Annotated in this window: 113 protein-coding genes, 15 tRNA genes, 3 rRNA genes, 5 pseudogenes and 2 riboswitches (2 of these 138 cut by a window edge); of the genes and pseudogenes, 41 read left to right on the forward strand and 95 right to left on the reverse strand. The window is 40.2% G+C overall.

The window, feature by feature from the left end:
* Positions 1-1,161, reverse strand: partial view of a spore germination protein gene (locus QUF94_RS22765; RefSeq protein WP_483313671.1) — the 5' portion only. It extends 432 nt beyond the left edge of the window; the window shows 1,161 of its 1,593 coding nt (coding positions 1-1,161); its start codon is at positions 1,159-1,161; its stop codon lies beyond the left edge, outside the window.
* 392 nt (positions 1,162-1,553) lie between these two features.
* Here QUF94_RS22765 and QUF94_RS22770 point away from each other — a divergent pair, with 392 nt between their 5' ends.
* A complete protein-coding gene (locus tag QUF94_RS22770) occupies positions 1,554-3,620 on the forward strand; it encodes a Na+/H+ antiporter (RefSeq protein ID WP_289317847.1) in 2,067 nt (688 codons plus the stop codon).
* A gap of 99 nt (positions 3,621-3,719) precedes the next feature.
* Here QUF94_RS22770 and QUF94_RS22775 read toward each other — a convergent pair whose 3' ends face one another.
* From QUF94_RS22775 to QUF94_RS22800, 6 genes are all read right to left on the reverse strand, one after another.
* Positions 3,720-4,136, reverse strand: coding sequence for a DUF3021 domain-containing protein (locus tag QUF94_RS22775; protein WP_289317848.1), 417 nt, complete (start codon positions 4,134-4,136; stop codon positions 3,720-3,722).
* Positions 4,136-4,591 (reverse strand): LytTR family DNA-binding domain-containing protein, encoded by a 456-nt coding sequence (locus QUF94_RS22780; RefSeq protein WP_289317849.1) that lies wholly within the window; start codon positions 4,589-4,591, stop codon positions 4,136-4,138. The genes QUF94_RS22775 and QUF94_RS22780 overlap by 1 nt, the downstream gene beginning before the upstream one ends.
* Before the next feature lie 197 nt (positions 4,592-4,788).
* Positions 4,789-5,274 carry a PaaI family thioesterase gene (locus QUF94_RS22785; RefSeq protein ID WP_289317850.1) on the reverse strand — a complete coding sequence of 162 codons (486 nt, stop codon included), beginning with the start codon at positions 5,272-5,274 and terminating at the stop codon, positions 4,789-4,791.
* Between the two features lie 289 nt (positions 5,275-5,563).
* On the reverse strand, positions 5,564-7,354 hold the full coding sequence (locus QUF94_RS22790; protein WP_289317851.1) for a glycosyltransferase family protein: 1,791 nt from the start codon (positions 7,352-7,354) through the stop codon (positions 5,564-5,566).
* Between the two features lie 37 nt (positions 7,355-7,391).
* On the reverse strand, positions 7,392-7,715 hold the full coding sequence (locus QUF94_RS22795) for a hypothetical protein (RefSeq protein WP_289317852.1): 324 nt from the start codon (positions 7,713-7,715) through the stop codon (positions 7,392-7,394).
* Between the two features lie 20 nt (positions 7,716-7,735).
* The gene (locus tag QUF94_RS22800) at positions 7,736-8,920 is read right to left on the reverse strand and encodes a glycosyltransferase family 4 protein (RefSeq protein ID WP_289317853.1); all 1,185 of its coding nucleotides are present in this window, start codon (positions 8,918-8,920) and stop codon (positions 7,736-7,738) included.
* A gap of 475 nt (positions 8,921-9,395) precedes the next feature.
* Here QUF94_RS22800 and QUF94_RS22805 point away from each other — a divergent pair, with 475 nt between their 5' ends.
* Positions 9,396-10,232, forward strand: coding sequence for an RMD1 family protein (locus tag QUF94_RS22805; protein WP_289317854.1), 837 nt, complete (start codon positions 9,396-9,398; stop codon positions 10,230-10,232).
* A gap of 240 nt (positions 10,233-10,472) precedes the next feature.
* On the opposite strand, the gene QUF94_RS22810 is transcribed toward QUF94_RS22805, so the two are convergent.
* From QUF94_RS22810 to QUF94_RS22840, 7 genes and pseudogenes are all read right to left on the reverse strand, one after another.
* Complete coding sequence (locus tag QUF94_RS22810) at positions 10,473-10,952, reverse strand: GNAT family N-acetyltransferase (RefSeq protein WP_289317855.1); 480 nt, start codon at positions 10,950-10,952, stop codon at positions 10,473-10,475.
* Between the two features lie 140 nt (positions 10,953-11,092).
* On the reverse strand, positions 11,093-11,665 hold the full coding sequence (locus QUF94_RS22815) for a YdhK family protein (RefSeq protein ID WP_289317856.1): 573 nt from the start codon (positions 11,663-11,665) through the stop codon (positions 11,093-11,095).
* 415 nt (positions 11,666-12,080) lie between these two features.
* A complete protein-coding gene (locus tag QUF94_RS22820) occupies positions 12,081-12,698 on the reverse strand; it encodes a hypothetical protein (protein ID WP_289317857.1) in 618 nt (205 codons plus the stop codon).
* A 66-nt stretch (positions 12,699-12,764) separates the two neighbouring features.
* On the reverse strand, positions 12,765-13,001 hold the full coding sequence (locus tag QUF94_RS22825) for a hypothetical protein (RefSeq protein ID WP_289317858.1): 237 nt from the start codon (positions 12,999-13,001) through the stop codon (positions 12,765-12,767).
* Between the two features lie 161 nt (positions 13,002-13,162).
* A complete protein-coding gene (locus QUF94_RS22830; RefSeq protein WP_289317859.1) occupies positions 13,163-13,930 on the reverse strand; it encodes an arylamine N-acetyltransferase family protein in 768 nt (255 codons plus the stop codon).
* Positions 13,931-14,135: 205 nt separating this feature from the next.
* The gene (locus QUF94_RS22835) at positions 14,136-15,116 is read right to left on the reverse strand and encodes an NAD(P)H-quinone oxidoreductase (protein WP_289317860.1); all 981 of its coding nucleotides are present in this window, start codon (positions 15,114-15,116) and stop codon (positions 14,136-14,138) included.
* 212 nt (positions 15,117-15,328) lie between these two features.
* Positions 15,329-15,655, reverse strand: a pseudogene (locus QUF94_RS22840) (manganese catalase family protein); the annotation flags it as partial.
* A 67-nt stretch (positions 15,656-15,722) separates the two neighbouring features.
* Here QUF94_RS22840 and QUF94_RS22845 point away from each other — a divergent pair.
* Complete coding sequence (locus QUF94_RS22845; RefSeq protein ID WP_289317861.1) at positions 15,723-16,424, forward strand: cytochrome c oxidase assembly protein; 702 nt, start codon at positions 15,723-15,725, stop codon at positions 16,422-16,424.
* A gap of 112 nt (positions 16,425-16,536) precedes the next feature.
* Positions 16,537-16,902: a carboxymuconolactone decarboxylase family protein gene (locus tag QUF94_RS22850; protein WP_289317862.1), complete on the forward strand. Its 366-nt coding sequence runs from the start codon at positions 16,537-16,539 to the stop codon at positions 16,900-16,902.
* A gap of 114 nt (positions 16,903-17,016) precedes the next feature.
* On the opposite strand, the gene QUF94_RS22855 is transcribed toward QUF94_RS22850, so the two are convergent.
* Positions 17,017-17,652 (reverse strand): spore coat protein, encoded by a 636-nt coding sequence (locus QUF94_RS22855; RefSeq protein ID WP_289317863.1) that lies wholly within the window; start codon positions 17,650-17,652, stop codon positions 17,017-17,019.
* A gap of 182 nt (positions 17,653-17,834) precedes the next feature.
* Here QUF94_RS22855 and QUF94_RS22860 point away from each other — a divergent pair, with 182 nt between their 5' ends.
* Complete coding sequence (locus QUF94_RS22860) at positions 17,835-17,978, forward strand: hypothetical protein (protein ID WP_167555965.1); 144 nt, start codon at positions 17,835-17,837, stop codon at positions 17,976-17,978.
* Positions 17,979-18,062: 84 nt separating this feature from the next.
* Positions 18,063-18,557: pseudogene (locus QUF94_RS22865) on the forward strand (DUF3231 family protein).
* Positions 18,558-18,854: 297 nt separating this feature from the next.
* Here QUF94_RS22865 and thiC read toward each other — a convergent pair.
* The 7 genes and pseudogenes from thiC to QUF94_RS22900 form a co-directional block, all read right to left on the reverse strand.
* Positions 18,855-20,636 carry a phosphomethylpyrimidine synthase ThiC gene (thiC, locus tag QUF94_RS22870; protein ID WP_289318479.1) on the reverse strand — a complete coding sequence of 594 codons (1,782 nt, stop codon included), beginning with the start codon at positions 20,634-20,636 and terminating at the stop codon, positions 18,855-18,857.
* A gap of 133 nt (positions 20,637-20,769) precedes the next feature.
* Positions 20,770-20,884: riboswitch (TPP riboswitch) on the reverse strand.
* A 110-nt stretch (positions 20,885-20,994) separates the two neighbouring features.
* The gene (locus QUF94_RS22875) at positions 20,995-21,777 is read right to left on the reverse strand and encodes an HAD family hydrolase (RefSeq protein WP_289317864.1); all 783 of its coding nucleotides are present in this window, start codon (positions 21,775-21,777) and stop codon (positions 20,995-20,997) included.
* Between the two features lie 183 nt (positions 21,778-21,960).
* The gene (locus QUF94_RS22880) at positions 21,961-22,494 is read right to left on the reverse strand and encodes a histidine phosphatase family protein (protein WP_289317865.1); all 534 of its coding nucleotides are present in this window, start codon (positions 22,492-22,494) and stop codon (positions 21,961-21,963) included.
* Positions 22,495-22,876: 382 nt separating this feature from the next.
* Complete coding sequence (locus tag QUF94_RS22885) at positions 22,877-23,329, reverse strand: hypothetical protein (protein WP_289317866.1); 453 nt, start codon at positions 23,327-23,329, stop codon at positions 22,877-22,879.
* A gap of 180 nt (positions 23,330-23,509) precedes the next feature.
* Positions 23,510-24,638, reverse strand: a pseudogene (locus QUF94_RS22890) (zinc-dependent alcohol dehydrogenase).
* Positions 24,639-24,813: 175 nt separating this feature from the next.
* Positions 24,814-25,734: a glycerophosphodiester phosphodiesterase gene (locus tag QUF94_RS22895; protein ID WP_289317867.1), complete on the reverse strand. Its 921-nt coding sequence runs from the start codon at positions 25,732-25,734 to the stop codon at positions 24,814-24,816.
* A 627-nt stretch (positions 25,735-26,361) separates the two neighbouring features.
* The gene (locus QUF94_RS22900) at positions 26,362-26,595 is read right to left on the reverse strand and encodes a hypothetical protein (RefSeq protein WP_289317868.1); all 234 of its coding nucleotides are present in this window, start codon (positions 26,593-26,595) and stop codon (positions 26,362-26,364) included.
* Between the two features lie 479 nt (positions 26,596-27,074).
* On the opposite strand from QUF94_RS22900, the gene QUF94_RS22905 reads away from it, so the two are divergent.
* Positions 27,075-28,244 (forward strand): ATP-binding protein, encoded by a 1,170-nt coding sequence (locus QUF94_RS22905; protein WP_289317869.1) that lies wholly within the window; start codon positions 27,075-27,077, stop codon positions 28,242-28,244.
* Between the two features lie 60 nt (positions 28,245-28,304).
* Here the strand turns inward: QUF94_RS22905 and QUF94_RS22910 are convergent, their stop codons facing one another.
* Entirely contained in the window at positions 28,305-29,054 is a 750-nt protein-coding gene (locus tag QUF94_RS22910) for an ABC transporter permease (protein ID WP_289317870.1), read from the reverse strand.
* Between the two features lie 99 nt (positions 29,055-29,153).
* Positions 29,154-29,924, reverse strand: a complete 771-nt coding sequence (locus QUF94_RS22915; protein ID WP_483313696.1) for an ABC transporter ATP-binding protein — start codon at positions 29,922-29,924, stop codon at positions 29,154-29,156.
* Between the two features lie 376 nt (positions 29,925-30,300).
* Here QUF94_RS22915 and QUF94_RS22920 point away from each other — a divergent pair, with 376 nt between their 5' ends.
* Positions 30,301-31,290, forward strand: a complete 990-nt coding sequence (locus QUF94_RS22920; RefSeq protein ID WP_289317872.1) for an ABC transporter substrate-binding protein — start codon at positions 30,301-30,303, stop codon at positions 31,288-31,290.
* 30 nt (positions 31,291-31,320) lie between these two features.
* On the forward strand, positions 31,321-32,214 hold the full coding sequence (locus QUF94_RS22925) for a TauD/TfdA dioxygenase family protein (protein WP_289317873.1): 894 nt from the start codon (positions 31,321-31,323) through the stop codon (positions 32,212-32,214).
* 188 nt (positions 32,215-32,402) lie between these two features.
* On the opposite strand, the gene QUF94_RS22930 is transcribed toward QUF94_RS22925, so the two are convergent.
* On the reverse strand, positions 32,403-32,990 hold the full coding sequence (locus QUF94_RS22930; protein WP_289317874.1) for a DUF6241 domain-containing protein: 588 nt from the start codon (positions 32,988-32,990) through the stop codon (positions 32,403-32,405).
* A 203-nt stretch (positions 32,991-33,193) separates the two neighbouring features.
* Here QUF94_RS22930 and QUF94_RS22935 point away from each other — a divergent pair, with 203 nt between their 5' ends.
* Positions 33,194-34,150 (forward strand): alpha/beta hydrolase, encoded by a 957-nt coding sequence (locus QUF94_RS22935; RefSeq protein ID WP_289317875.1) that lies wholly within the window; start codon positions 33,194-33,196, stop codon positions 34,148-34,150.
* Between the two features lie 116 nt (positions 34,151-34,266).
* Here the strand turns inward: QUF94_RS22935 and clpP are convergent, their stop codons facing one another.
* The 3 genes from clpP to QUF94_RS22950 all read right to left on the reverse strand — a co-directional run bounded on the left by clpP (position 34,267) and on the right by QUF94_RS22950 (position 36,290).
* Positions 34,267-34,851 carry an ATP-dependent Clp endopeptidase proteolytic subunit ClpP gene (clpP, locus tag QUF94_RS22940; protein ID WP_289317876.1) on the reverse strand — a complete coding sequence of 195 codons (585 nt, stop codon included), beginning with the start codon at positions 34,849-34,851 and terminating at the stop codon, positions 34,267-34,269.
* Between the two features lie 30 nt (positions 34,852-34,881).
* Positions 34,882-35,589: a sigma-70 family RNA polymerase sigma factor gene (locus QUF94_RS22945; protein ID WP_289317877.1), complete on the reverse strand. Its 708-nt coding sequence runs from the start codon at positions 35,587-35,589 to the stop codon at positions 34,882-34,884.
* Between the two features lie 368 nt (positions 35,590-35,957).
* Complete coding sequence (locus QUF94_RS22950) at positions 35,958-36,290, reverse strand: hypothetical protein (RefSeq protein ID WP_289317878.1); 333 nt, start codon at positions 36,288-36,290, stop codon at positions 35,958-35,960.
* Positions 36,291-36,853: 563 nt separating this feature from the next.
* On the opposite strand from QUF94_RS22950, the gene QUF94_RS22955 reads away from it, so the two are divergent.
* Both QUF94_RS22955 and QUF94_RS22960 read left to right on the forward strand, forming a co-directional pair.
* Positions 36,854-37,375 carry a tyrosine-type recombinase/integrase gene (locus QUF94_RS22955; RefSeq protein ID WP_289318480.1) on the forward strand — a complete coding sequence of 174 codons (522 nt, stop codon included), beginning with the start codon at positions 36,854-36,856 and terminating at the stop codon, positions 37,373-37,375.
* Positions 37,362-37,556 (forward strand): hypothetical protein, encoded by a 195-nt coding sequence (locus tag QUF94_RS22960; protein ID WP_063235353.1) that lies wholly within the window; start codon positions 37,362-37,364, stop codon positions 37,554-37,556. The genes QUF94_RS22955 and QUF94_RS22960 overlap by 14 nt, the downstream gene beginning before the upstream one ends.
* A 312-nt stretch (positions 37,557-37,868) precedes the next feature.
* On the opposite strand, the gene glsA is transcribed toward QUF94_RS22960, so the two are convergent.
* The 5 genes from glsA to QUF94_RS22985 form a co-directional block, all read right to left on the reverse strand.
* A complete protein-coding gene (gene glsA / locus QUF94_RS22965) occupies positions 37,869-38,819 on the reverse strand; it encodes a glutaminase A (protein ID WP_289317879.1) in 951 nt (316 codons plus the stop codon).
* A 412-nt stretch (positions 38,820-39,231) separates the two neighbouring features.
* The gene (locus QUF94_RS22970) at positions 39,232-39,687 is read right to left on the reverse strand and encodes a stage III sporulation protein AH (protein ID WP_289317880.1); all 456 of its coding nucleotides are present in this window, start codon (positions 39,685-39,687) and stop codon (positions 39,232-39,234) included.
* 43 nt (positions 39,688-39,730) lie between these two features.
* Positions 39,731-40,591 (reverse strand): hypothetical protein, encoded by an 861-nt coding sequence (locus QUF94_RS22975; protein ID WP_289317881.1) that lies wholly within the window; start codon positions 40,589-40,591, stop codon positions 39,731-39,733.
* A gap of 12 nt (positions 40,592-40,603) precedes the next feature.
* Positions 40,604-41,455, reverse strand: a complete 852-nt coding sequence (locus QUF94_RS22980) for a S8 family serine peptidase (protein WP_289317882.1) — start codon at positions 41,453-41,455, stop codon at positions 40,604-40,606.
* Positions 41,456-42,415: 960 nt separating this feature from the next.
* The gene (locus QUF94_RS22985) at positions 42,416-42,709 is read right to left on the reverse strand and encodes a hypothetical protein (protein ID WP_289317883.1); all 294 of its coding nucleotides are present in this window, start codon (positions 42,707-42,709) and stop codon (positions 42,416-42,418) included.
* A 622-nt stretch (positions 42,710-43,331) separates the two neighbouring features.
* Between QUF94_RS22985 and QUF94_RS22990 the strand changes: the two genes are divergently transcribed.
* Entirely contained in the window at positions 43,332-43,622 is a 291-nt protein-coding gene (locus QUF94_RS22990) for a hypothetical protein (protein ID WP_289317884.1), read from the forward strand.
* A gap of 904 nt (positions 43,623-44,526) precedes the next feature.
* Here QUF94_RS22990 and QUF94_RS22995 read toward each other — a convergent pair.
* A complete protein-coding gene (locus QUF94_RS22995; RefSeq protein WP_289317885.1) occupies positions 44,527-44,739 on the reverse strand; it encodes a hypothetical protein in 213 nt (70 codons plus the stop codon).
* Between the two features lie 849 nt (positions 44,740-45,588).
* Here QUF94_RS22995 and QUF94_RS23000 point away from each other — a divergent pair.
* Together QUF94_RS23000 and QUF94_RS23005 are read left to right on the forward strand one after the other, a co-directional pair.
* The gene (locus tag QUF94_RS23000) at positions 45,589-46,104 is read left to right on the forward strand and encodes a DUF6241 domain-containing protein (RefSeq protein WP_289317886.1); all 516 of its coding nucleotides are present in this window, start codon (positions 45,589-45,591) and stop codon (positions 46,102-46,104) included.
* Positions 46,105-46,538: 434 nt separating this feature from the next.
* On the forward strand, positions 46,539-46,805 hold the full coding sequence (locus QUF94_RS23005; RefSeq protein WP_289317887.1) for a hypothetical protein: 267 nt from the start codon (positions 46,539-46,541) through the stop codon (positions 46,803-46,805).
* Positions 46,806-47,044: 239 nt separating this feature from the next.
* On the opposite strand, the gene QUF94_RS23010 is transcribed toward QUF94_RS23005, so the two are convergent.
* From QUF94_RS23010 to QUF94_RS23035, 6 genes are all read right to left on the reverse strand, one after another.
* Complete coding sequence (locus tag QUF94_RS23010) at positions 47,045-47,686, reverse strand: hypothetical protein (protein WP_289317888.1); 642 nt, start codon at positions 47,684-47,686, stop codon at positions 47,045-47,047.
* The gene (locus QUF94_RS23015) at positions 47,673-47,846 is read right to left on the reverse strand and encodes a hypothetical protein (protein WP_289317889.1); all 174 of its coding nucleotides are present in this window, start codon (positions 47,844-47,846) and stop codon (positions 47,673-47,675) included. The genes QUF94_RS23010 and QUF94_RS23015 overlap by 14 nt, the downstream gene beginning before the upstream one ends.
* 96 nt (positions 47,847-47,942) lie before the next feature.
* The gene (locus QUF94_RS23020; RefSeq protein ID WP_289317890.1) at positions 47,943-48,239 is read right to left on the reverse strand and encodes a hypothetical protein; all 297 of its coding nucleotides are present in this window, start codon (positions 48,237-48,239) and stop codon (positions 47,943-47,945) included.
* Positions 48,240-48,281: 42 nt separating this feature from the next.
* A complete protein-coding gene (locus tag QUF94_RS23025; protein ID WP_289317891.1) occupies positions 48,282-48,626 on the reverse strand; it encodes an FtsK/SpoIIIE domain-containing protein in 345 nt (114 codons plus the stop codon).
* A 24-nt stretch (positions 48,627-48,650) separates the two neighbouring features.
* Positions 48,651-48,815 (reverse strand): hypothetical protein, encoded by a 165-nt coding sequence (locus QUF94_RS23030; protein WP_289317892.1) that lies wholly within the window; start codon positions 48,813-48,815, stop codon positions 48,651-48,653.
* 12 nt (positions 48,816-48,827) lie between these two features.
* Positions 48,828-49,208 (reverse strand): hypothetical protein, encoded by a 381-nt coding sequence (locus tag QUF94_RS23035; protein ID WP_289317893.1) that lies wholly within the window; start codon positions 49,206-49,208, stop codon positions 48,828-48,830.
* 294 nt (positions 49,209-49,502) lie between these two features.
* Here QUF94_RS23035 and QUF94_RS23040 point away from each other — a divergent pair, with 294 nt between their 5' ends.
* Positions 49,503-49,730 (forward strand): helix-turn-helix transcriptional regulator, encoded by a 228-nt coding sequence (locus QUF94_RS23040; protein ID WP_289317894.1) that lies wholly within the window; start codon positions 49,503-49,505, stop codon positions 49,728-49,730.
* 37 nt (positions 49,731-49,767) lie between these two features.
* Here the strand turns inward: QUF94_RS23040 and QUF94_RS23045 are convergent.
* The 26 genes and pseudogenes from QUF94_RS23045 to QUF94_RS23170 form a co-directional block, all read right to left on the reverse strand.
* Positions 49,768-50,037, reverse strand: a pseudogene (locus QUF94_RS23045) (tyrosine-type recombinase/integrase); the annotation flags it as partial.
* 922 nt (positions 50,038-50,959) lie between these two features.
* A complete protein-coding gene (locus tag QUF94_RS23050; RefSeq protein ID WP_289317895.1) occupies positions 50,960-51,496 on the reverse strand; it encodes a hypothetical protein in 537 nt (178 codons plus the stop codon).
* 699 nt (positions 51,497-52,195) lie between these two features.
* Complete coding sequence (locus QUF94_RS23055; protein ID WP_289317896.1) at positions 52,196-52,723, reverse strand: hypothetical protein; 528 nt, start codon at positions 52,721-52,723, stop codon at positions 52,196-52,198.
* 262 nt (positions 52,724-52,985) lie between these two features.
* Positions 52,986-53,534, reverse strand: coding sequence for a DUF6241 domain-containing protein (locus tag QUF94_RS23060; protein ID WP_289317897.1), 549 nt, complete (start codon positions 53,532-53,534; stop codon positions 52,986-52,988).
* Between the two features lie 328 nt (positions 53,535-53,862).
* Positions 53,863-54,450, reverse strand: coding sequence for a hypothetical protein (locus QUF94_RS23065; RefSeq protein ID WP_289317898.1), 588 nt, complete (start codon positions 54,448-54,450; stop codon positions 53,863-53,865).
* Positions 54,451-54,480: 30 nt separating this feature from the next.
* Positions 54,481-54,672 (reverse strand): hypothetical protein, encoded by a 192-nt coding sequence (locus QUF94_RS23070; protein WP_289317899.1) that lies wholly within the window; start codon positions 54,670-54,672, stop codon positions 54,481-54,483.
* Between the two features lie 175 nt (positions 54,673-54,847).
* Entirely contained in the window at positions 54,848-55,774 is a 927-nt protein-coding gene (locus QUF94_RS23075; protein ID WP_289317900.1) for a tyrosine-type recombinase/integrase, read from the reverse strand.
* 106 nt (positions 55,775-55,880) lie between these two features.
* Positions 55,881-55,961 (reverse strand) — tRNA-Leu (locus tag QUF94_RS23080).
* 8 nt (positions 55,962-55,969) lie between these two features.
* Positions 55,970-56,043: transfer RNA gene (locus QUF94_RS23085), tRNA-Cys, on the reverse strand.
* A gap of 8 nt (positions 56,044-56,051) precedes the next feature.
* Positions 56,052-56,126, reverse strand: a tRNA-Gly gene (locus QUF94_RS23090).
* A gap of 3 nt (positions 56,127-56,129) precedes the next feature.
* A tRNA-Gln gene (locus QUF94_RS23095) sits at positions 56,130-56,204 on the reverse strand.
* Between the two features lie 38 nt (positions 56,205-56,242).
* A tRNA-His gene (locus QUF94_RS23100) sits at positions 56,243-56,318 on the reverse strand.
* Positions 56,319-56,335: 17 nt separating this feature from the next.
* Positions 56,336-56,409 (reverse strand) — tRNA-Trp (locus QUF94_RS23105).
* 10 nt (positions 56,410-56,419) lie between these two features.
* A tRNA-Tyr gene (locus QUF94_RS23110) sits at positions 56,420-56,503 on the reverse strand.
* A gap of 16 nt (positions 56,504-56,519) precedes the next feature.
* Positions 56,520-56,595, reverse strand: a tRNA-Thr gene (locus QUF94_RS23115).
* Between the two features lie 7 nt (positions 56,596-56,602).
* Positions 56,603-56,678 (reverse strand) — tRNA-Phe (locus tag QUF94_RS23120).
* Between the two features lie 12 nt (positions 56,679-56,690).
* A tRNA-Asp gene (locus QUF94_RS23125) sits at positions 56,691-56,766 on the reverse strand.
* Between the two features lie 5 nt (positions 56,767-56,771).
* A tRNA-Met gene (locus tag QUF94_RS23130) sits at positions 56,772-56,845 on the reverse strand.
* A gap of 80 nt (positions 56,846-56,925) precedes the next feature.
* Positions 56,926-57,001 (reverse strand) — tRNA-Val (locus tag QUF94_RS23135).
* 15 nt (positions 57,002-57,016) lie between these two features.
* Positions 57,017-57,091 (reverse strand) — tRNA-Glu (locus tag QUF94_RS23140).
* A gap of 10 nt (positions 57,092-57,101) precedes the next feature.
* Positions 57,102-57,193, reverse strand: a tRNA-Ser gene (locus QUF94_RS23145).
* A 5-nt stretch (positions 57,194-57,198) separates the two neighbouring features.
* Positions 57,199-57,273, reverse strand: a tRNA-Asn gene (locus QUF94_RS23150).
* A gap of 9 nt (positions 57,274-57,282) precedes the next feature.
* A 5S ribosomal RNA gene (rrf, locus tag QUF94_RS23155) occupies positions 57,283-57,398 on the reverse strand.
* A gap of 119 nt (positions 57,399-57,517) precedes the next feature.
* A 23S ribosomal RNA gene (locus QUF94_RS23160) occupies positions 57,518-60,450 on the reverse strand.
* 175 nt (positions 60,451-60,625) lie between these two features.
* A 16S ribosomal RNA gene (locus tag QUF94_RS23165) occupies positions 60,626-62,176 on the reverse strand.
* The 16S, 23S and 5S rRNA genes sit together here with 15 tRNA genes alongside, the layout of an rRNA operon.
* Positions 62,177-62,446: 270 nt before the next feature.
* A complete protein-coding gene (locus QUF94_RS23170; protein WP_289318481.1) occupies positions 62,447-63,322 on the reverse strand; it encodes a nucleotidyltransferase-like protein in 876 nt (291 codons plus the stop codon).
* A gap of 175 nt (positions 63,323-63,497) precedes the next feature.
* On the opposite strand from QUF94_RS23170, the gene QUF94_RS23175 reads away from it, so the two are divergent.
* Positions 63,498-63,851, forward strand: a complete 354-nt coding sequence (locus QUF94_RS23175; protein ID WP_289317901.1) for a YgzB family protein — start codon at positions 63,498-63,500, stop codon at positions 63,849-63,851.
* 100 nt (positions 63,852-63,951) lie between these two features.
* Here the strand turns inward: QUF94_RS23175 and perR are convergent, their stop codons facing one another.
* From perR to QUF94_RS23200, 5 genes are all read right to left on the reverse strand, one after another.
* Positions 63,952-64,395, reverse strand: a complete 444-nt coding sequence (gene perR / locus QUF94_RS23180) for a peroxide-responsive transcriptional repressor PerR (RefSeq protein ID WP_370013904.1) — start codon at positions 64,393-64,395, stop codon at positions 63,952-63,954.
* A 156-nt stretch (positions 64,396-64,551) separates the two neighbouring features.
* Positions 64,552-65,496 (reverse strand): D-2-hydroxyacid dehydrogenase, encoded by a 945-nt coding sequence (locus QUF94_RS23185; RefSeq protein ID WP_289317903.1) that lies wholly within the window; start codon positions 65,494-65,496, stop codon positions 64,552-64,554.
* Between the two features lie 134 nt (positions 65,497-65,630).
* A complete protein-coding gene (locus QUF94_RS23190; RefSeq protein WP_289317904.1) occupies positions 65,631-66,755 on the reverse strand; it encodes an aminopeptidase in 1,125 nt (374 codons plus the stop codon).
* Between the two features lie 11 nt (positions 66,756-66,766).
* The gene (gene bcp / locus QUF94_RS23195) at positions 66,767-67,237 is read right to left on the reverse strand and encodes a thioredoxin-dependent thiol peroxidase (RefSeq protein ID WP_289318482.1); all 471 of its coding nucleotides are present in this window, start codon (positions 67,235-67,237) and stop codon (positions 66,767-66,769) included.
* Between the two features lie 62 nt (positions 67,238-67,299).
* On the reverse strand, positions 67,300-67,719 hold the full coding sequence (locus QUF94_RS23200; protein ID WP_289317905.1) for a potassium channel family protein: 420 nt from the start codon (positions 67,717-67,719) through the stop codon (positions 67,300-67,302).
* A 257-nt stretch (positions 67,720-67,976) separates the two neighbouring features.
* Positions 67,977-68,168: riboswitch (cobalamin riboswitch) on the forward strand.
* A 154-nt stretch (positions 68,169-68,322) separates the two neighbouring features.
* Between QUF94_RS23200 and metE the strand changes: the two genes are divergently transcribed.
* Positions 68,323-70,629: a 5-methyltetrahydropteroyltriglutamate--homocysteine S-methyltransferase gene (gene metE, locus QUF94_RS23205; protein ID WP_289317906.1), complete on the forward strand. Its 2,307-nt coding sequence runs from the start codon at positions 68,323-68,325 to the stop codon at positions 70,627-70,629.
* A pseudogene (locus tag QUF94_RS23210) lies at positions 70,626-71,115 on the forward strand (acyl-CoA thioesterase). The gene metE and the pseudogene QUF94_RS23210 overlap by 4 nt, the downstream one beginning before the upstream one ends.
* Before the next feature lie 41 nt (positions 71,116-71,156).
* On the opposite strand, the gene QUF94_RS23215 reads toward QUF94_RS23210, so the two are convergent.
* Genes QUF94_RS23215 through QUF94_RS23225 form a run of 3 tightly spaced genes read right to left on the reverse strand, consistent with a single transcriptional unit; the run spans position 71,157 to position 73,794 of the window.
* Complete coding sequence (locus QUF94_RS23215) at positions 71,157-71,942, reverse strand: ABC transporter permease (RefSeq protein ID WP_289317907.1); 786 nt, start codon at positions 71,940-71,942, stop codon at positions 71,157-71,159.
* A gap of 4 nt (positions 71,943-71,946) precedes the next feature.
* Positions 71,947-72,738: an ABC transporter permease gene (locus QUF94_RS23220; protein WP_289317908.1), complete on the reverse strand. Its 792-nt coding sequence runs from the start codon at positions 72,736-72,738 to the stop codon at positions 71,947-71,949.
* Positions 72,739-72,786: 48 nt separating this feature from the next.
* Positions 72,787-73,794 (reverse strand): ABC transporter ATP-binding protein, encoded by a 1,008-nt coding sequence (locus QUF94_RS23225; RefSeq protein WP_289317909.1) that lies wholly within the window; start codon positions 73,792-73,794, stop codon positions 72,787-72,789.
* Between the two features lie 151 nt (positions 73,795-73,945).
* On the opposite strand from QUF94_RS23225, the gene QUF94_RS23230 reads away from it, so the two are divergent.
* The 4 genes from QUF94_RS23230 to QUF94_RS23245 all read left to right on the forward strand — a co-directional run bounded on the left by QUF94_RS23230 (position 73,946) and on the right by QUF94_RS23245 (position 81,950).
* Positions 73,946-74,266: a hypothetical protein gene (locus QUF94_RS23230; protein ID WP_289317910.1), complete on the forward strand. Its 321-nt coding sequence runs from the start codon at positions 73,946-73,948 to the stop codon at positions 74,264-74,266.
* Between the two features lie 143 nt (positions 74,267-74,409).
* Positions 74,410-75,699, forward strand: a complete 1,290-nt coding sequence (locus QUF94_RS23235) for a glutamate-1-semialdehyde 2,1-aminomutase (RefSeq protein WP_289317911.1) — start codon at positions 74,410-74,412, stop codon at positions 75,697-75,699.
* A 341-nt stretch (positions 75,700-76,040) separates the two neighbouring features.
* On the forward strand, positions 76,041-80,513 hold the full coding sequence (locus QUF94_RS23240) for a glutamate synthase-related protein (protein WP_289317912.1): 4,473 nt from the start codon (positions 76,041-76,043) through the stop codon (positions 80,511-80,513).
* 345 nt (positions 80,514-80,858) lie between these two features.
* Positions 80,859-81,950: an FUSC family protein gene (locus tag QUF94_RS23245; protein ID WP_289317913.1), complete on the forward strand. Its 1,092-nt coding sequence runs from the start codon at positions 80,859-80,861 to the stop codon at positions 81,948-81,950.
* 57 nt (positions 81,951-82,007) lie between these two features.
* Here QUF94_RS23245 and QUF94_RS23250 read toward each other — a convergent pair whose 3' ends face one another.
* Positions 82,008-82,421 carry a MarR family winged helix-turn-helix transcriptional regulator gene (locus tag QUF94_RS23250; protein WP_289317914.1) on the reverse strand — a complete coding sequence of 138 codons (414 nt, stop codon included), beginning with the start codon at positions 82,419-82,421 and terminating at the stop codon, positions 82,008-82,010.
* A gap of 377 nt (positions 82,422-82,798) precedes the next feature.
* Here QUF94_RS23250 and QUF94_RS23255 point away from each other — a divergent pair, with 377 nt between their 5' ends.
* The 5 genes from QUF94_RS23255 (at position 82,799) to QUF94_RS23275 (ending at position 87,217) form a co-directional block, all read left to right on the forward strand.
* Entirely contained in the window at positions 82,799-83,437 is a 639-nt protein-coding gene (locus tag QUF94_RS23255; protein ID WP_289318483.1) for a biotin/lipoyl-containing protein, read from the forward strand.
* A 54-nt stretch (positions 83,438-83,491) separates the two neighbouring features.
* Positions 83,492-85,096: a DHA2 family efflux MFS transporter permease subunit gene (locus tag QUF94_RS23260; protein WP_483313697.1), complete on the forward strand. Its 1,605-nt coding sequence runs from the start codon at positions 83,492-83,494 to the stop codon at positions 85,094-85,096.
* An 18-nt stretch (positions 85,097-85,114) separates the two neighbouring features.
* On the forward strand, positions 85,115-85,645 hold the full coding sequence (locus QUF94_RS23265) for an NAD(P)H-dependent oxidoreductase (RefSeq protein WP_289317916.1): 531 nt from the start codon (positions 85,115-85,117) through the stop codon (positions 85,643-85,645).
* Between the two features lie 13 nt (positions 85,646-85,658).
* The gene (locus QUF94_RS23270) at positions 85,659-86,003 is read left to right on the forward strand and encodes a hypothetical protein (protein ID WP_289317917.1); all 345 of its coding nucleotides are present in this window, start codon (positions 85,659-85,661) and stop codon (positions 86,001-86,003) included.
* Positions 86,004-86,296: 293 nt separating this feature from the next.
* On the forward strand, positions 86,297-87,217 hold the full coding sequence (locus QUF94_RS23275; RefSeq protein ID WP_289317918.1) for an EamA family transporter: 921 nt from the start codon (positions 86,297-86,299) through the stop codon (positions 87,215-87,217).
* A gap of 98 nt (positions 87,218-87,315) precedes the next feature.
* Here the strand turns inward: QUF94_RS23275 and QUF94_RS23280 are convergent, their stop codons facing one another.
* The 5 genes from QUF94_RS23280 to fabL all read right to left on the reverse strand — a co-directional run bounded on the left by QUF94_RS23280 (position 87,316) and on the right by fabL (position 91,631).
* The gene (locus QUF94_RS23280) at positions 87,316-89,064 is read right to left on the reverse strand and encodes an ABC transporter ATP-binding protein (protein WP_289317919.1); all 1,749 of its coding nucleotides are present in this window, start codon (positions 89,062-89,064) and stop codon (positions 87,316-87,318) included.
* Between the two features lie 270 nt (positions 89,065-89,334).
* Complete coding sequence (gene ntdP, locus QUF94_RS23285) at positions 89,335-89,865, reverse strand: nucleoside tri-diphosphate phosphatase (RefSeq protein ID WP_048685440.1); 531 nt, start codon at positions 89,863-89,865, stop codon at positions 89,335-89,337.
* A 234-nt stretch (positions 89,866-90,099) separates the two neighbouring features.
* On the reverse strand, positions 90,100-90,354 hold the full coding sequence (locus QUF94_RS23290) for a YgaB family protein (protein WP_289317920.1): 255 nt from the start codon (positions 90,352-90,354) through the stop codon (positions 90,100-90,102).
* Between the two features lie 170 nt (positions 90,355-90,524).
* Complete coding sequence (locus QUF94_RS23295; protein ID WP_289317921.1) at positions 90,525-90,800, reverse strand: gamma-type small acid-soluble spore protein; 276 nt, start codon at positions 90,798-90,800, stop codon at positions 90,525-90,527.
* Positions 90,801-90,881: 81 nt separating this feature from the next.
* On the reverse strand, positions 90,882-91,631 hold the full coding sequence (gene fabL, locus QUF94_RS23300) for an enoyl-[acyl-carrier-protein] reductase FabL (protein ID WP_214747519.1): 750 nt from the start codon (positions 91,629-91,631) through the stop codon (positions 90,882-90,884).
* Between the two features lie 68 nt (positions 91,632-91,699).
* On the opposite strand from fabL, the gene QUF94_RS23305 reads away from it, so the two are divergent.
* Together QUF94_RS23305 and QUF94_RS23310 are read left to right on the forward strand one after the other, a co-directional pair.
* Positions 91,700-91,924, forward strand: a complete 225-nt coding sequence (locus QUF94_RS23305; protein ID WP_061461732.1) for a hypothetical protein — start codon at positions 91,700-91,702, stop codon at positions 91,922-91,924.
* On the forward strand, positions 91,921-92,073 hold the full coding sequence (locus QUF94_RS23310; protein ID WP_289317922.1) for a hypothetical protein: 153 nt from the start codon (positions 91,921-91,923) through the stop codon (positions 92,071-92,073). Before QUF94_RS23305 ends, QUF94_RS23310 begins: the two co-directional genes overlap by 4 nt.
* A gap of 154 nt (positions 92,074-92,227) precedes the next feature.
* Here the strand turns inward: QUF94_RS23310 and mutY are convergent, their stop codons facing one another.
* A complete protein-coding gene (gene mutY / locus QUF94_RS23315; protein WP_289317923.1) occupies positions 92,228-93,346 on the reverse strand; it encodes an A/G-specific adenine glycosylase in 1,119 nt (372 codons plus the stop codon).
* A 206-nt stretch (positions 93,347-93,552) separates the two neighbouring features.
* Here mutY and QUF94_RS23320 point away from each other — a divergent pair, with 206 nt between their 5' ends.
* A complete protein-coding gene (locus QUF94_RS23320) occupies positions 93,553-94,530 on the forward strand; it encodes a metal-dependent hydrolase (protein WP_289317924.1) in 978 nt (325 codons plus the stop codon).
* Between the two features lie 54 nt (positions 94,531-94,584).
* Here QUF94_RS23320 and QUF94_RS23325 read toward each other — a convergent pair whose 3' ends face one another.
* The gene (locus tag QUF94_RS23325; RefSeq protein WP_289317925.1) at positions 94,585-94,851 is read right to left on the reverse strand and encodes a YfhJ family protein; all 267 of its coding nucleotides are present in this window, start codon (positions 94,849-94,851) and stop codon (positions 94,585-94,587) included.
* Between the two features lie 114 nt (positions 94,852-94,965).
* Here QUF94_RS23325 and QUF94_RS23330 point away from each other — a divergent pair, with 114 nt between their 5' ends.
* Positions 94,966-95,121 carry a small, acid-soluble spore protein K gene (locus tag QUF94_RS23330; protein WP_289317926.1) on the forward strand — a complete coding sequence of 52 codons (156 nt, stop codon included), beginning with the start codon at positions 94,966-94,968 and terminating at the stop codon, positions 95,119-95,121.
* Between the two features lie 40 nt (positions 95,122-95,161).
* On the opposite strand, the gene QUF94_RS23335 is transcribed toward QUF94_RS23330, so the two are convergent.
* On the reverse strand, positions 95,162-95,473 hold the full coding sequence (locus tag QUF94_RS23335) for a YfhH family protein (protein WP_063234815.1): 312 nt from the start codon (positions 95,471-95,473) through the stop codon (positions 95,162-95,164).
* Between the two features lie 73 nt (positions 95,474-95,546).
* The gene (gene recX, locus QUF94_RS23340) at positions 95,547-96,344 is read right to left on the reverse strand and encodes a recombination regulator RecX (RefSeq protein ID WP_289317927.1); all 798 of its coding nucleotides are present in this window, start codon (positions 96,342-96,344) and stop codon (positions 95,547-95,549) included.
* A gap of 126 nt (positions 96,345-96,470) precedes the next feature.
* On the opposite strand from recX, the gene QUF94_RS23345 reads away from it, so the two are divergent.
* The 3 genes from QUF94_RS23345 to QUF94_RS23355 all read left to right on the forward strand — a co-directional run bounded on the left by QUF94_RS23345 (position 96,471) and on the right by QUF94_RS23355 (position 97,870).
* A complete protein-coding gene (locus QUF94_RS23345; RefSeq protein ID WP_289318484.1) occupies positions 96,471-97,391 on the forward strand; it encodes a TIGR01777 family oxidoreductase in 921 nt (306 codons plus the stop codon).
* Between the two features lie 53 nt (positions 97,392-97,444).
* The gene (locus QUF94_RS23350; protein ID WP_289317928.1) at positions 97,445-97,567 is read left to right on the forward strand and encodes a YfhE family protein; all 123 of its coding nucleotides are present in this window, start codon (positions 97,445-97,447) and stop codon (positions 97,565-97,567) included.
* Positions 97,568-97,687: 120 nt separating this feature from the next.
* On the forward strand, positions 97,688-97,870 hold the full coding sequence (locus QUF94_RS23355; RefSeq protein ID WP_289317929.1) for a YfhD family protein: 183 nt from the start codon (positions 97,688-97,690) through the stop codon (positions 97,868-97,870).
* 406 nt (positions 97,871-98,276) lie between these two features.
* On the opposite strand, the gene QUF94_RS23360 is transcribed toward QUF94_RS23355, so the two are convergent.
* The 5 genes from QUF94_RS23360 to QUF94_RS23380 all read right to left on the reverse strand — a co-directional run bounded on the left by QUF94_RS23360 (position 98,277) and on the right by QUF94_RS23380 (position 103,648).
* On the reverse strand, positions 98,277-99,857 hold the full coding sequence (locus QUF94_RS23360; protein WP_289317930.1) for a fatty acid--CoA ligase: 1,581 nt from the start codon (positions 99,855-99,857) through the stop codon (positions 98,277-98,279).
* 133 nt (positions 99,858-99,990) lie between these two features.
* The gene (locus QUF94_RS23365; protein ID WP_289317931.1) at positions 99,991-101,142 is read right to left on the reverse strand and encodes a thiolase family protein; all 1,152 of its coding nucleotides are present in this window, start codon (positions 101,140-101,142) and stop codon (positions 99,991-99,993) included.
* A gap of 30 nt (positions 101,143-101,172) precedes the next feature.
* The gene (locus tag QUF94_RS23370) at positions 101,173-102,318 is read right to left on the reverse strand and encodes an acyl-CoA dehydrogenase family protein (protein WP_289317932.1); all 1,146 of its coding nucleotides are present in this window, start codon (positions 102,316-102,318) and stop codon (positions 101,173-101,175) included.
* Between the two features lie 93 nt (positions 102,319-102,411).
* Entirely contained in the window at positions 102,412-103,179 is a 768-nt protein-coding gene (locus tag QUF94_RS23375; RefSeq protein WP_289317933.1) for a 3-hydroxyacyl-CoA dehydrogenase, read from the reverse strand.
* Positions 103,180-103,252: 73 nt separating this feature from the next.
* Positions 103,253-103,648 (reverse strand): MerR family transcriptional regulator, encoded by a 396-nt coding sequence (locus tag QUF94_RS23380; RefSeq protein WP_289317934.1) that lies wholly within the window; start codon positions 103,646-103,648, stop codon positions 103,253-103,255.
* 164 nt (positions 103,649-103,812) lie between these two features.
* Between QUF94_RS23380 and QUF94_RS23385 the strand changes: the two genes are divergently transcribed.
* The 3 genes from QUF94_RS23385 (at position 103,813) to QUF94_RS23395 (ending at position 105,822) form a co-directional block, all read left to right on the forward strand.
* Positions 103,813-104,238 (forward strand): universal stress protein, encoded by a 426-nt coding sequence (locus tag QUF94_RS23385; RefSeq protein ID WP_289317935.1) that lies wholly within the window; start codon positions 103,813-103,815, stop codon positions 104,236-104,238.
* Between the two features lie 165 nt (positions 104,239-104,403).
* A complete protein-coding gene (gene cidR, locus QUF94_RS23390; protein ID WP_289317936.1) occupies positions 104,404-105,288 on the forward strand; it encodes a cidABC operon transcriptional activator CidR in 885 nt (294 codons plus the stop codon).
* Between the two features lie 162 nt (positions 105,289-105,450).
* The gene (locus tag QUF94_RS23395; protein ID WP_289317937.1) at positions 105,451-105,822 is read left to right on the forward strand and encodes a hypothetical protein; all 372 of its coding nucleotides are present in this window, start codon (positions 105,451-105,453) and stop codon (positions 105,820-105,822) included.
* A 66-nt stretch (positions 105,823-105,888) separates the two neighbouring features.
* Here QUF94_RS23395 and QUF94_RS23400 read toward each other — a convergent pair whose 3' ends face one another.
* The 5 genes from QUF94_RS23400 to QUF94_RS23420 form a co-directional block, all read right to left on the reverse strand.
* A complete protein-coding gene (locus QUF94_RS23400; RefSeq protein ID WP_289317938.1) occupies positions 105,889-106,611 on the reverse strand; it encodes an amino acid ABC transporter ATP-binding protein in 723 nt (240 codons plus the stop codon).
* Entirely contained in the window at positions 106,608-107,264 is a 657-nt protein-coding gene (locus QUF94_RS23405; protein ID WP_289317939.1) for an amino acid ABC transporter permease, read from the reverse strand. The genes QUF94_RS23400 and QUF94_RS23405 overlap by 4 nt, the downstream gene beginning before the upstream one ends.
* A 79-nt stretch (positions 107,265-107,343) precedes the next feature.
* The gene (locus tag QUF94_RS23410; protein ID WP_289317940.1) at positions 107,344-108,165 is read right to left on the reverse strand and encodes a basic amino acid ABC transporter substrate-binding protein; all 822 of its coding nucleotides are present in this window, start codon (positions 108,163-108,165) and stop codon (positions 107,344-107,346) included.
* Positions 108,166-108,507: 342 nt separating this feature from the next.
* The gene (locus QUF94_RS23415; RefSeq protein ID WP_289317941.1) at positions 108,508-109,527 is read right to left on the reverse strand and encodes an AI-2E family transporter; all 1,020 of its coding nucleotides are present in this window, start codon (positions 109,525-109,527) and stop codon (positions 108,508-108,510) included.
* Between the two features lie 223 nt (positions 109,528-109,750).
* The gene (locus tag QUF94_RS23420) at positions 109,751-109,981 is read right to left on the reverse strand and encodes an excisionase family DNA-binding protein (RefSeq protein ID WP_289317942.1); all 231 of its coding nucleotides are present in this window, start codon (positions 109,979-109,981) and stop codon (positions 109,751-109,753) included.
* A gap of 262 nt (positions 109,982-110,243) precedes the next feature.
* Between QUF94_RS23420 and QUF94_RS23425 the strand changes: the two genes are divergently transcribed.
* The 3 genes from QUF94_RS23425 (at position 110,244) to QUF94_RS23435 (ending at position 112,346) form a co-directional block, all read left to right on the forward strand.
* The gene (locus QUF94_RS23425) at positions 110,244-111,164 is read left to right on the forward strand and encodes a glycine-rich domain-containing protein (protein WP_289317943.1); all 921 of its coding nucleotides are present in this window, start codon (positions 110,244-110,246) and stop codon (positions 111,162-111,164) included.
* Between the two features lie 315 nt (positions 111,165-111,479).
* On the forward strand, positions 111,480-111,902 hold the full coding sequence (locus tag QUF94_RS23430; RefSeq protein WP_289317944.1) for a hypothetical protein: 423 nt from the start codon (positions 111,480-111,482) through the stop codon (positions 111,900-111,902).
* Between the two features lie 39 nt (positions 111,903-111,941).
* Positions 111,942-112,346, forward strand: coding sequence for a hypothetical protein (locus QUF94_RS23435; protein WP_289317945.1), 405 nt, complete (start codon positions 111,942-111,944; stop codon positions 112,344-112,346).
* 47 nt (positions 112,347-112,393) lie between these two features.
* On the opposite strand, the gene QUF94_RS23440 is transcribed toward QUF94_RS23435, so the two are convergent.
* Positions 112,394-115,343, reverse strand: partial view of a hypothetical protein gene (locus QUF94_RS23440; protein WP_289317946.1) — the 3' portion only. Its footprint extends 1,721 nt past the window's final position; 2,950 of the gene's 4,671 nt are visible here — the last part of the coding sequence; its start codon lies off the right edge, out of view — the gene reads right to left on this strand; the stop codon is at positions 112,394-112,396.

Raw genomic sequence — 115,343 nt, forward strand, 5'->3', positions numbered from 1 at the left:
TACCTGCTTCGGCAATCGAACCCCTGCCTCTCTTAATGCTTCAAAGGTAATTTCCATAGCCAATGCCTCTACTATTGCAGGAAAAGGGACCGATTCCCGGGATGCCGCGCTGCTTAGCAGGAGTGCGGTTGGGACTGCCTCATGATGGAACGTCAAAATAGCAACATATAGGGACGGAAGCAAAAGAGATAATCCCATAAAAATATAACGTAACCAACGGATAAAAGTGCCTGCCATAAAACGTTGAGCATAATCCTCTTGTGATTGAATCAAAGAAAAGAAGGATATTGGTGCAATTAAAGTAAAAGGGGTTCCTTCTACAAGAATGACAGCCCGTCCCTCCAGCAAGCTAGAACAGGCTACATCCGGCCGTTCTGTCGACATGATCTGAGGAAAAGGTGAATACGGATTGTCCTCAATCATTTCCTCGATGTACTCGCTTTCTAAAATACCGTCTATTTTAATTCGTTCCAACCGAGTTGTAATTTCTTCAATCAGTGTTTTATCCGCAAGTCCATCAATATAAGCAATTGAAACATTCGTCCTGGTATAAGTTCCAATCTTCATCGATTGTATTTTAAGGGCAGGACTTTTAATAATACGTCGCAATTGGGACGTATTTACCTCTAGAGATTCAATAAATCCCTCTCGTGACCCCCTAACTCCCCCCTCTGCCACAGGTTCTTCAATCGCCCGCTTTTCCCATTTGGACAATCCTAAAGAAAATCCATCGCTTTCCCCTTCATATAGAAGGATCGGGTTTCCAGAGGAAATCGATTCAATGCAATCCGCCAACATATTCACTTTTACCACTTTAGGAACGGGCATCTTATGTTCAATAAACTCATTTAATGGTTGTGGTTCTTTTGATGACTCTTGCATGAGTGGAGATAGCACATATTGCTCTATCGCCTCGATGTCTGAGAGTCCCGCAATGTAAATAAGCATCGCCCGCGTCTTTCCGAAAAGTAAGAACGAACGGAACATGACATCCGAGCAATTATCATAAACAGAACGAAGTGTTTCTACATTTTGACTGAAATTCGCATCAAGTGAATCTGCAGGCTTAGAATCTAGGTAATCATTTTGTATCAGTGGTTTTTTTTCTTTCTTTTTTCTTAACAATTTGCCTATATTACGAATCAAGCTGGTTACCCCCATTTTTTTGCAGGTCGCTCTAACTCCATTTTTCTATGTTTCTTCATTAAGGGTATTTTATACAGAAAATCCTGAGCTTAACATGAACTTATTTTTCATTTAAGCAGTATTAAAGGGGAATACAAAAGAGGCTATGTTAAAGGTTGATATTGAATAAACCATATTCATATGTGATATCCTGTTTGTAATTAATGACAAAGGGGTATATCAAAGACCGAGGCTGCACATTGGCGGATAGTACATGTATTTGTACAGATACACGCACGACGTGCAATAAGAGGGTTTCTAAAAAATTTAAAAGAATGGGTAATCGATTTAAATACCTCTGCTTTTTTATCTTTTTATATAGGTTTCATGGGCAATCAGACTAAAACATTAGAAGATAAGGAGATTCTATGTCATTCTTAATCACATTGCTCGGATTATTGGTGTCCACAATAATCGCTACAATATTAAATTCCATATGGCCTCGTATTCCACTTCCGATTTATCAGATATCCATGGGAGCAGTGCTTTCATTATTACCATTTCACTTATCGTTCGATTTTCATTCAGAATTATTTATGATCTGTGTTATTGCTCCGTTACTCTTTACAGAAGGAAAAAATAAGTCCCGTAAAGAAATGCTTGAATTGCGTAAGCCTATTCTGTTATTGGCCTTTGGGTTAGTATTTGTGACCGTTTTTGCAGGAGGTTTTTTCATCCACTGGTTAATACCTGATATGCCGATGGCTGTTGCTTTTGCTTTAGCAGCCACAATTACCCCTACGGATGCTGTAGCGGTACAATCGATTACAAAAGGATTGAAATTACCCGGAAATATGATGCCTATCCTTGAGGGTGAATCACTTTTCAATGATGCTGCTGGAATCGTTGCTTTTAAAGTTGCCCTGGCAGCTGCCTTAACAGGAGTATTTTCTATAAAAGATGCTTCGCTTAATTTTATTTTTGTAGCTTTAGGCGGTATCTTCATAGGTATCCTATTGGGCTACTTGATCGTTAAATTACGATTAATTTTACGGGTTCGTGGACTTGAAGAAATCTCCATGTCTATTGTTATTGAGCTGATCACGCCTTTTGTCATTTATATGGTGGCTGAAGAATTCCATGTTTCCGGAATCTTGGCAGTGGTTACCGCAGGTGTGATTCATGGCATCGAGCGGGATCGCCTTCAGAGTTCCACAACTAAATTGCAAATTGTATCAACTAATACTTGGTCTGTATTAGGTTATGTTTTGAATGGACTTGTATTTGCTTTGTTAGGATTTATGTTGCCGAGTGTTTATCAGGAAATTGAGTCCAACTTAAATAGGGGTAATCTTTTTGGGATAAGTGTTTTGATTGTTCTTTTATTATTGGTGATCCGTTTTATTTGGGTATACATTCTGCATGATACTTTTACGAAAAACAGAGTGAATCCATTAGAGCAATTCATTATGTCCAGAGTTCACCCAGAAGATAGCAAAGACATCGATGATGAGAATGTTTCAAGATCACGATTTGCATTTTTGACATCCATTTGCGGCATTCATGGAACCATTACATTAGCTACCGCTTTATCCATACCATATTTTATGCCTGATGACACTTTATTCCCGATGCGTAATACAGTCTTGTTTATCGCAGCTTGCGTTATATTGTTAAGCGTCACATTGGCTACGGTTCTCTTGCCATTACTGGTAAAGACACCGATTGAATTCAAAGATGAACGCCTCACCTCTGAGGAGGCTTATAAAATTGTTTTAAATAAAACGATCAATCAGCTGAGCAAAGAAGCAACCATGGATAATCAGAAAGCTGTCCATCAAGTAATGGAAGATTTGAATGAACAACTGATAGATTTGGAACGGGGAATAACGAATAGACCGGATAATCAGACAATACGCGATTTAGTGGAGCTAGGGGCCAATAAGGAATTGGAGGTCGTTTCCGGATTAGTCGAAAAAGGGAATATATCTGAAACAGCCTTTGAACTTTATAAAGTATATATTTCAAGAACCTTAAACTATATGCAAAAATCTTCGCTGAAAAGGGCTTGGATCAATTTGCAGGCCATTCTTTTCAAGAAAAAGATCAATGTCAAATGGGATAAGAAATGGGAAGCAAAATTAGAGGACTCCATCGTTAAAAATGCGGACCTGATCCGGGAGTTCCGTAAAGCACAAAAAGAAGCTTCAAAGGAAGCCATTTCATTGATCAAACAACAAACTACACCTAAAAACCGTCATGAAGTCATGCTTGTCATTCAGAGATATAATCGTTATTTGAATCCATTCGGAACATTAAGTGAAAAAGAAGCAAATCGCTTTGAAGAGATGGTGAGTCATTTTCAGTTGAATGCGATGCAAATCGAACGTGATATCATTCAGCAGATGGTTGAAGAGGAGCAAATATCCATGCAAACGGCAACTGAGCTTAGACAAAACTTAATCTATGATGAAATGCTCATGATACAAAATTGATTAAATATAATATAAAGAGACACCGTTCAAATAGGGAGCGGTGTCGTTTAAGTAAATGAACATTTAAATCTAACTGATCAATCCCTTGTACATCCCCCATCAATTTCCTCGCTTATCTAATCCATCATTCAATATCTTCACTTGATAGCGGAAATAAAGATAGAAAATAACCCAGATAATCACATAGAATGGAATGAATATCCCAATGCCTATCGCTAACCCTTTTAAGCTGAAGGGAATCCAGCCAACAAAAAAAGATAATAGGAAGTAAAGTATGCTGACAGTCAGGAAGTGCATAATGGTTTGAGATAATAAACTCCATTTTTCCATTTCAAATAAGATGGTCGCCGTGCTGAAGAACCAGCCACATAATAAGCAGCCAATCGCGTTTTTCACAAATATTTCACTGTCTAATGCAGTGGCCTCCCCAAATCCGATTACTCCAAAACACGTCAGCACCATCACTAGTGCTCCAAAGCAAATCCCAACAAAGCTACGGAATAATAGTGTTTTCATCATAATCCCTTCCTTTTCCATTGAAATGCTTTCTTGATTCCTTGAACATAGTGCCGAGAAACATATTCTTTTTCCCCTGATCGGAAATACACACATAAGGTCCCGTTGAAAGATGCTTCGAATCTGCTTAACTCATTTAAATTGGCAATCACTGACTTTGACAATCGCACAAACTGATTACCTGGAAGATCCATTTCCAGTTCATATAATCTTTCTTTCATTTCGAAAGTCCCCTGTTTCGTCCGCCCCATTATGGAATCTTGCTCTGTGAACAAACAGATAATTTCTTCTGCGCGGAAGACATGCTGCATTTCTCCTTTCCTGCCAACAAAATACGGTCTTTTCCTCTCTTTCAAGCGCTCCATCAGTTCCTGCACTTCCTCATTCCATTCATGATTGCGGATAAGCACCTCTATCGCCTTTACCTCCTCATCTATCTCTACGTTTATTTTCATCTCTGTGGCCTCCCTTTGCTTATAGTGTAAGTATATTGATATTTTTGACAATTCGCTTGTGATTTCCGGCTACATGTAACTTTACAGTGATAACATGCTTGAAATGGATACTCAGATACACTAAATAACCGTCCAAATAATTGGACGGCCCTTTGATACACAAAATCTACTTTTGAATGCGTTTACAGTAATTAAGATCACTCTTTGCTTGTAAAAGTACTTGGCATCACCACAGCGATTACCTCTCCACGGGCGCAAAGTTTATCGATAGCAAATACTTCTGTTTCGATTCTCCATTTCTTAGGATGAACCTCATGAATCGTCCCAACGGCTATTAATGGCACATCATTAGGGGTTGGCTTGACGAACTCAACTTTCAGTGAAGCTGTCACAAACCTTGGAGGCTCCACTCCATCCCCAACTTCATGCCCATTTTTACGATGTAAGGCCAATGAAGCCGAACCTGTTCCATGACAATCAATTAATGATGCAATCAAGCCGCCATAAACAAAGCCTGGAATCGCGATATGTTCTGGGCTTGGTGTATAAATTGTCCTTGTGTGCGCTCCTTGCCAACCTGTTCGAAAATGATGACCATCTTTATTTAAACGACCACATCCATAACACCATGCAAATGCATCTGGATAATCATCTTGAATCGCTTTTAGCACTTTCTCCTCCATCGTATCTCCTCCATCTTTTTCAGAATATTATAACACTATCAAAGGATAATGGGTCTATTTGGATAATAGCCGAAATGTTAGTTTTTTTTTTATTTCCCTGATTCTTTATTGAGTTCACGTCCATGTTTTAATTATGATAGACTGTGAAAATGCTGCTCCTTTTCTACGATTTAAATGACAAATGCCCCCGTACGCTAGATAGCGTTCAGGGGCTTTCATTTGACTAAGTATCGATCGGATGTATTTTTTTGTCTACTAATTCAATTGCAGGAAAGCCTTTCCCTTCTTATTAAAAGTTAAGCCTTTTTCTTAAATCCCAATACTTGAATGTCATTTTACCCATTTTCGACTTCGAAAGTGAATCGTATTTACGTCCAAGTGCCAGGTTTTGTTTTTCTAACTTAGTAATTTGTTTAAGTTGAATGGCGTTCAGTTTTTTTAATTGCTTTACTTCTTTAACAAGTTCTTTATTTTTCCCTTTCATATCATATTTTTCTTTTTCAACAATTACCCGTTCTATCATTGGAATTTCCAGGTTCTTTGGTTTTAATTTAGGAGTGCCATTGGTTTCAGATCCTATGGTTTTTAAATATGCCATGTTATTTTGGAAATTCCGTTCAAAGTTTCCATAACTATGGATGTGGAGGAAGGTAAAACAACCTGCTTTTTCTGCTTGAATGATTTGACCGAATTCAGACAGTTTAAAAATTTTTCCGACCCGTTTTAATTCTTCAGGTGTGTTTTTGACAATATAGGTGAAAACATCTTCAACATTAAAATCTGCAGGCAATTTTTTCACCTGATTTGATGGTGCATGCTTATTCAGTTCATCAAAGTCATCTTCATCAATATAAAAATGCCTATTTCCACTTTGATTCATATAATCCGTTATACGTCCGCTCCATAATAGCCCTTGCAATTTTTTTAATGCTTCAGTAAACAAAAACTGCCTGCTGACTTGATACATCCGTTTTGCCGCAAACTCATATATATCCTTATTACATAGTGCTAATTTGACTGCGTCACGGAAATCCTTCTCTGTAACAGCATATAAGGGGTAATCTTCGCCAAAAAGCTTAATATGCATTTTGGTTGGATTCATTATTACAGCCTTCCTTAAAATTCCGTACTCCAATAGCTTTGTGGACAGTTCCAGACTGCTGTCCATTGCCTCACTTCTCCAGGTTATCCCAATATCACTGTTCACGATTAATTGTTGGGCATTCTCCCTTGTCATTGCCCCGTACCATGTAAGTCCTTCCGTATTTTTAAGGAGGTATGCCGCTTCTTCCTTAAACTGAGAATCATCTTTAACCCATTTGAATTTATCGCCCGCAATATCAAGTGTTAGATTCGGAATCTCGCGTTTTAATTCTTTAAAAGCAGTAATGATCGGAATGGTCTTCCAATCGGGGTCGAATTTGCCTGTATATACAAGTTTGTTTTTTAACCGGGTCTCCCCTCCCGCTGATTCAACGTTTGGTATCATCGGAGTAAGCAGGGAAACTTTGTTTTTTTCTTTATTGAGATTAAGAATCTCAATTACAAATTCACACATCTCTTCTGTTTGACATAAGAAATACGCACACTGATCATATATATTTTTGATGCTCTCAAATTTTTCTTCATTAACATCCTGCCCTATGTGGGTCAAGCCTGTAGCATAAACTAATGTATTATTTATGATATGTTTATGCCTTGCTATTTTTTCCACAGTCTCTATGCTTCTGACAAATAGCCAGTCATATTCATTTTGACTCCAGTAATGAGAAATGAGCATTTCAGCAATATCAAAATTAATGACACCTTTCTTTACCCATTCATCATCGGTGGCATTAAAAAAAGGATCAACAAAAGGATTGAGAATGGTTATATTATCAAATTTCTCAAGAGGTTGAATTAAGATATCGCGTTTTACCGGGCTAGCTAAAAGTAAATCAACCTCGATGTTAGGGTCTAACGCAATAGTAGATGCTAAGGAAGATAAAAATACTGCAGATCCATCCATTGAATTCATGTCAATAAAGCCAAATAAAAGTACCTTCATTTTTCTGTTTTCTGCTAGTTCATGTGAATTCAAAGTTTTCACTCCAATGACTGAAATCTGATATGAATTTTTATTTCTTTATTTGTTCCTTAATTGATGATTTAAGTGCAAGATATTTTAACGTGAATTTCCCAACATATGTAACATTGAATTTGTGTTCCAATAACTTAAGTCTTCGTATCTCTTTGTTTAGCTTAATATTTTCTTGTTGGGATCCCTTACTTTTTTCTAATTCTTCTCGCAATATATTATTTTCTTTTGTAACCTTCTCGATAATGTTTTGTTTTTCAGTGCTATTGCCCTCTATGAGCTCCAATGTCATGGACATCATGTCTTTCATTTGTAATTCAAGTTCCTCATACATAGTTTTCCAATATTCGTTTCGTTCGTCCATATTGAAAAAACTCCCCTCTATTAACCTTGGATAATCTCCAATTCTCTTTTAATGACAACATCTACGGCGCATTTATCCCGAATCGACTGAGATGCTTGTTTTGACACTCTCAAGAATACGTCCGAGTTGTAATATAAGCGCTCTATTGCATCGGCGATTTCAATAGGAGACTCAGGTTTTGTAAGAAGACCAGAAACGTCGTGTTTAACGAATTCCGGGATGGCCGTGATATCTGTTGAAATCGGCACTAGCCCACTGGACATTGCCTCACACATAGAAACGCCTTGAGAATCCAAACGGGTCGGGCAAAGGAAAATTCCATACTCCTTATGTAATGAAGCTATTTGCTCCTGAGAGAGGAAACCTTTATGAATCGTAACATTCTCAAAATTCCGGATTGGCTCAACTGTTTGATCGAACAATTTTCCATCTCCATGAAATGCAAATTCCAATTTATCGAAATATGGTCTCTTCGATAGTTCCAGCACTGCTTTCACCGATAAATCATTTGCGTATTTTCGTGAAGCGTACGGCCTGATTGAAAGTACTTTTGTCCGCATCTCAACTGGCTTCTCAATAAAGGTAAACAGGTTATCATCGATTACATTAGGAATGATTACTGAATTTTTAGATTCTGCTCTCGCATCACATTCCGCGATATGTTCTTTGAACCATTTGGAAATATGGACAAAAGTTGTATCCAATTCATTCGTTTGATAAAACCAATTCATAAAAGAAAGCTGTGCTTCATAATAGTCGTCCGACATTTCGAGTATCTTCCGTAAGCTTTCAGGGCTTTCAAGAAAATTAAACCATCTTCTATGCCATGCCTCCGTTTCAAATCCATGTATCCAGGTGATAATCGGTAAATCGGTATTTGTTTCTTTAATCGCTTGCACCATTTTGGGATTAACAAAATGAATGAGCGCTTTTTTATGTACTTTATGATTTAAGAAAATGCGTAGATGCTGTTCAGTTCCTCGATAAACAGGCACATCTTCATACGTATACTTTTCTGCTTTTTTATAGGCAGGATGCAAAACAAAGACATCAACCTTCAAACCCTCATCCAGATAAGCCTTTACTCTTCGGTGAATGAACCCATTCCGATATAACTGATCTTCATGTGGATAAGCATTCGTAATGATTACATATCTATCTTTTTCACTAAATGTAAGCTCATATAGATTTATAGATTCCTCCATTTTTGTTCACTCCTACTATTCAGTCATCTTAAATCAGCCTGCTACTTATCTGTAAATGAAGGATTTTTAGAAGACCCTTTCCAATCACTTTTAAAACCGTCAATCGATTATAACAAACATGTATTACTGAATATTGACATCAATATGAGAATTCTGTAAATAAAAGTAAAGTTTTCATGAACTTTATATGATTTTGTAAAGGTCCAGTAATGACATAACTGAAAGCATCAGTATTGGCATGAAGAAAGGGCATATAAACAAGCAAAATAAAGAAGGACGATCCATTTACCGGCATCGCCCTCTTATTTATACACTTTAATATTTTTTGATTAGTTACCAAATCATCAGTATCACTGTCTTTATCAACTTGATCTGTCAGTAAACTTTTTTCTACCTTCAAGAATTCTTCAAGCATGTTTTTGTAAGAAAAGAATAAAATCGAAACAAGACCAATTTGCTGAAGAGAGTGATATAAATGAAACCAATTACCTTTAAAGCATTTGCAATCACTAATGAAATTGATTTAAACAAAATCGCCATTCATTGCGGCATTCCTAAAAAATTCACCTGGGAAGAGCCTTTAATCCTTAAAGGCGATATTCTAAATTCGATCCTTAATAAGAATGTAAACGATTCTCAACAGGTACTGGTTTTTTCCTTTGGCAGCATTGTCTTCATTAATTATTCACACGTGGATGAGATAAAGGAATTTGCTGCCTATATCCGTTCTTTCGAGCCAGACATTGATCTCGTCAATCTAGATAGATACACAGACGATTACAGCCTTCACTTCAGTGAAACTGAAAACATCAAGTTGACAGACGAATATATAGTTGTGCCTAAATATGAATTTTTCTACCCTGAATTAATTTCCACTGTTCTCGCAAAATCGGTGGCACTCGAAAAAACTGAGGAGCAACTCGGGAAAATCCACGACAAGCTCGAAGCCATGATAGACCGACTGGAAAAGGGCAAGCTGAGAATCGGCAACAAGGAACTAGCGAGGACGACCGCAAAAATCGTACGTCACGAGTATAATACCCTAGCGTATATCATGATTCTGGATAAACCTGATATTACATGGACAAGCAGCATTGCCGGCGAATTTTATGACAGCATGCTGGATTTTTTTGAATTGAATGATCGGTATAAAATCTTGAAAAGTAAAACGGAAATTTTATATAACATTATGGATGGATTTTCTAACATCAGTCATTCGATCAGGGGCCTCTTCGTTGAATGGATCATTGTGATTCTCATAGTCTTTGAGATTGTCCTGACGATTTTAGAAATTGTAGGATGGATACCATGAATTCCGAATTATATCCTATCCATATCATGAATTATTAAGAAAATTTTCCTGCATGATAGGTATGGATGGAATATATTTCAAAAAATAAGCATCATTAAGATGCTTATTTTGCGTTTAACCCCTCTTTCATTTTTAAGGTGACTGCTTACGGAGGTTTAATTAAATTCCTTTCATATCGGGGTCAAGGTACCATGGGAGATTCCCGTTTCCTTAGCATTCCGGAAGCTACCTATAGTTCCCTTAATCCAGTCCAAGGTGGAAAATTAATTCCTCCCCGTCTTCCCCGTTAAAGCTGTATCCCTTATCAACGAATCCAGCTTTTTTATATAAATTTATCGCTGGAATATTTGAATGATGCACCGTTAGAATAATTTCATCTTTATCAGGATGGCTTAGTTTGATTATTTCAGGCAACACTTTTAAGGCCTTAAAAGCTAACCCTTTTTTCTGATGGCGTGAATCCAAGGAGAATGATTTTAGAAGAATGGCACTCTCATTACTTGTATATTGATTTCCCGCTTTATCCGTATATAAGGCAAAACAACCAATCAAATCCTCATTTAAATATATAACCATGGGAAGGTTATAGTTATCCTTCCTGAAGTCTTCGATAACTTTCAAAGGTAAAGAAGTATAGATTGCTTGTTCTATAGGTAAACAATAGTTGCTCAGCGCCTCATAGTCATTCTCCATAAAAGGTCTAATAGTTAGTCCAGTCACCATACCCGCACCCCATTTTTATATTTCTGATAAATCCATATTAACAGATACTGAAGTTTTACAATCCAATACAACAAAAAAAGGAATGGCTTGTTTGCCATTCCTTTTTTCTTCTTCGATTTGCAAATCATGATGCTAAATCATTCAGACTCTGATAATTCACTTTCCGTTACCCATTTATGGTTCTTCACTTTTTCTCCTCCCGTAGTCGGAGTGAAATCGACCATATAAACAGTCGTTTTTTCAGCAGATTCAATTTCAGCGGCTGCTTCGTTCATCCCTTCCATATGAGAGGCGTTTACTGTAACCTCCGCTCCGGGTTCATACGTTTTCTCATCCGCATCTTTGATTTCTTCGTGAATGATCCATTTATGATTTTCCACTTTTTCTCCGCCAGTTGCAGGCGTATACGAAATAGCATAGACAGTCGTATCATAGGCACCCACTATAGTTGCTTTCGTCCCCTTCATACCTTCCATATGACCTGATTCGATAATCGCTTGGCTTCCAACTTGATAGGTTGGATTTTCAGCAGTTTTTAATCCTTTAGGAACTTCTCCTGAACTAGAATGGTTCATGTCCATTCCACTATGTTCCTTTTCTTCTTTATTTTCTTTGTTTCGATCATCGCTGTTGGAGCATGCGCCGAGGGCTAAAAACAGGGCTACCAATAATGATAAAATGATTGGCATTTTTGTTCTTTTTTTCAACATGGAAAAACCTCCTTAAGATTTACATCCATCTTACCAATCAAATATGCAGAAATTGTGGAGTACACTGAATGATCAAAGAATGGGGCTTATAATGCAAAATCCTGCCCTTATTATGAATGTACCTGACAGCATCCCACCTAATGTCCTATAAGATAATTAAAGGTATGTAAAGTTGACGAACTTTTCTGCCGCAGATAGCAAAAATCGTCTTTCTTTTAGTTAAGCCAATCATTTAATAACAAGGAATAAAAGTGAATGCCATATCACCGATTGTAGTTCTAGCGGAGAAAAAGAGAAGGTTTATTGAAAGAGGCCTGTCGGGGATTAATTGAAAATCAAGCAAGAAGGACTTGGCCAAAAGTCCTTCTTTTTCTTTGTCTACTTGCCAAAATGACAGCCACCATTTTATAAGCACCTATTCCGTGGCTTTTGATTGTTCTATTTTTTGGATGATATGTGAAAGGTTCATGGAAGTATGTTCTTTATAATCCCTGCCGATGGATTTGAATAACCCTTTCGCTATACCTCTTAACATGATTTTGGTATGTGCATCCGCAATAATGGATTTATTAGGAAGACTTGATTCTGCTTGCGCCCCACCAATCTTATTAGCTGTTTCCTTAATAAAATCAATGATTTTAATTTCATGGATTTTTCCTTCGATATTGGTTTTATAGATAATTTGATTTCTCCAAAGCTTTAACTCGATCCTCTGCTTAGTGTAATCGAAAATGACTTCGGGAATATCAACATTGCTCAATTGAATTGAGTCTTTAATGGGATACAATTTCGGATTAGGATTGATTTTCTTTATTAAGGAATGATCAATGGTGACCTTTTCCCGCTTTATACGCGTATTTTTCGTTTCACATAGAATCAGCTTTAACTGGCCGGCAATTATATTATTGAATTCTTCTAATTCAAAAAATTCGACAAGCATTAAGCTATATTCCAAAATGGTGATTGCTTCATCGAATTTTCGTTTAGTACCAGCATTCGATCTGGTAAAAACCAACCGATTCTTCCTCTCCATATTCTTTTCACCCCTCTTAATTCGAATCTATTGATGAATAGGAAAAAACATCCATAATGGATGTTTTTACTTATTAGGTCTGAACTTGATTGAATCCGGTTTAAGATTACTTTTTTCTCCTGTATATTCAATACTAATTACATTAGCCAAATTGATATGTTTGCCACCGGCTTGCAGCCACGTCGCATTTTGGATTAATTGCAATTTCAGGATACTATTCGCTTCATCAGAATATTGTTCATTCGTCTCTAACTCTTCTGTCTCACCATTCACATAATAAAATTTATATTTTGCATTACTCATTTTCATCAGCCTCTTTTCAACTACTTAATTCGACAAGGAATGACAATTGTCCTGCTTTCAGAAAAATTAGATCGTCTCATATATCAATGAGGTCCCTTGAAAGTGAACATACTACTCATAAAATACTGTCCAGCACGCCTTTGATATTCAGGCCTATTCACTTATCTATCGAAGTGTTTTTTCAATAACTCTTTAAATCGTGCGCCATCTATTTCTTCTTTTGTCATTTTCCCCTCGTCCCACTGTGTAAAGGATGTATCAGTTAAAGTGATGTTCCCGCTGTTTGTCAGACGGGTGATTAATGGATGCTTATTAAATGGCGATTGGGGATTTTCCCTGATGATCGTTTGGATCTCATTAAGTTCCGCTACATTTCCTACGGGTTTTGACGAATCGAATGCATACCCTATTTTCCAATCGGGATCTTTATGTTTCAGCTTTAATTCAAGGATATGATCTCCATGGTCGGTACTTTCTTTTTTCATCCTGAATTCACCATTTGGTGAAACGACCGTTTTTCCATTTAACGGAACTGGTTTTAATGGCAGATTCCCACCAAATCCCGTATCGACTAAATAGGTTTGGCCCTCATGGTTCAAAAGAATGGTGACATGTGTCCTTCCTATGGTCATCCAACCCTCCTTATAGATGACACCCCGAACCAAGAATACATCAAAGTCATTTTCCATCAGGAAATAGTAAAGTGCTGTATTCAATTCATAGCATAATCCCCCCTCATTCCTCACGAGGACTTTTTTCTTGATATTCTCTTTGTTGATATCACTCAGATGGGATGCCATGATTGATAAGTTTTCAAAAGGAATGGTTTGCGCTGTCTTTTCAAGAATTTCATCTAATTTATCAAAAGTCAGTTTCACATCTTCCTGGAACCCTATTCTTTTCCTGAATAATGCATTCAGTTCATTCATCACGATTCCCCCCCTTAAGTCCATTACCGATGAAGAGTATCTAAACCTCTATTTATATTCATTATACTTTGCCCATATTTCATTCATCAACCAATCGCCATTAACAAAAACCGACATTACGCCTTCCTCATAAAAAGAGGTCGCCCAATAATGTAGTATTTCTGGGCAACCTCTTCCATTTATGCACCAAAGAAGCTTTCTTTAATCATTCATTTACCTGTAAGATGATTTTACCTAAGTTCTTATTGGCTTCCATATGTTCATGCGCCCTTTTTACTTCTTCAAAAGGGAAGACACGATCCACGATTGCCCTGATTTCATTTTGGAGGAATAACGGCATCGACTTTGCAACGAATTCTTCCGTTAACTCTTTTTTATATTCATCACTCCGAGGAGTTAATAGAGTGCCTTTTAATTGAACTCTTTTTAATAGAAGTTCCATCAAGTTCACCTTCTCGACTACAGTTCCTCCTAGAATGCCTATAAGTACCCATCTTCCATCAGTCTTTATACTTTTAAGGTTTTTCTCCCAGTAAGAAGCACCAATGAAATCCAGAATAACATCCGCTCCTTGATTATTTGTAGCTTTCAGTACTTCCTCATCGAAAGATTGTTCTTTATAGTTGATACAGATATCCGCTCCTAGAGAGTGACAGAAATCCAATTTTTCCTTTGAGCCGGCTGTCGTGATGATTTTCGCTTTTGTCAATTTTTTTGCCAGTTGGATGGCTGCAGTGCCTACACCGCTTCCGCCAGCATGAATCAATACCGTATCATGATCTGTCAATTCACCTAACCAAAATAAGGTTTGATACGCAGTCAAGAAAACTTCAGGAATCGCTGCTGCTTCTTCAAATGACAGGTTATCCGGTATCTTCATCGCTCTATCAGCTGGCATCACGGCATATTCAGCATAACCGCCGCCATTTACAAGGCCCATCACCCTTGTCCCTAATTCTATATTCGCACCTTCCCCTGTTTCCACCACTTCCCCAGAAACTTCAATCCCTAATATTGGATTGGTCATATAACCGGATTTTCCTTCTCGTGAAACAATATCCGTTCTATTTATTGCAGAGGCTTTCACCTTAATTAAAATTTCCCCTTTTCCCAGCATGGGCTTGGAAAAATCCTTAAATAGTAATTGTTCAGCACCACCCGGTTCTTTAACCACTACTGCTTTCATTTGTCCCACTCCTTACAAATTATATTAGTGACCGCCCTTTAAAATGGTTTGTCTTGAAGATGGAAACTATGCTACTCCAATAAATATCCATAAGCAAATAATTAGGTTTTAATCATATAGAAGGATAGTGATAAATGCGGGAAACCTAGTGGAATAAAAAAAGCCGATGTCCCTTTTGGGTCCATCGAGCTTTTCTTTAAGAGTATATCTCTTTACCTTTTATTAAGTGCTTGATTTCTATCGAGGTCATGATGCAACTCTGCTGCCGGAACCTTAGGGTTAGGAATCTGCCCTTTTGCAACTGCTTCTGCTACATAAACAAAATCTCCTGTTCCATCTGGGGCTCTTCCTGTTGCCCACAGGCCGTCTCCTGATTCATTACCTTCCGACAAGTTCCAGAATTCGTACGCTTCAGGTTGAGATTCCATTTCCGCTTCCGGTGGAAATGACGCAGGAACGACCACGCCGTTTTTCTCTTCAAGTTCCGCAATTGCTGCCATCCACTGATATTGGTGGTAACGGTCACGGGCTAACATTTGACATATTCATGAAAGTGGAGCTGGCATTGAGCCGATTTTATGGATTCTATTCGCGCTTGTTATAATAATGTATATCGCAGCTGGCGTAGTTCCGAACCGTCGCTATAAAAAATGGCCCTTATACCGTACGTTCTTTTGGATTCTTGGCATCATCTGTGCCGCTTTTGCAATCATTGGTCCAATGGCCAATCGCGCTCATTTGGACTTCACGGCACATATGGTCGGTCATTTACTGCTTGGAATGATTGCACCCATCCTACTGGTGCTTGCTGCTCCCATTTCTCTTGCACTTCGAACACTGGATGTGCAATCTGCACGACGTCTTTCAAAGGTGTTGAAAAGTTGGCCGTTGCGCATATTAAGCAATCCAATCCTTGCCTCCGCACTTAATATTGGGGGGCTTTGGATACTATATACGACTGAGTTATATGGGGTGATGCAACAGAATGTCCTTCTGCATGCATTAGTTCATTTTCACGTGTTCATTGCGGGTTATCTATTCACAGCCTCGATGATTTATATGGACCCGACACCCCATCGGTTCAGCTTCATGTTTCGAGCTATCGTATTTGCCATTTCACTGGCAGGCCATGATATCCTTTCTAAATATATTTATGCCCATCCGCCAAGCGGAGTCACTAAGGAACAAGCGGAAAGTGGAGGCATATTAATGTACTATGCCGGTGATGCCATTGACCTTGCACTTATCTGCATCCTTTTCTATCAATGGTTCAAAGCCACCCGCCCTAAGGAATCACTTGCCTTGTAACAGGAACGTTAAATGGTTACTTCAGTAAACTCCTGTGTTTCTGTTTAATCGTTCAACATTTAGCTCATACTAATTTTTGATGAAAAAAATTTAGGATGGAGCTGAATGGAAAATGGAATTTGAAGCTAACAATTCTACTGAAAATGCTCTTCGTGATTATAAAGCTGGAATCGGTTCCTTTACGCATAAAATGCCAGACCTCGCTGAGAAATTCAATGCCTTTACGGAGGAGTGCTTCAAAGAAGGGCAATTATCCAAGAAAGAAAAACAGCTTATCGCACTAGGAATAAGCTTATATTCACAAGATGAATACTGTATTATCTATCATACAAAAGGATGTCTTGATCAAGGCTGTGCGGAACAAGAAATTCTGGAAGCCATTGGAGTGACCGCAGCATTTGGCGGAGGAGCAACCATGAGTCAGGCTGTAACTCTTGTCCAGGAATGCATCCAGGAAATCAATCAGATGAAACAGTAATAAAGAAGGGATAGGACATTTAGTCCTACCCCTTTTTTATGTTCTTGACTAAGAAATCCAGTTATATAGCCGTTTTCAGTTCCTCATTGCAAAAATAACTGTCACATATAGCTTTTAATGACTTATGTTGTTATTTCTTTGTGCAGGTGCATATGAATTGATCATCTGTTGCATATCCTGCTGTGCAAGCTGTGGAACTTGGTAGTAATGATGTTTGTTTTGATATAACGAAATCTCGTATGCCATTTCAATGCAGTTCGGAACGGAATCTGCAAATACGCGGCGAACCACCGGATTCGTTATTTCAAGAGCAGCCATCGCTTTCAAGGATGCTGCAGACTTAACAGCTCCAAGCATCATACCTGAAATGCATTCATCCGTAATTTCCGACACGGATTGCAAAGGTTTCTTTGGCTGTGTTGGAGTCAATCCATATATAAAATCGTTACCTTGATTCATTTTGTAGCTCTGGGTCGGTTTAGAAGGATCCTGGCCCGTTTGGAAGCACTCCAATGTAATATTATATTCATCTTGGATGAACTGATATTGACGATCCAAAATGTCCAGCAATTCCTGATCCTGTACATGCTGACGCAAAAGCATATAAGTGTTTAATGTACCAATCGTTCCCGATAACACTTCATGTACATCGAATACTTCGTGACCTCCGTGATTCATTTGTGGAGGAATAGCACCCGTTTGCATGTTCTGGTGTACTTGACCTTGTTGATATTGATTTTGATTTTGCATTGTATTTCCCTCCTCGTTTTATCAATCATGCGAACAAGTTTAGTATGTTAAACCCCAACAGGATTATTCAACCTAAACTCTTCCATGAAGACCAATTAAGCTACCTCCATCATGTTGTCTGTATAAAAAAACCGAGACGTTTTAAACTATAAACACCTTTAATATGTATGGGAGGATTTCTAATGACACATAAATGCTTCTATTGTACTGACGACACAGAAGAAAAAAAAATCCATGTTGTAACGTTTCAAGTTACTGACACGGATAGAAATGAAATGCTCTGTGATGAATGTTATCAAGAATGGCTGCAAGGAATAAAAGGTTAGTATAAAAAGCCCTCAAATAATCTCAAAAATGATTAAGTATAGGGCAACTTAAATTCGTTCACGCAGTACAAATATATAATGATTATGGGGATTTTAAGCGGAAATCCAAAAGAAGAGCCTATGCATTATGGTGAGGTATTTGGAACATGGGCATTTCTAACAACAACAAAAGGTTTGATTGCATGTCATCAAACCATGCTTAATCATACTGGTGATAAGGGCATACATAAATTACTTGTAGAAGTGATCAATCAAGGTAAACAGGAAAATGACCAAATTGAATTATTATTAAAAGAAAATAACGTAGGACTGCCTCCATCACCACCTGAAAGGCCTAAAGCTAATTTAGAGGATATTCCGGTGGGGGCACGTCTTCAAGATCCTGAAATCTCCACTTCAGTATCCATTGATATTGGTGTAGGATTAGTTGCTTGCAGCCAGATTATGGGTCAATGCATCCGCGAAGATATTGCGGGAATGTTTGCACAATTCCATACAAAAAAGCGGCATTGAGTGCTGATTTCCTAAGATTAAATAAGGAAAAAGGATGGTTGAATCCCTCCTCCTCTTCAAAAATAAAACAAGTTTGTAAAACATTGATGAAATATCCCCTTAAACATGTTGGCTGAATCTCCAACATGATTAAGGAGTTGATTTCGGTTGAAAGGACGATTAATGAATCACTACCATTGCAGACTTTCGATTAAGTGGCACTTTGTGCATTCTTGACTATAATCATTTTTTACAAATTCATGATTACAATTCTCCCGAAAAATGTTCAGCTCTCTTTTCAGCTGTTCCAATTGAGTTTCCAACTGTTTCATTTCAACTTTTATCTGGGTTACCCGATTCATCGAATTCTCCCTCTCGTCCGAATCATTGATAGATTTTTCCGTCCGTTTTCCTAAATTCATTGGCTTTTTCTTTAAGCCCTTCATCGATTACCGACTCAAAACCCAGACCCTTTTCTTTCGCCAAATCACGGATGTCCTGTGAGATTCTCATACTACAGAATTTAGGTCCGCACATTGAACAGAAATGGGCTGTTTTGGCACCTTCAGCCGGTAGAGTTTCATCGTGATATTCAACCGCCCTTTCAGGGTCGAGAGAAAGATTGAACTGATCTCTCCAACGAAATTCGAATCTAGCCTTAGAAAGGGCATCATCCCGTTTTTGTGCATGCGGATGGCCTTTTGCAAGGTCAGCTGCGTGGGCTGCAATTTTATAGGTAATGACCCCTACTCGAACATCTTCTTTATTCGGAAGTCCCAGATGCTCTTTCGGTGTCACATAACAAAGCATGGCAGTTCCAAACCATCCAATCATGGCAGCACCAATTGCAGAAGTAATATGATCGTATCCAGGTGCTATATCCGTTGTTAATGGTCCCAGGGTATAGAATGGTGCTTCTTGACACACTTCCAGCTGCTTATCCATATTTTCTTTAATCAAATGCATAGGTACGTGACCGGGTCCCTCAACCATGACTTGAACATCGTGCTTCCATGCAATCTTCGTCAGTTCCCCCAATGTTTCCAATTCAGCAAATTGAGCCTCATCGTTTGCATCTGCAATGGATCCAGGACGGAGGCCGTCGCCTAATGAGAAAGAGACATCATATGCCTTCATGATTTCACAAATCTCTTCAAAGTGAGTATAGAGAAAGCTTTCTTGGTGGTGGGCCAAGCACCATTGTGCCATGATGGAGCCCCCTCGGGAAACAATTCCCGTAACTCGCTTTGCTGTTAAAGGGATATATCGCAAAAGCACACCAGCGTGTATGGTAAAGTAATCGACACCTTGCTCGGCCTGCTCGATTAATGTATCCCTAAAAACTTCCCAATTTAAATCTTCCGCGACTCCATTCACTTTTTCCAATGCTTGATATATCGGAACAGTTCCAACTGGCACAGGTGAATTCCTGATAATCCATTCTCGGGTCGTGTGAATATTCTTTCCGGTGGAAAGATCCATTATGTTGTCGGCTCCCCAACGTGTAGCCCAAGTCATTTTTTCCACTTCATCTTCGATCGATGAACTAACAGCTGAATTTCCGATATTCGCATTTATTTTCACATGAAAATTCCGTCCGATGATCATGGGCTCACTTTCAGGATGGTTAATATTTGCCGGAATGATCGCCCGTCCGCTAGCTACCTCTTCTCTTACAAACTCAGGGGCAACATTTTCCCTGATCGAAATGAATTCCATTTCTGGGGTAACGATACCTTTACGGGCATAATGGAGCTGCGTTACGTTTTGCCCTTCCATCGCACGCAATGGTTTTCTTTTCAATCCCGGAAATATTTCGACTTTGGATTGTGAATCCACTTTTCTATACCCATTATCTTCTGGTTTTATTTCACGTCCTTCATACTCTTCAACGTCTTCCCGTTCCAGGACCCAGTTGCGTCTAATCGGGGCAAGACCTTTATGAATATCAATGGGATATTCTGAATCCGTATAGAAACCGCTTGTGTCATAAACTCGTAAAGGCAGATTCTCCTCTTCCCCGAATGCCCCTGTAGTCGGACTTAGCTTAATTTCACGCATAGGTACTTTAATATCAGGTCTAGATCCCTCAACATACACTTTTTTACTCCCAGCAAAACTGGACATAATTGAAACGTTCATGTCATTTACTGAATTACTCATGATTTCATTTCTCCTTTTTAAGTTCATTTAAAAAGGACAAAATCCAATCCATTTCGCACGAAAAAGCCAGGTCTCATATTTAAGACCCGGCTAACGTTAGTATGACTACAGAAATGACCAATTGAAATGGTCATTGTTTAGTAGATTCTAACTTCCCCACGCTGGTATGAACCAGATCAGGTCCTGAGGGTTAAGAAGCTTAAGCGCTTCTCTCTCAGCCCAACTTTTATTGGACACCCCTAGTCTAAATAAATTAATTGATTACAAGGTAACTATATATCACCCTTTTCATTCTGTATATAATTTGAAAGACCTAATATTTTATTCAAACTCTCCAAAATTCGTTACTTGAAGAGTAATTTTACAGGCTCTCAAGGATTGGGAAAAGCTCCTCTAAATGCTTGATTTCATAGGTTGGAAGCACCTCATTCCGTTCCTTATCATGGCGATTTATCCAAACGGACTTTATGCCTACCCGTGACGCTCCAAGGATATCCGTCATTAAATTATCGCCCACCATCAATACTTCATCCTTATCCAGCTCCATGATTTCCAAAGCATGCTCAAAAATGGAGGCATCCGGTTTACCTCTTCCAAACGCACCTGAAATGACGATTTGGTCGAAATAAGGAACTAGTTCAGGCGTAATTTCAAGTTTGGTATTTTGCAGTTCAGGAGACCCGTTCGTAAGCAATAGCAATTTGTACTTCCCTTTTAATTCATCTAACACACGGAATGATTCTTCATAAATAAATGGCTTTTTACGTCTCTCGGCCGGGAAACGTTCTGCCAGTTCAAGCCCAAATTCCGGGTCATCGATCCCTAATGCCTTTAAGCCTCTCGTCCAAGCTTCTTTCCGATAAGCCGGTGCAATCCCGGCCATCTTCCGGAATTCATCATGATCATCCTGAAAATTTCCCCATAGCCCCTCAAATGGGTTGATACCGATCATTTGAGTAAATGCATATGTGTCGTAAGAAGAATAAAGCTCACGCGCTTCCTTCCGCACAGCTTCTTCAAACTCGTCGACATTCAAATCATATTTCTCCTTAGCCACTTCGCATGTAGAAACAAAAGCCTCTTTTACACTTTTCTGATCCCATAGTAATGTATCATCTAAATCAAAAAAAACTGCCTTCACCAAAATGTCCACCCTCTTTCCCTATTATTGAATTCGTAAAAATTACACTATTACAATAATAAACCACAACCAATGGAAAAAGAATAATTATTCGGAAAATCCCTGCATCTTTCTTTAAATCAGCAAAATGTATGATGGACATCAGACTTACCTTTTCTGATGGAAAACCCTATATTTATTCACTTATCATCTTTCGAATACATACAGCTTTCCATTACTTGCAATCTTGAATTTTGGACCGGTGAACCCCCGTCGGATCAACTCTTTCCTCATATATATCATGAGGGCGGCATGACTCACGATCAGAACATCCCTATCCCCCTTTGTAAAGATTTCATCCAATACTTTATTGATCCTTTGTTCAGCGATCTTAATTTCCGCCCTTGTCTGCCTGTTGAACATCGAGCAGCATCGAATCCAGATGGCCCAAAGGATGAACGGCAGCTTCACTTTTCCTTTAAGAGGGGGAGAAGGTATTTCCCGCAGCTCCTCCATCCGATGAACCTTACCTGGATAGATATGTTCCGCTGTCTTGACAGCTCTCGACATATCACTGCAATAACATTCCTGCCATTCCTCCACGCCAAATAAAGTCGTTCCATAAATAATATCCGCTGCATCATAGTCCTCAAACCATTGCTTCATATCATCCGCCGTCACAGATTTCCCAGTAGGGAATTCATGTGCAACCTTAAAATGCCGTACCAAACCAATTTTCATATATTCTCCTTTTTATCTTTTTAAATATAAGTTTCTTTTTGGCTTATCATATACAAAAACAGGTATGTGAAAACCATGAACCATACTGAATTGCACTTGCGAGTATGTGTTTTTAACAATCTTACAGATTCGGTCACTGCTGAAAATGGTCCTGCAGAAGTGGTCCCGTCACATGCTATAACCAAGCGTTTATCCCTATGCTTTTTTAATACCCTTTCTTCACTTTAACTAACAAACGTAAAAAACAAGAAACGACTTTCCCTTACGAGTTCATGGAAGATGTGACAGGGTAGTAGCAATTATTAAAGGGAAAAATATCATGGCCAGACTCTATCTGAAATTATCAAAAAAAGAGAAAGCATTTTGCCTTCTCCATATGTCGTTACCCTATGAATTGAAGTTCTGTTATCGTACATCTCTTCCTGAATTTATATTTCCCGCTCAAATCACTGAATTGATAATCATTGAGGGATTTTCCCAATTGTTCCTTTAGCTTATCCAAAGTGATGGATTCCTCCACTGTCTCTTTCCAATTTTCATTTCCGATTAACTCATCGAACGGTATGGTAGTCAGGACTTCATCATAAATCTGGATGCTTTGATCGATGCCGAAGCTGCCATAGATACTGCCATTTTCTTCAGCAAAGATATGCTCCGATTCAAGTTCTTCCACCAATACTTCTAGATATTCCTTTGACTTAACAGGCTTGATGGCAATCTCTGCTTCCGCCTTTACAGGTCCCAATCTCTTATCTATGATCTCTATCATCATTTTAACGTGAACGGGGGGATACCCAAACCCTTCACAAAGTTCCGCTGCCGAATTATATACCATCTGAACATCCTCCTTTGTCATTATCATTATAATATAAATCCTTCATTTCCTTACCAAAAACCCTAAGTCAAGATCACTTGGCATCGGAGTTCATTTTGAATGCCAACTCTTCTTTCTCCGAAACGAGCCTAACAAAGAAATCCAATGCAGCTCCATGCATTGGATTTCGCCAACTTCTTATTATGGTTTTAGCACGACTTTAATACATTCATCTTCGTGATCATTAAAGATTTGATATGCTTCATTCGCTTTTTCGAGAGGAACTCTATGGGATATGATTTCCGTCGGGTCGAACTCCCCAGCTGTGATTTTATCAAAAAGCTTTGGCATATAGTGTATGACCGGTGCTTGTCCCATTTTTATGTTAATGTTCCTTTCAAATAAATTGCCTAACGGGAACATATTATATTTGGACCCATATACGCCAGTCAGTTGGATCGTGCCGAATTTACGCACGGCGTTAATGGCAATTTCGATCGCACTTAACGTTCCACCCTGAAGTTTCAACTTTTGCTCAATCGCCTCAATCGTCGATTTCTTGCCATCCATTCCCACACAATCAATGATGACATCCGCCCCGCCTGAAGTGATTTCCTTAATATAGCCGCCCATATCGTTATACTCATCGAAGTTATACGCTTCAACCCTATTCATCTGTTTTACCTTATTGAGCCGATAAGTTGTCGATGGCAATGACCCTTTTTGCGCCCTTCATCCAATGAACTTCTGGGCCATCAAGCCAATTGGCCCACAGCCCAGTACCGCTACCGTATCATCTTCCTTGATGCCTGCGTTCTCTACACTCCAATAAGCGGTTGGCAGCACATCGGACATGAACAGAAGCGCCTCATCTTCAAGTTCACATGACTCTGGGATGACAAACGGCATGATGTTCCCATAAGGGACCCTTTAATATTCCGCCTGTCCTCCTGGATAGTTCCCATATCGTTCCGTAAAACCAAAGTATCCTCCAGTATCGACCGCTTCATTGGGGTTGAAATTGTCACATTGACTCTCCATATCATGTTCACAATAATAACAATGTCCACAAGAAATGTTGAAAGGCAGGACAGCCCTGTCCCCTTTTTTCACTTTCTTCAGGACACACTTCTTCAACGATTCCCATCGGTTCATGACCAATGACATAATCTTTATGCGTAGGCAAAGCGCCCTGATATATATGGAGATCGGATCCGCAAATCGCCGTTGAAGTCACTCGGACGATGATATCATCCTTTTGCTGAAGTTTCGGATCTTCAACTTGTTTTACCTGAATATCTTTTGCACCTTGGAAAGTTACAGCCTTCATAATCAACCTCCTAAAATATTCTTAATACAATTGATATACCCGCCAAAAAAAGACTACTAAGCTAGCAACACCTGATTTTCCCAAGAAATAAAAAACCTTCTTAAGTTGAATCCGGATCATACAAAAAAAGCCCCGGAAAACCGGGACTCACCTATGAAACACTTATTTAGTAACCTTATAAATTTCCATTTTTATTATGCTTATACTCTCTTAGTACCTCGTTAAATACATCGGGATAATTCGTAAACAACCCAGTTGCACCCCATTCAAGAGCCTTTTTCATATCCGCTCTTTCATTTACTGTATATGGATGGAATTGGAGGTCATGGTTGCGAACCATCTTCACATATTGTCCGTCAACCTTACTGAAGTTCGGGCCAACTCCAATGGCATATTCCTTAATGGATTCCAATTCTTCATCGGAAATGGTTGCTTGGTTCTTATAAGAAAAAAGTTGCACAAGCGGTAACTTTTGATTCATTTCATGAACCTTCATAAGGCTTTCTTTACTGAACGATTGTATAAGTACATTTTTGGTACGGCCCTTTGAATCTACCATTTTATAATCTTTCAAAACCTTCAGAAGTTCTTCTTCCATTCCTGGATATACATCAGGGGACTTTGTTTCAATGTAGTAATTGGCCTGCCTGCCGAATTTCTTAAAGACTTCTTCAAGAGTGGGTACCGTTAACCCTTCATATTTCTTTTTTGCCAATTGCGGATATTTTTCATTGAACCATGTACCGGCATCCAGTTTTTTGACTTCTGCCAGAGTTAAATCCTTCACCAGACCTGTACCATTCGTTGTGCGATCAACCTTTTCATCATGCATCGCTATCAATCTTCCATCCTTGGTCATCTGAAGATCGATTTCTATGTAGTCGCCTTCCATTTGTTCCCCCAATTGATAAGCGGGAATGGTATGTTCAGGTGCATGACCGGAAGCTCCTCGATGCGCGATATTCACGATTTTCTTCTCATAAATAGATGAATTCGAATGATTTTCATTTGCTGCTGATGCCCCCATGGAAGTAGCCTGCAATATAAAGGCCGCACTCATCATACATAAACCGAATTTCTTTATATTCGTTTTCATTTTCCTTCTCCCCCTCCTATTGTTACCATCATTTTAGAAGGGGAATGTGAATCTACAGCAAATATAGTGTAAAGAAATAATAAATTGGTATAATTGGGTAAAATAACCTATTTAATAAATTACCCACCGGGCATTCAGTTAGTTTGTTGTACCTAACCAAAAAGCATGAACCAGTTCCATTCGTCTCCCCATCATGCATTTTCTTCACTCTAGTTGAAAGGCTTTTAACATATATTTTTTTAAATACAAGAAAGTCCCGTGAAGAGAGTCGGAGTGGGAACCCACTAAAAGCCTCTTTTACTGAAAAAATTATAAATAAAAAATGTGCTAAACATGGATGCTGGTAATCCAATAAGAAAATATAAAAAGTTTCTTGGCATGTAGATATTGAAATAGTATAAAAAAACAGTAACCCAAATACTAATGACTAAATATTTCCATATTCTCTTCATTACTAAACTCCTTACTTCGCTGTTTGAACGCCAAAGCTATCAATTTTGAGTTTGTGGATATTGAAGCTGAATCCTCAAAAAAAGAATTGATTCAGAATCATAGTTTTTTCTGTTTTTTCTTCACTAGTCATTTCCTAAGGATTGATTATTAGCGACTTCTTCTAAATCGAATTCATTAGATAATAAAAATTATCCAATTCAATTTCAGATGCCAATTTTTGGTTTTTTTTGTAATTTTAACATCCTCAAGATTATCGAAGGAAGTTTCCTCTGCTTTTTCAAGTGATGTTACATCTGTAATTTCTTTATTTATCTCATGAGTCGACTTAGATTTCGCAGAACTTGGACCAATAGAACTAATGATCAGTACAAGTGCAGTTAAAATGAACATAAACTTGGCTAGTTTCATAATCGATCATCCTTTCTCTACAATTTAATAGTTTTCCAAATCCATAATAAACTAAATCTATAGCTTACAAATTCCAGATATGAGATCATGTGTGTCAATGTTGACATACCAAGAGGGCCTGGACATAGTTGGTATTATCGGTACATTTGACGGCTTTTAGAATCCACTTCTATGCGCTTTTAATAAAGAAAAATACTAAAACACCTTTTAAAAGCAAATATGAAGCTGAGAGCCCTAGCCTAACCAGGGTGAAGACTTTTTGAAAGATTTTCTCAAATTCCAACTGAACCATTCGTAGAGAACAGCCCTTTTTAGATATAGAAAGAGAGACTATCGAAGACAAAATCTATCTTTTTCTGATTTACAAAAAACTAGTATCATATTACTATTAAGCAAACAGAATATTAATTTTAAGGGGAATTATGTTAAAAAATTATCAATATTATCAAAACAAACACCGATTTATACTGAAGGCATTCATGGCAATGATATCCTTTTTACTATTGGTTGGGATTTCTGTATCACCTATAAGTTGGAAAGATAATCCTTACGAGATGACATTACAGGTCATTTTAATATCGGGGATGATAATTTCTCTGTTATTTTTCTTAAAAACAGAAGTCAATTTCTATAAAACCCTATTCATTTTCTTAATTACTGTTTATTCATATAGCAAATTCTGGATATTCCCAGACACTGCAATCATGCTGGCTTTATTTGCTCTAGCACCCTTGATCCCCATTTTTCTCTTTGATAAAATCGGATTTTATATTGTCGCCACTTTAAATATCATATTAGGTCCTGCTTCCATTTTGACCATATCGCAAACGGACCTTCAATACACTTATGAATATGTCGCTTTGGATGGTTTCGGCAATACGCTTAATTTCATAGCTATACAAATCATATTGGTATTCGTGTTCATAGGAACCAATAATAGGATGGAATCGACTAATGCATTCCATAAGGAAATTCAGCAGGCCAAGCAATTGAACTCAGTCGGACAGCTCGCTGCCACCATTGCACATGAGATACGGAATCCCATTACAGTCGTAAAAGGGTTTGCCCAGTTATTAGATCAAGAGAAGGAACTTAATGAAACGGAAAAGTTTTATGTACAGACCATGCTTACAGAACTTGAATATACACAAGTGATCATCAATGACTATTTGTCTTTGGCAAAACCGCAAACGGATAATATACAGGTCATTCCTTTAAATTATGAAATCCAAAAGATTTCCGATCTATTAACCAGTTTCGCCAATAATCGCAACATAGGCTTTATCCTGGATTTCCGTGACGACCTACATATAAATATGAATCCCATCGAGCTTAAACAAATACTGGTCAATATCATGAAAAATGGAATTGAGTCAATGAACAACCCTGGATTCATCAAGGTGGAAACAGAGCAGGAACGCACTATGGCAAAAATACGAATAACGGATACAGGAATAGGTCTTTCCAAAGACCAGCTTGAAATACTCGGCACTCCATTTTATTCGCTTAAGGATAGGGGAACTGGTATCGGCCTGACCGTTTGTTATTCCATCGTTCAAAAATACAAAGGGAAAATCGTGGTGCAGAGCGAATTGAACAAAGGAACATCTTTCACCATTTATTTGCCCTTATTTAAAGAAATAGAATAAAAACACCTTTCAAACAAGAAAAAGGATGACCTTCCATCACCGGGCGGTCATCCTTTTAAATTAGGCTTTAAAACTATCTTGCCATTTCAGCAAATGGTTTTCTAAAAAGCGGACAAACGAGTCGGAGATTTTACCAGCGAGGGCAAAAATGATGATGCCTACGAATACGACGTCCGTTTGCATGAATGAACGGGCATCCTGGATCATGAAGCCCACCCCTCTATCCGCACCCAGCAATTCAGCGACGACTAAGCACATCCAAGCCGCACTTAAGGCTAAACGGATACCAAGTAATATGTTTGGTAAAGCTGCCGGAATCATGAGCTTCGTTATTTGTTCCCGACGGCTGAACTCTAAGATCAGGGCAACATCGTATAGTTTTTTATCCACATTCCGAAGGCCCAAAAATGTTTGTAAATATAGAGGAAAAAAAGCACCTAATGCAATAAGCAGCACTTTTGATAGTTCACCAAATCCGAACCACATAATGAATAAAGGGGTAATCGCAAGTAAAGGAACTGTTCGTAACATTTGAATGCTTGGGTTTAGATATTCTTCAGATTTTTTTTGCATGCCCACGATGACACCCATCATTAAGCCTAAAAAACCACCTAATGCAAAACCAAGAAGAGCCCGCGTTAAACTGATTTGTAAATGCATGGCCATTTCCCCTGACTTGACGAGATCAATGAAAGTTGTGACGATCAATAAAGGTGATGAGAATAATTGGGCAGGCAGGATTCCTGTTGAACCTAGTGATTGCCATGCAATCAACACGACAACGGGAACCCCGCATTGCTGATTTGGCAATCTTGGATTGTTTTGTCGTTTCCCTCATGACAAGCGGCTTGTTTTGAGCAACGGTCTGTGTAGACATTTTAATCATCCTTCCTTTTTTAAAAAATTCATTTAAATGCTCCAATCTTCCCTTTCTTCAGGAAGATGATCCAGTTGGGTTAATATGACGGACCTGAATTCCTGAAATGCTTTGCTTGTTCGTGTTCTTGGATATGGTAAATCGATTGGAACGATAGCTTTAATTCGTCCTGGCTTTGCATCCATGACGACCACCTTCCTCGATAAAAAGATGGATTCATCAATATCATGGGTGACAAGCACCATCGTTGTCTTATTCCTCACCCATATTTCAAGTAAAGCCTCTTGAAGATGCGTTCGAGTGAAAGCATCCAAGGCACCGAATGGCTCATCAAGCAATAAAACTTCAGGGTTACGCAATAAGGCTCTGGCAATGGCAACACGCTGAGACATTCCACCTGATAATTGGCGTGGATATGCCCTTTCAAATCCGTTTAGTTTAACAAGGGAAATCAAATCATCCACCCTTTTTCGAATGTCCGATTTCTTTAATGGAAGGTTACCTGCAATATTCTTCTCCACGTTTAGCCATGGAAATAAGCGATGCTCCTGGAAAATGAAACCTCGGTCTTTAGAAGGGCCGCTAACCGGATGAACTCCTGCGATGATCGAGCCTTCAAAGTCTAAATCAAGCCCTGCTATCAACTTTAATAATGTGCTTTTCCCACAGCCGCTCGGACCAATGATGGTAACGAACTCACCATTGTTGACGGTCAGATTTAACTTATCCAAAACATGGACACTTTCATTATCATTTTTAAATGTTTTGCTTACGTGATTAATTTCCAACGTCGCTACCAATATCCTCACCCTTTCTCGAATAAAAAAATAGAGATTCAGCAAAAAGGCACTTATGGTCCCTTTGCTGAATCTCTAGTTAACTAGTCGATTCAATATTTCATTTTATATTAACTTATCGATTATTTATAATCAACATCTAATACCAATTTATTTTATCGGATTAATCATAATAACAATTGACAGATTATTCTAATAGCTGTTAAGATGCATTCATACACCACTCCGCTTCACGAAGGAGCCAATTAAATAACGGTCATGTGAATCAACTGGACTACCGGAGATTCAATGAAGAGTAACCCTGCATACTCTTCGTTGAATCTCTTTTTGTCATTAATCTGACTATCCAGAGGTGTAAGTGTAATAAAAAGGGAGGGAATTCATGAAAAAGTATCTTAACCATTTAACCGCAGTACTACTTGCCATCATTAGCATCGCTGTATTAACAGGCTGTAATTCCGATGCCGGCAAAGCTTCTGGGAAAAGTGATCCACTTAAAGTGCATATTGCCTTAAATGGCAAGATGGGGCCATTGGTCATTGCAAAGGAAAAGGGATTGTTCAACGAAGAGTTTTCTAAACTGGATGCCCAAATCGAGTGGAGTGAATTCCCGAGTGGTCCCCCACTTTTGGAATCCCTTGCTTCCAATCGGGTTGACCTGTCCTTTTTAGGGGATGGTGCACTGATCGCCGGCATTGATAAGAATCTGCCATTCGAAGTGATTGCACAAACAGGTCGAGGTGAGTCATCTGTACGGATCCTGGCTCAAGCAGAAGGTAACATAAAGCAGATTGAAGACTTAAAGGGAAAAACGGTCGGTGTTGCCTCGGGGACAACCGGTCATGTGTATTTAATCAAGGCATTGAAAGCACATGGTTTAACGACTGATGATATTAAACTCATCAATTTACAACCAGATGATGCTCAAGCCGCTTTTGAAACCAAACAATTGGACGCCTGGGCGATATGGAACCCTTATTACCTTAATAATATTGAAAAAGGGAATGCTGTCGCACTTAAAGTAAAAGGAAAAATATTAGCTCCTGGTGCAATCATTGCACGTACGGGGTTTGCCGAAGAGCATCCTGAAATTGTAGAGGCCTATTTAAAGGTTTATAAAAAAGCTGCTGACTGGCAAATTGAAAATCCGGATGAAGCATCTGAAATTTATTCTAAAGAAACTAAATTGCCTGTAGGAACAGTCAAGACAATAATAACGGCCGAAGAACCAAATATCTTCTATACCGAAGATGCCATCAAAGCACAACAAGAATCAATCGATACTCTAGCCGATGTGGGTTATATCAAGAAATCGTTTAATTTTAAAAACCAGATCCACAATGAATACATTGATGAAGCCTTTAAAAAATAAAAAAATATTTCATACAGGAGGAGATCAATTATGACGGAAACTAAAACACAACAAATAAAAGTGGTACCCGTAGCAGGAAGGATTGGAGCGGAAATTCAAGGAGTCCAATTAAGCGGTGACTTGGATTTAGCTATTTTCAATGAAATCAAACAAGCGCTAAACGAGCATAAAGTCGTATTCTTCAAAGGTCAAAACCATTTGGACGATGCCAGTCAAGAAGCATTTGCCAAACTATTGGGTGAGCCTTATGTACATCCTACAGTACCGGTCAAAGACCATACAAACTATATTTTTGAACTGGATTCCGAACAAGGTGCTAAAGCAAACCATTGGCATACCGATGTCACTTTCGTTCCAGAAGTTCCAAAATACTCTGTTTTAAGGGGTGTAACCATCCCTAATGTTGGCGGGGATACAGTGTTTGCAAATACGAATGAAGCATATGAGGACCTGCCGGATGGATTGAAGAAATTAGCGGACGGACTATGGGCGATCCATACAAATGAATATGATTATGCTCAATTTAAACCAACCGAAAACATCGATGATGAGGTTAAAAGGAAATATCGGGATGTATTTGAATCGACAATTTATAAAACAAGGCATCCAGTCGTTCACGTTCACGCCGAAACCGGAAAAAAGCATTTGTTATTAGGTGGCTTTGCAGGAAGAGTGGAAGGATATACAACAAGTGAATCTGAAAGAATATTAAGTATCTTCGATTCATACGTTACCCGCTTAGAAAATACCGTGCGTTGGCAATGGAGTGAAGGGGACGTGGTCATCTGGGATAACTTAGCTACGCAGCATTACGCTATTGCCGATTACGGAAACCAGCACCGTGTCGTTCGCCGGGTCACAGTAGGAAAAGACGTTCCCGTAAACAGAGAGAACGAGTTCAGCAGTCTGGTTATTAAGAAATAAATCTCCTGGTATGGAGTTCCACTGCTTGTCTGACCATAAGCGAATACTTTAGGGGAATACCATCGAAAATACTTAAAAACCTCCTGAGTACTGGTTATTGCAGGAGGTTTAAGTGTTTTCCTTTTTGAACAGGTCTTGCCCACTCTTCCTTTGGCATTTTCAAAGTTCATCGTTCCCTGCAAATAGCCTCATTTAAAATTCACTTCGATGAATTCAATCTCTTCTGCCGTACTTAATGTTCCATGGGCTTTTCCCACGGTACCTTCTTTGTCTTCCCAAAAGAAGTTATGATCCTGAACGATCGTACTAAAATTAAAATCTTTCCATCTGGCAGCAATGCCTAGCAATTTATCTCTATGCTTAAAATCACTTGTATTGATTATATTATAAACTTCTTCAATAATCTTAGGGGACATTGGTATAGCTCCCCATTTATCTTGCGATCGAACCTTTTGATGAGTCATTTTATGCATGACATCCATGACTTCCATTTCGGTCGATTCTTCATCAAGTCCTGTCACAAATTCAATCCCATCATATATCGCTGTTTTCGATTCAAGCTCATCCGCTTTAGCTTTTGCTTCCCTTTGGGCTTTGATTTTTACATCCTCCCTTTCCCTTTCAATTTGTTCCTTGGTTTCCCTTGCTTCGATTACCAGCTGGGCTTTTTCGTACTCATTTGCGTTTTCCATGATTTTAAATGAAGCAATTCCTAACCCGGATAATGCAACAACAGAGATTCCACTTATAAGTAAAACCTTTTGCTTTTTTTTCATAAAGACTTCCCCCAAGATATCGATATGTTAGATAATACTTATTTTAACATACCATCTGGATGGACTATCCAGAAAAGGAATATGTTCAAATTCCTCCGGCTCATCCATATTCAAAACAATTTTTGTAGTTTCGGATTTTCACAATCACCTCAATATATTGTACTATTAAAAAATAATAGTTCGTTTTTTGGAGGGAGTTTTGAGTGAAGAAATTCAGTATCGCTGCGACAAGTATTCTTGTAATTCTAGTCGTTACATATGGAGTGGCAGGAAACTTTTTTTACAATATCGCCTTAAACCCGAATAAGGAAAAAGACTTTTTAAGCAATAACCCTCATCTTGCCCAATCTGAAGCCGTTTCTGTTGAAGTCGCTGAATCCAGTAAATTGGCTGATGCGGAATTTGCCAAAGAGCATCAACCGGATGAGATGGGCATTGCTTCTTCAGACCAACTAAAACTAAGTGCTAAACTTTATGAAAATAATAACCAAGACCATAAATGGGCCATTGTCGTTCACGGTTATACCGGCAATAATACACAAATGATTCGGTGGATACGCAATTTTCACGAAAATGGATACAATGTGTTGGCACCTGATCTTCGCGGACATGGAAAAAGCGAAGGAGAATACATTGGAATGGGCTGGGACGATCGGAAAGATATGCTTTTATGGATCAAGCAAATTACCGACAAAGATCCACAGGCAGACATTGCATTATTCGGGATATCCATGGGAGGGGCAACCGTCATGATGACCTCTGGGGAAAAGCTGCCTACCAATGTTAAAGTTATCGTAGAGGATTGCGGTTATTCATCGGTAATGGACGTATTCACCTATCAACTTGATGATTTGTTTGGATTGCCAAAATTCCCAGTAATGAATGCAGCCAACACGGTGACCCAGCTCCGTGCAGGCTATGATTTAAATGAAGCATCAGCTGTCAAACAAGTGCTCAAAAGTAAAACACCAATGTTATTCATCCATGGGGAAGATGATACATTCGTCCCTTATTCCATGCTGGATGACGTATACAATGCAGCGAACGTAGACAAAGATAAATTGATAATACCGGGGGCCGGGCATGGTGAAGCTGAACTAGTGGATCCGGAAAAGTATTGGAACAAAGTATGGGGTTTTGTGGATAAATATATGGAGTAATGTTGAATTATCATGAAAGAGGGTAAAAAAAAGAAACTGCCGATATACTAATATCGATAGTTTCTTTTCGTTTTCATTTAACTTATTTTTTGCTTTTAGATGACGCTTTTATCCAGTTAATTAACCTGAAGGATTATTTCATCGATTATACCGTATTCCTTCGCCTCACTTGCGCTTAAGAAGTAATCACGATCTGTATCCTTCGCCACCTTTTCGATAGGCTGCCCAGTTCTTTCCGAGATGATCTGATTGATATGATCCTTTAGCTTCAAAATCCTTCGGGCAGAAATTTCAATTTCCGTGGCTTGCCCCCTTGCCCCACCAAGCGGTTGATGAAGCATGATTTCACTATTTGGCAATGCGCACCTTTTCCCTTTGGTACCTGCCAATAAAAGCATGGCACCGAATGATGCAGCCATCCCCGTACATACAGTCCGGATATCAGGCTTAATATAATGCATCGTATCATAAATGGCGAAACCGGCACTAGTCGATCCCCCCGGACTATTTATGAAGATGGTAATTTCTTTATCAGGTGCATCTGCTGCCAAGAATAACAATTGAGCAACCACACTATTGGCTAAATGATCGGTGACCTCTTCCCCAATCATGATGATTCGGTCCTTTAGAAGTCTGGAATAAATATCGTATGAGCGTTCACCCTTACTGGATTGCTCAATTACATATGGAATGGTAGTCATATCTCTTCTTCCTCCTAACAAAATTATTGGCTATGCAGCCATTGAGAGTGTGTTTGAAGGAGTGAAGCATGCTTTTGAATGTATCGAACGATTCATCAGTTTAGGAATCATCGATTCACTGTTCAGGGATTTGAAAGATGGAATGCTTCTAATGAGGATATCAGGATCTTGGGCTTTTAAAGCCTCTGTCATCAGGGACATGAGCCTCTGTTCCTCATCGTCTTGCCAATCTTCCACGCAGGACAACTTACGCTCTTCAACGCCATTGTCAAAACGCTTTTTCACACGGTTCAAGATGGCCTTTACCGCCGTTTCCGTCGTGTTCAGATAATCTGAGATTTCTTTGGAGCGATAGAGGAATCCTTCCTTTAATATGAACACTACAGCTTGTTTCGGGGTAAGGGATTTTATAATATATTCAACCGTTTCAAAGGCATTTTCCCCAATTGATCCCTGCTGCTCGGTATCCAGCAGATCTTCTAAAGATTCCTTTTTTCTTTTTCGAATCGTATCAATCCAGGAATGGCGGGCTATCGTCTTCAATAAAGCCGATGTTATCTCCGTTTTCTTCCCATAGCCCTGCATTGCCTTCAATATCGTTTCCTGTGCCAAATCATCCCCATCCCAATTATTTTGAGTCAGGAATCGGCAAAAACGAAGCAATTCAGGATAGACTTCACGCAAAACCTTGCCGTTATCCTTCCCTTCAGAAATATCTTCGCTCAACTTATTTATCATTTTTCTCACTCCTTCAACACCCTCTATCCTATAAACGTTTCAGAAAGAGAAAAAGATATGGGGGTGAAATTTTTTCCTTATTCTCCATATTCTATTCCATTTTTTCCATTGGATTTCCTTTCATACTAAAAACCTGTTTGGTTATGATCCAAACAGGCTAATTTCAAGGTTCTGTATGCAACAAATAGACTTTTCCTCAGCCAACCCCGATTCGTCACAAATAATTTCAGCGAGACCCTTATTTTCTAAAACACTTAAAATCCTCCGTGCATTCCGCTCCGTTCCATTAAGCCAACCAGACAAATCTTTGGATGTGACGTCCCTGATGTCCTTGTTGTGAATCCTGAATTCCCATAGGAACTTAGCTTCTATTCCAAGTGTTCAATGCATTCAACCGTGTATTCACTGGGTTCCATCACGTCGGATTCAATACCAACCCAACTGGAGTTGCGACTCTCATTAGCCCTATCTTTACAATAGTTCACTAAAGAACCGGCAGGCATCTCTTCTGATTCTTGATCGCTCATCTCTTCAAAATTCACTGATCGCTCGTAATGCCGTTCGCTGTTAGATATCCTTTCATTCTCCAGGTCTGCGAACATGAACATGCAGTAAAAGACCGCAATCATAATTGCCATTGTAATCAACCTTGACTTTGCAGGCATTAACTTATTTTTCAATATGGCTAAAAATCTCTTCATGGTGGTTTCCCCAATCCTAAAAGCATAATAAATATCAAAAAACCATTCTTTTGGAATGACCCTAACCGTTTTCTTTTGATTGACCTATCCAAATATCCAATAATAACACTAGTTTAGAAAAATATTACTATTGATTCATTATATCAAGTTTCAGGAGTTTTGATAGCTATCCACACTTAAAATTCAGCCTTAATACGAATAGGCAATGCCATTCATGACTATATCGAAGAACTCTATACCATCTTCATTAAATCTAGGGAATGCTCTATGAATAATGAAGTTTGCACTTACCTAAAAACGCGGCCCTTCCCTTAAGAGGAGACCGCGTTTTTTTCATCTCAATTCGTCCCGATATCTTAACCTCCCCCTACACCACCGAATACATTGCCATCAATATACTCCTCACATTGACTTCCATCCTTTTTCAGTGTTACTCTTAAATTAATAAAAAAGTATACATTCAAAACACTGATTCCATTAGCGTGAAATAAGGGTGATCACATTTGCCAAAAGAACATTTAATTGACGTCCAACCAATCAGATCATTGGAAAAATTAGATGATATGAAATGGTCATTGAAAAGACATTGCAGCGAGAGAGACTACATATTGTTCTTGTTAGGCATTAATACCGGCATGCGTGTGTCTGATCTATTATCGTTGAAGATAAAGGATATTAAAGGCAAGATGGAGGTCACCATCAAGGAAGGCAAAACAAAGAAACCAAGAATCATACAGCTTAATACTGTATGCAATGAATTGGCCGCCTATATAGCCACCATTGATGGTGAATGGCTATTCCCCTCACGCAAGGGCGATAAGCCTATAAGTAAGATACAAGCCTACAGGCAACTTAATAAAGCAGCAGACATGGTAGACATCGAGAACGTCGGTACCCATACCATGCGGAAAACATTCGGGTACTGGTTCTATAAACGAAGTAAGGACCTTACTGATTTACAAATGATCCTTAACCATTCACACCCTGAAATTACACTTAAGTACATTGGGATTGCTAATGAAGGAACAGATGACAGCTTAAATGACTTTGTACTATGGGAGGACGGAAGAAATGTCACTGACTGAATACAATGCAAAATATGAATATATCATTCGCAGCAATATTTCCGACAGACAGAAGGCATTGAAATTAGCTGATTTAATGACAGATATGGAAGGCCAGCTAAGAAATGAAATCGGGGAACATCGAAATAAAGAGGTAAATGCTTTATATAAAAAAGTATCTCTTTTCTCCAACTTGTTATAATCAGCTTAAGACCTTGCCCTTATGTGCAGAGGTCTTTTTTTTGCCGTGAAAGTATATGCTTTGTTTCTGTAAGGATCTAGACTGAATCTCACTGAAAAATGCCACTGTTCCAATCGCATCTGGCAGGCATTTTCCTTTCCTGAAATCCTGAAAGACCCCTACATAACGAAAAAGCTCTATTCCAAGCTTCATTCTCTCTCTTCTCAGACTCTCATAAGCCGTATGATAACGAAACAATCTTTAACTCCAGACACTTTCGTATAAAAATAAATTGATTAATATCATCCGACTCATCGGTAATAGTGTCAATGTTTACAGATTAAACATACTTAAGGAATACTTTTTCGCCATCATTTCCAAGATTTTTATCCCGGCAACGCTATTCCCCTTCTCATCCAGCGCTGCACCATAAATCCCAATTCCACATTTTCCCGGTACGGCCCCCATGATTCCTCCTGACACACCGCTTTTAGCCGGTATGCCAACATTAATGGCAAATTCACCTGATGCGTTATACATGCCGCAGGTAACCATGAATGTCTTACAAATACGGGCAACGTCCCCGGGGATGATTTGCTTTCCCGTCAGCAAATCTTTCCCATTCATGGCCAGCACACAGCCTATCCTCGCCAAATCCTGACTGTCCATTTCAATGGCACACTGCTTCGAATACAATTCGATTAAGTCCTCCACATCCCCATTTATTACATTATGCTGCTTTAAAAAATAGCTTAACGACCTATTTAAATCTGCTGTATTGTATTCTGACCGGGCAACTTCTTCATTAAACCCGATAGTAGGATTTTGCGTCAACTCCCGGATAAAATGTAAAATACGCTGAAATCGCTCATTTACACTGTCACCTGCAACCATGTGGGTCACAGTCAATGCTCCTGCATTGATCATCGGGTTTAACGGCTTGGATGGCTTGTTTGTCTCTAACTTGGCAATCGAATTAAATGGGTCGCCGGTGGGTTCTTTTCCTATATAGGAAAAGACATATTCCTCCCCTTTTTCCATTAATACCAGAGCAAGTGTCAAAACTTTCGATATGCTTTGCAGGGTCATTTTACCACTTACATCCCCCGCACAATATCCTTTTCCGTCAGGATAGTAAATAGCAACCGATAAATCCCCAGGGTTAGCCTTTTCAAGAGCCGGTATATAGTCTGCCACTATTCCCTTATTTGTATATTTTTTTGCCTCATCAACCAGTTGCTGTAATTCTTCATTGGACCTGCATTGACATCCCTTATTGTTCACAATTTGCCGCCCCTTAGAAAATTTGTCATGTGAAGTGTTCTTAGCTAGTGGTTTTATTATTTATTACCATATTTCATCGATATTATTTAAAAAACTACGAAGCAGGTAAGGTTACAGGAGCTGCTTTCCTTGGCCTTAGATTTCTTAAATAACTTTCTCTAAAGAAATATTCAAATGCTTTCTTCATCTATCATTTTCGTTTACTGATTTTAATTCATCCTTTGTAAGGTCACCACGTCTTACCATACTTCCCTAATATAAAGGCACACGGTTCTGAATTATTTTCGTCATGTTTAAGATAAAGAAAAAAGACCTCACACTATCGTTGAGATCTTGATTTTAATGCTCCGGTGGAATCAAATAAGGTTCATCTTTTTTTGTTATGTGTATATATTCAAAGACATAGCATTGGTTAATCATCCAATTCTTCAACTCTTAAACCTTCAATACCCATAATTTTTGAAGCTTCGGTTTCATTCTCAGGGAAAATGAAGCATTGTTTTTCATGCGAAGAAGTAGCCAGCCAGACCTTTCCTTGTTTAAAAAATGACAAGTCCTCAGGCAAATTAGGCATTTCCCACTGAAAAAGAGATTTTGCAATCATTTTTATTATTGATTTTGCATTCCCATCAGCATAAAAATAATAAACATTTGCAGTTTGATTATCACCAAGAGTTGTACTAGCCCATGTTGATTCGCTTCTCATTTCTTTTAATGATGCTTTGAACATATTTATGATTTCCTCTAAGTCTTTTATTGCACCCATATCGGTTCTAATAACTAGATGAAATTCATCACATACTTCAAAACATAAATCAATTAGTTCCTGATAAACGCTATTTTTTGGATCCCTTTCAACGCTTAACATCTTGTCCCCCCTATTTATATATCAAGCATATTACAATACGAGATTATTTTGCACTGCCATAGAACGCATGTGCACCCTCAATCCGAATACCTTTACCATTTCTGTCGTATCCAGAGAGTGGATGATAGTGCCAAACCATGTTCTTTCCATTTGAAACTTCTGCAGCTGTCACTTTCTTAATTGGACTTGCTTCTTTAGCGATTGTCTGTGCATTAGTTTTAGAAGTTGACCAAGTATTATTCTTACTCTTTAGTCTATTAACTGCACTGGTTTTACTAAGACCTGATCCAATAAATAACTTTTTAGATTTTTTATCTACTGTAGCAACATAATGATTATATCTTTTTTTCTCTTTATTAATAAAATTATTAACTTCAATATATGCAACAGTTCCTACTAAGAGTACAGCACCTGCAGCATATAAAACTGAGATAGCTTTTGCAGATAATGTTATTCCCCAAGGTATAGCAAACAGAACAGTTGGTGTAGCAACAGAAGAATCATAAATAAATATCTCTCCAGTTTCCATGGACGTATATGTCGCTTGCATTCCGTACTCATCTAATTTTTCAATTACGACTTTATATTCTTCTATTTCATTTTCACTATTTTCACTAACAACACTTAATTGATCATTCCCCGGATCAATATCAATTGCTACCGTTGTGTCCTTAATCTCCCCAACTTCACTATCCACTGAAACCTCTATACCAACATTATCCGCGGAATAATCAATATTAACCAAATCAATATTTTCATCTAGTAACAGTTCCTCATATAATTCAGTAGACGTAATTGATTCTTTTTGCGTAGCTCCGTATACATTATTATAAGGTACTATTAGAGAAAAAATTAAACTTGTAATAAACAAAATTATCATACTCTTTTTTTTATTTGTATTCATTACTAAATCCTCCTATCTATAATAGGTGATAACATTAATTCTATTTTCTTTTTTGATTTGTTTGTTATGTTTTAATATTGAATTGAGTGATAAAACTCCAGTAACATAGGCCGTTGCTAGTGACGACCCATCTTCTAAAACAGCCTTATTATCATTTTGAAATACAAGTATTCCTTCACCTGGTGCAAATATATCAATCTCCCCAATCGAATTAAATGAACTAGACTCTAATTTTTTATTTATACTACCAACTGAGATAACATTTTCATATCTGGCAGGAAAATCTAAGTTTAGTCCATAATTATTTCCTGCAGAAGCTATAATAATTATCCCTCTTTCTATGGCTTCATCAACTACTTTTCTCAACTCAGGAACATCTTGCTTAAATCCAAAACTAATATTAATTAAATCTACCTTTTTATCCATACTCCATTTGATTCCTTCTATAACATGAGAAACTTCTCCCCCTCCTTGATCATCAATTACTTTTACATCGTATATTTCTATTAAAGGGTTAATTCCTTGCACAGTTTCATCATTTTGCTTTGCTGAAATTATGCCTGCAATTGAAGTTCCATGACCATATATATCTTTTGTATCTTTACTTTTATTGATTACGTTATATTTTGCAACAATTTGTCCTCTTAATGCAGGGTGTTTATCATTAATACCGCTGTCTAAAATTGCAACCTTTTTAGGTTTATCCAATCTATTAATTGTATATTCTTTATCAGGAAATACTAAACACATTGCCCAGTTTTTTTGACATTCCACTTCATTAAATTTCATCTTAATTTCTTCATTACTAGAATCGCATGCTGATAAAAAAAACATAATCATCAAGTAATAAATAGATTTTTTCATGATTACACCTCAAATCAACAACTGCATTTATCTACGTTCCAACCACCTCTCTTAATAATCAGATTAATTAATCAGCATACAATTTTATTATTTAACTTTGAGATATCAAAAAGATTGAATAATTCGTAGTTTACCATTTATTTATTTTTACTAAATTTCTTTTATGAATCAAAACACATCAATAATAAGTCATAAAACTGGAGAAAACGTGACTTATGCATCATGAACCAATATTAATTTCTGAATTTATGACTTTTTCTAAACTATAAAAATCGAGCCCATCGAGTATTTTATTAATCAAAACAATAGAGCCTATTTTCGCCAGCAGTAAAAATTTGATTCCGGATTTTTAGTACAGCAGAAGAGAGGATTTAGGCGGATACGCTTGGGGTAATACGGGGATACTCCGACTGCCCCTTCCGTATACACACGAGTATGTCTTTGTTGGCATGCGAGTTGCTTTAATCGTTTTATTCATTTCATTGCATGAACAACGCAATTATTTCCGACATCTTTAAGCGCTCCACTTCGTAATCTTTCCCACATAGTTTTATTCCATCACACAGCAAATCCGTTGGTCGAATTTTCCGGATTGTAACTCGTTTATTATCAGCTTTTGTTGTCGGTATAATCCGTATCTAAGTCACGCAGCATATTAGTATTTTCCGTTAGAAATGCCGCTGGCGCTATTATGTTCTAATGCGTTTTAACACATTCGATACATAAACCCTTATGAAGGTTATTAAAAAGTCGTGTCAGTACGTTTAAATGGGGCGTTTTCATTTAAAATGGTTAAAGTTAGATATACAAACCCAATATCAACCATCCCCCCGCCAATTTAGGCAGAGCTCGTCCTCATAGTTTGATGAAAACGAGGAAAATCACGCCTTGTAAAAAATCGGAGCAACTTCACTGTTCTTTAAAGAAGATTTAATTTAAAAAAGAAGGAATTAGAAGCGCTTATACGGAAATATATATTAGCGCATAAGCCTTCATATGTATTTCACACTTGATGGAAAGTAGGAAAAGCCATGGAAAAAGCGAAGAGTTTACAAGAAATCTATAACGCCAACCGGCCAGAAAATAATGAACTTTTCCGATCGATACAACAGCATCTACAATTGAAGCATCCAGACAAACGAATGACAGCAACGAGAACCTTGCAGATAATTGTGGCTGATAGTGTTTCATCTGGAGAGCTGCGTAATGTGGAAGCCCGACTTCTTCACAGTTACTAAGGATTTGTTGTATCATAAGCTCTTTGAAATTACCGAACACAGAAAGGATCTCATCAATGAAAGAATTTATAAAGAAATCTAAAACATTCGGCTTAATCGTGTCACTTGTGGCACTGGCTTTTTTCTCGATTTTTAAAAAAAGACAGCTCAAAATCGAGTTGTCTTTTTTAGTATTTATGCTCCTCTAAATATTTTATTTATTGGTATTCTTCTTTACTCATGCCTTGCCAAACTTTTGGCCCATGGTCGACCATTCCCATTTGTAAAATAAAGTAATTGGAAGGAAGTGAATAATATGTATCTCTTCTATCCAACTTGTTATGATCGAGCCTGAGACCCTTGCCTTCAGGTCGTTTTTTGTATGTAGCCGAGCAATCGAGCTTGAATCAACATGTCTCATGTAATTTGATTCGCTTCGTAAACTCAGCAACATACATTTGCTTACTTCGTACTCATCGGTGAAATGTTTTTTACCTTTGGTAATGTCGCCTATTTTCTATTTACCCAATTTGAGTACAGATGTACTTTCATCTAGTGAGTAAAATTGCTCAAAAGATAAAGATTGACAACATTTTAATCGTGACTCATACTTATAGTGACTTAAATGACAGAATATTGAGAATAATGGAGGGATAATTATGAATAAGATTTTCGTTCCTAACGCAATCGCTACTTTAACAAGACTCTTCTACAGTTCAACTACACTGAATGAGTATTTAGCGATGAGGACCGCTCAATTCTACATTGAAGACCTGAAGTTACTACAAGACGTGGAAGCTGTTGCTCTGGCAATTGAAAATCAAAATGCTTTCGCATTAATGTCTAAATTTAAATTATTTGATTATAAGGCTGCTGAAGAAATTGAAATTGCACTTTCCTCTGCTGGCTATACGGAAGCAGAGCTAACTGCTATGAATATTGAAATCTGAAATCATTGTTTTCGGAACGAATGGTAGAGTTAGTGCTCTTTGACCCATTCGTTTTTTTTTTCGTAAGAGCAACGGTTCTTTAAACTATATCTTTTATGACTCTCTGCAATATCTGTGGCAAATAAATTTACATTCACCATTGGATCATTTTTATGTTTTTGATCTGTGGAGAAAATAAAAGAAACTCCTTATCACTCGCAGTCTTGAATTAATGGTCGTTACTTTTAATCCACTTTCCTGCATATTCATTGCACAACTACCACTATTCAAATTATTTGTACATATTTTATAGTGCTGATAAACACAAAAAAGCTTCACACAGTGTGAAGCTTGATGTAATAGCGATCCTTCGCTATTGGTGATACCGGTGGCCGGGGTCTAACCGGCACTCCAGAGGAACACGATTTTGAGTCGTGCTTCGGGCAATTTCGAAATGGAAACGAACCCTTATCCGTTGATATATCGACAATATAAAGCGTGAATGACATCACACTATTCGGTTGTATTCGTAAGATTCATTTTCAACGTGTTCACCGCTTGAACGTTTGTAAGTTATTGTTTTCCTATGTAGCTTTGAATGGACGGATATTCGGGAAATGATAGAATAGCACCCTCCCGAACACTAGTATTTAGAAATTCAATAATAAGAATAAACAAAAATAAGACGCCGTTCTCGTGGGAAGCGTCTTTTTCTTTTGTTTGTTCTGCATTATTAAAAATATCAATTAAGTATAAGGGAAGCCCATATACCTCTTGGTTTCTCCTATTATTATTAAAAAATCAACATTAACATTTAACATAGCCATAAAAAACTCCCTTCCAAGTCGACTATTATGAACATCATAACTTGTCCACTTTTTTTACAGTCTACCTGAAGAGGATAACATTAAGTCAAAGTCAGAAATTACCTAGGACGGAAAAATATAACAGCATTTTCAGCCTGAGCGTTTACAAACCCATTCCTAACCATACATAATACAACATCACTTATAGGAGCACCTACCCGTAGGAACTTTCTGCACGGGGATGCGCTTCCGATTATTTCAAATTTAGCAATATTCTCAAAGTTCTTTTCATCTCTAACTATAATGACTACATCTGGCAGTTTTTTACTCATACAACCACCTCCTTTTGATGTCATAAATTAAATTATTCAGTTGTACATGAAGTTGTCGCGGCTTTTTTATTAATAAATTTCCAGGAAATATTTTCCATTTTAGAGCAATGGGAGAGTCGCTAGACTCTTATCGAATAAACTACACCGGGAGGTTGCCACGGAGATCAATCGGCACTTTGTTCTGCTAACAGGTAACGTTAGTTCAAACAACTGCCCTTTCAGTGGGCGTTTTTTTGGTCGAAAATCAAAACATTCTGATTTAACATGCACGACTAAAAATCCGTGAAAACACGAAAAAACGGCTTTCCAATTAAGGAAAACCGCTTTATATCGCCGTTCTAAGATACCGGTGGCCGAGGTCGAACCGGCACTCCAGAGGAACACGATTTTGAGTCGTGCGGAAAGTATCCACGTTAAATATATCCGTTAAAACGCCGTCACCATTGGCGTTAGATTGTTCGGCAAATCAGACGGATTCAACCGTCGCGTACGACTGTATCAGATTAACGATAGTATACTGGGAAATGTCGAAATATGCAAACGAGTGTCGTCGCACTATATAATAGAAGAAAGGCGACCAATTGAATTGCGGTCGCTTTTTCTACTTACACGGACGTATCGCCTGTTCATATAGTCAACAGTAGTCTCAGGATACTCTGTATTGGTTTCAATAAAAAATTATATTTCTATATATGGTTACTTAATAGTTTAAGATTATTTATTAATATTTTATGTTAATATCATAATGGTTAGCTTATCCATAAAAGGATGCAACTGAAATGAGTGAATAATCGAACTATGACTCGGAGGAACTTATCATGAATAAATTTAGATGGTCAATGGGTTTCAATGATAGTTGCTGCAGCAGTTCTTGCAGTGGTAATAACAATACAGCAGAATGCTAAAAAGTATGAAGCAACGCATAATGAACCAAATACCGATATTGCTGTTATGGATGTTACGGGGAAAATTAAGAAAGATAAAGATTTGGAAGAACAAACTTCAGAAAATGAACAAGTTCTATATGAACTAGGTCTTGGCCCAGCTTCAACTGCAGAAGACGTTATGAAAACTATGCATAGTATGACTCATCAAAAAGTAGTTTCTGAAGAAAAATGGTACAACCTTGAGATGACTCCTAAAAACATCAATGCAGTTTATGAATTTATTAAAGACAGTGACATCGGCTTCACACTTAAAAGAGAATTGCTGAGAATCGCAGGAAACTGGAAAGAAGGAAACTTCGACAATATAGTGGAGGACCACAATTACCTTTGGGGTGCTCAAAATGGAAATGTTGGTAAAGCTACCGGAGTTCTTACTCCTGAACAAGAAGCAGAATTTGTAAAAGAAAACTTTCAATAGTCATTAAAAATCGAGCCCATCGAGTATTTTATTAATCAAAACAATAGGGACTATTTTCGCCAACCCCCAAAGTAAAAATTTGATTCGCGGATTTTTAGTACAGCCAAATAGATGAACACAAAGAAGAGGACGGCCAATGACGGCTATCCTCTTTTTTATTTAGCTCTTAGAGTAGTGCAAAGCTACTCTTAAAAAAACTGTGTCATTTACCTATGTGGAACATAACTTAAATGTAAGTAACCCCTTAAAACTTATTAGGAGTAATTGGCTCCTTTTATTGGCGATTGTGGGGATTTTGGGCCGGGGTTTTTTATTAAAAATGACTATACCTATTCAAGGTAAGCAATATTGCAAGAAAATGTATTACCACTAACCCTTGAACATAAGTTTTAATTTTAACTTTTCTAACATTGTCGAATGAGGGGGGCAATTGCATGAATAACACCTATTCAAAGTCAGAACAAAATGAACAATCGCCAATAAGTCCTAGTCTCAGACTTGGTCTAACAGCTGCTATTCTTACCACTATTGCAGACGGTATTGCAGCCATAGCAGTTTTAACTGCTATGGATGAGGCAATCATTGATACAGAAAAAGAAAAACAAGATCAAAAAGAATTAGATGAGAAGCTTGAAAAAATGCAACAGCAAATTGACAAATTAACAAATGTATTAACAAAAAGAGGGGTGAGAATAAAGTAAATTATCATTGTGTATATTCTTCATCAGATGGTTTTTTTGTTGTGCAGGATGAATACAAAAGAATAGCCCTTACTCGATTTGAGTAGAGGCTATTTTTTTTTTGAAGCTCGTAAAGGTGTTGTTGAATTTCTTAATGAACTAACGGGTGCGTTAATTCCATAGGATGCACTAAAGATGACCACTTATAGGTGGTCTCTTTTATTTGTTAAAAAATCAACATTAATCTTTAACAAAGCCTTTTATTTAACAACGATTCGTACTCCGCGTTCGCTCGGCTTACTTACTGGCGCACTTTTCAGCGATGCTACAAACTCCGTAAATGATTCGCTTTGAAACACTTTGAAGGGGTAATTTTCGTCGATTGCGTAGCGCTGATCCGAAAGTATAAGGACGTGAGGGAACGGTTTATCGATAATCCCACTTTCGTATAACAGGACATAACGCTCGAGCTTTTCTTGCATCTGCTTTACGCTATAAACGGTTTTCTGTACTTCGATAAAAAACGGAGTCTTTCGAAAGTATGCATATATGTCCGGTTCACAGCATCCATCGGATTTTCGTCCGTATTTGGGTTCTGTGAAAAAGGAGTCCAGGTCGCCAAGCTTCAGCATCTCTTTATAAACGTTTAATATCGCTAGGAAATGTCCGATTTTCTGGCTTTGCGCTTTCATCTGAATATTAGGACCAAAATAACAATACGGAATAAAGGCGGTCGACCTTTGTATTTTTTGGTCCCTAAGTAACCGCAGCAAGACGTTATTCGCCGCGTATTTCGGGTTCTTTAAGCCTGCGAAGAATAGCTCCGAGACACTATCACAGTCCATCACACGGAATTTATCGAGCGCTTTTATTATTTGCTTATCACGGTTAGTCAGTGACATCGTTAAACACGTCCTTCTCCGTCAATTCCTTTATAGCCGGTTCCTCTGGCGTAACTTCCTTTACGGGACCCTTCGACACCACGAACGGATTAAGAAGTTCTTTCCCCTTTTTAATCGTAATATACGGCGCCTGCAGCTCGTAAATTTTGTCGCTGTTCATTATTAATCGGCCACTCGGTTTCGATGGCCTCCGCTCCCGGCGTATTTACGATCCGTGATTCGATAACATCGCGTAGTTTAAAACCCATACTGACGGTCAGATTCGCGCGAATAGTGGTATCGAGACTTTCGCATTTGGACGTTGCATCGAAAGGATGGCAAAGACACCCAACGTTCTCCCGATCGTCACTAATTCCGTATGGATATCCATTATCGCCTCATCCTTCCGAAGCATTACAAACTCGTCAAGACAGACGGCTAAGTAAGGTCTGCGGTGCTCGGTCGGAAGGTCGTCGACGTAGCCAACTTCGAATATCTCCGTCAATTCGCTCCATTCGTCGAGCTCCTTTTTAATACCGCGTAACATTTTCCCGATATCCAGGACGTGCTCCACTTTGCGGAAAATATGGAACTCAGATTTCTTACAATCGCCGAGTTATAGCTTTAGTTCCGAAGGTTTTTTAGTGAGGATAAGCGTCGTTAATATAGAACGTAACTGAGTGGATTTACCGGATCCAGTTTCGCCAGCAATCAAGATGTGCGGCTGCTTTAATAAGTCGAACGCGTTATACTGCCCGTTTCGGTCCTTACCGCAAATAATCCCGAGGGTAAAAGGCGAAACAGCTTCGCGTACCCCTTCGACTTTGTACGGCAATTCCTTCGGTATGGAAGTCGCGTAAATGGTAAAAACGTATTTCTTTAAATCACCTTCAAGTTCGATGCTCCGGCCGAAGTGCTGGCGAAAAACGAACTCCTTCTTTTTTACTTCCTTCGGATCCATTCCGTTAAGTAAAGTAAACGTGTATCAGAGCTTCTTATTTTCTTTGTCGAGCTGTATATCGTGTATTTGCGGAAATATGGTGCGCTCAGTTCCGCCTTTACTTTTATACGTCTTATGCAGCCCAGCACTCCGAAACGCCTTGATTAATTCGGCTTTAGCCTTCGATTTATAAAGAAATTCCCGTATCATTATTCCGCCCCCTTATAGTGATAATAGAAACCATCCGATGGAACTGAATCCGCCAATCGTAAACGCTAACCTCGTCACCGTTTCGATAGCCCAAGCAAGCTCCTCCCGGCCCGAACTGGCTGCGAACGACTCCAAGCAATGCGATATTCCGAGGGCAAATACGCCTAATAAGACCGCATATATGCCGGCTACATCTGGCGATAAAAAGCTACTAATCGTTATGGACGGCATGAAACCGTATATGCTCGTATTGAGGCGATTCGGCTTCCGGTTTGTCCCCGCAATGAATGTTTTGAAGTCGATTACTTCTATCTGCTGTTTTCTAAATAATTCGCTCAACTCCGTTTTTTTATTGTCTGAATAGTTCCCACCCTCCCTCGCGCTCCCTCCCAACTCTCTTCCTCCGGTCCTTCCTAACAGGTTCCCGGATTCCTATTACATCAGCCTTATTGCTCGTATAAGTCCACTTAACTAACTTAGTTGAATCTGTTACGGAATTGAAAATTAAAACAACCAACATTATGACGCTACCGTTTTACAACTCTTTTGCTTTCATGTTAGTAGCCTATGTCGTACCGATTGTCCACGTTTACTTGTCCGCGTAAATAATTTTATCCGCCGGTAAGTATAACTTGTTTCATTGGCGGGCATAACTGATCCTACTAAACGAATGAAAGGAAGATTAATATGTTTGGATTATTCGGAGGTAAGCCGCGTTCGAAATTAGGTCGCTGGCTAGATGATCGGGGAATTTCGCAGGAATGGCTGATAAAGACATCGAAGGTTAGCCGGACCACTATCTCGGAGCTTTGCGCCGACAAACGTGAGCCTACCGTGCCGACGATAAAGAAGATAATGAAAGCCATACGTCAAGTTGATCCTGATGCACGAAGCGATGACTTTTTTGATTTATAACGCAAAAAAAAAAACGCCACCCGAGGGTGACGCTTACTTAATAGTTTCGTTTCTTTAACGTATTTAATGGAGAGAATTTACGATGTTGCTCCTTTACATCATCTGCGAAAAGGTTAACGTAAGTACGGACCATATCGAACGTAGTATGTCCGAGTATTTGTTGCAACTCGAATATCCCTGCTCCATTCTTAACGCTCATCTTCGCAAAGGTATGTCGGAAAGTATGCGGGCTACATCGTACATCTTTTATGCCTGCCTGCTCATCGTAGTCATGTATTCGAGATTGCACCTGGCGCTTAGTTAATGGCGTGTCAAGCCTCTGGAATGTGCTACTTATTTAAAGGAATTAAATGGTCAAAAAGATTGGTGTGCTATACGTGATACCAAGTGTCCTATGGTACATGGAATAATGTTTAAGTTTCATACAATCCCACCTGAACAGCTTTATCTATGTTCAGTTTTGCAAGAACAAAACTCAACTAAAGATGGTCAACTAATTAAAGTATCTAAGACTAAGAACTGTCAGAAATGCAGTAAATCATTTTCAGGTAGTCGTAGTAATCATTGTGAGTTCTGTAGAGACGCTATTAAACGAGATAAGGCACGTCTTAGAAAGAGGAAAGAACGAGCTTAAATGTCACGGATTTAGCTAAAACAAGGTATCTAAGAATGGCTTTAAATCAACGTTTTTAAGGGGTTCATTTAGTGGGAATTAAGAAGTAATACTAGCATAGCCGACCCCCTTCTAAAGTGCGTGACATTACATTATAAAAGGAGATAATCAATGAATAGATCAGAGTTTGAAGCAAAGTTAAACAAGGCTTATGACGGTGCTATGAAGCCCTTAAACAGCTATATAAATGTACGTTCAACCGTTTGTTTTCACTGTACTAAGTGTGGTAAAAAGTTCTTTGGTAAACCGTCTCATATGGTGGGCAAGGAACACCAGGTGCATATCTGTAATATTCTGCTTATTTCCTTGTCTACTAAATCATAACGCTTACTTACTTTTGTACGCTGTAATAACTTCTTCCCTAATTCGCATTGTGACCGAAAAAGGACACAAAAAAGAACGCTAGTTTTTAGCGTCCTCCTCAATCACAGTATGCAGTTTGTTTTTATCGACTAAGACCACTTTGTGACCGTTAACTTCTCTTGTTTCTTTTTGACCGTTTTCGTAATCATGGACAATCGTACATAGCTTGTCCTTATACTTTACCTACTTCATATTACTTAACCTTAACGTTAGTGAATGAAGCATTACCAACAGTTTCAAATGAATCAGTGTCCAGTACGTTTAATGTACCTGAGACAGTTTCAGCTTCACCAGCGTCAGCCAGTTCAGACGTGATAGCTGTTGCATATCCTTGAGAGTTAGGTGAAATAGCGTCAGACATCATAATGTCATTAGTGCTGAATCCGTTAATTGCAACACTCTCAGCTTGAACAGTTACAGACTTGTCAGAGTTGTTTTCAACTAGGAACTTAACGCCCTCGTCAGTGAACTCTTTGAATGAGATAGTAACACTTTCATTACTCCATACTTTCACAGGTTTAGCCTCAGGTGCTTTTTCTTCCTTAGGTTCTTCCTTAGCTGGTGCAGATGTCGTTTCAGTAGTACCCTCGTCAGTAATAGAAGTTTCAGTAGTTTCACTTGAACCCCCACCAAAAGCCATGCCTCCGATAACAAAACCGACAATTAACATAACCCACCATTTTTTATAGAATGGTACTTTGACCTTTTTTAATTGTGTTTCATTTGTCATAATGTAACTCTCCCTTATGTATGTTGTTTTTTACAACAGAAATAATTGTAACACCTTTGTAATTATATTGATACAGTAAAATAAATCGAAAGTAGTATGTATTTTTTACCACAAATATATATACAACATTATATACAGCCCCAAAAAGTTCTGAGAAAATGGTGAAAATTTTTTAACGCTTCTAAACATGTTGAAAACCCCAAAAACCATAAGGACACCCCTTATTGTCTTATTCATTTTGCTTTACAGCCTTAAAGAATTTGCTTGTAGGCTTAATCTCAGACACTACCAGACCCAAAAAGGTATTAAAAATATAGTGTATATTTTGCAACCACCAGACCCCCCTCCCCCATGTACCCCTTATCCTATCCATTCCCTATCCTTACGGTTAACCTCATGCCCCACTGGTGGATAGATCACTATTCATTCATTTGTTTCTTTTCCTTTTCTTTGTATCGTTTGTTTCTTTGTTAGTTCTGTTGTTGTTGTCTTGTTATCTTACTGTTGGTATTGCGTCAGCCCTTCCTCGTGTGGTGAGCTAACCTGTTATTCTACTAAAAATCCACTGATATAATCTGTTTCCAATAATCCGCATCTGAATGAGATTATTCAACTATCCTGAACAGTTAGTTGCCTTATTAAAGCAAAGCAGCGTTTAGATAAAAAAAGAACGATCTTTTGATCGCTCTTATTATATTCCTATTGTACTACATTGAAAACAAGTCTTAATTCGGTGTCATTGTGTCCATTGAAATGGTTTGTGATATAGTTAAGACCTACTTTTAATTTCAACCCTGTTTCCTTCTCCAAGGCGTGTTGTATCTGGTTCAATTGTTGTTCGTTTACACCCGTTCCATTCTCTGTTGCCCAACAATCGGGGTCGTCATTAAATCCTAAAAATTTTTCGCTAATGTTACCTGTCCAATTCCAACCCATAACAACGACCGTACTAGGTACTCTGTTACCATCCTCAGTCGTCGTATAATAAATTGCTGTTCTAACATCATTTGATTCTTGTTTTAAAAACGGGTTGATAGCCACGTTCATATTGTAATATAGATTATCGAATAGTCCCTCGCCCCATATTTCGTTTTGACCGTATGCGTTCCCGTTGTTATCCTCTTCAGCAAAAGCACTATTTTCACCTATGAATAAAGTTGTTGCTACTAATCCAACTAATGAAGTTTTTACAATAAATGATTTGATTGTCATGAATTTTCTTTTCACTAAAATAACCTCCTAAATTTTTCTGATATAACAAATTTTTCGTTCTTTAACAAGAGTATTATACCAGTTCTACATAGTGTTCTGTTTTCTTTTCATTCGGTAAAAATAGCCAATTAGCGAGAACCTAACCATATTGCTACTTGTGAACCTAACGATAAAACCAATTGCAACAGTTTGTTATGCTGGACAAGCTTTGTTTTAATTAAAATATTGATTTTAAAATAAAAAATAAGCCTACTCGATAGGCTCGTTTTTTTACTGCTTATTCAAAGTTTAATTTAACAAATTGAGCTTCTTCTTCAGGAGTAAGAACTCCGGTTGCTTTACCGACATTTCCATTTTGTTCTCCCCAAAGGTAATTGTGTTCTTCCACTATATCGTCGAAGTTTCCTTCTTTCCATTTTCCTACGATTCTCAGCAATTCACTTTTATAGTCGATAATTTCACTATCATCAATGAAATTATAGAGTGCATTGATGTTTTCAGAATTCATTTCAAGGTTGTACCATTTTTCTTCAGAAACTACTTTTTGATGAGTCATACTATGCATTGTTTTCATAACGTCTTCTCTTTTTGAAGCTGGTCCAAGTCCTAGTTCATATAGAACTTCTTCATTTTCTAAAGCTGGTTCTTCCGTATATTCTTCGTCAGTTGTCTCAAAATCCACCTCTTCGTCCGTTGTCTCCAAAACAGGAGATGTATCTTCTTGCGTTTCTTCATAATTTTTAGCATTCTGATTGATTGTTATTATTACTGAGATAGCTGCGGCAGCTACTATAAGTCCAAACATTGACCATCTAAATTTATTCATGATAAGTTCCTCCGAGTCATAGTTCGATTATCACTCATTTCAGTTACATCCTTTTATGGATAAGCTAACCATTATTATATTAACATAAACTATTAACAAATAATCTTAAACTATTAAGTAACCATATAGATAGATATAAAATTTTTATCTTATAATAAAAAAATTGAGCATAAGTTATTAATCCTCAAAATCATCTAAATCTAAATTGATTAGATGGGATTAATAATCACTCTGTATTGGCCATTAAACTATTCCCTATATAATTCTATATAAAATTTATTGGAAACCAATACAGAGCATCCTGAGACTTCTAAGGATTATATAAATCTTACCAGTTAATTAATTGAACATTGGAATCATTTAATCTTCCTTCAAATATCTCATAAGGATCAATTTGTCCATGCTTCAATTGGCTTTTATATAAGGTGTTTTCTAAGCAAGTTCTAAAGTAGGCTCCAAAGTTATCTATATCAGGATTTGCTTCTACCTCTTTTAAGACCCTATAACAAACTTCTTTACTCAATCCTTTTAATCGATATTCAGAAATTAATTTATTTATTATTTCATCGTTGTTAACCGATTCTTTGTTAACAAAATAATTATTAATATTTTTATGTTGTTCTTTTTTATTTTTCTTTTTATAAGCTGGTAACTTTTGTACAGGCTTGGATTGCTCTTTTGTTATTGCTAGGGTTACACTTTTGTCATAGCTCAAAAAATCTTCAGACTTTTTCTGTACTGAAGTTCCTTGTTCATTTTCCTCGTTTAGGTCTGCTCTTTTGTCAGAGCTGACAGCAACTTTTGGAAGTAAATGCTGCACTATTTTATCTGTGATATGAAAGTACTTCTTAGATGGCGAACCCATGATTACCGATTCGATATATCCTGCATCTTCTAAATCCTTAATTGCTTTCAATTGCTGCCTGTATGATAAAGCTGTTTCTTCTTACAAAAATCCACTAGTTAAATAGAAGTACTCTTTACCATCTCGTACAGTTAGCATTTTCTTACTTCCAAAACTTTCATAGCTTGAACATAACTGTCCAAAAATAATTGCTCCGTTGACTGATACTTCATGAGCTAGTTCTTTGTTAAACATGACAAATCCTTTTCCACTTAAAAGTGACATGAGTTTCATAAAATTTTCCCCTTTTGACACAGAAAAAGAAACTTGCTAAAATTTAATTAGAAGTTAATTCTTCTGTTTTTTGTTTAGAGATGGTAGAGCCGCCAAACTCATTTGCCATCTCTTTTATTATTATAATACATCGAACTCTTGTTCGTAAAATATAAGTTGGGATATATTACCTATATTATATTTTCAATCCTATTAATGCTCCGTGCAACTTATGCTTTTGCTCCAGATCTTGTCCCCATAAATTCACATATCTTTTAGTAACAGTGATATCTGTATGACCAAGTAAATGCATTAAAGAGAATGCATCCACACCTGAAACAATCATCCTCTTAGCCATCGTATGTCTAAATGTATGAGGACTAACTCGATTATTTATCATTGCTTTCTTCCCATACTTAGTAAGCCTAGTTTGAATGCTATGTCGATTTAATTCTTTATTATCCTGGCTTATAAACAGTTTGGTCGTCTCAACGTCACCTCTTATCTTTATATATCTGCTTAGCTGCTCTTGTGTCGTTTCAGTTAAGTAAACCGTTCTTTCAAAGAGATTCTTTGTTCTTCTAATAATGATAATGTTCCCTCTAACATCATCTACTTCAATGCCTACAAGTTCAGACAATCTGACTCCAGTATCTAGGAAAACAAGTATGATTACTTCATCTCTAAAGGATATAAACGTTTTTTCTTTTCTAATTGTCCTTATAAGTTTCTCAATTTCTTTATTGTCCAATGTTTCAATTGTCTTTTGTCTATCCCTTGATAATTTGATGTTCTTCATTGGGTTCTTATCGATAAGTTTGCTCTTACATAAAAAGTTATAGAATGCTCTTAGAGCTCTCAACCGGGTATTAATAGTAGTAACTTTCATTAGTTCCTTACTCTGGAGAATTAAGCTTTCTACGTCCTTTTGTACCCATTCAACGAGCTGCTTATTAATTATCTTCTTTGCTCCATGAAATTCATTTTTGTAGTATTCAATCGTTGCTGGTCTTAAGTTTCTTAAATAGCAGTCCTTAAAAAAGGCTTCATATGCTTCTTCATCTGAAATCTTCTTCTTAATAATTCTTAGTTCATCTTCCGTTAATTCTTTACGTCTTCTCATTACGATCTCCTACGCACACGATTCTGGTTTATTTTTGTCGTATTAAAGACAAAGAAAAAAGGCCCCAACATTTAAGTTGAGACCTTGATTCTATAAGCATTGATGATACCGGTGGCCGGGGTCGAACCGGCACTCCAGAGGAACACGATTTTGAGTCGTGCGCGTCTGCCAATTCCGCCACACCGGCATGTATGTTGGAGGCGGCAACCGGAATCGAACCGGTGGTAAAGGTTTTGCAGACCTCTGCCTTACCGCTTGGCTATGCCGCCAACGTTTTTGGAGCGAAAGACGGGATTCGAACCCGCGACCCCAACCTTGGCAAGGTTGTATTCTACCACTGAACTACTTTCGCATATGGCTGGGCTAGAAGGGATCGAACCTTCGCATGACGGAATCAAAATCCGTTGCCTTACCGCTTGGCTATAGCCCATTAACGTTGTATTCATTATACCATGATTTAATAAAAAATGGGGCGACTGATGGGAATCGAACCCACGAATGCCTGAACCACAATCAGGTGCGTTAACCACTTCGCCACAACCGCCATTATAGGATTGAAATTGGCAGGGGTAGTAGGACTCGAACCCACACTGGAGGTTTTGGAGACCTCTGTTCTACCTTTAAACTATACCCCTGTTAGAAAGATGGTGGAGGGGGGCAGATTCGAACTGCCGAACCCGAAGGAGCGGATTTACAGTCCGCCGCGTTTAGCCACTTCGCTACCCCTCCGCATATGGATGAAACATGGTGCCGGCAAGAGGACTTGAACCCCCAACCTACTGATTACAAGTCAGTTGCTCTACCAGTTGAGCTACACCGGCACTACTATGGTGGCTCAGGACGGAATCGAACCGCCGACACAAGGATTTTCAGTCCTTTGCTCTACCGACTGAGCTACTGAGCCAAACAATAAAAATGGCGGTCCCGACGGGAATCGAACCCGCGATCTCCTGCGTGACAGGCAGGCATGTTAACCGCTACACCACGGGACCATAGATTGCGGGGACAGGATTTGAACCTGCGACCTTCGGGTTATGAGCCCGACGAGCTACCGGACTGCTCCACCCCGCGACGTTAATAATGTTGCTATTATGCATCAGATTTTCGTGTTGAACGTTTCAATGCAGAAACAATCTGATCTTTATTGAAAATGGTGGAGGATGACGGGATCGAACCGCCGACCCTCTGCTTGTAAGGCAGATGCTCTCCCAGCTGAGCTAATCCTCCAATATGTTATCTAAATGGTGACCCGTACGGGATTCGAACCCGTGTTACCGCCGTGAAAGGGCGGTGTCTTAACCGCTTGACCAACGGGCCAGGTATAAAATGGCGGAGAGCAAGGGATTTGAACCCTTGAGACAGGGTTACCCGTCTACACGATTTCCAATCGTGCTCCTTCGGCCACTCGGACAGCTCTCCAATAATGGCTCCGCAGGTAGGACTCGAACCTACGACCGTTCGGTTAACAGCCGAATGCTCTACCACTGAGCTACTGCGGAACAATATAAGCTTGGCGACGTCCTACTCTCACAGGGGGAAACCCCCAACTACCATCGGCGCTGAAGAGCTTAACTGCCGTGTTCGGAATGGGAACGGGTGTGACCTCTTCGCTATCGTCACCAAACAATGTTAACATTTTTTCAAGACATATATTATTATAACATCTTTTCGAAAAAATGCAAGAAGAAATTTTCATTCCTTCAAAACTAGATAATAAGAAGGTATTTCATTTTTTAAAAAGCGTTGGTTAAGTCCTCGATCTATTAGTATCAGTCAGCTCCACATGTCGCCACGCTTCCACCTCTGACCTATCAACCTGATCATCTTTCAGGGATCTTACTAGCTTGCGCCATGGGAAATCTCATCTTGAGGGGGGCTTCATGCTTAGATGCTTTCAGCACTTATCCCGTCCGCACGTAGCTACCCAGCTATGCCTTTGGCAAGACAACTGGTACACCAGCGGTGCGTCCATCCCGGTCCTCTCGTACTAAGGACAGCTCCTCTCAAATTTCCTGCGCCCGCGACGGATAGGGACCGAACTGTCTCACGACGTTCTGAACCCAGCTCGCGTACCGCTTTAATGGGCGAACAGCCCAACCCTTGGGACCGACTACAGCCCCAGGATGCGATGAGCCGACATCGAGGTGCCAAACCTCCCCGTCGATGTGGACTCTTGGGGGAGATAAGCCTGTTATCCCCGGGGTAGCTTTTATCCGTTGAGCGATGGCCCTTCCATGCGGAACCACCGGATCACTAAGCCCGACTTTCGTCCCTGCTCGACTTGTAGGTCTCGCAGTCAAGCTCCCTTGTGCCTTTACACTCTACGAATGATTTCCAACCATTCTGAGGGAACCTTTGGGCGCCTCCGTTACTCTTTAGGAGGCGACCGCCCCAGTCAAACTGCCCACCTGACACTGTCTCCCACCCCGATAAGGGGCGCGGGTTAGAATTTCAATACAGCCAGGGTAGTATCCCACCAACGCCTCCACCGAAGCTAGCGCTCCGGCTTCTCAGGCTCCTACCTATCCTGTACAAGCTGTACCAAAATTCAATATCAGGCTGCAGTAAAGCTCCACGGGGTCTTTCCGTCCTGTCGCGGGTAACCTGCATCTTCACAGGTACTATAATTTCACCGAGTCTCTCGTTGAGACAGTGCCCAGATCGTTACACCTTTCGTGCGGGTCGGAACTTACCCGACAAGGAATTTCGCTACCTTAGGACCGTTATAGTTACGGCCGCCGTTTACTGGGGCTTCGGTTCAAAGCTTCGCTTGCGCTAACCTCTCCCCTTAACCTTCCAGCACCGGGCAGGTGTCAGCCCCTATACTTCGCCTTGCGGCTTCGCAGAGACCTGTGTTTTTGCTAAACAGTCGCCTGGGCCTATTCACTGCGGCTTTTCCGGGCTATTCACCCTAAAAAGCACCCCTTCTCCCGAAGTTACGGGGTCATTTTGCCGAGTTCCTTAACGAGAGTTCTCTCGCACACCTTAGGATTCTCTCCTCGCCTACCTGTGTCGGTTTGCGGTACGGGCACCTTACATCTCACTAGAGGCTTTTCTTGGCAGCGTGGAATCAGGAACTTCGGTACTATATTTCCCTCGCCATCACAGCTCCGCCTTAATGGAAACGGGATTTGCCTCGTTTCCGGCCTAACTGCTTGGACGCGCATATCCAACAGCGCGCTTACCCTATCCTTCTGCGTCCCCCCATCGTTCAAACGATGTATAGGTGGTACAGGAATATCAACCTGTTGTCCATCGCCTACGCCTTTCGGCCTCGGCTTAGGTCCCGACTAACCCTGAGCGGACGAGCCTTCCTCAGGAAACCTTAGGCATTCGGTGGAAGGGATTCTCACCCTTCTTTCGCTACTCATACCGGCATTCTCACTTCTAAGCGCTCCACCAGTCCTTCCGGTCTGACTTCAACGCCCTTAGAACGCTCTCCTACCATCGACACCTAATGGTGTCAATCCACAGCTTCGGTGATACGTTTAGCCCCGGTACATTTTCGGCGCGGAGTCACTCGACCAGTGAGCTATTACGCACTCTTTAAATGGTGGCTGCTTCTGAGCCAACATCCTGGTTGTCTAAGCAACTCCACATCCTTTTCCACTTAACGTATACTTTGGGACCTTAGCTGGTGGTCTGGGCTGTTTCCCTTTCGACTACGGATCTTATCACTCGCAGTCTGACTCCCAAGAATAAGTATTTGGCATTCGGAGTTTGACTGAATTCGGTAACCCGTTGGGGGCCCCTAGTCCAATCAGTGCTCTACCTCCAATACTCTCATCTTGAGGCTAGCCCTAAAGCTATTTCGGAGAGAACCAGCTATCTCCAGGTTCGATTGGAATTTCTCCGCTACCCACACCTCATCCCCGCACTTTTCAACGTGCGTGGGTTCGGGCCTCCATTCAGTGTTACCTGAACTTCACCCTGGACATGGGTAGATCACCTGGTTTCGGGTCTACGACCTCATACTCATTCGCCCTATTCAGACTCGCTTTCGCTGCGGCTCCGTCTTATCAACTTAACCTCGCATGAAATCGTAACTCGCCGGTTCATTCTACAAAAGGCACGCCATTACCCATTAACGGGCTTTGACTACTTGTAGGCACACGGTTTCAGGATCTATTTCACTCCCCTTCCGGGGTGCTTTTCACCTTTCCCTCACGGTACTGGTTCACTATCGGTCACTAGGGAGTATTTAGCCTTGGGAGATGGTCCTCCCTGCTTCCGACGGGATTTCTCGTGTCCCGCCGTACTCAGGATCCACTCAGGAGGGAACGAAGTTTCAACTACAGGGTTTTTACCTTCTTTGACGGACCTTTCCAGATCACTTCATTTACCCCGTTCCTTTGTAACTCCATGTTGAGTGTCCTACAACCCCAAGAGGCAAGCCTCTTGGTTTGGGCTAATTCCGTTTCGCTCGCCGCTACTCAGGAAATCGCATTTGCTTTCTCTTCCTCCGGGTACTTAGATGTTTCAGTTCCCCGGGTCTGCCTTCAGTACCCTATGTATTCAGGTAAAGATACTGTTCCATTACGAACAGTGGGTTTCCCCATTCGGAAATCTCCGGATCAAAGCTTACTTACAGCTCCCCGAAGCATATCGGTGTTAGTCCCGTCCTTCATCGGCTCCTAGTGCCAAGGCATCCACCGTGCGCCCTTTCTAACTTAACCGTTAAAAAGATCTTACAGATGCTTTGAAAAAAATTAATTGCCTTCTATCTATTATCTAGTTTTCAAGGAACAAAGCAGAAAGAATCCATCACATCGTGATGTTTTTCTTCCCTATCTGAATGAATTACTCATTCAAAACTGAACAAAACAAAAGCGCTCTCGTAATTATCCTTAGAAAGGAGGTGATCCAGCCGCACCTTCCGATACGGCTACCTTGTTACGACTTCACCCCAATCATCTGTCCCACCTTAGGCGGCTGGCTCCATAAAGGTTACCTCACCGACTTCGGGTGTTACAAACTCTCGTGGTGTGACGGGCGGTGTGTACAAGGCCCGGGAACGTATTCACCGCGGCATGCTGATCCGCGATTACTAGCGATTCCGGCTTCATGTAGGCGAGTTGCAGCCTACAATCCGAACTGAGAATGGCTTTATGGGATTCGCTTACCTTCGCAGGTTTGCAGCCCTTTGTACCATCCATTGTAGCACGTGTGTAGCCCAGGTCATAAGGGGCATGATGATTTGACGTCATCCCCACCTTCCTCCGGTTTGTCACCGGCAGTCACCTTAGAGTGCCCAACTGAATGCTGGCAACTAAGATCAAGGGTTGCGCTCGTTGCGGGACTTAACCCAACATCTCACGACACGAGCTGACGACAACCATGCACCACCTGTCACTCTGTCCCCCGAAGGGGAAAGCCCTATCTCTAGGGTTGTCAGAGGATGTCAAGACCTGGTAAGGTTCTTCGCGTTGCTTCGAATTAAACCACATGCTCCACCGCTTGTGCGGGCCCCCGTCAATTCCTTTGAGTTTCAGCCTTGCGGCCGTACTCCCCAGGCGGAGTGCTTAATGCGTTAGCTGCAGCACTAAAGGGCGGAAACCCTCTAACACTTAGCACTCATCGTTTACGGCGTGGACTACCAGGGTATCTAATCCTGTTTGCTCCCCACGCTTTCGCGCCTCAGTGTCAGTTACAGACCAGAAAGTCGCCTTCGCCACTGGTGTTCCTCCAAATCTCTACGCATTTCACCGCTACACTTGGAATTCCACTTTCCTCTTCTGCACTCAAGTTCCCCAGTTTCCAATGACCCTCCACGGTTGAGCCGTGGGCTTTCACATCAGACTTAAGGAACCACCTGCGCGCGCTTTACGCCCAATAATTCCGGACAACGCTTGCCACCTACGTATTACCGCGGCTGCTGGCACGTAGTTAGCCGTGGCTTTCTGGTTAGGTACCGTCAAGGTACCAGCAGTTACTCTGGTACTTGTTCTTCCCTAACAACAGAACTTTACGACCCGAAGGCCTTCTTCGTTCACGCGGCGTTGCTCCGTCAGACTTTCGTCCATTGCGGAAGATTCCCTACTGCTGCCTCCCGTAGGAGTCTGGGCCGTGTCTCAGTCCCAGTGTGGCCGATCACCCTCTCAGGTCGGCTACGCATCGTCGCCTTGGTGAGCCATTACCTCACCAACTAGCTAATGCGCCGCGGGCCCATCTATAAGTGACAGCCGAAACCGTCTTTCCATCTTCTCTCATGCGAGAAAAGAACGTATCCGGTATTAGCTCCGGTTTCCCGAAGTTATCCCAGTCTTATAGGCAGGTTGCCCACGTGTTACTCACCCGTCCGCCGCTAATCTCAGGGAGCAAGCTCCCATCGATTCGCTCGACTTGCATGTATTAGGCACGCCGCCAGCGTTCGTCCTGAGCCAGGATCAAACTCTCCGAAGAAATGTTTGACTTGCTCATTTTGCTTTTTTGATAGTGTGTGCTCACTTAAAATTTAACGTTGGCGCTTTGTTTTGTTCAGTTTTCAAAGAGCAATTTCGTTGTCGTTTACTTCGTAAGCGACTTTTACATCTTATCATGTTATCAACTCTGTTGTCAACATGTTTTTTTATTTTCTTTGTTTTGATGAAGCTGCGAAAGCTGATGTCCCGCAGCGACATGTATTAATATAACACCTATATTAATATTGGTCAACAATAAAAACACATTTTTTTAAAAGTTTTTTGAAACTCGATAAAACCGATGATAAACCTCGTGTCCTTTTGTCTCCGCTTTGATGACATCGATTACTTTCTTCTCTATCAAATATTCCAACAGAACACCTAGGTCGACTGAATAAAACTTGACTTCTGGATGCTCCATAAGCTCCGCAATCGTCCACGGATCTTCTTTCGTCCCCATTATTTCTACCAAATGCTGTGAACCTGCATTCGTCCTCGAATAAATAAGAAATTCACTCGCAAGAAATAGAAGCTCCAATCTTTTTTCAAGAGTTTCCTCACTGCTGATCAATTCTTTATACAACTTGTAGATCTCAGGTTCCATTTGCTTCACTTGGTTCCAGACCGTAACCTCCGGATAAAAGCCTTGTTCTATTATTTCCAAACGTGCCAAGTGATGTAGGGAATGAACGATATGGTTGTATGCCTCAAGATAATGACCTTTTTCAAAAAAGCTTTTCCCATCCATGTACCTGCGAATTAACTTCGCGAACTCCATCCCCATCTTTAACTTCCTTCCATAGAAGGGGAACTCGCGGATTTCGGTTTTCAAACGGTCCAAATATTCATTCCGGTCAAAAAGGACCTTCCCATTATAGATCCAGTCAACCACTTTGCGGTTCGTCCCTAATAGGAGCCATTCTTTTAACTGGTCTTCCTTTACGATATGTAAGGCTGCCTTTTTATCCTGATAAGTGTAGTGTTTTAAAAACACGGACTCTTGGGCTTCGTCTGCAATCACAAATAGGATGTAGTCAAATGTATCGGTAATCGGGCTATTATCTTCTCTTTTTTCTATTAACAAGATTCCAAGTGTAGATTTTAAACTTGCTCGCTCTTGATAAATCGGGCGAAGGATATCTTCCATCATAAATTCCTCCAAAACCTTTTTTTTTTTACTTTCGACAAAACTCTTCATTTTCCTGCTTATTTCCCTTACCCCAAACCATTTCAATTCAAAAGTAATAAGTATCCTTTATTTCTTTTTTGTTCCATCCATTGTTTATGGTATAGTTAAAGTTATATTTTAGGAGGGACAATCCATGGCTAAACATTCTAGCAAAATCAATAAAATACGTACATTTGCTTTGAGTTTGATTTTCATCGGCTTTATCGTAATGTATATCGGGCTTTTCTTCAAAACACATCCAGTTGTCATGACACTTTTCATGGGACTTGGCCTTTTATTCATAATCGCAAGCACCGGGGTTTATTTTTGGATTGGAATGCTTTCTACAAAAACGATTCAGGTTGTCTGTCCTAACTGCAGCAAACCTACAAAAATATTAGGGCGTGTAGATATTTGCATGCATTGTGAAGAACCCTTGACCCTTGACAAAAAGTTGGAAGGCGAAGAATTCAACGAAAAATATAATCGCAAAAGCCTGCATGATTAGAGGGATTCCAGCTAACTGATTTACCTATCATGAGACCTTAACAATTGTATCATTTCTTAGAGACATGAAAAAAAGTTCCAACCAAGTGGAGGAACTTTTTTTAATGCGTTTCTTTTTTCGCACAATCCGTACAGTCGCCGTAGATTTCCATCCGATGGTGACTGACATTGAACCCGGTGACTTGTGCTGCGAAATGCTCGACTTCATCCAATGCAGGATAGTCGAAATCCACAATTTTCCCACAGGTTTGACAGATTACATGATAATGATTTGTCGTTACGAAATCAAACCTGGCTGAAGAATCACCATAAGTAAGTTCTTTTACCAAGCCTACCTCCCGGAAAACACGCAGGTTGTTATAAACTGTCGCCACGCTCATATTCGGAAACTTGCCTTCCAGCGCTTTATATATATCATCCGCGGTAGGGTGGGACATGGAGCTTATCAAATACTCAAGTATCGCATGGCGTTGAGGAGTTATTCTTACACCGGTATCTTTTAGGGAATCCAACGCTTCTTTTAACTGAACTTCAGACACCGTCATCCACCTCGTTTTCTCATTAAGTATGAATTCTTAAATTGTAATATTTATAATTAGTGTACCTTTTATTCGTTGAATTTGTCAATAATTCAATGGTTTTACCATTCTTTTTTATTTTATTCATCACCGCTTTGAATCTTTCCCATTTTCGTATTGTATTTAGTATCCCCTCGATAAGTCGATTACGTTGATGAAGTCTTTTCCAGCTTTCAGGTATTCACGCATGTTTTTTTCGAATATCGCAAAGGTTCTTGGTAAATATTCTCCGCTTTTACTTGAAAGATGCGGTGTGACCGTAACGTTTTCCATCTTCCAAAATGGATGCCCTTTTCCTAAAGGTTCCGGATCAAATACATCCAAGATGGCATGAGCCAATTCCCCTGCTTCCAATGCTTCGATCAACACTTCATCGTTAATAAGATCACCGCGGCCAATATTCACGAATACGGCGGTTTCTTTCATTGCTTTAAAGTGTTCTTTTTGCAGAAGGCCCTTGGTTTCGTCAGTACTTGGCAGGACGGATACGATGTAATCGGCGTCCGGTACGGCTTCCAATATATTATCCAGTGTATAAAGGTGATCGATGGACTCCACTGGCTTCCCGCTCCGGTTCACCCCCATTGTCGTCATCCTAAAGGCTTTCCCCAAACGGGCCACTTCTCCTCCAATTGCACCGGCACCAAGAATGAGCATCTTTTTGCCATTCAATTCCCCAACTTCAATTTTTCTATGCCACAGTTCTTCCCGTTCATTCTTCATAAGCTGTTTCAATTTCTTTTCATATTGTAAAAGCATCCCTATCGTATACTCGGCCATTGGGATTTTATGAATGCCTCTTGCGTTCGTCACCAAAATGCCGCGTTCCTCAATGGCTTTAAAAGGCATTAATTCCAATCCTGCACTCATGACCATTATCCATTTTAAGTTCGTCGCGTTCCCAATGATTTCTTCATTTAAATCCTCACCGTATGTAATCAAGATTTCCGCTTCATTAAGTGGCTCATCCGTCCATTCTTCTTGATAAATAAAGTTCAAATCAGGAAAAGCGTCCATCATCTTCGTTTGGATGCTTTCATTCGGAATGATTGTTGAAAGTATTAACATGTTTATCTCTCCCTTTTAATTAACATAAAAAAAACACGGGCTCTGTGTGTCCCGTGCAACTTTCTCTGAGGAGGTATTCCCTTAATAAAGCATATTCAGGTGTCCCCTTTTTGAGTTGGACAAAAGCCTTAGCCTTAATAAAAAAGGCTTTGTTTTAATGAATTTGGGTTTAATGCATGTAATTCAGGCAATATGAAAACACCATCCCTTCTGATCAGCACATCGTCAAAGTAGATGTCACCACCGCCATATTCAGGACGCTGGATCAAGACCATATCCCAGTGTATAGATGAACGGTTTCCATTATCCGCTTCTCCATAGGCAAGTCCCAGAGCCAAGTGCAGACTTCCGCTTATTTTCTCATCGAACAATGTATCGTCCATAGGTTCCAATATGTATGGATTGATTCCAATTGCGAACTCCCCGATAAAACGGGACCCTTCATCGATATCCAGAATCCGGTTCATTTTGGCAGGTTGATTGGAAATGGCTTTAATGATTTTCCCCTTTTCAAGGTTTAATTCCATGTCACTAAAGGTGATTCCTTCATAGGTTGTAGGTGCGTTGAAGGATATCCTTCCATTGACGCTCTCTTTTATGGGTGCCGTAAACACTTCCCCATCAGGTAAATTCTTTTTTCCGGCACATATGATGGCCGGCATACCTTTGATGGAAAAAGTCAAATCTGTCCCCGGTGAAACGATCCTGACTTTGTCAGTCCGTTCCATCAATTGCTTTAACGGTTTCAATGCCGCCTCCATTTTCCCGTAATCCATAGTGCATACTTTGAAAAGGAAGTCTTGGTACCTGTCGAAGTTCATGCCGGCTTTTTGCGCTGATGCGTTGGTGGGATAATTAAGTAAGACCCACCGTCGGTTGTTTACATAGAAAAGAGTGGGAGAATTCATAGCTTCCCCTTGAATACGGTGCCTCTCGATGGGAACATCAGTCATTTCCACGTCGTTTTCTTCACTGGTGATGATGATGACCGCATCGATATCCGTATACTTCTTCAAAGCCCATTGCGATGATGTTTCAAGTTGTTCCTTCACATTCCCTTGTAACAGATGTCGGCTAATCTCATCGTCTTCGAGTTCTATATATGGATAAGCACCCACTCTGTATATTTCATCAATCAGCTCTTTCAACAACGGTTTCGTGTTGATATGGCCCCGGATGAGGATTCTCTCTTTTGGCTGTAATTGTATCGAATGATGAATCAGCCTGGCCGCAAGCTTCGTTATTCGTTCATCCTTCATCTGCCTGTCCCTTATTTTTCTAGGTCTCGAAGAGTTTCAAGCGCTTCTTCGACGTGGCCTTTGACTTTTACTTTACGCCATTCCTTGACTATTTTACCTGCCTTATCAATCAGGAAAGTTGAACGTTCAATGCCCATATATTCCTTGCCGAAATTCTTTTTCAATTGCCACACATCAAATGATTCAGCCGCTTCATGGTTTTCGTCAGCTAGCAGCAGAAAAGGCAATCCATGTTTTTCGATGAATTTTTCATGACGTGCCGCCGGATCTGGGCTGATACCAATGATGACAGCGTTCAATTCCTCGAATTGTTCATTGTGGTCCCGGAAATCACAGGCCTCCGTCGTGCATCCTGGCGTCATGTCTTTTGGATAAAAATATAAAACGATGTATTTCCCTTTAAAATCCGATAGGGAAACCATTTCACCATTGTTTGCAGGGAGTTGAAAATCAGGTGCTTTTTCTCCAATTTTAACAGTCATATTGAATCCTCCATTTCCTTCATTATGGTAAGAGTACCCAATAATCGAAAGAAACACAACTTTCATTTATCCTTCCTCTCTTTATGCTCCAGATCGATCACCGTCCGAATCACGAACGCTGCCGGGAGTGTGTACCCGATGAAAGCCTGAATGGTAGCTATCATCCTGCCCATGCCAATTGGGGCTATATCTCCATACCCTACAGAAAACATGGTCATTGCGCTAAAATAAAAAGAAGTCTTCAACTGTTCATAGAACGTGCCATCCAATCGATTGCCCATATCAAGAATCACCGAATGATTCTGAAGCTCGTATAATAAATAAATCAGTGCAAATCCAACTAATATCGTCGCATATAAATTGCCAAGCCACAGCATATCCTCCAGAGAAAACTTCTTTCCTCCCGACTCAACAAGAAATAACGTCCGAATGCTCATCACCATGCAAAAAATGATTCCTGCAATCAAGATGTAGAAAGTCATCCCCTACGCCCCATTTCAAAACGCCACTTCCTTTATACATACTCCCTGTCCTAACAATATATTCTTTTTTAGGAACAGACTTCAGCCTTATCACTCACACACCCTAAAGGCATTTGTCAAAAAAACGGGAACGTTTCCCGATTTTTTTCATGTTGACCCTTTTGGTCGGATATGTTAAGATTGTCTAAATTTTTATAATAGTTTTTATTTTATAAATATTTGGTGCCTGCAATCAGTTTATCAGCGGGTTTAGTGAAATTTCATATGTGGAAATAGGTTCCTAATTTTCATTAGGATTAAAAGGGAAGCCCGGTTTGATTCCGGCACGGTCCCGCCACTGTAATGGGAATGTTAGCGCCATCCAATATGCCACTGGTCCACGGATCGGGAAGGCTCGCTGCTAATGATATTCCCTAAGTCAGGAGACCTGCCTATTTCGACAACACTGTTTTAACCTACGGGAGATAGGGAGGTGTTAGGGACCTTATAATTATAAGGGGCATTCTGCATGTCTCTTTATTTTAAGCATTTCTAACTTTCTCTTATTGACGGTTAGGGGTGCTTTTTTTATTGTTTTTAAACAAATCAAAGGAAAGTAGGAGGATGAGAATTTTGAAAAGCAGTAATTTGGGGTACCCGCGAATCGGGGAAGATCGTGAATGGAAACGTACATTGGAAGCATATTGGTCCGGGAAAATCGATGAACCAAAATTCACGGCACAACTAAAGGCCATCCGTTTAGGCAACTTACAAAAACAAAAAGATCAAGGCATTGATATCATTCCTGTCAACGACTTCACTTTCTATGATCAAATGCTCGATATGTCCGTCATGTTCGGTCTTGTTCCTGAACGTTACTCTGCCTATGGAGGCGGAAGCGTTCCCCTTTCCGTTTATTATTCAATGGCTCGCGGGAACAATGATGAGGTCGCTTCCGAAATGACGAAATGGTTCAATACGAACTATCACTATATCGTCCCTGAATTAAAACTGCCACAGCTGACTTTAACAGAAAATAAACCACTTGTAGCATATCGGGAAGCCAAGGAAAAGCTAGGGATTGAAACGAAGCCCGTGTTAATCGGACCTTATACTTTCATCTCCCTTTCCAAAGGCTTCAAAAAACAAGATATCCCTGGCATAATCCTGAGCCTGCTTCCCCTATATACGCAAATCCTGCAAGAGTTGGAGCACGAAGGCGTGAAGTGGGTTCAAATGGACGAGCCTTCTCTTGTTTCATCCATTTCCAAAGATGATATGCAAACTGTTACTTACCTCTATGAAAAACTGAATGAAGCAGCACCAAACCTGAACATCATGCTGCAAACATACTTTGATGCCGTGGAACACTACCAAGAAGTCATCGAATTACCAGTTCAGGGAATCGGTCTTGATTTTGTACATGATAAAGGAAGGAATCTAAGTAATCTTGAAGCATCCGGCTTCCCGAAGGACAAAGTGCTTGGTGCAGGTGTGATAGATGGAAAAAATATTTGGCTTTCTGATTTATCGAAAAAGATTCAATTGATCGACACTCTAAAGAAAAAAGTAGCCGAAGACCAAATCTGGCTTCAACCCTCTTGTTCCCTGCTTCATGTTCCAGTGACCGTTCGTAATGAAACCGCCGTTTCAAAAGAAGTGAAAAAAACCCTTGCTTTTGCCGATGAGAAACTTGAAGAAATAACACTTTTGGTCAAAGGGAATAATCAGGGCTTTGAAGCAATCGCCGATAAGGTCGATGCTAATAAATTAACGGTTCAGACGTTAGCTAGTTCAAATGCACGGAATCATAAGAGTGTACAATCCAGTGTCGAAAAGGCTAAATCAGAGCATGTTGGACGTCAGCTGCCATTTAAAGAACGTTACCAAAAACAACAGGAATTTTTCAAATTGCCTTTTCTACCTTCAACAACGATCGGTAGTTTTCCCCAGACATTTGAAGTTAAGCAAGCACGCGGGAAATTCAAAAAAGGAGAATGGAGCGCTGCGCAATATGAAACATTCATTAACGAAGAAATCGGCAGGTGGATCGACATTCAAGAAGAAATCGGCTTGGACGTTCTCGTACACGGGGAATTCGAACGGACGGATATGGTTGAATACTTCGGTCATAAGTTAGGCGGATTTGTCTTTCTAGAAAAGGGCTGGGTACAATCCTATGGGTCTCGCTGCGTAAAACCACCAGTCATTTATGGTGACATCCATTTCATCGAACCGATGACAGTCAGGGAAAGTGTATACGCACAATCACTGACGAAGAAGACCGTAAAGGGAATGCTTACAGGTCCTGTCACGATTTTGAACTGGTCATTTGTCCGTGATGATATTTCCAGGGAGAATGTTTGCTACCAGCTGGCACTTGCTTTGGAAAAAGAAGTCATTGCATTGGAATCGGCTGGAATCAAAATGATCCAAGTTGATGAACCTGCACTTAGGGAAGGTCTACCATTGAAAAAAAGCGATCGCGATGAGTATTTGAACTGGGCTGTGAATTCGTTCTTGATATCCACATCAAGCGTGGAGGATACAACGCAAATTCACACGCATATGTGCTATTGCGACTTCAACAGTTTCATGGATGTCATTTCTTCCTTGGATGCCGATGTAATTTCCATCGAAACATCCCGTAGCCACGGAGAGCTTGCTTCCGCATTCGAGGAAAAAACGTATGAAAAAGGTATTGGCCTGGGTGTGTATGATATTCACAGTCCCCGAGTTCCAGCAGTGGAAGAAATGGTCGATATGATTGAACGGGGCATCAAAGTATTGGATAAAGACCAGTTTTGGATCAATCCCGACTGCGGCCTGAAAACAAGGGGTATCCCGGAAACCGTCGCTTCCCTGAAAAACATGGTCGAAGCAGCAATAATCGTCCGTAAAAATCTTTTAGCCCAAACAACAGGCAAATGATTGAAAAGGAAAGCGGCTTATCAAATGCCCATCCACCACAGCAGTCACGGACTTTCCTAACCGACCTTGTTTTTCCACCGGATACGAATCATCATTATACCATCTTTGGCGGGAAAGTAATGGCTTATGTTGATAAAATAGCCTGTATTTCAGCTATGCGCCATTGCCGAAAACCCGTTGTGACTGCTTCAAGCGACTCTTTTTGATTTTTTGGCCCCCATCAAGACAGGGGACGCAATTAACCTTGAAGCTTATGTCACTTGTGCCCATCGCACATCAATGGAGGTATTCGTGAAAGTGGAGAGTGAGAACTTATTAACAGGTGAAAAGCAGCTTACGGCACGCGCTTTTTTAACGATGCTGGCCATTGACGAAAACGGTAAGCCGACAATCGTACCTCAGGTCATTCCGGAAACGGAAGAGGAAAAGCAGCAATATGTTCAAGCACAAGCAAGATATATTGAAAGAAAAAATAAACGCAAATAAACAAAAAACCCTTCAACATGAATACTGTTGAAGGGGTTTTTTTAGTTTCCTGCCCCACGGTACCTCTTCACTCCTTGATTCCATATGAAAACGGATATCATGAAAAAGGCAACCCCGATTACAGGTGTGGCAAATGCATATGCATACCACTCTTCTTTTCTAAGGAAATAAGATGCCGGATAAACACCAACAAACGCGAATGGCAGCACCCATGTAAGGATAAAACGAATGACCTTATTATATATATCAACAGGATAGCGACCGTAGTTCCCGATATTGTACATCATTGGCATGATGGATGTTTTCGCATCCGACCAGAACCCAATGCTTGCTATTGCTACGAATATGGCTGCATAAGCAAGGGCCCCTCCTATTGCAAAAATGATGAAAAGAATCGGGTCATACCACGCAAGCTCCAGATCCAATGAAGCCCCCGAATAGAATATAATGATCAAACCGGTCACAACGCCAAACAACGATTCTAGCTCGATTCTTTCTAAGATGACTTGAAAGAGGCTATGTATCGGTCTTGTTAATATCCGATCCATTTCACCTTTGACGATATAGCGATCATTAAAATCCCAGATGTTGAAAAAGGCTGAAAAAAGGGCGAATGGGATAAGGAAGAATCCATAAATGAATATGATTTCTTCACGGCTCCACCCGCTTAAAAATTGGGTATGTCCAAAAACGACTAAGATAAATACCAGATTCACGACCTGATTCAGCAGGTCAGATAGGATTTCCATGAAGAAATCGGCTCTATACTGCAATCTTGTTTTCATATACTGACTCACATATTGAAAAAACATCGATACATAAAACATCCCGTCAACCTCCTTGAATAATCAGCTGTTTTTTTGCGACTATCCATAAAAGCTGAATCGGTATTATAAGAATGATGCACCAAATTAACTGCTGTAAAAGCGCCATGCCAATTTCGCCTGAACTGTACCCGTTCGTAAAAATCATGCTTGGTACATAGCTGATCCCTTGAAAGGGCAAATATTTCATCACTTCCTGTGCCCATATCGGATAGAAACTGATGGGCAGCAGCAGACCGGAAAATAAATCAATGATAACCCTTTTAGCCCGGATCAATCCGGCATTATTATATAAGAAAAAGGTAGTGATTCCCGTCAATAAGTTAATTTGTGTATTGATGATGAAGCTGAACAGCAAGGAAATGCCGAATATCCCCCACGTAGCCGGCTCGTGTGGCAATTCAATAGGAAAAATGAAAGCTACCAGCAGCATTCCCGGAATCGAGAAGAAGAAGAAACGGAATATCCCCTCCCCAAGTCCTTGCATCGTTTTCATGCCTAAATAGTTATAAGGACGGATCATTTCAATGGCGACCTTGCCGTCCTTAATTTCAGTGGCGATTTCGCGGTCGATATTATTGAAATAAAAAGCACGCGCCATCCATGCAACAGCGACGTAGGTTGTCATCTGCATACTTGAAAGTCCTTCGATGGAGCTTTTTTCTCCATATATCGCATTCCATAAGAAATAATAAGCACCGATATTAATGCTATAAATTAAAATGCCGGTATAATAATCCGTTCGATACGCAAGCATCATCAAAAAACGCATGCGGATCATTGCAATATACTTCCCCATTGCCCTCCCCCTTCTTGATAGACACGTTGTTTCTTAATGATAAGAGAGTCAGACAGTGCCTTCTTCATAAATATTGCGAACAATCTCTTCAATGGACGTTTCATGGATTTTGATGTCCTTTATTTTAAAATGTGACACGACAGCTGAAACAAGCTGTGAAATATGATCACTTTCTTCTTTCAACAAGGCAATGTAAGTTTGATTTTTCTCATCATAAACCCAGTTAGCAGTAAATGGGAGCGGTAAGGATTGCAATTCCTTCAATTCAATTGGCTCGATGAATTGAAAATGGATCTGTTTTTCCTCAGCCCAGTTATCTTTCAAACTCTGCAATTCCCCATCATATATGATTTGACCTTCATCAAGCATGATTACGCGCTCACACAATGCCTCAATGTCACCTAAATCATGGGTAGTCAAAAGGATTGTCGTATTATATTTCTCATTGATTTCTTTCAGGAACTCGCGAATTTTCATCTTCACGAGTACGTCAAGGCCTATTGTCGGCTCATCAAGGAACAGCAAAGGCGGATTGTGGATCAGTGCTGCCGCAAGCTCGCAGCGCATTCGCTGACCAAGTGAGAGTTTACGCACTGGTTTGTCCAGCAAAGGACCGATATCGAGCGTCCTGATGACATGTTCCATATGATCGTTATAATGTTCATCCGTTACTTTATAGACCTTTTTTAGCAGCCTAAAGGATTCCTGAACCGCAATATCCCACCAAAGCTGTGAGCGCTGACCAAATACGACTCCGATTGTTTGAGTGAACTTTTCCCTTTCCTTATGTGGATTCATGCCATTGACCGTGATTTCACCCGCTGTCGGTTCCAAGATACCTGTCAGCATTTTGATCGTGGTCGATTTTCCTGCACCATTTTCCCCAATATAAGCTACCATCTCACCCTTTTTTACAGTAAAATTGATATCATTGACGGCAGGGACGATTTTATAATTTCTTGTAAGTAAATCCCGGAAGGCACCCTTTAAGCCTGAACGGCTTGATGCCGACTTAAATTCCTTCCGAAGCTGTTTCACTTGAATTGCATCACTCATCCTGTTAAATCCTCCGTAATCTCTTGTCCTAATGAATTAGTTTATCCAACCTAACCCTTTTAGACAATAAAAATGCTTGGATGCCATCTACCATTTTCAGGGCGAATCCGACCGTTGTACCAGATACATATATAAAGGAGACGAGCATGCCATGAATATTAAAGAATTTTTACTATCCCAAATCGAAAAGGTCGTAATCGACCTTCGATACGACTTCCTTTATGAAGATGAATACGGAGAATTATTATGCCAGGTCATCCAAAGGGATTCCAGCGGATCGATTGAAAGCACCCCCATAAGTTTCCACATTCGCATTAATGAAGAAAAAGGAACCGGCCAACTTATCTATTACCAAGCCCAGGGCGAAATGAACCGCCAATCCTTCGACATCGAAAACCCTGCCACCATCTTGGACATTTTATCTTTCATAACCGGAGTTTTGGGGCCCGACCCCATTTCCCAAACAAAATGAAGGCCCAGGAATGCTGCTGCTCTAAGGCTGCTTCATTCCAACAGAGGCCGGATCACATTTCCTAGCCTTCCACCACAGATTTACGGACGGAAAAGTGCTATGATTAAGGTGAAATATGTTTATATTTTTAGGAGGTTTTAAGATTGGATTTTAGTAATTCGGAGCTTTTACATAAAGAGGCATTAGAACATATCGTTGGTGGGGTTAACAGCCCATCCCGTTCTTACAAAGCGGTAGGCGGCGGTTCACCAGTTGCAATGGATCATGCCAAAGGGGCTTATTTCTGGGATGTTGATGGCAATAAATATATCGATTATTTAGCTGCATATGGCCCGATCATAACAGGGCATGCCCATCCACATATTACGGAGGCAATCGTTAAAGCGGCAGAAACCGGCGTTTTATACGGCACACCAACAAAACATGAAGTCAAATTTGCCAAAATGTTGAAAGATGCCATACCATCCATGGATAAAGTCCGCTTCACCAATTCAGGCACTGAGTCTGTCATGTCCACCATCCGTGTGGCCCGCGCTTACACCGGACGCGATAAGATCATCAAGTTTGCCGGCTGTTACCATGGTCACTCCGACCTTGTTCTCGTAGCTGCTGGTTCAGGCCCGTCCACCCTAGGCACACCGGACTCAGCCGGCGTGCCCAAAAGTATCGCACAAGAAGTCATCACGGTGCCTTTCAATGATATCGAGCCATTTAAAGAAGCACTGAATAAATGGGGCAATGAAATTGCAGGCGTACTTGTTGAACCGATCGTCGGTAACTTTGGAATCGTGGAACCAAGCCCAGGCTTCTTGGAAGAAGTCATTTCATTATCTCACGAAGCCGGATCACTCGTCATTTTCGACGAAGTCATCACAGCTTTCCGCTTCATGTATGGAGGGGCACAGGACTTCTTGGGCATTCAGCCCGATTTGACGGCTCTTGGAAAAATCATCGGGGGCGGACTTCCGATTGGTGCCTATGGCGGCAAAAAAGAGATCATGGAAACTGTCGCACCGTTAGGACCAGCCTATCAAGCAGGTACGATGGCAGGAAATCCGGCTTCCATGCTTTCCGGGATAGCTTGCTTAGAAGTACTTAAAGAAGAGGGTCTGTACGACGAGCTTGACCGGCTGGGAAAAATTCTTGAAGAAGGTATCCTGAAAGCCGCTCGCCAATATAATGTCCCAATCACCATCAACCGCCTAAAAGGGGCATTGACGATCTATTTCACGACAGAAAAAATTGAAAACTATGAGCAGGCGGAAAATACTGATGGCGAAATGTTCGCTAAGTTCTTCAAACTCATGCTCAACCAAGGCATCAATTTGGCACCTTCTAAATATGAAGCATGGTTCTTGACAATAGCTCACACGGACGATGATATCGCTTATACTCTAAAAGCGGTTGAACATGCATTCAAAAACCTAATTTAATAAAACGAAACAGCATAATTATGCATTTTTTATACACCCCCAAGATGTACATCAATCTTGGGGGTTTCTTATTTCCGTGTAATAAATCTTTTAAATTAGCCTTTGGAGCCATTCTCTACAAAAATCCCATCAACCACAGCATCCAATCCATTGTATAAAAAATTGATTTCTGAATATTTAAATGATATGATATGGATACATTTATATACATTTATACACTTTCTTTCAATCTATAAAAAAACTTGGACGATTGTTCGGGTTTACTAATATTTCCCCCATTAAACAAATGCTACAGGAGGTGAAAGGCTAAGAATAAGGGCAGCCTTATTCAAGCCACACATATGACCCAACAATGGACACCTGCTACATTCAAAGAATTTTACAAGGAAGAACATGATGCCTGCGGAATCGTTTCCCGCATCGAAAAAAAGAAGATCCCTACTAACGAAAACATCTTTGCCTGTATCGACGCCCTGGTTAAAATGAACCATCGCTGCGGCTTCATCAATGGCGAGGGTGATGGCGCCGGCATCCATATCGATATTCCCCGGGCTCTTTGGAAAAAGAAGCTGGAAGCGGTAAATATCGATCCAAGCATCGTCGATGAAGATTCCTTCATAGTCGGCCACTTATTTTTAAGCAAAAAAACAGATGCGAACGACTTAAAAATCGAAGTAAAGGAGAAACTGCTTCAATATGGTCTCTCTTTGATATATGAAACAGATAAAGCATACCGTTCTGAGGCATTGGGACCGATTGCCATTCAAGAAGACCCAATGTTCTGGCAATTCGCCTGTTCCTCCACCATCAAAAACAACCAGGAGCTTTCAAATCTTCTTTTTGAGCTGACTTCCGACATCGAAAAAAGTGATTTCATCCATGTTGCATCCTTAAGCCAGCATCATGCTGTCTACAAAGTGATGGGTGCGGGGGATACCCTCCCTGCCTATTATCTTGATCTTGCAGACCCTTTAGCTGCCTCCACCATGACACTGGGACATAACCGTTTCTCCACTAATACTCTATCAAGCTTCTTCCGGGTCCAGCCTTTCAGTGTACTTGGTCATAATGGCGAAATCAATACCATTGCCAAATTGCGTGATGAAGCGAAAATGATCGGTGTTCCCATCGCTAAAGACGGAAGTGATTCACAGGATTTAAACAAGACGATCGAAACTTTCATCTGCCGCCATGGCTACTCTTTATTTGAAGCTGTCGACCTTATGTTCCCGCCAATCATTAATGAAATCAAGGAATATCCAGAGCACTTACAAGACTTATATACGTATTTACGGGAGGCATGGGGTCACTTTGCACAAGGTCCAGCAGGAATCATCTCACGTTTCGGCGATGAGGCCGTGTTCTCTGTCGACTCTTTAGGCCTGCGCCCGCTATGGAATATTGAAACAGAATCATCCTATATGTTCACTTCCGAACCAGGAATCATCCCTTCAAGTGAATATACCGGAGATCCTAAACCGATGGGACCTGGGGAAAAAGTGGGTTTGAAATGGAATGGTGACCGTATTGAGTTGTACACCTACAAGGATTACCAGGATAAAGTATTTGAACTCTTCAATAATCGTTTCGTTCTTTCCAATGACCGAGTCCGCTTGCAGCCCCAAGTTTTTGAAAAGGTTGTCTCCATGACAAACGCGCAAGCCATTCATAATGGTCAGTATAAAGCTTTCGGGTGGGAAAGGGAGCATGTTCAATTAGTGGAACAGATGGCCGAAAAAGGCGCTGAGCCCATTCGTTCACTTGGTCATGATGCGCCTCTGGCGGCACTTAATCCCCAACGGACCAACATTGCGGATTTCATTAAGGAAAGTGTGGCTGTCGTAACCAACCCAGCGATAGACCGGGATCGGGAAACCGAGCACTTCTCAACAAGGACCATCATCGGAAAACGGCCTTCCCTATTCGAAGCGAATAAGGCTGGAAAGGTTATGGAGCTGCTAACTCCTTTATTGATTGAAGGATTGACGGGTTATGAGTGTTCATCCATCGTATCGCAGCCAAGCTATGATCAGTTCATTAAATATAACCAAGATCAAAAACTCGTGCATTTCATTTCAAGCACGTTCAAAGAGGATGAAAGCATCACGGATGCTTTAACCAGGATTACGGATGAAAGTGTCAATGCAGTGGATAAAGGAAAAACGCTGCTCGTTCTGGATGATGCCCTTGCCCATCAAAACGGCAACCTTTGGCTTGATCCCCACCTTGTCACTTCAGCCGTCGATCAAGCATTGGTCCGCACAGGCAAGCGCCGGGATTGTTCCATCCTTTTACGTTCCGCATCGCTAAGGTCACTGCATGATATCATCGTTTCTTATGGTCTTGGAGCCAACTTAATCAGCCCCTATTATATGTTCCTATCCTTATCTTCAGATGACCTTAAGGGGGTTACCAATCTATATAACTCCTTGACGAAAGGACTTGAGAAAGTTATCTCCACCATCGGCATTCATGAGCTGCGGGGATATGGAAGACTTTTCTCTAGCATCGGTTTACATGAGGAAATCGCAAAATATTTAAATGTGGCTAACTTCTTCGGTTCCAATGATCTGGATTACAATTTTGATAAAATCAAGGCTGACGCCATCCAGCGTGCGGAAGATTACGGCAATGAAAAAGAACGGATGGGAAAGACCTTCCATTTATTCCCTAGGGTTTGGAAGTCGATCGGGGAAGTTGCTTCAACCGGTGACTATGACGCTTATCGCGAAAAGATCACCGAACAGGAAGAATCCAATCCTACGACGATCCGACACTTGACATCATTAAAAGCTTCAGATGCTTCAATCCCTTCTGAAGAAGTCAGTCTTTCGGTCGGCGAACAGGAATTGCCGTTCGTCATAGCCTCCATGTCCTTTGGATCACAAAATGAAATTGCTTTCCGGGCTTATGCAGAAGCTGCCGAGCGGTTAGGCATGATCAGCATGAATGGTGAAGGCGGGGAAATCAAGGATATGCTGGGCAAGTACCCGAAATCCCGCGGACAGCAAATCGCTTCCGGCCGTTTCGGTGTCAACGCAGAACTCTTGAACTCTTCAAATCTATTGGAAATTAAAATTGGGCAAGGGGCAAAACCTGGTGAAGGCGGACACCTTCCCGGTTCCAAGGTCACAGCGAAAATCGCAGAAGCCCGGAATGCAACAATCGGTTCCGACTTGATCTCCCCTTCCAATAACCATGATATATACTCAATTGAAGATTTGGCCCAAATGATCCATGAACTAAAAACGGCAAACGATAAAGCAAAAGTTGCCGTCAAGGTTCCGGTCGTTCCAAACATTGGTACGATTGCGGTCGGCGTCGCCAAAGCAGGGGCCGATATCATTACGCTTTCCGGTTTTGATGGCGGAACAGGTGCTGCCAGGATCCATGCACTCGCACATGTCGGTCTGCCAGTCGAGATTGGTGTGAAAGCGGCCCATAATGCTTTACTTGAGTCAGGTATTCGTCAGAATGTTGAAATATGGGCTGACGGTGGGTTAAAAAGCTCGATGGATGTATTGAAATTAATGCTGCTCGGGGCAAACCGTGTAGGTTTTGGGACACTTTCGATGATTGCCGTCGGCTGTACAACGTGCCGCGGTTGTCACCTTGATACCTGCCATGTGGGCATCGCCACTCAAATCGAATCGGAAGCACAAGCGAAAGAACATGGGCTACGCCGTTTTGTTCCGCGAAAATTTGATTTAGCCGTTCAAGGATTAACGAATATGTTCAGTGCATTTGCCAAAGAACTCAAAGCCCTGACCGGATCACTCGGGGTGAAGAATCTTCAGGATATCGTTGGACGTTCTGATTTGCTTCAGCAAAGTAAAGGTCAACAATCAATGGATTTAACCTATTTATTGAAAAATTTGGATATAACACCGTTCTCTCATAAAGAAACGGCGGCATATTTGAATGAAGGCTCCATGCAGGTTGCCGTTGGCGCTGAATATCTGGATTCACATGTAGATGATCTGCAGCAATCCCGCAACTATAGCTCGATCACTTCCGAGCAGCGTGTACTTGGCAGCAGGGTGTCCTGTCATCGCGTTAGGGGCAGATTGGATGGTTCATACAAAAAACTTCCTCCCGTTCACCTATCCTATCAGGATGGTTCCATCCCGGGTAATGGACTTGGGGCATACAATACGGAGGGAATTACGATCAGTGTGAATGGCGGCGCCCAGGATGGGATTGGCAAAACATCGATTGGCGGTAATATTGCCATCTTTAAATCTCCCGGAAAAGACGGAAAGTTCTACAATGGCTCTGTCGGTAAGGGCTTTGGATATGGTGCACAGCATGGTCTCCTCATTGCCCAAGGTGATGCCGATGCCAGAGCGGGAATCCGGCTTTCCGGAGCAGATATGATCATTGGAGGATTATTGAAACAACCACTTCCTGAAAAGGAAACCGGTAATATTGCGGTTACTTCCAATATTAAGGGATTCGCTTTTGAATACATGACAAATGGAAGAGGTTTGGTTCTGGGGGATCCGGGTCCATGGATTTGCGCAGGGATGACAGGCGGTGTCGTTTATTTACGGCAACAGCCTGAATTTGGATTAACCAAAGATGTCATTAAGAAACGGGTTGCAAAAGGGGCAAAGATTTCCATTGAGCCCCTATCTGCAAAAGGCCTGCAGGACGTGGCCGAACTTCTTGGCAAGTACACGGCACTCTTGAAGGATCATGACCAAACGGAAGAAGCAGCCTCCTTGGAGGCTCTGCTTCAAAATCCTGGAGAGCACTTCCTTCAGGTCGTTCCTGTTAAAGAACAAGCGGATCCTGCTGTATCCACAGAGTGATGCCGAAAACAAAATTAAGAATCGTTCATTAAAAAAGCTGATGCTCTTCAATTCGAGCATCAGCCTTTTCCAGTCATTTACCTTTGGGGTAGTCTTTAAACGAAGGAAAAACACACTTGAAAGCAATCAAGAAATTGCCTATATTTTCTTTATATATTAAACTTGATTTTACCTATTGTAACTTTAAGGAAAATCCTGTATATTACTTTTTGTTTACATCCACTCATTTTAGTGTAAAGTACTAACAAATAAGTTAGAATACAACTTTAAGCAAAAGCCTATATATAAATAGAGCCTTTTTCTTACCATGATCCATTACATCACAAAGAAAGGATTAACCTATATATGAAGTTTGGTGCCCGCATTCTCAAAACAGGAATAGCAATTGTTTTAGCGCTTTATCTATCGGAACTGCTTAACCTTCCTGCTCCTGTCCTTTCTGGGATTGCTGCAATTTTTGCAATACAGCCGACCATTTACCGTTCGTATCAAACGGTGTTGGAGCAAATTCAAGGAAATATCATTGGCGCGTTGGTTGCTGTCTCCTTCGTTTTGTTGTTCGGAAATGATATTTTTATAATCGGTCTTGCCGTAATGGTTGTCATAACCATCAACTTAAAATTGAAAATGGATAAAACGATCGTCCTTTCCATCGTGACGGTCATTGCCATCATGGAAAACCAGGAAGGGGAATTCCTTAATTTTGCCTTTATACGTCTCTCATCCGTTTTGCTTGGAATCGTTTCTTCTTTTATCGTGAATCTGGTTTTCATTCCTCCAAAATATGAAGCAAAACTTTATACACGCATTACAGATGTGACGGAAGACATCTTAAAATGGATCAGAATCAGCACAAGACATGCTACAGAACACACTTTATTGAAGAAAGACATCAGCCGATTAAAGGCGGAGTTACTCGATCTCGAACATATCTATTCCATGTACAAAGAGGAACGGGAATATTTCAAGAAGAACAGTGTAGCTAAAGCAAGAAAGCTTGTGGTTTATCGGCAGATGATCATTACAACAAAAAAAGCGTTTGAAACCTTGAAGAGAATCCATAAATTCGAGAATGAATTATATCAAATGCCTGAAGATTTCCAACGGAGTATCTTACAACAGCTTGATTCCTTGATTCGCAAGCATGAACAGTTGATATTACTGCATATCGAAAAAATCAAGTCGATTGGGGAGATTGAAGATTGGGACCAGGATTGTTTAAGTCGTAAAGAGCTGCTCGCCCACTTTTTCGAACAGCAGAATCAAGTGGACGAAATGCATGATAATCTAGGCCATCTCTCTGCCCGTCTTGTACCATTGATTTCTGCAGTCATAGAATATGACGAACAATTGGAACATCTTGAAAAGCTGATCGTCAGCTTCCAGTCCTTCCATAAGGAAGATAACGAAATATCTGTCCAGTATGAAGAAGATTAAAAAGACGGTTCCCCGGGAACCGTCTTTTTTCGTCTCTATTTAGAGCATGCTCCTCATTCAATCATCCAAAAGGTTCTTATCAGCAGCCTTTTCAATCGTATCCAATTTCTTCAAAAGATCCTGCAGCTCATCTTCTGAGAATGAGTTGAAGTTCTTGCCCATCAATTGGTTATGCTCCGCAAGGACTCTCCCCAAAATGGCTTCCCCTGCCTCTTTCAATTCAAGATTGATGACCCTGCGATCCTTTTCAGAGGGCTGCCGTTTCACATAATCCATTTCGACCAGCTTATCTACAAATACGGTAATCGCACTTGGCTTTACGGTTAAGAAGTCAGCCAGCTGGGTCGATTTGATCGACCCCTCTTTTTTCAATATCAATAATATGAAAAATTGAGGCGACGTTAATCCATAAGGCTGAAGATTTTTTGCTACGATGGCCCTAAGCTTCTTCCTAATCCGAAAAATCTGCATTTCTATACTATTAGTTACTTCCCATTTAAAATCCAGCCTTCTCACTCCTTATATAGGACAATCCTACCTCTTAAATTTAATTAAATGACATACCATTGTCAAATTTACTTTCCATATATCCTTAAAACTAAAAAAAATTCAAATTTTCCCCATTTAACTGTATTTATTTCCTACTTCCATTCCGAATAAATTACATGACAAAAAATAATTAAACTGGTAAACTCTTTACTTAATAATATTAATACTTATAAAAATTAATATTTATTAAAATTAATAAATAAACATTGGATATGGGAGGCGTTGTCAAAAATAGGTCAAGTCATTTAATGAAACTGATTCAAAAACCGATCATCAATATTTTTTTGGAGGCGAAACAAGTGAATAGAGGACGTTTAGTTTTAATCAATATCATTGGTTTGGTTATTATATTGGCGGTAGTGGCCGGTGGGGCTTATTACTATTATGAAAGCACGAATTTCATTAAAACGGATGAAGCGAAAGTGTCGGGTGACCTTTATACCATCGTTGCCCCCACAACCGGAAAATTAGCAGATTGGGACTTACACGAAGGAGACAGTGTAAGTAAAAATGACAAAGTTGCTAATGTAACCACATCAGATGTAAAAGAAGCAGTAAAAACGGCAGCGCAAGGGACAATCGTTAAAACACAAGTACATGATGAGCAGTTGGTTCAAGCGGGTCAAACGCTTGCTCAGACCATCAATATGGATGATCTATCCATAACGGCTAACATTGAAGAAAATAAATTGAAGGATATTGAAAAAGGTGACAGCGTCGATATTATCATCGATGGAGATCCCGATACTGTCTTCGAAGGTACATTGGAACAGATCGGTTATGCGACAACGTCTGTCTTTTCAGTGATGGGCAATCAAAACAGCAGTGGAAACTATACGAAAGTGACTCAAAAAGTACCAGTGAAAATTTCCATTAAAGCACCATCCGATAAAGTTCTGCCTGGAATGAACGCAGAAGTGAAAATTTCAACTAAATAAACCGGCAATACAGTTATACAGAAAGGAGGCTTACCTTAAATGGCTTCTCAAACCATCTCAGTAAATGAAAACAAGGGAATGAAACAGTTTGCCCCCATGTTAATTATCTTAATGCTAGGTTTGTTCATGGTCATTTTGAATCAAACTCTGCTTAGTGTCGCCATGCCGAGGATGATGGCCGAATTTAATGTAGCTGCGACAACGATTCAATGGTTGTCAACTGGATTCATGCTCGTGAATGGAGCTTTGATTCCACTGTCCGCTTTTTTAATAGAACGGTTCGGCACGCGCATTTTATTCCTCGCTGCCATGTTTCTATTCACGGTAGGGACATTCATCTGCGGCATCGCACCAAATTTCCCCGTCATCCTTACTGGCCGGCTGATCCAGGCGGCGGGCGGCGGGATCTTGCAGCCATTGGTCATGACAATCATTCTTTTCATCTTCCCTCCAGAAATGCGCGGGAAAGGAATGGGAATCTTTGGTCTGGCCATTATGTTCGCCCCTGCCATCGGACCGACTTTATCTGGTTGGGTCATTCAGGAATATAGCTGGCGGGTCATGTTCTACGCAATGGTGCCATTAGGCATGATTATCATGACACTTGCCTTTATAAGTATGCGTAATGTAGCAGAACCCAAGAAAATAAAATTGGATTTGTTGGGCGCCTCTCTATCCTTGATAGGTGTTGCATCATTACTATACGGTGTCAGTGAAGCAGGTTCCAAAGGCTGGACGGATTCCATCGTTCTGGGAACGATCATCATCGGGCTAATCCTTCTGAGCCTATTTGTGGTTCAACAGTTAAAATCGGAAGCACCTATGCTCGACTTCCGTGTATTTAAGTATGACATGTTCGTATTATCGAATATCATTTCCGCCATAGTCACAGTGGCCATGTTTACCGGGATATTCTTATTGCCTATCTATTTACAGACTCTAAGAGGATTCACACCCGTTCAGTCCGGTCTGTTGATGTTACCCGGAGCCCTTGTGATGATGGTGATGTCACCCATTTCAGGAGCATTATTCGACAAAATCGGACCTCGTCCATTAGCACTTGTCGGTTTAGCGATTACTGCTATCACAACCTTCGAATTCGCTAAATTGACTACGGAAACTACCTATTCGACTTTGGTCATCATCTACGCCATCCGCTCACTTGGAATGTCTTTACTTATGATGCCGATCATGACAGCTGGGATGAATCAGCTTCCTAAGCATTTGAATACACATGGTACGGCAATGAGCAATACGCTTAAACAAGTAACCGGAGCAATTGGTACGAGCTTCGTGACGACCATTTATACAACCCGTGCTTCTTTCCATGGAACTTCCTTAGGTTCGGAAATGAGTACGAGTGATCCCGGTTTTGTTCAGAATTTCCAAACAATCGTTCAATCCATAATGAGTTCGATGAATCAAACGAGAGAACAGGCACAGGAAACTGCAATGTCGCTGATTTCTTCACAAATCCAGGGTCAAGCAAATGTGATGGGAATCAATGATGCATTCTTTTGGGCAACAGGTTTCGCAATTGCCGGTATAGTTCTCTCATTGTTTTTGCGTGACGTTCGGAAGGACAAAGCAATGAAACAAGCTAAACAGGAAAAATTGGATGTACCTTTGCTTCCTTCACCAGTAAAAAAATCGGTTTAATTAAATGGGGGATTTAATATGAAAATCTATGTTGTATACGACAGTGAAGGTAACCATACGAAGGCACTTGCCGAATCAATAGCTCACGGAGCCGCTGGGGTTCCAGGAGCTGAGGTTCTAATTGACCATGTAAACGAAGCGGATGTTTATAAGCTTCAGGAAATGGATGCCATCATTTGGGGATGTCCGGGTCACTTCGGCACCATCAGTTCGAGTTTGAAAACATGGATTGATAAACTTGGGTATCTATGGGCGGAAGGAGCGCTGATCAATAAAGTGGGTGCTGTTTTCTGTACGACTGCCACCATACATGGAGGACTCGAGGCTACCATGCTGAACTTAATCACCCCAATGCTTCATCAAGGCATGATCATTGTCGGCTTACCCGGCACTGTCCCGGAAAACGCCTTATATGGTTCCTACTATGGTGTAGGAATAAGCTGCCCGCCCGGGGTGGATGACAACATAACCAAGAACGACTTGCAGCTTGGAGAAGCATTAGGAAAACGGGTAGCCCATGTCACCCGTTCATTCACAAACGAGCTCTAGGAGGCTTGATTCAATGGGCATAATTCTAATTATCATCGTTGCCATTTTAGCGGTTTCGGGCTTGATCACATTCAATATCAAAGCTTTATCACCTGAAGATAAGCCGGTTCTCGAGAAAGAGAACTCGTCGGAAGAGTCCGCTTCTTCTTCGGATGATGATCCCGTTACCGAAATCATCGTCCCAACAGACAATGATGAATTGAAAATGAAAGACCAGGATTATCGTTCGGCACTTTCCAAGCTTCACAACCAAAAGCCTGAGGATGAGCCAACTGCAGAAAAAAAGCCTAATCTTCGCAAAATGAAAGACGAAGAATATCGTGGTAAATTGGAAGATTTCCAGCAAAATGGCGATTGAAACACGCCCCCCCATTCGGCATATTTGCCTTTTGGGGGTTTTGTTTTATATGCCATGAAAGGATCTTCTCTTGCCTCTGCCACCACCTTCAGCTTAGGGATCGACGTGCAGGCTTTAACTTTTTTTCTGGTTGACAAATATTCACAAAGACTTTAAGCTAAGTTAATGCAACACAAACATTTTTTTAAACTCAGCTTTTGTTGAGAGACGGAATTTTAAAAGGATTTCCTTTTTTCGTTCGTCACTTGCCTTTTTGGCAGGTGGCGATTTTTATTTTTACAGGGGTGAAAAATATGCAACTTTTGAAGTATTCCATAATGGTCTTAATTGGTTCGATCTCATATGGCACATTATCCACCATGATCAAGTTTGGATTTATGGATGGCCATTCATCTGGAGAACTGGTCGGCAGTCAATATCTTGTCGGTTGGCTGATTGTCTCCGTTTTATTTCTTTTTTCGTTTAAATATAAAGTTTCATGGAAGAGTGCCGGATTACTTTTAATCACGGGCATGATGTCCACTTTCGTCGGAAAGGCATATGCCGTTTCCGTATCCGAGCTTCCCGCTTCGATTGCCGTTGTCTTTTTATTTCAATTTACCTGGATAGGCGTCCTCATTGAAAGTTTCATAAATAAAAGACGCCCGGATAAAAATAAACTCATTGCCATTTTCGTTCTCTTCATCGGAACATTATTGGCAGGGGCGATTTTTGGTCAGCCTCTATCTGCCCTAAGCCTAAAAGGCGTATTGTTCGGACTATTGTCTGCGGTGCTTTTTGCGCTATATATGTATTGCAACTCTCAATTCGCAGTTGGGGAATCTTCAATGAAACGGCTGTTTTTCATTGCAACGGGTGGTATGCTGACTGCTGTATTCACAACTAACCCCGTTACACTTGTTACGAATCTTGTCCAAACGAACCTATGGTACTATGGTTTGTTGCTCGGTACTTTGGGTGTACTTGTTCCTTTCTTTTTCTTTGCTGTCAGTCTGCCGAAAGTGGGAGTCGGGCTTGGAACGATCCTTTGTGCAGCGGAATTGCCATCAGCGATGGTCGTTTCCGTCATCTTCTTGAATGAACAGGTTACGTCACTGCAATGGTTCGGGATGTCCTTGATCATTGTCGGTATCGCCTTGCCTGAGGGAATAAAGCACCTTCCTCAATTCCTTCCTGACAGAAAAAAAACGCTGCATGAAAAAAGAATTTCCTAACAGGTTCATCATTATAATAAGAAAGACCATTCCCGTTAGCGGAATGGTCTTTCTTATGTATATTACTTTGGCGGGAATCATATGGTTTTCCTTTTCCCTTAGGAATCCAATTGTTGTACTTGAAATAGGCTGTAGTAATGCCCTTGCTTTTTCATAAGTTCTTCGTGTGTTCCCATTTCCGTAATTTCCCCATTATCGATATGAACGATCCGGTTAGCATGGGTGATGGTTGATAAGCGATGGGCCACGATGATGGTGGTCCGGTTTTTCGCCAAAATATCAAGTGCCTCCTGGATATAGTGTTCACTCTCTAAATCCAATGCGGATGTAGCTTCATCCAGCACAAGGATAGGCGGGTTTTTCAAAAATACCCTCGCAATGGCAACCCGTTGCTTTTGGCCTCCGGATAATTTAACTCCCCGCTCCCCGACTTTCGTTTCATACCCCTCTTTTAGACCCATAATGAAGTCATGGGCATTCGCCGCCCTTGCCGCTTCAAATACTTCTTCATCACTTGCATCAGGCCGTCCCATAAGGATGTTGGCCTTAACCGATTCACTAAATAAGATATTATCCTGTAGCACCATCCCGATTTTATCTCTTAGGCTGCGGACTTGATATTTACGGATATCCGTTCCATCCAATAATACCCTTCCCTCCGTCACATCATAGAAACGGGAAATTAAACTGACGATCGAGGATTTCCCTCCGCCGCTCATCCCGACAAGTGCAATGGTTTCTCCTGGTGTAACATCCAAATTTATATGTTTTAAAACGGGTGCCTCTTTCTCGTCATAAGCAAACGAAACATCCTGAAAGGTAATTCGGCCATCTACATGCTTAAGCTCTTTCGCCCCTGGTTCGTCATCGATATCATACTTCTCATCCACAAACTCAAAAACCCTGTCCATGGACGCCAATGTCTGGGTCATTGTCGTAGAAGAGTTAACTAATCGTCTGAGGGGATTATATAGCCGGTCTATGAAACCGACGAAAGCAACCATGGTACCCAGCGACAATTGTTCGTGAATGACTTGATAACCGGCAAAGCCTATCACGAGCAGGGGGGCAATATCCGTAATCGTATTCACGACAGCAAATGACTTAGCATTCCAACTCGTATGCTTTAGGGCCTTATCCAGGAAATTCTTGTTCTGCTTCGCAAACAGTTCCTGTTCCCTGTCTTCTATCGCAAAGCTTTTGATGACTGACATCCCTGAAACCCGTTCATGAAGGTGACTCTGTACATCCGCTAACGCTTGGGAGCGAATCCTTGTATAGGTTCTCAACTTGCCAAAGAAATGCTTAATCGAAAACGCATAAAATGGAAGCATGATGATGGATACAATGGTTAACTTCACGTCCATCGTAAACATGATGGCTATCACTATGATGATCGTTGCGATATCCAGCCAAAGATTCATCAAACCCGTGATGACAAAGTTCTTCGTTTGTTCCACATCCGTGATCATCCTTGAGATGACCTCGCCCACTCTTGTATTGGAATAATATTTAAAGCTCAGTTTTTGTATATGAGTGAATAAATCATTACGAATATCATATAGGATTTTCGTTCCGGTCCATTGAGCGAAATACTGTCGATAATACTCAATCGGCGGTCTAACCGCAACAAAAATGAACATCATGATGCCCATTGCCCATAAAAGGCGTTCAGACTTCACAGCTTTGGACAGGTCACCATTTCCGATGATGTCATCCACTATGTACTTACTGAGCAATGGAAGCAAAAGCGGAATTGCGAACTTCAGCAATCCAATCAATACCGTCCCGATTATCTGCCATTTATATGGTTTAACGAATTGCAAATACCTCTTAATGCTCTCCACGAAATCCCTCCTTTTCTGATTCATTAAATCAAAATGCTAAAAAAAGTCCCTAACGTTCAATTGGGAATCATATATGCACTTTTCAATTATATTTTCCTTTTCCAAGATTAACTATCAAAAGGATTTCATTCAATATCTTTCATACACATTTATAGGAGGCAAGGGGTTAAAGATTTGCTGTTATTCAAAAATCGTTCCTGCTTGAAAGATCAGTGGGTAGATACGTTACACAATGAAAAAGCCTGCTAATTAAGCAGCAGGCCTTTTCTATCATCGATAGGTTAAAAAGCGTTCATACCAACTATCAATAAACTCTGCGGAGAATGGTCCTTTTCGCTGGCGTATCATATAAATTAAATAGTCTACGTTCTGTTTCAATATTGAATCGATGGCATCCGGGTAATTCATTTCTTTCCGATGCCTTTCATATTCATCCTCATCCAGCAAATTAAACGTCATATCTGGGAATACCTTAATGTCCAGGTCATAATCAATGTATTTCAATGCTCCCGAATCGTATGTGAACGGAGAACTGATATTGCAATAATAATAAACTCCGTCCTCTCTCAACATACCAATAACATTAAACCAATACTTTGAATGAAAATAGCAAATCGCCGGCTCTCTCGTAATCCAGGTCCTTCCATCTGATTCCGTTACCATAGTACGGTCATTGGCTGCTATCACCAGATTTTGGGTCCCTTTTAAAACGGTTGTCTCTTCCCAGATACGATGGATATGTCCATTATGTTTATAGCTATGAATTTGGATTTTTCCTCCTTCGGCAGGAACAATCCCCATTTTTCTCTCCCTACTTTCTATAGACACCCTGACAGCGTACTGTGCCCTATTCCGTTTGCAGTTGTTGTGTGTATTTAAAATATATACTTTTTTCCATTTACCCTATATTCCTATATTATAGCGATTTATTCATAAATTTAAAACAAAAGTGGCTAATCTCCCAGTGAAAATGTGTAAATAAGTCGAAAAAGTCTGACCATCCACCCCATTTTAACTTAGAAATTAGCCGGTTATTCATTGTATTGCAGCTTGTCCTTGCTGAAAATAACGGATGACTTCTTCCGTTTGCTTCTCGAACATATCATGGATACTTTTCAATTCCTGCTTTTTAAGTTGGATCTCTTCATGAATGGTGACTGCTTCATTCTCCTCTTGCAGGGCAAGGAGTTGCTTCTCTATATCTTGGCATCTTTCGATTTCGGATTGTAAAAGTAACAGCTTATCCATCGTTTTCAACTGGTTGTTTATTAGCCGGTTAAATTCCTCCATGAATGCACCTTCCTAATGTGTATTTTTTCTATAGTATGTATATTCTAGTTTTTATCCAGATTTTCCTTTGACATAAAATGTAAACACATCAAAACATTTGTCGAATCAAATGAAAGGCAAAAAAAAAGCATCCTTCAAAAGAAGGATGCCTTTCGTTTTTAAAACGGCAATTAGCCTTGGTTTTTATTGCTTTGGGATTTTTGGTTTTGCTGTTTCACTTCTTGGACGTTTGTTTCAGAAGCGAACTCAGTACCGAATTGGCCTTGAGCTTGACCTTGACCCTTTTTTTGCTGAGATTGTGCGTTTTGTTGTCTCACTTCTTGAACGTTTGTTTCAGAAGCAAACTCAGTACCGAATTGGCCTTGACCTTGCTGAGATTGCGCGTTTTGTTGTCTTACTTGTTGAGCGTTAGTACCTGCTTGTGATTTATTATTGTTATTAGCCATTGATATCACCTCCACGATAATAAGATAACCAATATCAAGGAGTGTTATCCAACTAATAACATTTAAATTTTTCCAGTTACATTAAACAAGCAATGAAATGCCACCATCAACTATAATGGTTTGTCCACGAATCATACTGGCTCCATCGGAAATTAAAAACAGGATGGTATTCACCATATCTTCCACCTCGACCATCCGTCCAGCAGGAGTTTGTTCTGCCGCCTCAGCAAGCATTTCATCCCGATTCGGGAAAGACTTCAGGGCATCCGTATCGATAACACCGCCGGAAACGGCATTGACACAAATGTTTTTCGCAGCCAGTTCGACCGCTAAATATCTTGTCAGGGCTTCAAGCGCAGCTTTGGAAACACCGACAGCTGTATAATTTTTCAAATAGCGAATGGACCCTAGTGAACTGATGCTGACGATTTTCCCTCCGCCGTTCCTCTCCATCAATTTCGCCGCTTCCTGTGCGCAGAAAAGGAGGGCTTTTGTATTGATGTCCATGGTCCAGTTCCAATGCGATTCTTCAAGCTCCATCAAAGGGCGCTGCACTCCTGAAGCAGCATTATTAATGAAGATATCCAAACGTCCATAATAAGCATCGATTTCCTCGAACATGCTTTTCACTTTCGCAACGTCACCGACATTTGCCTTAACTACAAGGGCTTTACGCCCCAAAGCTTCAATTTCAGCTGCCACTTCTAATGCTTTCGACTTGCTCCGGGCATAATTAATAACGAGGTCGTATCCTTCCTCTGCAAGCCTTATTGCCGTGCTTCTACCTAAACCTTTACTGCTACCTGTAACGAGTGCCACTTTTTGTTCCATACGTTTATTCATCCTTTCTGAGTAAACACCGAGTAATAAAAATCATTTTTAAAAGGAGTGTTACTGTTATGTATGTTGGACGTGATATGACAGAGTTGTCGATGATGAAAAAATCGGATTGGGAAAATAGCGAACTTGCCTATTTTCATCACTCCCTTCAACAAATGGTACCTTATTTAAACCAAGAAGGACAGAGTATCCATAGCGAAATCGTCAAAGAAATTGAAAATAGAGGCGGACTTAATAGGCAGGAAGCCGATTATACCCATGGAACGAAAACCATTTACGATTGATTTTATACGGATATGACATTGAAAATCAACAAAAAGAAGAGGATATCTTAGCGGATATCCTTTTTAGACTGAAGGCAAACTCGATGAAAATCGAGTTTGCCTATGTTTTTTTAGAGTTGTACAATTTGAACGTTGATTGGAGAATGTAGAGCACTCGCTTTCGCCTCCGGCTTCTTTGCTCCTGCGGAGTCTCCCTTTGACACGCTTTTCCCGCGAATCTCTCTCACCTTCCGTTCCAATCAACTCTGTTTTAAAATGTAGATAGAAACCATCCCCAAGGTAACCTTAATTACAATACTGCCTTTATTCAATCCGCTTTTTTTCTTTATAGGCCTTCATCATTTTTTGGTGGGAAACCGGAAATGCGAACTCCTCCATCTCTGCTTCACTCACCCACTTGAGTTGGTTTTCTCTTAATGTCTCTTCACTGATGGCTTCTTTGACTATTCCCGTATACGTGTCCACTTTCCAAACAAGATGTGAGAAAACATGTTCAATTCTCACAAGTGATTCCGTGATTTCAGGTTTGACACCATACATTTCCTGAAACCGATTCTCGAAGAACTCCCTCTTATGCTGAAGGGATGAATGGTTCTCGAAGTTCGGATATTCCCAAAGATTTGCCAGCAACCCTTCAGATGCTCGCTTGTGAATTAAAAATTCACCTTTTTCATTCGTTAAAACAGCAGCCACAATTGGTACATCCCGCGTTTTTTTCTTTTGGACTTTTACAGGCAGTTCCGATTGAACCCCTGCTTCAAATGCAAGACAATGACTTTGAACGGGACATAATAAGCAGGCAGGCTTACCTGGTGTGCAGATTAATGCCCCCAGCTCCATCAAGGCTTGATTAAATGCAGAGGTATGTTCATGATCGATCAGCTTTCTGACGGCAGCTTCGAATGTTTTTCTAGTCTTTGGCTTGGCAATATCTTCATATATCATCAATATCCTTGATAATACACGCATGACGTTTCCATCGACAGCTGGCTCCGGCTTGCCATAGGCGATACTTAGAATCGCACCAGCTGTATAAGGACCCACGCCTTTCAATTTGGAAATTTCCTCGGGATCATCCGGTACAATCCCATTGTAGGAAGCCTTCACTTCCTGAACGGCACTATGCAGATTCCTTACACGTGAGTAATACCCTAGCCCTTCCCAAGCTTTTAGGATTTTCTCTTCATCGGCATTGGCAAAATCCTCGAGTGTGGGGAACCATTCCACAAACCGGTTGAAATAGGGAATCACCGTGTCCACCCTCGTTTGCTGCAACATTATTTCTGAAACCCAAACACGGTACGGGTCCTTATTTTCCCTCCATGGCAATTCTCTTTGTTCTTTGAGAAACCAGGAAACCAAATCTTTTTGAAAATCATCGATTTTTATTTTTTCTATTGTCGGGATCGTTATTTCTTTCACATCAGTTCCTCCAAAGATGTTACACTCTTATCAAAAATGGGAATACCTATAGTAGGTCATTCTTTTTTAATATCATGTTCATATCCAGTTATTTGTAATTGGTCACGGAAATAAGTCTGAATTATATTCATTTGATGGTTAATATATAAATACGGTATGATGAGAGAAGACCATTTTTTTCAAATTGTGGCAGGGAGGTTAGTTTTTTGGATACAGGTACTCACTTCGTCATGGGAATTGCTCTTGGAGGTCTTGCCACGTTAGATCCTGTCATTGCGCAGAGCCCAGTCACTGCAAGTGCAGTAATAGCAGGTACGATATTGGGATCACAAGCTCCAGACATTGACACCGTTTTAAAATTAAGGAATAACGCTGTATATATACGAAACCACCGTGGAATCACGCATTCCATTCCCGCTGTTTTACTTTGGCCCTTGATTATCAGCGGAGCACTTTTCGCCATCATACCTGAAGCAAATTACCTTCATCTTTGGCTTTGGACGTTCTTAGCCGTATTCCTACATGTATTCGTGGATATATTCAATGCTTATGGGACCCAGGCTCTTAGGCCGATTTCGTCAAATTGGGTAGCTTTAGGGGTCATCAATACATTCGACCCGTTCATTTTTGGAATACATGTTGCAGGCCTGATATTATGGGGCTTTGGATTTCCTCCAGGCTATTTATTTCTCTCGATTTACGGAATACTCGTTGTCTATTATATCTCCAGATTCAGGGAACAGGCGTTTATAAAAAGAGCTGTTAAGCAGCAAATTCCCGGAGCAAGAAAAATTATTTTATCACCGACCATGCGTTTTCACCGCTGGAAAATCGCGGTAATTACCGAAAAGAATTATTATGTGGCACGAGCCGATAATGGGTATGTGACGATTCTTGATACATTTGATCGAGTGCCATTGCCAGAAAGTGAAATTCTCGAAGCCGCAAAGAAGGACATCAACTTGGCAGCCTTTCTGTCCTTTTCTCCGGTTTACCGATTTGAAATCGAACAGATAAAAGATTATTATGAAGTCCGTTTCATCGATTTAAGATATCGCAGCAATGGGTATTACCCGTTTGTGGCAGTAGTCCATTTAGACAGCGAATTGAATATATTGAATTCTTATACCGGCTGGATCTTTAGCGAAGCGAAGCTGCAGAAGAAATTGAATATTATTTTGTAGTCGCTGCATATTGAAAAAAGGCTGATCCCAGGGAACCCCTCTGGAATCAGCTTTTTAATGAAATCTATTCTGCTGATTTAATAACTGTTTATATTTAGGATTTTTTGCAATGAATTCATGGAACTGCTCACCGTAGTTATCAATCCAGGTCCTTACAACGCGCGATGTCATTTCTTCCCCGGCATATTCATGTCCAGCCTTTGCATAGGTCGCTTCGAAATCTTCCCATAATAATTCCACCCAAGTCAAAGCTTGCTCATACGTGATGTGGTCATTTTTCTCAAGCAGTATCTTGGTTAACCTTTCATGGTAATCATTCATTTGAACCACCTCATTGCCAATATTTTTACAGAATGAACTATACTGTCCCTTACCCATACTAGTGGTAAGCGGAAACGCTTCTTTTCTTTAATCTGATGCTTGGAGGAGAAAAACTTGCGAAATAAACAAAAAGGATTCCCCAACCAAAACAATAATAAATTCCAAGGCGAGCCTCGTGCAAAAGCAAGATATGCATCAAAGCGTGCAGATGGCAGTATTAATACACAGCCTCAAGAACGAATGAAAGCATCAAATCAGCGATCGAATTAAAAGGTACCTCAGAAGGAATCGGGTCTTCCCCGGTTCCTTTTTATTTCAACATTGAAATTGGAAGTGCCTCTTCCTTTCCGCTTCCACCTAAACGGTAACCCCAGGCGAATACGCCGTTCATATAATCAATTTTGAAATAGACACCGGGATCGCCGTCAATTTGGTATATTTCACCTTTTTTGAAATCATCCGGATTTAACAAATAGGCCTTGGCCATCGTCACTTTACGTTCCAATACTGAAAATTCATTAACCATTCCCAATTGCTCTGCTTTTCTCGCTTTTTCAGTCAACGCTGCAATTTCCTGTTGTAGTTCATAGGCCGACAACTTGCTGTACCTTACGTCGCTCATATATATGGCTCCTTAAATGAAATTAATTTACTTCTATATTAAACAAAATTTTATGATTTGGCTATCGATGCACTTATTCCATATCAGGATTGGAAAGATAACGCTCAATCAATTCTATTGGAAAACCTTTTCGGTATAATGCCTGCTTCATTTTTTGTTCATATTCGAAGCCTTCATGGTTTTTATATCGGCGTTGCATTTTTTCAGCATGGTGGCAAAGAGAATCCCATTGTTCATCTTCATCCTTTTCAACCGTCACATCTTCAAGCGCTTCAAGGATGACATCTCTCGGGAAACCTTTCCGTAACAAGGTTTGTTCAACTTTCAGCCTCAATGCCCGTTCTGAAATGTTTTTTTCCTTTTTGACCGATTTTCCAGCAAGTTTCCTTGCATGTTCAATTTGAATATCATAGGGGTATTCCTTCAATGCCTCGACAACCAACTTTTCTTCTACCCCTTTTTCCTTAAGCTCGAGCTTAAGGGTAGTGGGACCTTTATTGCCTCCGTTAACATGGGTCCGTACGTAAGCCTTGGCAAATTCTAGGTCGTCTAAATAGTTAAAGCTGTATAGCTTATGTATCGCTTCCTTTATAATCGGATCATCCGTTTCCTTCTTTTTTAAATAAAGGCGAATTTCCGATTCCGAACGCATCCTGTATGATAAATAATTAAGTGCATCGGTAAATGCTTTTTGGATTTCATCATGGAATTGTATTTCAGCTAGCAGCAGGTCATCAAGTGCCATACCCTTTTTCAATTGAAACTTCAGTAGCACTTCTTCGTCCACACTGAAAGCATATTTTTCATCAACGAAAATGTTATAACGATCTTTACGTTTTTTTTGGGTTGTTATTTTTGTTATGTTTGGCATAATATCCACCCCCCCCCCTACTTTACCCCTTTACGTGTACCATTTCTATATATAGCATGTCTAAAAATGAAAAAAGGACATGGTCATGTTAAAGTGAAGGAAAGAAAGGGAAAGGAAGTGGTTTTCATGAAAATAGCCATTGCTGGTGGAAGCGGTTTTGTCGGCACAGCCCTTATCGATGAATTATTAAAAGAGAATCATGATATATATATCTTGACCCGTCATCCCGAAAAATTCAAAAAAAAAGAAAATCCGACATATATCGGCTGGCTGACCAAGGACGCAAAGCCGGAAATGCATTTGGAAGGGCTCGATGTTTTCATTAACCTTGCTGGTGAATCTTTAAACAGCGGGCGTTGGACTCCTGAACGAAAACGCCGGATTGTCGAAAGCAGGGTCGAAGCTTCCAAAGAGATGAACCGGATCATTTCCAAACTGCCCGAAAAAGTATCTGTCATAATCAATGCAAGTGCAATCGGATATTATGGTATTTCGGAACATGAAACCTTTACCGAAACCTCCGAATCCATCGGTGATGATTTTTTGGCCCGTACTGTTAAGCTATGGGAAAAAGAAGCGGCTAAATCCCGCTCTTACAGTGAAAGGTTCGTCCTAACAAGATTCGGCGTGATTCTGGGGGAAAAGGAAGGAGCACTGCCAATGATGGTGATCCCTTATAAACTTTTCGGTGGAGGAAAGATGGGCAAAGGGAATCAGTGGCTTTCCTGGATCCATATTCATGACGTGGTCCGTGCAATCATCTTTTGCATGAACGATCAGCGGATTGAAGGTCCAGTCAACTTTACGGCACCTAATCCCGTTCAGATGGATACATTCGGGAAAACAATAGGAACTGTCATGCACCGGCCCCATTGGTTACCCGTACCTCCCTTCTTCCTCAAGACCATGCTTGGGGAAATGAGTGTACTTGTGCTTGAAGGACAAAATGTCCTACCCATTAAACTTAAAGAGGAAGGATTCATCTTTTCTTTCCCAACCCTCAAAAACGCTTTACAAAATATCTTAAAAGAGGATTCTCACGTATGAAAGGATCATTTTAGGAAAAAATAGGGATATTAAGTGAAATGGAGATGATCTAATTGTCCAAAAAACACGAAAAAGTAAAAAGTAACTTATCTAGTACGCAAGCGGTTCTTTATGCTCGGGAATTTAAAAATGCAGATCGAGCAGGTGGTTTTAACGAGAGGAAATCCCGTCGTTAAGTCTGGAGTATTTTCCCGTACATTTTGAACATCCATTCAACACAAAATAAGCTAGAGATGATAAGTTGAATAATCATCTCTAGCTTATTTATTTTATTTTAATTTTTAGGGGGCGCTAGCATGGGACGCAATAACATACACCATAATCGAGACAACAACAAACAGAAACTTCCGCAGGTTCCTAAAAACTTGAAAAGTGACGGACTTGATGTTGAATATTCTTCCGAACTGGCTGACCAGGAAGATATCGAGGCACAAGCCCGGGCAAATGCAGCTGACCGCCGTGCTCATAATCGCCGCTAATAAATAGGACGAACTAAACCAAGGGGCTATAATCAGCCCCTTATATTTACTTTATTCACATAGTTTATCCACAACCCTGTATATATTGTGGATATATTCTGAAAATACTGACAAACGATAGGTACAATGACTGCCTTACTAACATGAAAATAATGTTATTTCTGGATAACCCTGTGGATTATGTGGATAAAAGGAATGTTCCACTGGTCACTCTGCATTTTCATTGTGGATAACTATTCAGTTTCCTTGAATTGTTCCACAGGAATATTATTTATATAATAATTCATCTAGATCTGTTAAACTTCTTCCTTCCAATTATCATCGCATGCCAAGCGACTTTTCCAACCTTTCCCCATATGATTGCTAACTAATTTGTCAGTATTTTTTTCGGCTACTAACCCCGGCATTAAAGGAGGTTCCCCATACTTTTGTCATCCGCACTTTCTTCCAACTGTTTACGAAGCAAGAATTTTTGTATCTTCCCACTTGCATTTCGAGGCAGCTCATTACAGAAGATATATCTTCTTGGACGTTTATAGTTCGCCAGTGTATCACTATTCTTACACCAGGTTTCTAAATCGCTTTCCTGTAACGTAAGGTCTTTGGCAACGATGAAAGCGGTTACCATTTCCCCCCATTGATCATCAGGCTGACCCAGTACTGCACAGTCTAGAACTCCTTGATGCTCATAAAGTGTGTCTTCCACTTCACGTGGATATATATTTTCCCCTCCTGAGATAATCATGTCGTCCACTCGGTCCTTGACCCACAGATATCCATCTTCATCCAGGAAACCGATGTCACCGGAATGATACCAGCCTTTGTAAAGCGCTTTTTCGGTCTCTCCACCTTTTTGGAAGTAACCCTTCATGATACATGGACCTTTCACAAGAATTTCCCCTGTTTCCCCAGGTTCCAGAATATCATCGGGATCTGATGGCCCTTCGTCATTCGGACGGGCAATGATGATTTCATGATCGGAACATGCTTTGCCGGCAGAACCCGCTTTCCTAATTTGATCATCCTCCAATAAGAGAGTGATGGCGGGACCCATTTCAGTCATTCCATAAGCTTGGATGAACTGGATGCCAAGTTTCTCCTGACAGGCACGTACAAGTGATGGTGCCATTGGGGCTGCTCCATAAAGCCCCAGCTTCAAACTCTGGAATTTATATTCATCCAAGTTTTCCTGAAGTAGCATGTTCCACATCGTTGGTGCAGCAAATAACTTGGTGATCCCCTCGGATTCAATCAGTTCCATAACTTTTTTGGGATTAAACTGATGTAATATGACGTTTGTGGCACCAGCCTGGACGCGAGGTAAAAAGGAACAGTGCAATTCAGCACAATGAAACATCGGTGCAGTAATCAACCCGATGTCAGAGCGTTCGTACTTCATGGCCTCTATTAAAATCTCTGCTTGTTTGACCATATCTTTATGAAGGTGAATGACCCCTTTTGGTCGTCCGGTTGTCCCGCTCGTATACATGATGGCATAAACATCATCCTCGTGAACGTCAACTTCATCCGGATTTGATGAGATACTTGCCATTTTTTGACGGTAACCTTTGGCATATTTCGGAACATTATCATCAATATACCAGAAAGCAGTTTCCGGAAATCGCTTCTCAACCGCGGCAACGCTCGATTCCAATTCGTGCTCGAATAAAACGACCTTTGGAGCAGCGTCATTTAAGATGTAGGCCAACTCCTCTGGCATTAAGCGGAAGTTGATTGGATTAAAGATTGCGCCGATTTTTGCACAGGCAAAGAATGCGGTGGCAAGCTCTTCATTGTTGTAAAGGTATGTAGAGACCCTGTCGCCTTTTCGCACTCCTTCCGCTTGAAGGGCCGCCGCCAACCTATTCACCTGCTCATTCCATTGAATGTACGTATAGCGGATATTTCTTCTCACGTCGTAGATAGCTTCTTTAATGGGGAATTTCTGAACCGTCTGATCAAAGATACTTTTAATCGTCACTGACATATCATTTCCTCCTCAAGTAAACCCACCATCAACGGGGAGAGTTCAGGCCAGCCCTGCCGATGGTCGGCTTCATCACTTTTTCAGCTTTTACTTTCGTGCGAATTACGAATGTTCATAACCGTATAGTCCCGTTTCAGTCCAATCTTTCTATGATGGTGGCATTCGCCATGCCGTGGCCCTCACACATTGTTTGCAGCCCATAACGGCCGCCTGTCCTTTCCAACTCATGGATCATTGACACCATCAATCGGGCCCCGCTGCCGCCAAGAGGATGACCTAAGGCAATCGCCCCGCCATTCGGATTCAGCTTCTTGGGATCTGCCCCCGTTTCTTTTAGCCAGGCAATAGGTACAGGAGCGAAAGCCTCATTCACTTCGAAGACATCGATATCATCGATGGAAAGGCCGGCTTTTTCCAAAGCTTTTTGAGTGGCGGGAATCGGCCCAGTAAGCATCAGGGTGGGATCTGATCCTACTACAACCCGTGTATGCACTTTAAAGCGTGGTTTCAATCCAAGTTCTTCCGCTTTACTGCGTTCCATCAATAATAAAGCGGCAGCACCGTCACTTATCTGGCTGGAGTTCCCGGCATGGATTAAACCGTCTTCTTGGAAAACCGTTTTCAACCCAGCCAGTACTTCCATGGTAGTTCCAGCCCTTGGACCTTGATCTTCCGTAACTTCCATTTGATTTCCTTCTTTATCAGTACCCGTCACTGAAATCATTTCACGGTCAAAATGCCCTTCTTTTTGAGCACGTATTGCTTTGGCATGACTCTTAACGGAAAACAGATCACATTCTTCACGTGTTATTCCCCACCTATCGGCGATTCTCTCAGCTGATAAACCTTGGTTGATCACCTCATACCTGTCTAAATACTTTTGGCTGGTTACAGCACCTTGAATATTAGACCCCATGGGGACTCGGGACATGTTTTCCACTCCTCCGGCCACTACAACATCCATATCTCCCGACAAAATGGCTTGGGAAGCGAAATGGACAGCCTGCTGACTTGATCCGCATTGACGATCTATCGTCGTTCCCGGCACTTCGATCGGAAATCCTGCAATCAGTGCAGCAATTCTTGCTATGTCACCTGCTTGTTCGCCAGCCTGTGAAACACAACCTAGTATGACATCATCGACAATAGCCGGATCGATGCCCGCCTTCTCAATCAGCTTTTTCAATACTTCCCCTGCTAGATCATCTGGGCGAATGTCTTTCAAGACACCGTTCCTTTTCCCTACTGGCGTTCGAATCCCTTCAACGATTACCACTTCCCGCATATACTCTCTCCCCTTCTCATCCTGTTTATATTAAAGGCCCAGATTCTTAGCGATGATTTTCTTCATGATTTCATTTGTCCCGGCATAGATGCTTGCTACCGGGACATCCCGATACCTTCTGGCAATCTTGTATTCTTCCATATATCCATAGCCTCCATGAAGTTGCATGCACTCAATCGATATTTTTCTCGCAGTCTCCGTCAAACGCCATTTTGCCATCGAAACCTCTGTGACCACCTGTTCTCCCGCCATATGATTGGCGATCAATTGATCTAGGAAAACACGCCCCATTTTGATTTCCGTTGCCATTTCTGCGATTTTGAATTGAGTATTTTGAAACTGACTCACGGATTTTCCGAACGCTTCCCTGCTTTTCACGTACTCAATGGTATCGTCCAGCATATCCTCTGATGCCATTTGAGCACAAATTGCCACTACAAGGCGTTCCTGCTGCAATTTCTCCATTAAATAAGCAAAACCCTTGCCTTCTTCACCAAGCAGGTTTTCCTTTGGAACACGACAATCCTCGAAGATGAGCTCTGCTGTATCCTGACTGTGCAAACCAAGTTTCTTCAGTTTCCGCCCCCTGGAAAATCCAGGTGTATCCCTTTCTACCACGACTAAGCTAACGCCTTTATGCTTTGGAACGGCATTTGGATCCGTTTTACACGCAACGATGACCAAATCCGAATGAATGCCATTTGTGATGAATGTCTTTTGGCCATTTAATATGTAATGTTCTCCATCCAAAATAGCAGTGGTTCTTATATTGGCTAAATCCGAACCTGTTCCAGGCTCTGTCATGGCGATTGCTGTAATGATTTCCCCTGTCGTGCATTTAGGAAGCCAGCGCTGTTTCTGCGCCTCATTTCCGTATGCGGCAATATACGGAACAGTGATGTCACTATGGAGTCCGAAACCAATGAATCCAGAACCTACTCTTTCCAATTCCTCATTAATTATGACCGCAAAGCCCCAATCTACCCCGGAACCCCCATAATCTTCTCCAAGATCCGGACAGAGAAAACCCTGTTCCCCCATTTTCACCCAAAATGACCGGGGAATGATCCTCTCTTCTTCCCATCTTTCATAGTGGGGAACTGCTTCTTTCTCTAAAAACTTTCGGAATGTCTTACGGAAAATGTCATGATCCTCACTTAGATATGGATGTTTCATCTGTTTTTATCTCCTCTGCATGGCTTTGTCTAAGGCTTTTTTCAAGATCGATCTATAATGGATTGCATCATCTTTTCCAAAAGGAATTCACACTTACCTGGGTGACATTCGAATGGCCCCATCCAGCCTGATGGTTTCCCCATTCAGCATTGGATTCGTTATGATGCTCTCCGTTAGCTTAGCGTACTCTTCGGGATATCCGAGCCTTGATGGGAATGGAACGGTTTTACCTAATGACGTCCTCGCTTCATCAGGCAATGAATCGAACATCGGAGTATGGAATAGACCCGGTGCAATAGATACGACACGTATCCCTTTGATGGCAAGCTCCCTTGCAATCGGCAGGGTCATCCCAACAATGCCCCCCTTAGAAGCACTATATGCTGCTTGTCCGATTTGCCCTTCAAAGGCAGCTACCGAAGCCGTATTGATAATGACACCACGCTCCCCCTCTTGGTTCGGTTCATTTTTGACCATTTTTTCAGCCGCAAGTCGGATGACATTAAATGTACCGACCAAATTGATTGTCACCACATTTGAGAACGCTTTCAATTCATGTGTACCTTTTCTGCCTATGACCTTCTCTGCAATTGCAATACCAGCACAGTTGATGACCGTATTGATGCTCCCGAATTTTTCTATTCCTTCTTCCAACGCTCTCAATACGCTTTCTTCACTTGTTACATCCGTTTTAATGAACAGGACTGAATCTCCCAATTCATGAGCCATCTTAGCGCCATTTTCTTCCGAGAGGTCAAATATGACTGCCTTTCCACCTTTTTTAATGATGTTTCTTACTGTCGCCGCTCCCAGCCCTGAAGCCCCGCCTGTCACAACTGCAATGGTTTCTTGAATATCCAAATCCTCACCTCATTTGTTTCTAGAATATATATTCATCTTTCACTACCATCAATACCTATTTTCAATATTAATTTCACCGCTTGCCTGTTTTATCGTTCACCTTCAAGTCATGAAGGGTTTCGGTAAAGCCTTTGATTACCTGTTCAAAATCCTGTTTCAATCCATCCAGCTCTTGAATGCGTTCATTAATTTCGTTTAATTTCTGTCCTGCCATTTCAATCGTTTTTTCCAATTGCTTGATGCCTGTCCTATCCTTATCGAATAACAGGACTATATCCTTTATTTCCACTAACGAAAAACCATACTTCTTACCGCGCATTATGATTTTAAGCTGTGCGTATTCTTTCTTTCCATAAACTCTTTTTCCCGTTTCGGTACGCTTTGGCCTAAGCATACCCAGTTCCTCATAATATCGGAGGGTCCTTGTCGTCAATTCGAATTCTTTTGCTAACTCAGAAATGGTGTACATGTTAAAACCACACTTTGCAAAGGGATTATTTACCTTTATTTTAACATTGACGTTAACGTAAACTTCAATAAATATTCACAAAATTTATAATATATGAAACTGCATGAAAGATTCAAATTGATATACTAGGGGTATATTCTTTAAAAGAAGGGAATGATCGATCAATGCTATGCTCAAAAATATTAGTTGCTTATGATGAATCTGAATTGGCACTTAAATCTTTAGAAAAAGCGATTGAATTAGCCAAGTTGGATCCCGCTATCGAAATCCAGGTGCTTCACGCTGTAACGTTGCCAATCAAACCAAATATATATGGCAATGCCTTTCAGGAAATTGAAGAATCCATGCTCAAGTATGGAAATGGAGTGATAAAAAAAGCGGAAGCGCTATTATCCGAAATCCCGAATGAATCCCAAACATTTGTCGTAGAGGGTTCAGCCATCACGACTTTATTGGAACATGCAAAATCCCGGAATTGTGACCTTATCATCATGGGCAGCCGCGGATTGAGTGGTTTCAAGGAATTCCTAGGCAGCGTGAGCCACTATATCGTTCAACATTCCCCAGTGCCCGTCTTGTTGGTCAAATAAAATTTACTGCAGATATTATGCCGGCCCTTTCATAGCTGGGTTTCCCTTTGGAATCCAGCTTCTTTATGCGTGCCTGAAACCCCATCAAAACTTATCGTGTTTTACAAACACTTCCGTTTACGGGTAAAATGAAACTAATTTTAAACGAGGATAACAGGTGACGCAATGGATATTAAGCATTTGCAATACTTTATAGAGGTAACCAATTTCAATAGCTTCACTCGGGCTGCCGACCATTTATTCATTACCCAGCCGACCATCAGCAAGATGATTAAAAACCTGGAAACCGAGCTAGGTGTTGAGCTTTTTGATCGGTCGCGTAAGCAACTGATCCTGACCGATGCAGGCAGGGTTGTCTTGGAACAGGCAAAATTGATTGATAAGGCCTTTCACAATTTAGAAACGGAAATGGACAATTTATTAGGTTTGAAAAAGGGACATATACGCATCGGGCTGCCGCCGATCATCGACGCTTCTTTCTTCCCCCGAATTCTTAGCCGTTTTCATGAGGAATATCCCAATATTACCTTTCAATTAGTAGAGGATGGTTCAAAAAAGATTGAAGAATCCGTCCAAAATGACTTAATTGATATAGGCGTTATTGTCCTGCCAACCAACACCGCACTTTTTCATCATTTTGCTTTTTTAGAAGAAGACATTAACTTGATAGTTCATCCCTCCCATCCACATTCTTGTCTGGCAGAAATCGATTTGGCCGATCTGGAAAACGAGTCTTTCATCTTATTCAATAAGGATTACGTCCTTCGAGAACTCATCATTTCATCCTGTAATGAAGCCGGTTTTTCTCCACATATCGTTACTGAAAGCTCACGCTGGGATTTCATTGAGGAAATGGTTTACTGTAAACTCGGAGTTGCTCTATTACCTGAAAGTTTATGCCATCATGATGAACGCGTGAAGTCAATCAAGGTTAAAAACCCATCCATTAGTTGGAATTTGGGATTCATTTGGAGTAAGGACCATTACCTTTCATACGCTGCAAAAGAATGGCTGAAATATACGAGGGAAGCGTTATCTCATAACGAGTGAATTTTAATCTGCCTGATGGGATGTAAGCACTATCATAGATTTTGGTTATGCATTTGATAACATCTAACCATTTTACAATACGTAACGGCGGGGTTAGACTTGGTATGAGTAAAAAGCACGGTAACTGCTGATGGTTTCCGTTTTTTCTGAAAGGAGATATTCATGATCACATTATCCAGTGTCGATGAGTTACACGAAACAGAAGCAGCTCTGGAGAAAATTAAATATTCATACCCCGAACTATTTAATAAACTGCTCCATGTCGTTGCCTTAACACGGACTTTTCAATTTAAATATCAATTTATGGGCACTTTAATCATGGATGAAAACCCAAACGAATACACCCCTGAATTCGTTATGCCCTCCGTTATCAGATTATATATAGAGGAAGTTCAAAAGTTAAAGGATGATCCGAATATCCAGGTATTACTTCAAACCTTCTCCCAAAATAAAAATATTGGATATGCCAAAATCAGTATGCTTGTGCTCGGTAAAAGCCCTGAATCGCTTTTAGGTGCTTCATCCATCAAATGAACCACCCCTGATATGCTCCAAAAAAAAAACCTCCATTAACGGAAGGTTTTTTTCTTTAACACGTTATTAAAGCACTTTGCTCAAAAAGGCTTTGGTTCTTTCCTGCTGGGGATTATCAAAAATCTCACTGGGGGTATTTTCTTCAATAATATAGCCTTCGTCCATGAAAATGACGCGATCACCAACTTCTTTTGCAAATCCCATCTCATGGGTCACCACTACCATGGTCATACCTTCCTTAGCAAGTTGCTTCATGACCTCAAGGACTTCACCGACCATTTCCGGATCTAGAGCGGAAGTCGGCTCGTCGAATAACATGATTTTTGGTTCCATCGCCAAAGCCCTGGCTATTGCGACGCGTTGCTTTTGCCCCCCCGATAATGAATCCGGGTATGCGTTCGCTTTCTCGGCAAGCCCCACTTTCTTAAGCAGTTCCATCCCTCTTTGGGAAGCCTGTTCTTTGGAAATCTTGCGGACCTTTAGAGGCGCAAGCATAATATTATCAAGAACAGTCTTATGTGGAAATAAGTTGAAATGCTGAAATACCATGCCAACTTCCGTCCGGACTTTATTGATATTTACCTTCTTGTCTGTCGTATCAAGTCCTTCGATGAAAATATGCCCTCCTGTTATCGTTTCAAGTTGATTGATACACCTGAGGAAAGTGGATTTACCCGATCCAGACGGCCCGATTACAACGACTACTTCCTGAGGGGAAACGATTGCATTGATATTTTTCAATACTTCATTTTCCCCAAATGACTTCTTTAGATTCTCGACCTTGATCATTCTGTTTTCAACCTTCTTTCGAGTCTACTTAATACGAAACTTAAAATGAGCGTAAGGAATAAATAGATGAAGGCACACGCCAAATATGGCTCCCACACTTTAAAGTACTGACTCCCCATCGCCTTTCCCCAATACATTAATTCCGGGGCTGCAATGACACAAAGCAGGGACGAATCCTTCAATAATACAATGAATTCATTTCCTAACGGAGGGATCATTCGTTTGAAAGCTTGAGGCAATACAACATGAATCATTGTTTGGGTATGGGTCATCCCCAATGAACGTGATCCTTCCATTTGCCCTTTATCGATGGATTGAATGCCCGCACGGAAAATTTCTGCAATATATGCGGCTGCATTTAAAGATAAAGCAATGACCCCGGCGGTTACTGCATTCGTTTCACCGGTAAAAAAGGGCACAATTCCAAAATGGATTAAAAAGATTTGAACTAAAAGCGGTGTTCCGCGAAAAACCGTGACATAACAGTAAAATGGAAAGGCCAGCACTTTGTTCCTCATGATTTTCCCTAAACCGATCAATAACCCCAAGAAGGTTCCGATGAGGATGGAGGAAACCGACAGCCCTATAGTAAGCAGTGTTCCTTTTAATAAGAAAGGAGCATATTCAAAAATAATATCCCAGCGAAAACTCATTCCGTTTCCCTCCTAAAGACCAAAAAAACTGCGTAACTTCACACGTAAAGTTACGCAATCTTTTACTATCCACTTGTTTTTATTGTTGTGCTTTCAATGTTTCGATATCTGGATCAGTACCAAACCAGTCTTTATAAATTTCTGCATATTTTCCATTTTCATAAATGGCATTCACAGCTTTATCGAACTCCGATTTCAATTCACTGCCTTTCGGGAACATAAGACCATAAAATTCCTCATTGAAACTTTTGCTATCTTCAACGACTTTCAGTTTTTGATCGGGGTTATTTTTCACATATTCCTCAACAACCGTATTATCAGCTACGACAGCCGAAGCTCCACCTTTCAGTAATTCCTGAATGGCCAGGTTATTGTTTTCAAATTTTTTGATGTCCTTATGATTTTTTCCAAGGAGTTTCTCTACCGCTTCCTGTCCAGTTGTACCAGTCTGAACGGCAATGACCTTCCCTTTCAATTCACTTCCTGATTTTATATCACTTTTCTCAGGAACGAGAATCTTGTTAGTTGATAAAAAGTATGGAACCGAGAAATCATAAGATTGTTTTCTTTCGTCATTCACTGTAATCGCAGAAATTGCGACATCCGCTCTCTTAGATTCGATTTCAACAAAAATAGGGTCCCACCCAACACTTTCCAGTTTAACTTCATAACCTGCTTCTTCAGCAACGGCGTTGATGAAATCAACATCGAATCCTACAATCTTATCGCCTTCAAGAAATTCAAATGGAGCATAATTGGCGTCAGTCACGATTCTGAGTGTTTTTCCATTGGACTCTTCTTCTTTACTAGTTGTCGAGACTTCTTTATCCTTTCCGCATCCTGTCATGACTAGTAACAAAGAAGCTACCATGGCAAACACTAAAAAAGAAACCTTTTTCAAAATAATCCCCTCTTCTCTCTCGTAAACTCTCTTTTTTTTAAAAAAAAACAGATAAATCTAACTTTAGAGAACATTCAGTATATTCTTTTAAGAATATTATACGTTTATTTGTTTTTTTATTCAATAAAAAATCGACAAATAACTTTAGTAAAATAAAAGTTTAATCAATTAACTCGGTAAATCAAAAATGCAAATATTCTCTAATGGGTAAACGGGCAGACTTTTTCCCTTTTCTCGAATTAATGGATATTATATTGAAAACAGTAATTGAAACTTTCAAAAGATTTAATAGAACAAAAATAAGCAGCCGCCAAATTAGCGTGGCCGCTGCTTAAATGATTATTATGGAACTTCCTTATTGCCCTCTTCAATATCTAACATATCCAAAAGGAAGATGAAGATCGGTATCCCGATGATCAATCCCCATATCCCTAGGAAATGCTCTGAAAACAATAGGATGATGAAGGTGAAGAATGTTGGAAGATTTGTTTTTGCCGACATGAATTTCGGATTTAAAATATAGCTTTCAAGTGCATGGATCACAACAATCATGATTAATACAGCAATCACTTTGGGCATGCCGCCGATGCTATAGGCAATCATGCTAAGTGGAATGAGGGAGATGATGACCCCTGCAACCGGAATCAAACCCAGGAAGAAAATCATGATCCCTAGTCCGAGCAACTGCGGGAAGCCAAGAATCCATAAGAAAGTTACCGATAGGACGGCATTCGTAATGGCTATCAGGAACTGGACCTCAATCACCTTTCCGAATGAATTGATGAATTTGACGCCAAAGTGGCTTAAGTTTATAAAGAAAGATTTAAATTTGGCCCGCTTGAATTTAGAAGTGAAGCGAATGATTTTATCTTTTTCCAATAAGAAAAATAGACTGAGCAACATGGAAATGAAAACTTGAAATGCCAGTTTACCGAAATCGGATATATAAAGATAGAGTGTATTCATCTGTGTTTGAAGATCGAGCGGCGATCGCAGCTCGTTCATTATATTAATGGCATATTGAATGACCCTACTATCTGGTGGATGTTGAAAGAAGAAAACGATCTGTGTGACTAATTCAGTGAATTGTAGCGTAATGACCGGTAGATATTTATAAAGAACGATGGCTAAACAAGAAATGACGACTGCATATAAAAAGCTTATAACAACCTTAGAATTGATATGCATCACTTTATTCAGCCGACTCATGATAAATTGCTCCAGCCTTCCCATCAGGAAAGTGAAAACAAATGTGAATAACACGATATTAACCATACTTCCGATGCTTATTAAAAAGAGGACTAACACAATTAATGTAATTAACCTTGAAAAACCTTCGCTTTGCAAATACTCTTTTACCACTTACCTATCTCCTAACTACCATTCTGCCTTGATAATTCCTTCTACTTATTATTTTACACGGAATTGAGGGATTCTACTACAATTACCTTCCATTGACAACAAAATTTTTTGAATGATCAGTAATCCCCATGATGCAGACGTTAGTTAAGAGCTTTTTAGAACATCCGATTCTATAATTCCACTGTCATTCATGCATGAAAAAAACATCTGCCATGGGCAGATGCTAATCTTCATCCTTCACATCGATATCTTCGGGGATGGGTTCGTTATAATAATCCGCCAATTGCTTCTTATATTTTTCCATCTGTTCAAGATGCGTATTAAACTGCTCTTTAAAAATCAAATGCTGCTCACCGTCATAAACGGTGCGAATTTTATTTTGAACGATCAAACTTTCTATATAAGATTCCGGCATCGATAAATATTCCGCAGTCTCTTTAATTGTCAAGTACATGCCTTCACCCCTTTTCCATACTAACTATACTAGATTGGGGGCATTATTTGAAGTGCTTGATATTTGATTGAAAATCCCTTCAATTCCAAGGAAAGGATGAAACCGGATTCAGGGTTTTTGACATGTAACATCCCCAGCTTAATCGATTTCCGTAAATGGAACATTTTATACAAAATTCCAAACAACAACTTACAATCCCTTCCAATAGCATGTAAGATAATGTTAAAGTACTATATCCATATATTAAGAGGAGTGGACAAAAATGACCTTCTTTTATGTCATTCTTGCGGCAATTTTTGCTGTTTTCCTGGTCAATTTCGTTAAAGGGCTAAGTGAACCGGCTAAATTAGAACGCTATCAAAATGAATTCCGTAAATACCATGCGGAAACTTTAGATTTGCATGCAACGGAAATCGTTTCAGAAGCATTGATAGAAAAGCTTAATAAAGCACTGGATTTCAATTATATGGAAAAGGTCAATGCTGAATTCCGACTGAAGCATCCACGTGACTCACAGATAAAGGTCAATCAGGCTTGGCGTGAATTGAAACGCTATTTGATTATGGCTGCAGTGTTTGGAAAAGTTGAAATGTTTAATTCAGTCATCGATGAGTTATGGCATATCATGCTGAAATATAGACAGGAATATGATGAGTTTTGCCAGGCTTTCATCGGTAGGACCATTCATCACCATCCGCATTCAGAACCTGTTTTCAAACCCGAAGAGCGTACTCTTTTTGACTTTTACTATGTACAGCTATTTACGGTGGACTCCCATTCCATTCAAAAATGGGGTAAATTTTTCAAACATGATAAAGGGCAAACGCTTCTCCGCGATTTTGAAACGTTGGAGCTGGAGCAGTTAAAAGAGAAATATATGCGGAAACCGACAAGTATACAAGCGGAACGGACCTTTGAATCTTTCACTTCCCAATTTAAAGAAAATCGCCCTTTGACAGAATTGAATTGGCGGAAAACGTACGACCAGACGGACTACGCAGCTCCTGCCTATTTCACTTATGCAAGTACCGATGATCTTGACAGCGAATTTAAAGATATTTTCGGGAATGAACCGAACACAGTTTCCTCTGGATCCGGTCATGGTGGCGATCATAGCAGTTCCCATGACAGCAGTTCTGATTCCTCTTCTAGCTGTTCTTCATGCAGTTCTTGTTCGTCATGAGCTTTTCGCTTGGAAAAACATTTGAATAAACGCGAAAAAACCACTCTGTATGCTTTCAGAGTGGTTTTTTATGATTTTGATGATGTTCTCATAATGGATTTCTACTAATTCTTCACAAACTTTATCTCAGATGTTTTGATAGTCTTCAAAACCAGCTCCATGAAAAGTTAGATAGATTCTACTATGAGTTTGGTTTTTTCAGAAGATAATTCAAAATTGAAAAGATATTAACCAAAATTGGATCAATGTCCTCTATTAATTTTTATAGAATTTAATTTATAGCTTTTAGATTATTAATTAAAAGGAGAAGAAAAAATGAAAAAACATTTTTTAGCAATTTTAGTAACGATTTTAATGTTTTCCACTATTGCTCCAACATTTAGTTTTGCTGTTGGGAATAAGACAACAGTTAATATTGAAGAATATGTAAATATGACTAATGAATATTCAACTAATACAGCAGATTCAATGTTTAACAATTCATATGAATTTGCTACAGAAGAACCATCCTCAGGAGAGGTAGGTATTCAACCTGCTGGATTTAAAGGATGGGCAATACAGATTGGGATTGATGAAGCAGAGGGTGTTACTCAATCAACAATTAAATCACGATTAAATACTTATTTAAAAAATGCTGGGGTACCTTCTAAATATTCTTTACAAATTGCCGATGGTTTTTGCTCGGGCAATCACTTGGTTTATAATGTGATTATAATATTTTGTATAAAATTTAAATAAGTATATTTAATTTATTTTTTTTAAGGAGTTACAACTGATTTGGATGATAAAGAGATACGGAAATTCAGACCAGTTTTTGTATATGCAAATTGGGAAAACAAGAAAAAATTAGTACAAGGTTTAACTGAAGATCGAGTGAAATTAATTAAAGAATTAAAAAAGTATAGAAATGCCCTTTCACCATTTTTAATTAATGTTTTGCAAACTAATATAGATCAGTGGGAAATGGAAATTTATGATTGGCAAGAGCAGAGAAAGAGAGCTTTTAAGTGCTCTCAGTTTGTAGACAAAAGGGGTTCGGAATTTATAAATTCCGAACCCCTTTTGAGATTCCCTTTGAATTTTCGTCCAAGGTTAAGAGATTGGGGCTCTGCAAGCCACTCTTTTAGGCCATTATTAGACATTGCCATGACCAATTGGCTATCTTCTTCAAATTATAGGTAAGCATCACCTACATCGGAAATTTTTTAAGTCGTCTATTTCCTTCTTCATTAATTCCACCGATTGAACCAATTCTTGATCCTTTGTTTATTTTTCTCGAGAACCTCCTTCGATGTCCGGTTGTCTTTTTGTTTTTTCCATTCAAAGAAAGAGGCAATTCCGATAAGCAGCCCTCCGCCAATGATTAAATACAGCCACCATGGCATCTCGCTCCACATCGAATTGGTATTCATATAGACATTGAATAAAATGGTGCCAGTTCCAGCGATGAAATAGGATTTGTATTTCATCATGAAGCCAACGAGCATTGCTGCCAATGATACCGTTCCGATAATGAGCGCATCGTATAAAGTGTTGCCCGCCATTGCATCAATGATCAAGACTAAAAACAGGAGGAATACAATACCCATCTCGATATATTGTGTGATTTTGCCTTTAACAAAGATTTTCCTCAGCAGAATGGTGCTGACAATGAACAGCGGCAGTATATTTACCTCCTCCTCAAGTACAACTGGTATCGTGAATTGACCCGTGATGACCCAATACGGATAGAGACTGAATAATATCGCTGCAGCTAACTGGGTTTTTCTTTCCATCATTCCTGTCGTCGTGCTTCTCATCAAAATGAAATAGATCGGAATCAACAGTGCCACGATGATTTCCAGAAGGAAATGTGCTGGTCCCCCCATCAAAACATCCATGTTCATGGCAAGAAGAAACAGCAAGCCATAGACTCTGTAAAAGTCCAATTGAAGTCCTGCCCCGCCTTTAGTCAGCAGGCCTTTAAAGAATTTCCTGCTAAGCAGTACCATTATGGCTGCACACCCAAAAAGGACTGTCATACCAACGAAAGGCCGTAATGTGGCCGTATACATGATGATGGTCCAATACGGATACAAACTGATAATTCCCGTCAGCCAAACGTAGATGCCCTTTTCTTTTACATCCTTTGTGAAACTTCCAATCAAGATGAAGTAAACCGTGATCAAGAGTGAGACAAAAACTTCGAGTAACTGGCTTGATGTTTCAGTTACGGAAATTCCCCTATTCATGGCCAGTAAAAATAACAGGCCATATATCCTGTATCCATCGATAGTAATACCTGTATCTTCCTTTTTGATTAAGCCATTGAAATAACGTCGGCTTAAAAGCAGCATTCCTAACATACAGCTGAAAAGGACCATCAATCCCATTACAACCGATAGGCTGTCGGCATAGTCGACGATGATTAGGAAAGGATATAGACTGACTAGAGCAGCAATATTGGAATAGATTTTCCTCTCTTGCTTTTCCGTTGTTAAGCTTCTCAGGAAAATGAAATAAGCGGTTAACAAAAACGATACAAAGACTTGGAGTAACTGTTGATCATTATCATTAAAAACCTCCGCATTCATATCGATCACAAAGAATAAACCATAGATTCTGAAAGGATCAAAGCTGATGATGCCCGATCCGTTTTTCTTGAGTAACCCGCTGGAATACAGCCTGCTTAGCAACAACATTCCTGCCATACAGCCGAAAAGAACAGCCAAACTCGTGACGATTGGGAGTGTATGGGCATAGTCTATGATATTGATGAAAGGGAAAAGTCCGATGATGGCTGCTATTCCTGAGTAAATGCTTCTTTCTTTCTTATAGATCGTGAATCTTCTCATCAGGATAAAGTAGCTAGGCAACAGCAGGGAAACAAAAATCCCCAAAATCGCAGATCCTGTACCGTCCATAAACACTTCCAGATTCAGAGTACAGAGATATAACAAGCCATAAATCCGATAATAATCAATGACTCTTTTCGTTCCCTCTTGGTTGACCAATCCTTTGAAATGGCGACTGCTTGCAAACACCATCACAGCCATGCATATAAACAATACGATTATCGCAAAAACCAGAGGTAATGTATTTGCATACATATTGTAAAAAATGAACGCCAGGGTCAGAGGAACCACAACATAGTTCCGCCAATTCCTTTGCATGAGCAGATACCAGGCAAACAAGAACTGTCCAGTCATCACCCCTACCCAGACCAATTCGCGGTTAAGCGGAAAGTCCCGGATTGCCGTTTCCAAGATGGCTATGCTTATCCCTAAATGAATGAATGGAATAAGGTAATACTCCATGATGCCTTTCCAATTCTTATTGGATAACGCCCACAGAATGGTTATGAGTCCTGCTGTTATCATCATGCATATTGATTTAATGAATACCATTTGCTCCATGTTTACCACAAATAAATGGACCTGTAGGAAAAGGACTGAAAACCCTAGGTACGTAAAAACGTATTTTCCCCATTTCACATGCGCCCTAAAAGCACTCAAAATATAAATCAACAGTTGCGCAACATATAGGAACGGCGAACTTTCCGTTTGGGCAATGAGCATATATCCAACAGGAATCGCCAGTAAATTAGCAAGGTGACTTGCGTAAAAGAAGTACAGTTTCCCATTTTTTGAGTATTTCCCAAGCCATTCTCCTAATAGGAAAAAGATAATGGGGCCGATCAACACGAAAGCAATCTTCAACACCATTGAACCAAAATCAAAAACATCGTAGAGTGAAGCATATAAGCTGGCACTTGTAATTACGACAGGTACCCAAAATATGTGCTTCCGATGGATATGGACGGACCAACCATTTATTGCAGTAGCTACAGCAATCACTCCGCTTGCCTCCAAAGGATTCAGTGAATCGAATGGGATCCATATCAAGGAAAGGAAGGAAAGAATCTGTCCACTATATGCAAAAACAGGAAAGAATTTATGATATTCCTTTTTAAATGTATAAGCTGCACCAATTGAAATCAGCGAAACCCCCATTAAATAGAGGCTGACCGGGATATATGAACGGACCCACTCTAAACCTTCCAACAAATATGGATAGAAAGCAACCAAAGCCAAAACGAAAGTGATTGGAAATCCGTAAATGGCGTTTTCCTTCATATGCTTACTATCGTCTTTAATATATGTGATGAAGAAAAGTCCAGATATCATGGCGAGGGCTACG

The sequence above is a fragment of the Peribacillus sp. NJ4 genome, assembly GCF_030348345.1.
GTDB lineage: Bacteria > Bacillota > Bacilli > Bacillales > DSM-1321 > Peribacillus.

What these genes read in the sequence shown, in the direction of transcription:
- QUF94_RS22770 (WP_289317847.1), top strand. Translation starts at nt 1,554, where the DNA reads ATGTCATTCTTAATCACATTGCTCGGATTATTGGTGTCCACAATAATC.
- QUF94_RS22775 (WP_289317848.1), bottom strand. Translation starts at nt 4,136, where the DNA reads ATGAAAACACTATTATTCCGTAGCTTTGTTGGGATTTGCTTTGGAGCA.
- QUF94_RS22780 (WP_289317849.1), bottom strand. Translation starts at nt 4,591, where the DNA reads ATGAAAATAAACGTAGAGATAGATGAGGAGGTAAAGGCGATAGAGGTG.
- QUF94_RS22785 (WP_289317850.1), bottom strand. Translation starts at nt 5,274, where the DNA reads ATGGAGGAGAAAGTGCTAAAAGCGATTCAAGATGATTATCCAGATGCA.
- QUF94_RS22795 (WP_289317852.1), bottom strand. Translation starts at nt 7,715, where the DNA reads ATGGACGAACGAAACGAATATTGGAAAACTATGTATGAGGAACTTGAA.
- QUF94_RS22800 (WP_289317853.1), bottom strand. Translation starts at nt 8,920, where the DNA reads ATGGAGGAATCTATAAATCTATATGAGCTTACATTTAGTGAAAAAGAT.
- QUF94_RS22805 (WP_289317854.1), top strand. Translation starts at nt 9,396, where the DNA reads ATGAAACCAATTACCTTTAAAGCATTTGCAATCACTAATGAAATTGAT.
- QUF94_RS22815 (WP_289317856.1), bottom strand. Translation starts at nt 11,665, where the DNA reads ATGTTGAAAAAAAGAACAAAAATGCCAATCATTTTATCATTATTGGTA.
- QUF94_RS22820 (WP_289317857.1), bottom strand. Translation starts at nt 12,698, where the DNA reads ATGGAGAGGAAGAATCGGTTGGTTTTTACCAGATCGAATGCTGGTACT.
- QUF94_RS22825 (WP_289317858.1), bottom strand. Translation starts at nt 13,001, where the DNA reads ATGAGTAATGCAAAATATAAATTTTATTATGTGAATGGTGAGACAGAA.
- QUF94_RS22830 (WP_289317859.1), bottom strand. Translation starts at nt 13,930, where the DNA reads ATGAATGAACTGAATGCATTATTCAGGAAAAGAATAGGGTTCCAGGAA.
- QUF94_RS22835 (WP_289317860.1), bottom strand. Translation starts at nt 15,116, where the DNA reads ATGAAAGCAGTAGTGGTTAAAGAACCGGGTGGTGCTGAACAATTACTA.
- QUF94_RS22845 (WP_289317861.1), top strand. Translation starts at nt 15,723, where the DNA reads ATGTATATCGCAGCTGGCGTAGTTCCGAACCGTCGCTATAAAAAATGG.
- QUF94_RS22850 (WP_289317862.1), top strand. Translation starts at nt 16,537, where the DNA reads ATGGAATTTGAAGCTAACAATTCTACTGAAAATGCTCTTCGTGATTAT.
- QUF94_RS22855 (WP_289317863.1), bottom strand. Translation starts at nt 17,652, where the DNA reads ATGCAAAATCAAAATCAATATCAACAAGGTCAAGTACACCAGAACATG.
- QUF94_RS22860 (WP_167555965.1), top strand. Translation starts at nt 17,835, where the DNA reads ATGACACATAAATGCTTCTATTGTACTGACGACACAGAAGAAAAAAAA.
- QUF94_RS22880 (WP_289317865.1), bottom strand. Translation starts at nt 22,494, where the DNA reads ATGAAAATTGGTTTGGTACGGCATTTTAAGGTTGCACATGAATTCCCT.
- QUF94_RS22885 (WP_289317866.1), bottom strand. Translation starts at nt 23,329, where the DNA reads ATGGTATATAATTCGGCAGCGGAACTTTGTGAAGGGTTTGGGTATCCC.
- QUF94_RS22895 (WP_289317867.1), bottom strand. Translation starts at nt 25,734, where the DNA reads ATGAAAACGAATATAAAGAAATTCGGTTTATGTATGATGAGTGCGGCC.
- QUF94_RS22900 (WP_289317868.1), bottom strand. Translation starts at nt 26,595, where the DNA reads ATGAAACTAGCCAAGTTTATGTTCATTTTAACTGCACTTGTACTGATC.
- QUF94_RS22905 (WP_289317869.1), top strand. Translation starts at nt 27,075, where the DNA reads ATGGCAATGATATCCTTTTTACTATTGGTTGGGATTTCTGTATCACCT.
- QUF94_RS22920 (WP_289317872.1), top strand. Translation starts at nt 30,301, where the DNA reads ATGAAAAAGTATCTTAACCATTTAACCGCAGTACTACTTGCCATCATT.
- QUF94_RS22925 (WP_289317873.1), top strand. Translation starts at nt 31,321, where the DNA reads ATGACGGAAACTAAAACACAACAAATAAAAGTGGTACCCGTAGCAGGA.
- QUF94_RS22930 (WP_289317874.1), bottom strand. Translation starts at nt 32,990, where the DNA reads ATGAAAAAAAAGCAAAAGGTTTTACTTATAAGTGGAATCTCTGTTGTT.
- clpP (WP_289317876.1), bottom strand. Translation starts at nt 34,851, where the DNA reads ATGACTACCATTCCATATGTAATTGAGCAATCCAGTAAGGGTGAACGC.
- QUF94_RS22945 (WP_289317877.1), bottom strand. Translation starts at nt 35,589, where the DNA reads ATGATAAATAAGTTGAGCGAAGATATTTCTGAAGGGAAGGATAACGGC.
- QUF94_RS22950 (WP_289317878.1), bottom strand. Translation starts at nt 36,290, where the DNA reads ATGAAGAGATTTTTAGCCATATTGAAAAATAAGTTAATGCCTGCAAAG.
- QUF94_RS22955 (WP_289318480.1), top strand. Translation starts at nt 36,854, where the DNA reads ATGAAATGGTCATTGAAAAGACATTGCAGCGAGAGAGACTACATATTG.
- QUF94_RS22960 (WP_063235353.1), top strand. Translation starts at nt 37,362, where the DNA reads ATGTCACTGACTGAATACAATGCAAAATATGAATATATCATTCGCAGC.
- QUF94_RS22970 (WP_289317880.1), bottom strand. Translation starts at nt 39,687, where the DNA reads ATGTTAAGCGTTGAAAGGGATCCAAAAAATAGCGTTTATCAGGAACTA.
- QUF94_RS22975 (WP_289317881.1), bottom strand. Translation starts at nt 40,591, where the DNA reads ATGAATACAAATAAAAAAAAGAGTATGATAATTTTGTTTATTACAAGT.
- QUF94_RS22980 (WP_289317882.1), bottom strand. Translation starts at nt 41,455, where the DNA reads ATGAAAAAATCTATTTATTACTTGATGATTATGTTTTTTTTATCAGCA.
- QUF94_RS22985 (WP_289317883.1), bottom strand. Translation starts at nt 42,709, where the DNA reads ATGATACAACAAATCCTTAGTAACTGTGAAGAAGTCGGGCTTCCACAT.
- QUF94_RS22990 (WP_289317884.1), top strand. Translation starts at nt 43,332, where the DNA reads ATGAATAAGATTTTCGTTCCTAACGCAATCGCTACTTTAACAAGACTC.
- QUF94_RS22995 (WP_289317885.1), bottom strand. Translation starts at nt 44,739, where the DNA reads ATGAGTAAAAAACTGCCAGATGTAGTCATTATAGTTAGAGATGAAAAG.
- QUF94_RS23000 (WP_289317886.1), top strand. Translation starts at nt 45,589, where the DNA reads ATGATAGTTGCTGCAGCAGTTCTTGCAGTGGTAATAACAATACAGCAG.
- QUF94_RS23005 (WP_289317887.1), top strand. Translation starts at nt 46,539, where the DNA reads ATGAATAACACCTATTCAAAGTCAGAACAAAATGAACAATCGCCAATA.
- QUF94_RS23010 (WP_289317888.1), bottom strand. Translation starts at nt 47,686, where the DNA reads ATGTCACTGACTAACCGTGATAAGCAAATAATAAAAGCGCTCGATAAA.
- QUF94_RS23015 (WP_289317889.1), bottom strand. Translation starts at nt 47,846, where the DNA reads ATGAACAGCGACAAAATTTACGAGCTGCAGGCGCCGTATATTACGATT.
- QUF94_RS23025 (WP_289317891.1), bottom strand. Translation starts at nt 48,626, where the DNA reads ATGGATCCGAAGGAAGTAAAAAAGAAGGAGTTCGTTTTTCGCCAGCAC.
- QUF94_RS23030 (WP_289317892.1), bottom strand. Translation starts at nt 48,815, where the DNA reads ATGATACGGGAATTTCTTTATAAATCGAAGGCTAAAGCCGAATTAATC.
- QUF94_RS23040 (WP_289317894.1), top strand. Translation starts at nt 49,503, where the DNA reads ATGTTTGGATTATTCGGAGGTAAGCCGCGTTCGAAATTAGGTCGCTGG.
- QUF94_RS23050 (WP_289317895.1), bottom strand. Translation starts at nt 51,496, where the DNA reads ATGACAAATGAAACACAATTAAAAAAGGTCAAAGTACCATTCTATAAA.
- QUF94_RS23060 (WP_289317897.1), bottom strand. Translation starts at nt 53,534, where the DNA reads ATGAATAAATTTAGATGGTCAATGTTTGGACTTATAGTAGCTGCCGCA.
- QUF94_RS23070 (WP_289317899.1), bottom strand. Translation starts at nt 54,672, where the DNA reads ATGAAACTCATGTCACTTTTAAGTGGAAAAGGATTTGTCATGTTTAAC.
- QUF94_RS23075 (WP_289317900.1), bottom strand. Translation starts at nt 55,774, where the DNA reads ATGAGAAGACGTAAAGAATTAACGGAAGATGAACTAAGAATTATTAAG.
- QUF94_RS23170 (WP_289318481.1), bottom strand. Translation starts at nt 63,322, where the DNA reads ATGGAAGATATCCTTCGCCCGATTTATCAAGAGCGAGCAAGTTTAAAA.
- QUF94_RS23175 (WP_289317901.1), top strand. Translation starts at nt 63,498, where the DNA reads ATGGCTAAACATTCTAGCAAAATCAATAAAATACGTACATTTGCTTTG.
- perR (WP_370013904.1), bottom strand. Translation starts at nt 64,395, where the DNA reads ATGACGGTGTCTGAAGTTCAGTTAAAAGAAGCGTTGGATTCCCTAAAA.
- QUF94_RS23185 (WP_289317903.1), bottom strand. Translation starts at nt 65,496, where the DNA reads ATGTTAATACTTTCAACAATCATTCCGAATGAAAGCATCCAAACGAAG.
- QUF94_RS23190 (WP_289317904.1), bottom strand. Translation starts at nt 66,755, where the DNA reads ATGAAGGATGAACGAATAACGAAGCTTGCGGCCAGGCTGATTCATCAT.
- bcp (WP_289318482.1), bottom strand. Translation starts at nt 67,237, where the DNA reads ATGACTGTTAAAATTGGAGAAAAAGCACCTGATTTTCAACTCCCTGCA.
- QUF94_RS23200 (WP_289317905.1), bottom strand. Translation starts at nt 67,719, where the DNA reads ATGACTTTCTACATCTTGATTGCAGGAATCATTTTTTGCATGGTGATG.
- metE (WP_289317906.1), top strand. Translation starts at nt 68,323, where the DNA reads ATGAGAATTTTGAAAAGCAGTAATTTGGGGTACCCGCGAATCGGGGAA.
- QUF94_RS23215 (WP_289317907.1), bottom strand. Translation starts at nt 71,942, where the DNA reads ATGTTTTATGTATCGATGTTTTTTCAATATGTGAGTCAGTATATGAAA.
- QUF94_RS23220 (WP_289317908.1), bottom strand. Translation starts at nt 72,738, where the DNA reads ATGGGGAAGTATATTGCAATGATCCGCATGCGTTTTTTGATGATGCTT.
- QUF94_RS23225 (WP_289317909.1), bottom strand. Translation starts at nt 73,794, where the DNA reads ATGAGTGATGCAATTCAAGTGAAACAGCTTCGGAAGGAATTTAAGTCG.
- QUF94_RS23230 (WP_289317910.1), top strand. Translation starts at nt 73,946, where the DNA reads ATGAATATTAAAGAATTTTTACTATCCCAAATCGAAAAGGTCGTAATC.
- QUF94_RS23240 (WP_289317912.1), top strand. Translation starts at nt 76,041, where the DNA reads ATGACCCAACAATGGACACCTGCTACATTCAAAGAATTTTACAAGGAA.
- QUF94_RS23245 (WP_289317913.1), top strand. Translation starts at nt 80,859, where the DNA reads ATGAAGTTTGGTGCCCGCATTCTCAAAACAGGAATAGCAATTGTTTTA.
- QUF94_RS23250 (WP_289317914.1), bottom strand. Translation starts at nt 82,421, where the DNA reads ATGCAGATTTTTCGGATTAGGAAGAAGCTTAGGGCCATCGTAGCAAAA.
- QUF94_RS23265 (WP_289317916.1), top strand. Translation starts at nt 85,115, where the DNA reads ATGAAAATCTATGTTGTATACGACAGTGAAGGTAACCATACGAAGGCA.
- QUF94_RS23270 (WP_289317917.1), top strand. Translation starts at nt 85,659, where the DNA reads ATGGGCATAATTCTAATTATCATCGTTGCCATTTTAGCGGTTTCGGGC.
- QUF94_RS23275 (WP_289317918.1), top strand. Translation starts at nt 86,297, where the DNA reads ATGCAACTTTTGAAGTATTCCATAATGGTCTTAATTGGTTCGATCTCA.
- ntdP (WP_048685440.1), bottom strand. Translation starts at nt 89,865, where the DNA reads ATGGGGATTGTTCCTGCCGAAGGAGGAAAAATCCAAATTCATAGCTAT.
- QUF94_RS23290 (WP_289317920.1), bottom strand. Translation starts at nt 90,354, where the DNA reads ATGGAGGAATTTAACCGGCTAATAAACAACCAGTTGAAAACGATGGAT.
- QUF94_RS23295 (WP_289317921.1), bottom strand. Translation starts at nt 90,800, where the DNA reads ATGGCTAATAACAATAATAAATCACAAGCAGGTACTAACGCTCAACAA.
- fabL (WP_214747519.1), bottom strand. Translation starts at nt 91,631, where the DNA reads ATGGAACAAAAAGTGGCACTCGTTACAGGTAGCAGTAAAGGTTTAGGT.
- QUF94_RS23305 (WP_061461732.1), top strand. Translation starts at nt 91,700, where the DNA reads ATGTATGTTGGACGTGATATGACAGAGTTGTCGATGATGAAAAAATCG.
- QUF94_RS23325 (WP_289317925.1), bottom strand. Translation starts at nt 94,851, where the DNA reads ATGAATGATTACCATGAAAGGTTAACCAAGATACTGCTTGAGAAAAAT.
- QUF94_RS23335 (WP_063234815.1), bottom strand. Translation starts at nt 95,473, where the DNA reads ATGAGCGACGTAAGGTACAGCAAGTTGTCGGCCTATGAACTACAACAG.
- recX (WP_289317927.1), bottom strand. Translation starts at nt 96,344, where the DNA reads ATGCCAAACATAACAAAAATAACAACCCAAAAAAAACGTAAAGATCGT.
- QUF94_RS23345 (WP_289318484.1), top strand. Translation starts at nt 96,471, where the DNA reads ATGAAAATAGCCATTGCTGGTGGAAGCGGTTTTGTCGGCACAGCCCTT.
- QUF94_RS23355 (WP_289317929.1), top strand. Translation starts at nt 97,688, where the DNA reads ATGGGACGCAATAACATACACCATAATCGAGACAACAACAAACAGAAA.
- QUF94_RS23360 (WP_289317930.1), bottom strand. Translation starts at nt 99,857, where the DNA reads ATGTCAGTGACGATTAAAAGTATCTTTGATCAGACGGTTCAGAAATTC.
- QUF94_RS23365 (WP_289317931.1), bottom strand. Translation starts at nt 101,142, where the DNA reads ATGCGGGAAGTGGTAATCGTTGAAGGGATTCGAACGCCAGTAGGGAAA.
- QUF94_RS23370 (WP_289317932.1), bottom strand. Translation starts at nt 102,318, where the DNA reads ATGAAACATCCATATCTAAGTGAGGATCATGACATTTTCCGTAAGACA.
- QUF94_RS23380 (WP_289317934.1), bottom strand. Translation starts at nt 103,648, where the DNA reads ATGTACACCATTTCTGAGTTAGCAAAAGAATTCGAATTGACGACAAGG.
- QUF94_RS23385 (WP_289317935.1), top strand. Translation starts at nt 103,813, where the DNA reads ATGCTATGCTCAAAAATATTAGTTGCTTATGATGAATCTGAATTGGCA.
- cidR (WP_289317936.1), top strand. Translation starts at nt 104,404, where the DNA reads ATGGATATTAAGCATTTGCAATACTTTATAGAGGTAACCAATTTCAAT.
- QUF94_RS23395 (WP_289317937.1), top strand. Translation starts at nt 105,451, where the DNA reads ATGATCACATTATCCAGTGTCGATGAGTTACACGAAACAGAAGCAGCT.
- QUF94_RS23400 (WP_289317938.1), bottom strand. Translation starts at nt 106,611, where the DNA reads ATGATCAAGGTCGAGAATCTAAAGAAGTCATTTGGGGAAAATGAAGTA.
- QUF94_RS23405 (WP_289317939.1), bottom strand. Translation starts at nt 107,264, where the DNA reads ATGAGTTTTCGCTGGGATATTATTTTTGAATATGCTCCTTTCTTATTA.
- QUF94_RS23420 (WP_289317942.1), bottom strand. Translation starts at nt 109,981, where the DNA reads ATGTACTTGACAATTAAAGAGACTGCGGAATATTTATCGATGCCGGAA.
- QUF94_RS23425 (WP_289317943.1), top strand. Translation starts at nt 110,244, where the DNA reads ATGACCTTCTTTTATGTCATTCTTGCGGCAATTTTTGCTGTTTTCCTG.
- QUF94_RS23430 (WP_289317944.1), top strand. Translation starts at nt 111,480, where the DNA reads ATGAAAAAACATTTTTTAGCAATTTTAGTAACGATTTTAATGTTTTCC.